Annotated in this window: 96 protein-coding genes, 5 tRNA genes and 3 pseudogenes (2 of these 104 running past the window's edge); 66 read left to right on the top strand and 38 right to left on the bottom strand. The window is 67.7% G+C overall.

The genetic code is table 11. From position 1 onward, the window contains the following. Nucleotides 1–2,677, top strand: the 3' portion of a protein-coding gene (locus AC5Y2S_RS13855; RefSeq protein ID WP_499956683.1) for an MMPL/RND family transporter. Its footprint begins 284 nt before the window's first position; the window shows 2,677 of its 2,961 coding nt (coding positions 285–2,961); the start codon falls outside the window, past its left edge; its stop codon occupies nt 2,675–2,677. A gap of 28 nt (nt 2,678–2,705) precedes the next feature. Here AC5Y2S_RS13855 and AC5Y2S_RS13850 read toward each other — a convergent pair. Both AC5Y2S_RS13850 and AC5Y2S_RS13845 read right to left on the bottom strand, forming a co-directional pair. After that, nucleotides 2,706–2,778: transfer RNA gene (locus tag AC5Y2S_RS13850), tRNA-Lys, on the bottom strand. 147 nt (nt 2,779–2,925) lie between these two features. Further along, nucleotides 2,926–4,173, bottom strand: a complete 1,248-nt coding sequence (locus tag AC5Y2S_RS13845; protein WP_499956682.1) for a GNAT family N-acetyltransferase — start codon at nt 4,171–4,173, stop codon at nt 2,926–2,928. Nucleotides 4,174–4,434: 261 nt separating this feature from the next. On the opposite strand from AC5Y2S_RS13845, the gene AC5Y2S_RS13840 reads away from it, so the two are divergent. From AC5Y2S_RS13840 to AC5Y2S_RS13830, 3 genes are all read left to right on the top strand, one after another. Next, nucleotides 4,435–5,328, top strand: coding sequence for a DMT family transporter (locus tag AC5Y2S_RS13840; protein ID WP_499956681.1), 894 nt, complete (start codon nt 4,435–4,437; stop codon nt 5,326–5,328). Between the two features lie 88 nt (nt 5,329–5,416). Continuing rightward, nucleotides 5,417–6,640 (top strand): L,D-transpeptidase, encoded by a 1,224-nt coding sequence (locus AC5Y2S_RS13835; protein WP_499956680.1) that lies wholly within the window; start codon nt 5,417–5,419, stop codon nt 6,638–6,640. 87 nt (nt 6,641–6,727) lie between these two features. Next, nucleotides 6,728–7,018, top strand: a complete 291-nt coding sequence (locus AC5Y2S_RS13830) for a hypothetical protein (protein ID WP_499956679.1) — start codon at nt 6,728–6,730, stop codon at nt 7,016–7,018. 161 nt (nt 7,019–7,179) lie between these two features. Here the strand turns inward: AC5Y2S_RS13830 and AC5Y2S_RS13825 are convergent, their stop codons facing one another. The 3 genes from AC5Y2S_RS13825 to orn form a co-directional block, all read right to left on the bottom strand. Further along, nucleotides 7,180–7,767 (bottom strand): hypothetical protein, encoded by a 588-nt coding sequence (locus AC5Y2S_RS13825; protein ID WP_499956678.1) that lies wholly within the window; start codon nt 7,765–7,767, stop codon nt 7,180–7,182. A gap of 262 nt (nt 7,768–8,029) precedes the next feature. Next, nucleotides 8,030–8,105: transfer RNA gene (locus AC5Y2S_RS13820), tRNA-His, on the bottom strand. Nucleotides 8,106–8,158: 53 nt separating this feature from the next. Then, nucleotides 8,159–8,806, bottom strand: a complete 648-nt coding sequence (gene orn / locus AC5Y2S_RS13815) for an oligoribonuclease (protein WP_499956677.1) — start codon at nt 8,804–8,806, stop codon at nt 8,159–8,161. Nucleotides 8,807–8,907: 101 nt separating this feature from the next. Here orn and AC5Y2S_RS13810 point away from each other — a divergent pair, with 101 nt between their 5' ends. After that, complete coding sequence (locus AC5Y2S_RS13810; protein WP_499956676.1) at nt 8,908–10,467, top strand: helicase HerA-like domain-containing protein; 1,560 nt, start codon at nt 8,908–8,910, stop codon at nt 10,465–10,467. Nucleotides 10,468–10,470: 3 nt separating this feature from the next. Here AC5Y2S_RS13810 and cmrA read toward each other — a convergent pair whose 3' ends face one another. After that, on the bottom strand, nt 10,471–11,277 hold the full coding sequence (gene cmrA / locus AC5Y2S_RS13805; protein WP_499956675.1) for a mycolate reductase: 807 nt from the start codon (nt 11,275–11,277) through the stop codon (nt 10,471–10,473). A gap of 43 nt (nt 11,278–11,320) precedes the next feature. Between cmrA and AC5Y2S_RS13800 the strand changes: the two genes are divergently transcribed. Then, nucleotides 11,321–12,637 carry an MFS transporter gene (locus tag AC5Y2S_RS13800; protein ID WP_499904306.1) on the top strand — a complete coding sequence of 439 codons (1,317 nt, stop codon included), beginning with the start codon at nt 11,321–11,323 and terminating at the stop codon, nt 12,635–12,637. Between the two features lie 150 nt (nt 12,638–12,787). On the opposite strand, the gene AC5Y2S_RS13795 is transcribed toward AC5Y2S_RS13800, so the two are convergent. Further along, a complete protein-coding gene (locus AC5Y2S_RS13795) occupies nt 12,788–13,573 on the bottom strand; it encodes an MmpS family transport accessory protein (RefSeq protein ID WP_499956674.1) in 786 nt (261 codons plus the stop codon). Between the two features lie 67 nt (nt 13,574–13,640). Continuing rightward, nucleotides 13,641–14,297: an SACE_7040 family transcriptional regulator gene (locus tag AC5Y2S_RS13790; protein WP_499956673.1), complete on the bottom strand. Its 657-nt coding sequence runs from the start codon at nt 14,295–14,297 to the stop codon at nt 13,641–13,643. Between the two features lie 62 nt (nt 14,298–14,359). On the opposite strand from AC5Y2S_RS13790, the gene AC5Y2S_RS13785 reads away from it, so the two are divergent. The 8 genes from AC5Y2S_RS13785 (at nt 14,360) to AC5Y2S_RS13750 (ending at nt 23,552) form a co-directional block, all read left to right on the top strand. After that, complete coding sequence (locus AC5Y2S_RS13785; protein ID WP_499957045.1) at nt 14,360–16,027, top strand: AMP-binding protein; 1,668 nt, start codon at nt 14,360–14,362, stop codon at nt 16,025–16,027. 91 nt (nt 16,028–16,118) lie between these two features. Then, a complete protein-coding gene (locus tag AC5Y2S_RS13780; protein ID WP_499956672.1) occupies nt 16,119–16,874 on the top strand; it encodes a CoA transferase subunit A in 756 nt (251 codons plus the stop codon). Further along, nucleotides 16,871–17,521 (top strand): 3-oxoacid CoA-transferase subunit B, encoded by a 651-nt coding sequence (locus AC5Y2S_RS13775; RefSeq protein ID WP_499956671.1) that lies wholly within the window; start codon nt 16,871–16,873, stop codon nt 17,519–17,521. Before AC5Y2S_RS13780 ends, AC5Y2S_RS13775 begins: the two co-directional genes overlap by 4 nt. Further along, nucleotides 17,518–19,104, top strand: coding sequence for a carboxyl transferase domain-containing protein (locus tag AC5Y2S_RS13770; RefSeq protein ID WP_499956670.1), 1,587 nt, complete (start codon nt 17,518–17,520; stop codon nt 19,102–19,104). The genes AC5Y2S_RS13775 and AC5Y2S_RS13770 overlap by 4 nt, the downstream gene beginning before the upstream one ends. Before the next feature lie 2 nt (nt 19,105–19,106). Next, on the top strand, nt 19,107–21,077 hold the full coding sequence (locus tag AC5Y2S_RS13765; protein WP_499956669.1) for an acetyl/propionyl/methylcrotonyl-CoA carboxylase subunit alpha: 1,971 nt from the start codon (nt 19,107–19,109) through the stop codon (nt 21,075–21,077). Continuing rightward, on the top strand, nt 21,074–22,240 hold the full coding sequence (locus AC5Y2S_RS13760; RefSeq protein WP_499956668.1) for an acyl-CoA dehydrogenase family protein: 1,167 nt from the start codon (nt 21,074–21,076) through the stop codon (nt 22,238–22,240). Before AC5Y2S_RS13765 ends, AC5Y2S_RS13760 begins: the two co-directional genes overlap by 4 nt. Then, nucleotides 22,222–22,731 carry a MaoC family dehydratase gene (locus AC5Y2S_RS13755; RefSeq protein ID WP_499957044.1) on the top strand — a complete coding sequence of 170 codons (510 nt, stop codon included), beginning with the start codon at nt 22,222–22,224 and terminating at the stop codon, nt 22,729–22,731. The genes AC5Y2S_RS13760 and AC5Y2S_RS13755 overlap by 19 nt, the downstream gene beginning before the upstream one ends. Further along, a complete protein-coding gene (locus tag AC5Y2S_RS13750; RefSeq protein WP_499956667.1) occupies nt 22,731–23,552 on the top strand; it encodes an HpcH/HpaI aldolase/citrate lyase family protein in 822 nt (273 codons plus the stop codon). Before AC5Y2S_RS13755 ends, AC5Y2S_RS13750 begins: the two co-directional genes overlap by 1 nt. Nucleotides 23,553–23,675: 123 nt before the next feature. Here AC5Y2S_RS13750 and AC5Y2S_RS13745 read toward each other — a convergent pair whose 3' ends face one another. Next, on the bottom strand, nt 23,676–24,005 hold the full coding sequence (locus tag AC5Y2S_RS13745; protein WP_499956666.1) for a type II toxin-antitoxin system PemK/MazF family toxin: 330 nt from the start codon (nt 24,003–24,005) through the stop codon (nt 23,676–23,678). Next, nucleotides 24,002–24,259 (bottom strand): annotated as a pseudogene (locus AC5Y2S_RS13740) (type II toxin-antitoxin system antitoxin MazE5); the annotation flags it as partial. The gene AC5Y2S_RS13745 and the pseudogene AC5Y2S_RS13740, both read right to left, overlap by 4 nt. On the opposite strand from AC5Y2S_RS13740, the gene AC5Y2S_RS13735 reads away from it, so the two are divergent. Next, nucleotides 24,248–24,325: a DUF3693 domain-containing protein gene (locus AC5Y2S_RS13735; RefSeq protein ID WP_499957043.1), complete on the top strand. Its 78-nt coding sequence runs from the start codon at nt 24,248–24,250 to the stop codon at nt 24,323–24,325. The pseudogene AC5Y2S_RS13740 and the gene AC5Y2S_RS13735 overlap by 12 nt on opposite strands. 12 nt (nt 24,326–24,337) lie before the next feature. Here the strand turns inward: AC5Y2S_RS13735 and AC5Y2S_RS13730 are convergent, their stop codons facing one another. Then, on the bottom strand, nt 24,338–24,946 hold the full coding sequence (locus AC5Y2S_RS13730) for a DUF7711 family protein (RefSeq protein WP_499956665.1): 609 nt from the start codon (nt 24,944–24,946) through the stop codon (nt 24,338–24,340). Between the two features lie 349 nt (nt 24,947–25,295). Here AC5Y2S_RS13730 and pdhA point away from each other — a divergent pair, with 349 nt between their 5' ends. From pdhA to AC5Y2S_RS13710, 4 genes are all read left to right on the top strand, one after another. Further along, nucleotides 25,296–26,387, top strand: coding sequence for a pyruvate dehydrogenase (acetyl-transferring) E1 component subunit alpha (gene pdhA / locus AC5Y2S_RS13725; RefSeq protein ID WP_499956664.1), 1,092 nt, complete (start codon nt 25,296–25,298; stop codon nt 26,385–26,387). Continuing rightward, nucleotides 26,384–27,418 (top strand): 3-methyl-2-oxobutanoate dehydrogenase subunit beta, encoded by a 1,035-nt coding sequence (gene bkdB / locus AC5Y2S_RS13720; RefSeq protein WP_499956663.1) that lies wholly within the window; start codon nt 26,384–26,386, stop codon nt 27,416–27,418. Before pdhA ends, bkdB begins: the two co-directional genes overlap by 4 nt. Then, entirely contained in the window at nt 27,415–28,575 is a 1,161-nt protein-coding gene (locus AC5Y2S_RS13715) for a dihydrolipoamide acetyltransferase family protein (protein ID WP_499956662.1), read from the top strand. The genes bkdB and AC5Y2S_RS13715 overlap by 4 nt, the downstream gene beginning before the upstream one ends. 177 nt (nt 28,576–28,752) lie before the next feature. Then, complete coding sequence (locus tag AC5Y2S_RS13710; protein WP_499904287.1) at nt 28,753–29,130, top strand: DUF4189 domain-containing protein; 378 nt, start codon at nt 28,753–28,755, stop codon at nt 29,128–29,130. A gap of 81 nt (nt 29,131–29,211) precedes the next feature. Here AC5Y2S_RS13710 and AC5Y2S_RS13705 read toward each other — a convergent pair whose 3' ends face one another. Continuing rightward, complete coding sequence (locus tag AC5Y2S_RS13705) at nt 29,212–29,982, bottom strand: enoyl-CoA hydratase (protein WP_499904286.1); 771 nt, start codon at nt 29,980–29,982, stop codon at nt 29,212–29,214. A 127-nt stretch (nt 29,983–30,109) separates the two neighbouring features. On the opposite strand from AC5Y2S_RS13705, the gene AC5Y2S_RS13700 reads away from it, so the two are divergent. Next, a complete protein-coding gene (locus tag AC5Y2S_RS13700; protein WP_499904285.1) occupies nt 30,110–30,361 on the top strand; it encodes a hypothetical protein in 252 nt (83 codons plus the stop codon). Here the strand turns inward: AC5Y2S_RS13700 and AC5Y2S_RS13695 are convergent, their stop codons facing one another. Then, nucleotides 30,362–30,790 carry a nitroreductase/quinone reductase family protein gene (locus AC5Y2S_RS13695; RefSeq protein WP_499956661.1) on the bottom strand — a complete coding sequence of 143 codons (429 nt, stop codon included), beginning with the start codon at nt 30,788–30,790 and terminating at the stop codon, nt 30,362–30,364. Nucleotides 30,791–30,852: 62 nt separating this feature from the next. Between AC5Y2S_RS13695 and AC5Y2S_RS13690 the strand changes: the two genes are divergently transcribed. From AC5Y2S_RS13690 to AC5Y2S_RS13675, 4 genes are all read left to right on the top strand, one after another. After that, nucleotides 30,853–31,413, top strand: a complete 561-nt coding sequence (locus AC5Y2S_RS13690) for a TetR/AcrR family transcriptional regulator (protein WP_499956660.1) — start codon at nt 30,853–30,855, stop codon at nt 31,411–31,413. A 107-nt stretch (nt 31,414–31,520) separates the two neighbouring features. Then, nucleotides 31,521–41,141 (top strand): fatty-acid--AMP ligase, encoded by a 9,621-nt coding sequence (locus tag AC5Y2S_RS13685; protein WP_499956659.1) that lies wholly within the window; start codon nt 31,521–31,523, stop codon nt 41,139–41,141. Between the two features lie 270 nt (nt 41,142–41,411). Continuing rightward, on the top strand, nt 41,412–42,173 hold the full coding sequence (locus tag AC5Y2S_RS13680) for a DUF732 domain-containing protein (protein ID WP_499956658.1): 762 nt from the start codon (nt 41,412–41,414) through the stop codon (nt 42,171–42,173). Between the two features lie 273 nt (nt 42,174–42,446). Further along, a complete protein-coding gene (locus AC5Y2S_RS13675) occupies nt 42,447–43,040 on the top strand; it encodes a hypothetical protein (RefSeq protein WP_499956657.1) in 594 nt (197 codons plus the stop codon). 22 nt (nt 43,041–43,062) lie between these two features. Here AC5Y2S_RS13675 and AC5Y2S_RS13670 read toward each other — a convergent pair whose 3' ends face one another. From AC5Y2S_RS13670 to AC5Y2S_RS13655, 4 genes are all read right to left on the bottom strand, one after another. Beyond that, complete coding sequence (locus AC5Y2S_RS13670) at nt 43,063–43,752, bottom strand: cutinase family protein (protein ID WP_499956656.1); 690 nt, start codon at nt 43,750–43,752, stop codon at nt 43,063–43,065. A 96-nt stretch (nt 43,753–43,848) separates the two neighbouring features. After that, a complete protein-coding gene (locus tag AC5Y2S_RS13665) occupies nt 43,849–44,280 on the bottom strand; it encodes an Hsp20/alpha crystallin family protein (protein ID WP_499956655.1) in 432 nt (143 codons plus the stop codon). A gap of 131 nt (nt 44,281–44,411) precedes the next feature. Further along, nucleotides 44,412–44,699, bottom strand: coding sequence for a hypothetical protein (locus AC5Y2S_RS13660; protein ID WP_499956654.1), 288 nt, complete (start codon nt 44,697–44,699; stop codon nt 44,412–44,414). Nucleotides 44,700–44,880: 181 nt separating this feature from the next. Continuing rightward, complete coding sequence (locus AC5Y2S_RS13655) at nt 44,881–45,084, bottom strand: hypothetical protein (protein WP_499957075.1); 204 nt, start codon at nt 45,082–45,084, stop codon at nt 44,881–44,883. Between AC5Y2S_RS13655 and AC5Y2S_RS13650 the strand changes: the two are divergent. Both AC5Y2S_RS13650 and AC5Y2S_RS13645 read left to right on the top strand, forming a co-directional pair. Then, a pseudogene (locus AC5Y2S_RS13650) lies at nt 44,987–46,858 on the top strand (PE domain-containing protein); the annotation flags it as partial. The gene AC5Y2S_RS13655 and the pseudogene AC5Y2S_RS13650 sit on opposite strands and share 98 nt — an antisense overlap. 307 nt (nt 46,859–47,165) lie before the next feature. Further along, nucleotides 47,166–47,504, top strand: a complete 339-nt coding sequence (locus tag AC5Y2S_RS13645; protein WP_499956653.1) for a hypothetical protein — start codon at nt 47,166–47,168, stop codon at nt 47,502–47,504. A gap of 150 nt (nt 47,505–47,654) precedes the next feature. Here AC5Y2S_RS13645 and AC5Y2S_RS13640 read toward each other — a convergent pair whose 3' ends face one another. Next, nucleotides 47,655–48,542 carry a universal stress protein gene (locus tag AC5Y2S_RS13640; protein WP_499956652.1) on the bottom strand — a complete coding sequence of 296 codons (888 nt, stop codon included), beginning with the start codon at nt 48,540–48,542 and terminating at the stop codon, nt 47,655–47,657. Nucleotides 48,543–49,218: 676 nt separating this feature from the next. Continuing rightward, nucleotides 49,219–49,292: transfer RNA gene (locus AC5Y2S_RS13635), tRNA-Arg, on the bottom strand. A gap of 185 nt (nt 49,293–49,477) precedes the next feature. On the opposite strand from AC5Y2S_RS13635, the gene lipQ reads away from it, so the two are divergent. The 5 genes from lipQ (at nt 49,478) to AC5Y2S_RS13610 (ending at nt 58,526) form a co-directional block, all read left to right on the top strand. After that, complete coding sequence (gene lipQ / locus AC5Y2S_RS13630) at nt 49,478–50,725, top strand: esterase LipQ (RefSeq protein WP_499956651.1); 1,248 nt, start codon at nt 49,478–49,480, stop codon at nt 50,723–50,725. A 141-nt stretch (nt 50,726–50,866) separates the two neighbouring features. Beyond that, complete coding sequence (locus AC5Y2S_RS13625; RefSeq protein ID WP_499956650.1) at nt 50,867–52,336, top strand: WS/DGAT/MGAT family O-acyltransferase; 1,470 nt, start codon at nt 50,867–50,869, stop codon at nt 52,334–52,336. After that, nucleotides 52,333–54,102, top strand: coding sequence for an HAD-IB family hydrolase (locus AC5Y2S_RS13620; protein ID WP_499956649.1), 1,770 nt, complete (start codon nt 52,333–52,335; stop codon nt 54,100–54,102). Before AC5Y2S_RS13625 ends, AC5Y2S_RS13620 begins: the two co-directional genes overlap by 4 nt. Continuing rightward, nucleotides 54,099–56,468, top strand: a complete 2,370-nt coding sequence (locus tag AC5Y2S_RS13615; protein WP_499956648.1) for a glycerol-3-phosphate 1-O-acyltransferase — start codon at nt 54,099–54,101, stop codon at nt 56,466–56,468. Before AC5Y2S_RS13620 ends, AC5Y2S_RS13615 begins: the two co-directional genes overlap by 4 nt. A 27-nt stretch (nt 56,469–56,495) precedes the next feature. After that, nucleotides 56,496–58,526, top strand: a complete 2,031-nt coding sequence (locus tag AC5Y2S_RS13610) for a bifunctional copper resistance protein CopD/cytochrome c oxidase assembly protein (RefSeq protein WP_499956647.1) — start codon at nt 56,496–56,498, stop codon at nt 58,524–58,526. 54 nt (nt 58,527–58,580) lie between these two features. On the opposite strand, the gene AC5Y2S_RS13605 is transcribed toward AC5Y2S_RS13610, so the two are convergent. Continuing rightward, a complete protein-coding gene (locus AC5Y2S_RS13605) occupies nt 58,581–58,838 on the bottom strand; it encodes a Txe/YoeB family addiction module toxin (protein WP_499956646.1) in 258 nt (85 codons plus the stop codon). Continuing rightward, a complete protein-coding gene (locus AC5Y2S_RS13600; RefSeq protein ID WP_499956645.1) occupies nt 58,835–59,080 on the bottom strand; it encodes a type II toxin-antitoxin system Phd/YefM family antitoxin in 246 nt (81 codons plus the stop codon). Before AC5Y2S_RS13600 ends, AC5Y2S_RS13605 begins: the two co-directional genes overlap by 4 nt. Nucleotides 59,081–59,278: 198 nt before the next feature. Between AC5Y2S_RS13600 and AC5Y2S_RS13595 the strand changes: the two genes are divergently transcribed. The 5 genes from AC5Y2S_RS13595 to AC5Y2S_RS13575 all read left to right on the top strand — a co-directional run bounded on the left by AC5Y2S_RS13595 (nt 59,279) and on the right by AC5Y2S_RS13575 (nt 67,503). Next, complete coding sequence (locus AC5Y2S_RS13595; protein ID WP_499907490.1) at nt 59,279–59,758, top strand: single-stranded DNA-binding protein; 480 nt, start codon at nt 59,279–59,281, stop codon at nt 59,756–59,758. 79 nt (nt 59,759–59,837) lie between these two features. Then, entirely contained in the window at nt 59,838–61,514 is a 1,677-nt protein-coding gene (gene ettA / locus AC5Y2S_RS13590; protein ID WP_499956644.1) for an energy-dependent translational throttle protein EttA, read from the top strand. Between the two features lie 75 nt (nt 61,515–61,589). Continuing rightward, complete coding sequence (locus tag AC5Y2S_RS13585) at nt 61,590–66,440, top strand: NAD-glutamate dehydrogenase (RefSeq protein WP_499956643.1); 4,851 nt, start codon at nt 61,590–61,592, stop codon at nt 66,438–66,440. Continuing rightward, nucleotides 66,437–66,853 carry an acyl-CoA thioesterase gene (locus AC5Y2S_RS13580; RefSeq protein WP_499907484.1) on the top strand — a complete coding sequence of 139 codons (417 nt, stop codon included), beginning with the start codon at nt 66,437–66,439 and terminating at the stop codon, nt 66,851–66,853. The genes AC5Y2S_RS13585 and AC5Y2S_RS13580 overlap by 4 nt, the downstream gene beginning before the upstream one ends. Next, on the top strand, nt 66,850–67,503 hold the full coding sequence (locus tag AC5Y2S_RS13575) for a DUF8010 domain-containing protein (protein WP_499957042.1): 654 nt from the start codon (nt 66,850–66,852) through the stop codon (nt 67,501–67,503). The genes AC5Y2S_RS13580 and AC5Y2S_RS13575 overlap by 4 nt, the downstream gene beginning before the upstream one ends. A gap of 14 nt (nt 67,504–67,517) precedes the next feature. On the opposite strand, the gene AC5Y2S_RS13570 is transcribed toward AC5Y2S_RS13575, so the two are convergent. Continuing rightward, nucleotides 67,518–69,086 carry a glycoside hydrolase family 13 protein gene (locus AC5Y2S_RS13570; protein WP_499956642.1) on the bottom strand — a complete coding sequence of 523 codons (1,569 nt, stop codon included), beginning with the start codon at nt 69,084–69,086 and terminating at the stop codon, nt 67,518–67,520. Between the two features lie 24 nt (nt 69,087–69,110). Further along, the gene (locus AC5Y2S_RS13565; protein ID WP_499956641.1) at nt 69,111–69,500 is read right to left on the bottom strand and encodes a globin; all 390 of its coding nucleotides are present in this window, start codon (nt 69,498–69,500) and stop codon (nt 69,111–69,113) included. 142 nt (nt 69,501–69,642) lie between these two features. Between AC5Y2S_RS13565 and AC5Y2S_RS13560 the strand changes: the two genes are divergently transcribed. Genes AC5Y2S_RS13560 through AC5Y2S_RS13550 form a run of 3 tightly spaced genes read left to right on the top strand, consistent with a single transcriptional unit; the run spans nt 69,643 to nt 71,054 of the window. Further along, nucleotides 69,643–70,308, top strand: coding sequence for an HNH endonuclease (locus AC5Y2S_RS13560; RefSeq protein WP_499907478.1), 666 nt, complete (start codon nt 69,643–69,645; stop codon nt 70,306–70,308). 55 nt (nt 70,309–70,363) lie between these two features. Then, nucleotides 70,364–70,600, top strand: coding sequence for an aa3-type cytochrome oxidase subunit CtaJ (gene ctaJ, locus AC5Y2S_RS13555; protein ID WP_499907476.1), 237 nt, complete (start codon nt 70,364–70,366; stop codon nt 70,598–70,600). Further along, entirely contained in the window at nt 70,587–71,054 is a 468-nt protein-coding gene (locus tag AC5Y2S_RS13550; RefSeq protein ID WP_499956640.1) for a DUF5130 domain-containing protein, read from the top strand. Before ctaJ ends, AC5Y2S_RS13550 begins: the two co-directional genes overlap by 14 nt. A gap of 69 nt (nt 71,055–71,123) precedes the next feature. On the opposite strand, the gene pepN is transcribed toward AC5Y2S_RS13550, so the two are convergent. Next, complete coding sequence (gene pepN, locus AC5Y2S_RS13545) at nt 71,124–73,697, bottom strand: aminopeptidase N (RefSeq protein ID WP_499956639.1); 2,574 nt, start codon at nt 73,695–73,697, stop codon at nt 71,124–71,126. Between the two features lie 128 nt (nt 73,698–73,825). On the opposite strand from pepN, the gene AC5Y2S_RS13540 reads away from it, so the two are divergent. From AC5Y2S_RS13540 to AC5Y2S_RS13525, 4 genes are read left to right on the top strand one after another with little or no spacing between them, the layout of a single operon-like run. Beyond that, a complete protein-coding gene (locus AC5Y2S_RS13540; RefSeq protein ID WP_499956638.1) occupies nt 73,826–74,449 on the top strand; it encodes an Rv2466c family mycothiol-dependent reductase in 624 nt (207 codons plus the stop codon). Between the two features lie 27 nt (nt 74,450–74,476). Next, nucleotides 74,477–74,956, top strand: coding sequence for a ribose-5-phosphate isomerase (locus AC5Y2S_RS13535; protein ID WP_499956637.1), 480 nt, complete (start codon nt 74,477–74,479; stop codon nt 74,954–74,956). Nucleotides 74,957–74,967: 11 nt separating this feature from the next. Next, nucleotides 74,968–75,768, top strand: a complete 801-nt coding sequence (locus AC5Y2S_RS13530; protein WP_499956636.1) for an Fpg/Nei family DNA glycosylase — start codon at nt 74,968–74,970, stop codon at nt 75,766–75,768. After that, entirely contained in the window at nt 75,701–76,192 is a 492-nt protein-coding gene (locus AC5Y2S_RS13525; protein WP_499956635.1) for an Mtp family mycobacterial-type pilin, read from the top strand. The genes AC5Y2S_RS13530 and AC5Y2S_RS13525 overlap by 68 nt, the downstream gene beginning before the upstream one ends. A 51-nt stretch (nt 76,193–76,243) precedes the next feature. On the opposite strand, the gene AC5Y2S_RS13520 is transcribed toward AC5Y2S_RS13525, so the two are convergent. Continuing rightward, nucleotides 76,244–77,437 (bottom strand): serine hydrolase domain-containing protein, encoded by a 1,194-nt coding sequence (locus AC5Y2S_RS13520; protein ID WP_499956634.1) that lies wholly within the window; start codon nt 77,435–77,437, stop codon nt 76,244–76,246. Between the two features lie 31 nt (nt 77,438–77,468). After that, nucleotides 77,469–77,539, bottom strand: a tRNA-Gly gene (locus AC5Y2S_RS13515). Nucleotides 77,540–77,684: 145 nt separating this feature from the next. Here AC5Y2S_RS13515 and AC5Y2S_RS13510 point away from each other — a divergent pair. The 4 genes and pseudogenes from AC5Y2S_RS13510 (at nt 77,685) to clpP2 (ending at nt 80,565) form a co-directional block, all read left to right on the top strand. Beyond that, nucleotides 77,685–77,761: transfer RNA gene (locus tag AC5Y2S_RS13510), tRNA-Pro, on the top strand. Nucleotides 77,762–77,799: 38 nt separating this feature from the next. Then, nucleotides 77,800–79,215 carry a trigger factor gene (gene tig, locus AC5Y2S_RS13505; protein WP_499956633.1) on the top strand — a complete coding sequence of 472 codons (1,416 nt, stop codon included), beginning with the start codon at nt 77,800–77,802 and terminating at the stop codon, nt 79,213–79,215. Between the two features lie 112 nt (nt 79,216–79,327). After that, nucleotides 79,328–79,933, top strand: a pseudogene (locus tag AC5Y2S_RS13500) (ATP-dependent Clp protease proteolytic subunit); the annotation flags it as partial. Then, nucleotides 79,930–80,565 carry an ATP-dependent CLP protease proteolytic subunit ClpP2 gene (gene clpP2 / locus AC5Y2S_RS13495; protein WP_067007947.1) on the top strand — a complete coding sequence of 212 codons (636 nt, stop codon included), beginning with the start codon at nt 79,930–79,932 and terminating at the stop codon, nt 80,563–80,565. The pseudogene AC5Y2S_RS13500 and the gene clpP2, both read left to right, overlap by 4 nt. Before the next feature lie 19 nt (nt 80,566–80,584). Here clpP2 and mmuM read toward each other — a convergent pair whose 3' ends face one another. Next, nucleotides 80,585–81,505: a homocysteine S-methyltransferase gene (gene mmuM / locus AC5Y2S_RS13490; protein WP_499956632.1), complete on the bottom strand. Its 921-nt coding sequence runs from the start codon at nt 81,503–81,505 to the stop codon at nt 80,585–80,587. Nucleotides 81,506–81,757: 252 nt separating this feature from the next. Between mmuM and clpX the strand changes: the two genes are divergently transcribed. From clpX to proB, 15 genes are all read left to right on the top strand, one after another. Then, the gene (gene clpX, locus AC5Y2S_RS13485; protein WP_499907457.1) at nt 81,758–83,038 is read left to right on the top strand and encodes an ATP-dependent Clp protease ATP-binding subunit ClpX; all 1,281 of its coding nucleotides are present in this window, start codon (nt 81,758–81,760) and stop codon (nt 83,036–83,038) included. A gap of 258 nt (nt 83,039–83,296) precedes the next feature. After that, complete coding sequence (locus tag AC5Y2S_RS13480; RefSeq protein WP_499957041.1) at nt 83,297–85,261, top strand: 2-oxoacid:acceptor oxidoreductase subunit alpha; 1,965 nt, start codon at nt 83,297–83,299, stop codon at nt 85,259–85,261. Continuing rightward, the gene (locus AC5Y2S_RS13475; protein ID WP_499956631.1) at nt 85,258–86,346 is read left to right on the top strand and encodes a 2-oxoacid:ferredoxin oxidoreductase subunit beta; all 1,089 of its coding nucleotides are present in this window, start codon (nt 85,258–85,260) and stop codon (nt 86,344–86,346) included. Before AC5Y2S_RS13480 ends, AC5Y2S_RS13475 begins: the two co-directional genes overlap by 4 nt. A 1-nt stretch (nt 86,347) precedes the next feature. Next, nucleotides 86,348–86,953: a molybdenum cofactor guanylyltransferase gene (mobA, locus tag AC5Y2S_RS13470; RefSeq protein WP_499956630.1), complete on the top strand. Its 606-nt coding sequence runs from the start codon at nt 86,348–86,350 to the stop codon at nt 86,951–86,953. Between the two features lie 930 nt (nt 86,954–87,883). Beyond that, nucleotides 87,884–88,498 (top strand): transglycosylase family protein, encoded by a 615-nt coding sequence (locus tag AC5Y2S_RS13465; RefSeq protein ID WP_499956629.1) that lies wholly within the window; start codon nt 87,884–87,886, stop codon nt 88,496–88,498. 88 nt (nt 88,499–88,586) lie between these two features. Continuing rightward, nucleotides 88,587–89,846, top strand: coding sequence for a saccharopine dehydrogenase family protein (locus tag AC5Y2S_RS13460; protein ID WP_499956628.1), 1,260 nt, complete (start codon nt 88,587–88,589; stop codon nt 89,844–89,846). Between the two features lie 138 nt (nt 89,847–89,984). Beyond that, nucleotides 89,985–92,621: a valine--tRNA ligase gene (locus tag AC5Y2S_RS13455; protein WP_499956627.1), complete on the top strand. Its 2,637-nt coding sequence runs from the start codon at nt 89,985–89,987 to the stop codon at nt 92,619–92,621. Continuing rightward, on the top strand, nt 92,618–94,051 hold the full coding sequence (folC, locus tag AC5Y2S_RS13450) for a bifunctional tetrahydrofolate synthase/dihydrofolate synthase (protein WP_499956626.1): 1,434 nt from the start codon (nt 92,618–92,620) through the stop codon (nt 94,049–94,051). The genes AC5Y2S_RS13455 and folC overlap by 4 nt, the downstream gene beginning before the upstream one ends. Next, nucleotides 94,048–94,404 carry a DUF4233 domain-containing protein gene (locus AC5Y2S_RS13445; protein WP_499956625.1) on the top strand — a complete coding sequence of 119 codons (357 nt, stop codon included), beginning with the start codon at nt 94,048–94,050 and terminating at the stop codon, nt 94,402–94,404. The genes folC and AC5Y2S_RS13445 overlap by 4 nt, the downstream gene beginning before the upstream one ends. A 29-nt stretch (nt 94,405–94,433) precedes the next feature. Continuing rightward, on the top strand, nt 94,434–94,844 hold the full coding sequence (gene ndk, locus AC5Y2S_RS13440) for a nucleoside-diphosphate kinase (protein WP_499956624.1): 411 nt from the start codon (nt 94,434–94,436) through the stop codon (nt 94,842–94,844). Nucleotides 94,845–95,184: 340 nt separating this feature from the next. Then, entirely contained in the window at nt 95,185–97,899 is a 2,715-nt protein-coding gene (rne, locus tag AC5Y2S_RS13435; RefSeq protein WP_499956623.1) for a ribonuclease E, read from the top strand. A 196-nt stretch (nt 97,900–98,095) separates the two neighbouring features. Further along, nucleotides 98,096–98,407 carry a 50S ribosomal protein L21 gene (rplU, locus tag AC5Y2S_RS13430; RefSeq protein ID WP_067007977.1) on the top strand — a complete coding sequence of 104 codons (312 nt, stop codon included), beginning with the start codon at nt 98,096–98,098 and terminating at the stop codon, nt 98,405–98,407. Between the two features lie 10 nt (nt 98,408–98,417). After that, nucleotides 98,418–98,684 (top strand): 50S ribosomal protein L27, encoded by a 267-nt coding sequence (gene rpmA / locus AC5Y2S_RS13425; protein WP_067007979.1) that lies wholly within the window; start codon nt 98,418–98,420, stop codon nt 98,682–98,684. Nucleotides 98,685–98,742: 58 nt separating this feature from the next. After that, nucleotides 98,743–100,185: a GTPase ObgE gene (gene obgE / locus AC5Y2S_RS13420; protein WP_499956622.1), complete on the top strand. Its 1,443-nt coding sequence runs from the start codon at nt 98,743–98,745 to the stop codon at nt 100,183–100,185. Beyond that, nucleotides 100,182–101,285, top strand: a complete 1,104-nt coding sequence (proB, locus tag AC5Y2S_RS13415; RefSeq protein ID WP_499956621.1) for a glutamate 5-kinase — start codon at nt 100,182–100,184, stop codon at nt 101,283–101,285. The genes obgE and proB overlap by 4 nt, the downstream gene beginning before the upstream one ends. A 4-nt stretch (nt 101,286–101,289) precedes the next feature. On the opposite strand, the gene AC5Y2S_RS13410 is transcribed toward proB, so the two are convergent. Both AC5Y2S_RS13410 and AC5Y2S_RS13405 read right to left on the bottom strand, forming a co-directional pair. Further along, on the bottom strand, nt 101,290–101,709 hold the full coding sequence (locus AC5Y2S_RS13410; RefSeq protein ID WP_499956620.1) for a DUF5313 domain-containing protein: 420 nt from the start codon (nt 101,707–101,709) through the stop codon (nt 101,290–101,292). Between the two features lie 23 nt (nt 101,710–101,732). Then, nucleotides 101,733–102,218 carry a MarR family winged helix-turn-helix transcriptional regulator gene (locus tag AC5Y2S_RS13405; protein WP_499907431.1) on the bottom strand — a complete coding sequence of 162 codons (486 nt, stop codon included), beginning with the start codon at nt 102,216–102,218 and terminating at the stop codon, nt 101,733–101,735. A 143-nt stretch (nt 102,219–102,361) separates the two neighbouring features. Between AC5Y2S_RS13405 and AC5Y2S_RS13400 the strand changes: the two genes are divergently transcribed. Next, the gene (locus tag AC5Y2S_RS13400; RefSeq protein WP_499956619.1) at nt 102,362–104,257 is read left to right on the top strand and encodes a propionyl-CoA synthetase; all 1,896 of its coding nucleotides are present in this window, start codon (nt 102,362–102,364) and stop codon (nt 104,255–104,257) included. A gap of 9 nt (nt 104,258–104,266) precedes the next feature. Here the strand turns inward: AC5Y2S_RS13400 and AC5Y2S_RS13395 are convergent, their stop codons facing one another. Then, nucleotides 104,267–104,917: a TetR/AcrR family transcriptional regulator gene (locus tag AC5Y2S_RS13395; protein ID WP_499956618.1), complete on the bottom strand. Its 651-nt coding sequence runs from the start codon at nt 104,915–104,917 to the stop codon at nt 104,267–104,269. 103 nt (nt 104,918–105,020) lie between these two features. Between AC5Y2S_RS13395 and AC5Y2S_RS13390 the strand changes: the two genes are divergently transcribed. Then, the gene (locus AC5Y2S_RS13390; protein ID WP_499956617.1) at nt 105,021–106,286 is read left to right on the top strand and encodes a cytochrome P450; all 1,266 of its coding nucleotides are present in this window, start codon (nt 105,021–105,023) and stop codon (nt 106,284–106,286) included. Here the strand turns inward: AC5Y2S_RS13390 and AC5Y2S_RS13385 are convergent. Continuing rightward, nucleotides 106,283–107,173 carry an SIR2 family NAD-dependent protein deacylase gene (locus AC5Y2S_RS13385; protein WP_499956616.1) on the bottom strand — a complete coding sequence of 297 codons (891 nt, stop codon included), beginning with the start codon at nt 107,171–107,173 and terminating at the stop codon, nt 106,283–106,285. The genes AC5Y2S_RS13390 and AC5Y2S_RS13385 overlap by 4 nt on opposite strands. 24 nt (nt 107,174–107,197) lie before the next feature. Next, entirely contained in the window at nt 107,198–107,737 is a 540-nt protein-coding gene (locus AC5Y2S_RS13380; protein ID WP_499956615.1) for a cysteine hydrolase family protein, read from the bottom strand. 59 nt (nt 107,738–107,796) lie between these two features. On the opposite strand from AC5Y2S_RS13380, the gene AC5Y2S_RS13375 reads away from it, so the two are divergent. Next, the gene (locus AC5Y2S_RS13375; RefSeq protein ID WP_499956614.1) at nt 107,797–109,839 is read left to right on the top strand and encodes an NAD(+) synthase; all 2,043 of its coding nucleotides are present in this window, start codon (nt 107,797–107,799) and stop codon (nt 109,837–109,839) included. Here the strand turns inward: AC5Y2S_RS13375 and AC5Y2S_RS13370 are convergent. The 6 genes from AC5Y2S_RS13370 to AC5Y2S_RS13345 form a co-directional block, all read right to left on the bottom strand. Continuing rightward, complete coding sequence (locus tag AC5Y2S_RS13370) at nt 109,836–110,126, bottom strand: hypothetical protein (protein WP_499956613.1); 291 nt, start codon at nt 110,124–110,126, stop codon at nt 109,836–109,838. The genes AC5Y2S_RS13375 and AC5Y2S_RS13370 overlap by 4 nt on opposite strands. A 161-nt stretch (nt 110,127–110,287) precedes the next feature. Further along, a complete protein-coding gene (locus tag AC5Y2S_RS13365) occupies nt 110,288–110,833 on the bottom strand; it encodes a YbhB/YbcL family Raf kinase inhibitor-like protein (protein ID WP_499956612.1) in 546 nt (181 codons plus the stop codon). After that, on the bottom strand, nt 110,833–111,393 hold the full coding sequence (locus tag AC5Y2S_RS13360; protein ID WP_499956611.1) for a LeuD/DmdB family oxidoreductase small subunit: 561 nt from the start codon (nt 111,391–111,393) through the stop codon (nt 110,833–110,835). The genes AC5Y2S_RS13365 and AC5Y2S_RS13360 overlap by 1 nt, the downstream gene beginning before the upstream one ends. Next, nucleotides 111,390–112,637, bottom strand: a complete 1,248-nt coding sequence (locus AC5Y2S_RS13355) for a 3-isopropylmalate dehydratase large subunit (RefSeq protein ID WP_499956610.1) — start codon at nt 112,635–112,637, stop codon at nt 111,390–111,392. Before AC5Y2S_RS13355 ends, AC5Y2S_RS13360 begins: the two co-directional genes overlap by 4 nt. Next, a complete protein-coding gene (locus AC5Y2S_RS13350; RefSeq protein WP_499956609.1) occupies nt 112,628–113,515 on the bottom strand; it encodes an isocitrate lyase/PEP mutase family protein in 888 nt (295 codons plus the stop codon). Before AC5Y2S_RS13350 ends, AC5Y2S_RS13355 begins: the two co-directional genes overlap by 10 nt. 10 nt (nt 113,516–113,525) lie before the next feature. Then, nucleotides 113,526–114,956, bottom strand: coding sequence for an MmgE/PrpD family protein (locus AC5Y2S_RS13345; RefSeq protein WP_499956608.1), 1,431 nt, complete (start codon nt 114,954–114,956; stop codon nt 113,526–113,528). A gap of 46 nt (nt 114,957–115,002) precedes the next feature. Here AC5Y2S_RS13345 and AC5Y2S_RS13340 point away from each other — a divergent pair, with 46 nt between their 5' ends. After that, a protein-coding gene (locus AC5Y2S_RS13340) for a GntR family transcriptional regulator (RefSeq protein WP_499956607.1) crosses the window boundary here: on the top strand, nt 115,003–115,343 show its beginning. 502 nt of this gene lie beyond the right edge of the window; the window shows 341 of its 843 coding nt (coding positions 1–341); the start codon lies at nt 115,003–115,005; its stop codon lies off the right edge, out of view.

Raw genomic sequence — 115,343 nt, 5'->3', positions numbered from 1 at the left:
GACCCTGGTCGGTGACAAGCCGCTCGGCGAGGACGCCCACCGGTATTACGACGATCTGGTCAAGAAGCTGCAGCAGGACACCCAGCACGTCGAGCACGCGCTGAATTTCTGGGGGCAGCGATTCACGGCCTCGGGTGTGGAGAGCTACGACCACAAGGCCGCCTACGTCCAGGTCAACCTGCGCGGTGACCAAGGCGGCGCCGTCGGCGACAAGTCGGTTGACTCGGTTCGCAAGATCGTCGAGGACTCGAAGCCGCCGGCGGGGGTGAAGGCCTACGTCGCGGGCCAGGGTGCCCTGACCGACGACACGATCGTCGTGGGCAACGCGAGCCTGTTCAAGATGACGATCATCACCGTCGTCATCATCGCGATCATGCTGGCGTTCGTCTATCGGTCCATCGGCACCGTGCTGCTGACGATGGTGATCCTGTTCGTCGGACTGGCCACCGGGCGCGGGGTGGTGGCACTGCTGGGCAACACCGGCATCATGGGGCTGTCGACCTTCGCCGTGAACCTGTTGACAGCGCTGGCCATCGCGGCCGGCACCGACTACGCGATATTCATGGTCGGCCGCTACCAAGAGGCCCGGGAACGGGGCCTGGACCGCGAAGCCGCCTACTACGACACCTTCGCCGGCGTCAGCAAGGTGGTGCTGGGCTCGGGTCTGACGATCGTCGGGGCGCTCGCCTGCCTGAAATTCACTCGGTTGCCGTACTTCAGCTCGTTGGCGTTCCCGTGCGCTCTCGGTCTGCTGGTGGTGGTAGCCGCGGGGGTGACCCTGACGCCGGCGCTGATCGTGGTCGCAAGCCGCTTCGGTCTTTTCGACCCGAAGCGAAAGTTCAACTACACCCGGTGGCGCCGTCTGGCGACGGCCATCGTGCGTTGGCCGGCGCCCATTCTGGCTACTTCGGTCATCCTGGCGATCGTCGGCGCCATCGGCTTGGCGGGCTTCAACCCCCGCTACAACGACCTGTACTACCTGCCACACAGCGCTTCCTCGATCCGCGCGTACGACGCGGCGGATCAGCACTTCACCCAGGCCCGGTTGAACCCGGACCTGCTCATGATCGAATCGGACCACGATCTGCGCAATCCGACCGACATGCTGGTGCTCGACAAGATCGCCGGAGCCATCTTTCATGTGCCAGGAATCGAACGGGTGCAGAGCATCACCAGGCCGCTGGGCCCGCCGATTCAAGACGGATCCGTCCCGTTCCAGCTCAGTGTGCAGAGCGCTCCGATCAGGGACAATCTGAGCTATCTGAAGGACCGGATCGCCGACATCAAAAAGATCACCGGTTTCCTCGACACTCAGATCGCCCTGTTGGAGCGCCAGTACGCGGTGACCCAGAAGCTCGCCAACGCCGCCGAGGACAGCTCGAAGACCACCGCGGAGACGGCGGCCATCACCGACGAAATCCGGGACCACATCGCGGATTTCGATGATTTCTGGCGACCGATTCGCAGTTACTTCTATTGGGAGAAGCACTGCTTCGACATCCCGATCTGCTGGTCGCTGCGAAGCCTATTCGACGCCCTGGACGGATTCGATCAGCTGGCCGAAAAGTTCCACGCCCTCACCGGCGATCTCACCAACACGGCCGCTGCCACGCGCGAATTGCTGGCGATCATTCCCGAGAACATCGCTGTGTCGAAGTCGATCCGGGATACGACGCTGACCATTTACAGCTCGTTCGACAGCCTGATCGATCAGTTCGACAAGCTGACCGACACGAGCGCCGTGATGGGCAAGTCCTTCAACAACTCTCAGGTGGAGAGCCTGTTCTACCTGCCACCCGAGATCTTCGACAACCCCGACTTCCAGTTGGGGTTGCGCTTGATGGTGTCGCCGGACGGCAAAGCCGCTCGTTTCATCATCACCCACTCCGTGGATCCGGCGACGACGGAAGGAATTTCGTCGGTCGACAAGGAGCGCCAAGCGGCCAAGGAGGCGATCAAACTCACCTCGTTGCAGAACGCCGACATCTACCTCGGCGGTACGGCCGCAACGTTTTACGACATCGCCAACGGCGCCAAATACGACCTGATGATCGCCGGGGTGGCCTCGATCGTTCTCATCTTCATCATCATGGTGATCGTCACCCGAGCCTTGGTCGCCGCGGGCGTGATCGTCGGCACGATCGTGATGTCGCTGGGAGCGGCCTTCGGGTTCTCTACACTGATCTGGCAGCACCTGCTCAACTTCCAGTTACACTGGGTCGCAACCGAATTCGCGTTGATCGTGCTCTTGGCGGTGGGGTCGGATTACAACCTGATGCTGGTGTCCCGAATCGAGGAGGAGATCGGGGCGGGCCTGAAAACGGGTCTCATCCGCGGCATGGGGCTCACCGGCCCGGTGGTGACGGCCGCCGGTCTCGTGTTCGCCGTCACCATGGCCACGATGATCACCAGTGATCTGCGGGCGATCGGCCAGTTCGGCACGACGATCGGGCTCGGCCTGATGTTCGACACCTTCGTCGTGCGATCGCTGATCACGCCGTCGATCATGACGGTGATGGGACGCTGGTTCTGGTGGCCGAAGCGGGTACGGGTTCGCCCGGCCAGCCAGATGCTTCGGTCCGTCGGGCCGCGCCCGCTGGTTCGTGCGCTGCTGTACCAGCCGCGGCATGCGGATGTGCAGAGTAGCGCCCGGGACAGCACGCCGGTTGCAGGTTGAGGCGTCGTTCAGACGCGTCCGGTCAAAGTGCGCCGTCAGGGTTTCGAACCCCGGACCCGCTGATTAAGAGTCAGCTGCTCTACCAACTGAGCTAACGGCGCCGTGTACGGCCGAGACCGCGTACGCGACAATAACAGGCGTCCTGCCGCGAAGCGAAATCCCGATGTCCGCCAGGATACCTGTCTCCGCGCCGGGCGGCCGTCCCCTTTCCCGGCTGGCACCGGAAAGGTCTTGTCGGGCAAGGGCCGTCAAAAAAGCGTTCCGCAATAGGGCGCCCGCTCGGTGTGAAAAGCGGCATCCAGTTCGCGGATGGCACCCGGACGCAGTTCGGTGACGCGGTCCGCTCGCACCAGTTCGGAGGCGCGATGCGCCCCCATGAAGATGGTCGACAATTCGGCCAGGCCGATCTCGACGTCCGCGGGCCCTTGATGAGGTGGGTGCGGCGTGCATTTGCCGGTTCCGTCGCGCGTCTGCAGCAGGAATCGTCCTCCGGCAAGGTTGAGCGGGTCTGTGACCTCCACCACCACGTCGGCGTCGGCGGAGTACACGCGGGCACCAAGCACCTCGGGCACGTCGTTGATGCGCACCCACAGGAAATCGCTCATCCCGGTGGTCTGCGCGGTGCGCTGGTCGCGCAGTTTCAGCCGGAGCGGATCGTCGACCGGCACGTCGATCTCGATGTTGTCGAACATCTCCAACACCAACAACGTCTGCAGCAGCTCGGTGTGGGCTTCGTCGGTGATGGGGCAGAAGTCCTCGACGAGCACGGAGCCGAACGGCGGCCGAAAGGCATGTTTCCCCGCACCGACGACGCGATACGCCAGAAAGCCGTCCGGATGGACTGTGTAGTTCAGCGCGGATCCGTTGCCCCGCTGGGTGGGCCGGTCCTCCAGGAAGTCGGCCCACCACGCGCTGTCGCGCTCCATCGCCCCATTCGTTGCGGCGCACCATCGTTCGTAGATTTCGGGCAGTAGGTCCTTGGCCTCGGCAGCATTGACCTCCCGTGCCCGGGTCCCGTCCGGCGCGTTGCGCAGCTTCGCGAAGCGGCGATCGATGGAGTAGGAGTGGCTGTAGCTCGCCACGCCGGCACCGAAACCGTCGTACATCGCGGTCTGGGTGGGAACGCCGCACACGATCGGGTAACCGCGCTCGAGAAGTTTTCCCAGCCCCTGCGCGCTGAGCCGCGCCCATATTCCGGTTCCCTGGTGCGTTGACGCGACCGCGATCATGGTCAGCCACGCGGCTCGTAGGCTGCCGCCACCGGGCACGGTGAGCCGGGCGCGATAGATGATCGACGTCCCTACCAGGGCCGGGTGCTGCGGATCGGAGACGTCCTCGGCCACCAGGATGTCCTCGAGTTCGACACGGCGTTTCCAGGCTTCCACGGCGCGCGGGTCCACCGGATCCCCGAAAGTGCGAGCCTGATTCTCATAGACGGCCTGCCAGTCATTTTCGGTCGGGTGCCTGATTGTGATGCCGTCGTCGATCGTATTCATCGTTCGTCCAATCCGCTTCTAGCCCAGCCTAATCGGCGCTCTGCACGCCGAATCCAGTACCGGGGGCCCGCTCTCGTCCGTTACCCGGGTGTCGGACCGTCAAACGTCAATTGACGCGAGCTCGACGCTGCAGGGGCGGGTCAGCAGGGGTCATATGGGTATAGCGATACCCAATGTTGCAAGAAATCACGCGGCTGGCCGTCGCCGCCCCGCGACGGCAGCGCCTGGTCAGGAGGTCGCCGACGGCGGCCGCGACTGGGCATGGTTAGCGCCGCCATCCTCGCACTGACCGCCGCGCTGTGCATCGCCGCCGGCGACGTTCTGCAGCAGCGAGCGGCGCACTGCATCGACGACCGGTCGATCGGGCATGTCGAACTGTTCGCCGCCCTGCTGCGCAACGGGCGGTGGTGGTTGGGTGCGCTGTTGCTTGTCGCGAGCATCGCGTTGCAGGCGGCCGCCCTGGGGAAGGGATCGGTGCTGCTGGTGCAAGCGCTGCTCATGCTCTCGCTGCTGTTCGCGCTGCCCATCAACGCCCGGTTGTGGCACCGCAGGGTGACCGGCCGCGAGTGGATCTGGGGTGGCTTGCTGACCGCCGCAGTGGTCGTGATCGTGGTCGTCGGCAATCCGCAGGCCGGTCGCTCCGGCGCCTCGCTGGGAATCTGGGCCGCTGTGGCCGCCGTGCTTGCGCCGCTGCTGGTGGCGTGTGTCGTGGCCGGCCGGATCCAGGGTGGTGCCCGGGCCGCCGCGCTGTTCGCCTTCGTGTCGGGGTCGTTGTGGGGCGTCTTTGGGGTGCTGACCAAGGAGGTCGTCGCTCGGCTCGGCGACGGCGGCTGGGCGGTGGTTCGAACCCCCGAGTTGTATGCGTGCGTCCTTGCCGCGACTGGCGGCCTGGTCTGGAGTCAGGCGGCGTTTCGGGCCGGGCCCTTGACCGCCTCGATGCCGACCCTGCAGATGTCGCAGCCGGTCGTGGCGGCGGTGCTGGGCGTCGTCGTTCTTGGCGAGACGCTGAACACCGGGCGCGCCGATTTGATGGCCCTGGCGACGGCCGGGCTGGCGGCGACGGTGGCGATCGTCAAACTCGCGCGCGTCGAGGCCGCCACCACCCGCGACGGGGTCGAGGCGCGGCACCGAGACCCGGTTGGCCAATCGGCGTAGATACCTGACGGCGAATCGTTCGGATGACGCATTGTGGGCGGCAAAAAACCCTTTACAATGCTTCCACTCTGGTCAGCGGTGACCGAATATGCCGATCGAATTGGAAGGTCGCTCGATGACGCCTTTGCGCAGACGTCGGTCGTGGCTGGCTGCCGCCATGACCGTGTTTGCTGTCGTCGCCGCTGCCTGCAGCAGCAGCCCCACCGCCGCGCCGGCGAAGGTCATCTTCGACAAGGGCACGCCGTTCGCCGACCTGCTGGTCCCCAAGCTCACCACCTCGGTGACCGACGGCGCCGTCGGGGTCACCGTGGACGCGCCGGTGACGGTCAGCGTTGCCGACGGTGTCATCGGGTCGGTCACGATGGTCAACGAGAACGGCAAGACGGTCAACGGTCAACTGAGCCCCGACGGGCTGCGCTGGTCGACTTCCGACCAGCTGGGCTACAACCGGCGCTACACGCTGAACGTGAAGGCGCTCGGACTCGGTGGGGCCGCGACCCGGCAGATGACCTTCCAGACGAGTTCACCGGCCCACCTGACGATGCCCTACGTGGCCCCCGGCGACGGCGAGGTGGTCGGCATCGGTGAGCCGGTGGCGATCCGATTCGACGAGAACATCGCGAACCGCGCCGCGGCGCAGAAGGCGATCGTCATCACCACCAACCCTCCCGTCGAGGGCGCGTTCTACTGGCTGAACAACCGCGAAGTCCGTTGGCGCCCAGAGCATTTCTGGAAGCCGGGCACGGCCGTGGACGTGGCGGTCAACACCTACGGAGCCGACCTGGGCGACGGGATGTTCGGCGAGGACAACGTCAAGACGCACTTCACCATCGGCGATGAGGTCATCTCGACGGCGGACGACAGCACCAAGATGGTGACCGTGCGCGTCAACGGCGAAGTCGTCAAAACGATGCCGACTTCGATGGGCAAGGACAGCACCCCCACGGCGAATGGCTTCTACATCGTCGGCGGCCGGTACAAGCACATCATCATGGACTCCTCGACCTACGGGGTGCCGGTCAACTCGCCCAACGGGTATCGCACTGATGTCGAGTGGGCCACGCAGATTTCGTACAGCGGCGTCTTCGTGCATTCCGCGCCGTGGTCGGTCGGCGCGCAGGGCCACTCGAACACCAGCCACGGGTGTCTGAACGTGAGCCCGAGCAACGCCGAGTGGTTCTACGACCACAGCAAGAGCGGCGACATCGTCGAGGTCGTCCACACCGTGGGGTCGACGCTGCCGGGCACCGAGGGACTGGGCGACTGGAACGTGCCCTGGCCGGTGTGGAAGGCCGGCAACGCCAACACCTAGCCGGGCGCCCGTTTCCGGCGGCTCGGCAATGCGTCTTTCACGTTTCATTCATTCGTCCGCGACCTGGACGTTGTAGGGTGCCGGGCCATGAGCACCCCTTCCCCCGGGCCCGGTTGGTGGCTGGCGTCGGACGGCAATTGGTACCCCCCGCGCTGGGAGACCACCTTCGTGCATTACACGAACGAGGCTCTGGACGCCGTGATCGAAGAGGCGGCCCGCCAGTCGAAGACGTACGGCGAACAGGGCTGGGAGATCGTGGGCTCCTCTGTGCAACGGGTCCAGGTCGCCCGCCACTTCAGCGACTACGACAAAGGCGGGGACCACTATTTCGAGTGGAGCATCGTCTGCACCCTGAAACGGCCGCTGGCGCCGGGATAACCGCGTATTCCTCGACACCAAAGGCCGGAGGACGAAAGCCCTCCGGCCTCCGCTGACCAGCACAACAGACGCAAATAGCGCGGCGTTCAGGCCCACCGGGGAAGCCCCGAACAGGCACGATCCTCCCCCTCGAACAAGCCCAGCGCAGGACGATTACTCACTCAGTAGCCACGGCCCAAGATGGCCTTGAGGACGTTTGGGCGGTCCAGCATTCGCAGTTGCTTGAGCATGCCGTCAACGACCTCGAAAGCCTTATCGCTGACGGCAACGAAGATTTCTTCCTCCTGCATGCGCATTCGAAAGTCATAATCGGATGGGCCGGGGCCGCGCTGCGGCTGTGCCCAGTTGTCGGCGTACTTCTGGTCAATAACTCGTTGCGTGTGACTTACTTTTTCCCAAGCTTGTGTCACGCGGAGTAGCTCTATCTGCACTTCTTTGATTTGGTCCGGATTCGGTGAATCAAGTTGATCACGGAATTTTGTCAGGTCATCGCCCGACACGACCTCGGGGCAGTCTTGCGGCCAATCGTACTTTCCCCCGTACCTTTGACCCACTGACATTGTTCTACGTGCCTTCAAAATCTCGAGTTTAGCATCTAACAGCTGGTTACGAAGATTTTCCCGCAACTTGCGTTGATCCGACCATTGCTTCTCGCGGATTCCTTGAACAAACTTCACCGCTCCAATAGCGGAATTGAGAACACCAAGACCAAATCCCGCCACCGCTGCGAACGCGAGGAAACCTGACATGTTAGGAGTTTATCGTGCGTGCTGGCCTTAAAAGGGCCGTTGATGACAGTGGGTTGCCGTTTCGGCCACGGAAAATTTCGATGGCGCCGAGTGTGTTTCTTTTCTGCTCTTCAGTCCAAGTGGTCATACGCCTACGGTGGCACAGCCCACCGACACCCCGGTGGTCAATCGCGCCAAGTGTTGACGGCAGTAGGGGTGCGCTAAGGGTGCGGGCCGTTCAAAAAGAAAGAAGTCGGAGGGGCTAACTACCCCCTCTGACCTGTGGGGTGGCTGACGGGACTCGAACCCGCGACATCCAGGATCACAACCTGGTGCTCTACCAACTGAACTACAGCCACCATGGCCGCGAGCCGGCGTCCATACCTGGGCCAACGAGCGGCGACCACCGATACTAGCCGTTGGGTGCCTCGGTGTCCGAATCGATTGTTCGAGTGGCGTTCTCTGCGCCGTCAAGATCGGCTACGACGGTCTCGATTTCGCTGGTGGACGGGCCGGGCGGGGGCACGAACGCGGTCCGCCGGTAGTACCGCAGCTCGCGGATGGATTCGTGAATGTCGGCCAGCGCCCGGTGCGCGAGCCCCTTGGCGGGCTGACCGTAGTAGATGCGCGGATACCAGCGCCGGCAGAGTTCCTTGATGGAGCTGACGTCGATCATCCGATAGTGCAGGTAAGAGTCCAGCTTTGGCATGTCGCGGGCGATGAACGAGCGGTCCGTCGCGATCGAGTTGCCCGCCAGCGGCGCCGTCTTGGGTTGCTTGACGTGCGTGGTGATGTAGTCCAGCACCATCGCCTCGGCGGTCGCCAGGTCGACGGTGGACGCCTTGACCTCGTCGATCAGCCCCGAGCGCGAATGCATTTCGGTGACCACCTCGATCATCGACGACAGCGCGGCGTCGTCGGCGTGGATCACCACGTCGACGCCGTCGCCCAGGACGTTCAGCTCGGCGTCGGTGACCAGCGCCGCGATCTCGATCAACTTGTCCGAGCCCAGCTCGAGCCCGGTCATCTCGCAGTCGATCCATACCAATTCGTCGCGCACAGCGCTCAGCGTATGCGTGTGTCGGCCCTGCGCGAGCCCTGCCCCCACCAGGCCTGGAGAAGTAGGGTGAGCGGTGCGACTGGGGAAGAGGGGCGAGCACGATGACCACCGAATCAGCGGCGACACCCGCGCAGCGAATCGCGAACGGCTACGCCGTCGAAGGCCAGGCGCTGGAATTGGGCACGGTCGTCGTCGACGGCGTGGCGGACCCGACCGCACAAATCCGCATCCCGCTGGCGACCATCAACCGGCACGGCTTGGTGGCCGGCGCCACGGGAACCGGCAAAACCAAGACGCTGCAACTGATCGCCGAACAGCTCAGCGCCGCGGGCGTGGCGGTGCTGATGGCCGACGTGAAGGGCGACCTGTCCGGCCTGGCGCGGCCCGGGGAGGCCAACGACAAGACCGCCGCGCGGGCGAAAGACACGGGCGACAACTGGCAGCCGACGGGGTTCCCGGTGGAGTTCTTCTCGCTGGGTACCGGGGGAGTGGGCGTGCCGGTGCGCGCGACCGTGGCCAGCTTCGGCCCGGTTCTGCTGTCGAAAGTGTTGGGGCTCAACGCCACTCAGGAATCGACACTGGGGCTGATCTTCCACTGGGCTCAGCAGGCCGGGCGCCCGCTGACCACCCTGGCCGACTTGCGCGGCGTGATCAGCCATTTGGCGAGCGACGAGGGCAAGGCCGATCTGAAAGACCTGGGCGGAGTTTCGTCGACGACGGCGGGAGTCATCCTGCGGGCGCTGGTGAACCTCGCGGGCGAGGGCGGGGACACGTTCTTCGGCGAGCCGAAGCTCGACCCCCAGGATCTCTTGCGAGTGGAGGACGGGCACGGCATCATCTCGCTGCTCGAGTTCAGCGGTCAGTCGGTGCGTCCCGTCATCTTCTCCACCTTCCTGATGTGGCTGCTCGCCGACCTGTACGCCAAACTGCCCGAGGTCGGTGACGTCGACAGGCCCAAGCTGGTGTTCTTTTTCGACGAGGCGCACCTGTTGTTCGCCGACGCGTCCAAGGCCTTCCTCGAACAGGTCGAACAAACCGTCAAGCTGATCCGCTCCAAGGGCGTCGGGGTCTTCTTCTGCACCCAGCTGCCCACGGACATACCGAACGACGTGCTGTCCCAATTGGGGGCGCGGGTCCAGCACGCGCTGCGGGCGTTCACCCCCGACGACCAGGCGGCGCTGTCCAAGACCGTGCGCACCTACCCGAAAACCGATGTGTACGACCTGGAGTCGGCGCTGACCTCACTCGGGATCGGCGAGGCCGTCGTCACCGTCCTGTCCGAGAAGGGGGCACCGACACCCGTCGCGTGGACCCGGATGCGGGTGCCCCGCTCGCTGATGGCGTCGATCGGGACCGACGCGATCTCTGCCGCGGCGAAAGCCAGTCCGCTGCAGGCGAAGTACGGGCGAACGGTCGAACAACCGGCGCCGGAACCACCGCCGGCCCCTTCGGCGCCGCCCGCGGGGAGACCCGCCGAGCCCGGCTATCCGCCGGTGCCAACGGATTCCGGGATCCCGCCGATGCCGGCGCCCTTCGAACCGAAGGGCCCGGCTATGTGGGAGGAAGTGCTTGAGAATCCGACGGTGAAAAGCGGCATCAACACGGCCATTCGCGAAGCGGTGAAAGCGATTTTCGGCACCGGCCGGGGCCGCCGGAAGTAACGCCTACCCGCCGCCAAGCTTCTTGTAGAAACTGCCCACGATCGGTGCCACGATCGCGCGTGGGGCGTAGCCGCTGGCCACCGACATGGCCTTCGACGTCAACCCCGGGACGACGCGCATCTTGTTGCGCTCCAACGCATCCAGTGAGATCTGGGCGGTGTGCTCCGTCGAGATCCACAGGAAATCGGGCACCAGCTTTTCGACCAGTGACCTTTCGGCCTCGTCGGGCAGGTCGGTGCGCACCGGCCCCGGCGCCAGCAGCGTGACGTGCACACCCGAGCCGCGCAGTTCGCCGCGCAACGATTCGCTGAACGTGTTGGCGAACGCCTTGGTGGCCGCATAGGTGGCGTTGTAGGGAATCGGCGAATTGCCCGCCGCCGAACCGGAAATCAGGATGCCGCCGGCCTTGCGCTCGACCATGCCCGGCAGCACCGCCAACGTAAGGTCATGCACGGCAATGGCATTCAGCTGCACCTGGGCCTTTTCGCCCGCCGGGTCGAGGCCCGCGACCGGACCGAACGTCGCCGTTCCCGCGTTGGCGCACAGGATCGAGATGGGCCGGGCGGCGAGTTCGTCGCACAGTTTCGCCCGTTCCGTCGGGTCGGCCAGGTCGGCGGGGCGCACTTCGACGACGACGCCGTACTTCTCGGTCAGCCGCGCGGCCAGGTCGTTGAGCAGGTCCTCGCGGCGCGCGGTGACGATCAGGCTGTGCCCGCGGGCGGCGAGTTCGGTGGCCAGCGCCGCGCCGATGTTTTGCGAAGCTCCGGTGACAACGGCGCGCGCGTCGGGACTGGGAGCTGGGACCGGCATGCGGCCAATGGTAGACAGCCTCGAACCCAATAGAGTGCCGGGCATGAGTCAGCGTCCGGCCACACCGGTGCCATCGCAGGTGGTGGCGTGGGCGCTGTGGGACTGCGGCTCCCTCGGCATGAACGCGATCGTGGCGACCTTCGTCTTCTCGGTCTACCTGACCGGCAGCGTGGGGGCGGGAATGTCCGGCGGCACGTCCCCCGCGAGTTGGCTCGGTCGCTCGCTTGCGGTCGCGGGGTTGACCATCGCGGTGTTGGCACCGGTCGTGGGGGTGTGGGTGGAAGCCCCGCACCGTCGGCGGGTGGTGTTGACGGTCTTGAGCGGTCTCGCCGTCGCATCGACCAGCGCGATGTTCCTGATCCGCGACGATCCCAGCTATCTGTGGGCGGGCCTGGTTCTGTTGTCGGCCACGGCCGCGTGCGGTGATCTCGCCGGCGTCCCCTACAACGCGATGCTGCGTCAGGTCTCGACGCCGCAGACGGCCGGACGCATCTCGGGCCTCGGCGCGGCCTCCGGGTTCACCGGCAGTGTTGTCCTGCTGTTGCTGGTCTATTTCGGTTTCATCGCCGGAACCGGCCCGGTGCGCGGGCTGCTGCACGTGCCCGTCCATGACGGGCTCTACGTCCGGGCGGCGATGCTGCTGACGGCGGCGTGGTTCGCGGTGCTGGCGCTGCCGCTGCTGTTCGTCGCGCACCGGCTGCCGGACTCCGGCGAAGCGTCGCAACCGACCAGCATGCTGGGCGGCTATCGCAAGCTGTGGGCAGAGGTGCGCAAGGAATGGCGCCGCAACCGCAACCTGGTCTATTTCCTGGGGGCCAGCGCGCTGTTCCGGGACGGGCTGGCGGCCATTTTCGGCTTCGGCGCGGTGCTCGGCGTCAGCGTGTACGGCCTGTCCCAGGCCGATGTGCTGGTGTTCGGCGTGGCCGCCAGCGTCGTGGCCGCGATCGGCGCGATGACCGGGGGGTTTGTCGACCACCGGATCGGATCCAAACCGGTCATCGTCGGGTCGCTGGTCGCACTCATCGCCGTGTCGGCCACCATGATGGCGGTGTCGGGTCCGCACGCGTTCTGGGCGTGCGGACTGTTGTTGGCCATGTTCGTCGGTCCCTCCCTGGCGTCGTCGCGCGCGCTGCTGCTGCAGCTGGCGAAGGACGGCGGGGAAGGTGTCGCGTTCGGCCTCTACACGATGACGGGACGGGCCGTCGCGTTCGTGGCGCCGTGGCTGTTCTCGGTCTTCGTCGACGTCTTCGGTGCCGTGCGTGCCGGCATCGCCGGGATCTGCCTTGTGCTGGGCGCCGGACTGCTGGCGATGCTGGTGGTTCGGGTTCCTGCGCGCGCCGAACAGCCCGCGCAGGCCTAGCTGTTCTAGTCACGCGAGTCGTTATCGAGATCGACGTTGGCGCGAAGAAATGCGAGTGAACTGCACGCTAGCGTCGATCTCGGTGTCCAGGAAGCCCGATTTGCCGGTGGGGAAGGTCGCCGAAAGACTGGCTCGCGACGCCTAGCTGTTCTAGCCTCGCGCGTCGCAGACCGTCAGGCCCGCCCCTTCGCGCTGGCTCACCTGAACCCCGCCGATGGTCAGCGAGCAGGTGACGTTGTGCCCGAAGTTGACGACCGTGACGTTCGGCGGGTGGACGGCCGACTTGGACAGGCTGACCTCTTTGCTCCACGGCAGCGCGACGTTGAACTCGGTCTGCAGCATGTCGCCGGTGCCGATGTAGACGATGCTGAGTGCGCGGCCCTCGCCGGTGACGTTATAGACGACGTCTTGCATCTCGACCGGGCCGGTCGTCTGGGGCGGCGTGCCCGACGCCGTCGGCGGCGGCAGGGGCCGGAAGGTGCGCGACGGCGGGGTCGTCCGCGTCGAGGGGGTCGGCGTCGGCGTTTCCTCGGTTGATCCGGGCATGGCCGGCAGCGGTGGGACCACGGTCTGGTTCTTGATCGCGTCGTTGACCAGCACCAGCGCTATCACCAGCGCGACCGCCAGCAGCACGGCCACACCGGCGCCGAGCCACAGCCATCGCGGCGGCTTCCGGCGTCCCGGCGGCCGGGGCGGCGCTCCCTCCGGCAGCGCTTCACCCGACGGCGGCAGCTCCTGCTGCCAGTAGGCGGGCAACTGTTTGGTGTCATTCAGGCTGGCGGCCCATTGCGGGCCATATCCGCCGTAGGTGGGCGCGTAGGGCCCCGCCTGGTCGGCGTAGGCGGGATCGGCGGGCGGATACGGGTACCCCTGACGCCCGGTCGGTGACCCCGGTAGAGGGGGACTAAACCGCTCGGGTCGACGTGGATCGTTCATGTCCACCTCATGGCTTGCAGGGTACCTGTGCCGGGCGGTTCGGCGGTGCGTCTCCTGAGTACGCGACTCAGGGGCAGGAATTGCCGGCGCTCAGCGCGGCGACCGTCATCGCCCGCATCACCGCGCGTGACCGTGTCGCGCGAGCGGGTCGCGACCGCGTATCGTCCGTCGACTTCATGCTGTGCGGTGTCGAGTTCAGCAGGCCGAACACGGCATGGGCGGTCAGCCGGGCGTCGGCCTCGGCCAGCTTGGGATCGACCTCGCGCAGCACACCCACCCAGACCTCGACGTATTGGCGCTGCGCCTTACGGACCTGCTTTTCGGCGGCCTCGGGCAGGTGCGCCAGGTCGCGGTCCTGGATCCGAATCAGGTCGGGTTCGCCCAGGGCGAAGTCGAGGTGGAAGTCGATGAGCTCGTCCAACGCGGCCGTCGCGTCGGCGTTGCGGGCTCGCGCGCTGCGGGCGCCGGCAAGCAGCCGTGTGCTGATCCCCACGAGCAACTCGACCAGCATCGACTCCTTGTTGGGGAAGTGGCGATAGATCGCCGGACCGCTGACGCCCGCGGCGGCGCCGATGTCTTCCAGCCGGACCGCGAGGAAACCGCGCTCGGCGAACAGCCGTTCGGCGGCCGACAGCAGTTGCAGACGCCGGTCGGATTTCAACTGGCTCCGCCGATTTGGGGCGTCGGCCTGGCCGGGCCGGCCCTCGGCCGCGGATGCAGTCACGACTAGCCTCCGTCCGGTCGGTTAATCGTCACTAACTTAGCACGAGCGTGACCCGGTTACAGATGTCCGAGAAGGGCTTATCTTTGATAGCCGGACCAGCCGGAGGAGCCGTGGCAAACCTTTCGTACGACCGGGGGCCGAGCGATCCGCCGTTGCTTGAAACGACGATCGGGGCCAACTTCGCCGCCACCGCCGCCAAGTATGCGCAACGCGGCGCGCTGGTCGACGTGGCCGCGGGACGACGCTGGAGCTACGCCGAATTGCTGGCCTCCGTGCGGGGATTGGCCTCCGGATTGCTGCGGGCCGGAATCCGCCCTGGAGATCGCGTCGGGATCTGGGCGCCCAACCGGTGGGAGTGGGTGCTCGTCCAGTACGCAACCGCGGAGATCGGCGCGATCCTCGTCACCATCAACCCTGCCTACCGAGAACGCGAATTGGACTATGCGCTAAGGCAATCCGGGGTCGCGATGGTGATCGCCGCCCGGGACTTCAAGACCACGGACTACGCGGCCATGCTGCACGACGTGGCGCCGCGCTGCCCGGAGCTGGCCGAGGTCGTGCTCCTGGACAGCGAGCGGTGGGACGAGCTGGCGGCCACCGACATCGACCCGACCGGGCTGGCCCGGATCGCGGAAGCCCTGGATTGCCGCGACCCGATCAACATCCAATACACCTCCGGCACAACGGGATCCCCGAAGGCGGCGACGCTGAGCCACCGTAACATCCTGAACAACGGCTACCTGGTGGGCGAGCTACTCGAGTACACCGCGGAAGATCGGATCTGCATCCCGGTGCCCTTCTATCACTGCTTCGGCATGGTGATGGGCAACCTGGCCGCCACCAGTCACGGCGCGTGCATGGTGATTCCGTCGCCGGGGTTCGACCCTGCCGCCACCCTGCGCGCGGTGCAGGCCGAAAACTGCACCAGCCTCTACGGCGTCCCCACGATGTTCATCGCCGAGCTCGGCCTGCCGGATTTCGACGACTACGAACTGGGCAGCCTGCGCACCGGGATCATGGCCGGCTCGCCGTGCCCGGTCGAGGTGATGCGCAAGGTGATCGCGCGCATGCACATGCCGGGCGTCTCCATCTGCTACGGCATGACCGAAACATCGCCGGTATCAACGCAGACGCGCACCGACGATCCGCTGGAACGGCGCGTCGGCACGGTCGGCCAGGTGGGCCCGCACCTGGAGGTCAAGGTGGTGGACCCGGCCGGCGGCGCGACCGTGCCGCGCGGGGTGGCAGGTGAATTCTGCACGCGCGGCTATTCGGTGATGGCCGGGTACTGGAACGAACCGGAGCGGACCGCCGAGGTCATCGACGCGGACGGCTGGATGCACACCGGGGACCTGGCCGTCATGGACGACTGCGGCTATGTCCAGATCACCGGCCGCATCAAGGACCTCATCGTCCGCGGCGGCGAGAACATCTCACCGCGCGAGATCGAGGAGTTCCTCCACACCCACCCCGACGTCGTCGACGCCCAGGTCATCGGGGTGCCCGACGAGCGGTACGGCGAGGAGGTGATGGCGGTCGTCATGCTGCGCGCCGGCGCGCCGGCCCTGACCATCGAGGGCCTGCGCGAGTTCTGCGCAGGGCGCATCGCGAGATTCAAGGTCCCGCGCTACCTCCGGATCGTCGACGAGTTCCCGATGACCGTCACCGGCAAGGTGCGCAAAACCGAGATGCGCGAGCAGGCGATCGAGTACCTGCGTGACCAGGGCTGAGCGCTCGCTGCCTCCCTGGACGCGGCGTGCGGGCGATGGTATTCTCACGCCAGTTAATGAAGATTAACTGAAATCGGAGGCTGCTGCGGCGATGGACAAGGTGGTCACCTCACCTACGGCGGCTGCCGACGCCGTGGCCGACATAACCGACGGCTCGTCTTTGGCGGTCGGGGGATTCGGGTTCTGCGGCATCCCGGAGGTGTTGATCGCGGCGCTGGTCGACAGCGGTGTCCGCGAGCTGGAGACCGTGTCGAACAACTGCGGCGGCTACGGCGTCGGGCTGGAAGCGCTGTTGCACCACAAGCGGATTCGCCGCGCCGTCGCCTCCTATGTCGGCGACAACAAGGAATTCGCCCGCCAGTTCCTCGCCGGTGAGCTCGAGGTGGAGCTCATCCCGCAGGGCACCTTGGCCGAGCGGCTTCGCGCCGGCGGCATGGGAATCCCGGCCTTCTACACGCCGGCGGGGGTGGGCACCCCGGTCGCCGACGGCGGGTTGCCGTGGCGCTACGACGCGTCCGGTGCGGTGGCGGTGATGTCGGAGCCCAAGGAGACCCGCGAGTTCGACGGCGTCACCTACGTTCTCGAGCGCGCTATCCGCACCGACTTCGCGCTGGTGCACGCCTGGAAGGGCGACCGGCACGGCAACCTCGTCTACCGGGCGTCCGCCGCCAACTTCAATCCCGACTGCGCGACGGCCGGCAGGATCACCATCGCCGAGGTCGAGCATCTCGTCGAACCCGGCGAGATCGACCCGGCCACGGTGCACACCCCGGGCGTCTTCGTGCAGCGGGTCGTGCACGTACCCGATCCCGCCAAGCCGATCGAGAAGGTGACGGTGCGCTCGTGAGCTGGACGAGGGAGGGATTGGCCGCGCGGGTGGCCGCCGAATTCGAGGACGGCCAATACGTCAACCTCGGCATCGGCATGCCCACGCTGATCCCGAACCACATCCCCGACGGGGTCAACGTCGTCATCCACTCGGAGAACGGGATACTCGGTGTCGGGCCGTATCCGCGACCCGAGGACGTCGACGCCGATCTGATCAACGCGGGCAAGGAAACCGTCACCACGATGCCGGGCGCGGCGTTCTTCGGCTCCTCGACCTCGTTCGGGGTCATCCGCGGCGGGCACCTCGACGTCGCGGTGCTGGGCGCCATGCAGGTCTCGGCGACCGGCGACCTGGCCAACTGGATGATCCCGGGGAAGATGGTGAAGGGCATGGGCGGCGCGATGGACCTGGTGCACGGCGCCCGCAAGGTGATCGTGATGATGGAACACACCGCCACGGACGGCAGCCCGAAAGTCGTTGAGCGGTGCACCCTTCCGCTGACGGGCGTGGGCTGCGTCGACCGCATCATCACCGACCTCGCCGTCATCGACGTGTGCGGCGACGGCCTGCACCTCCTAGAGACCGCCCCCGAGGTCTCGGTCGACGAGGTGATCGCCAAAACCGAACCGCCCCTTATGCTGGCGACCACCGGGAGGCATACATGAGCACCGCCGTCACGAGCGCGCCGTCCTTCGCCGACGAGCACCGGCGGCTGGTCACCGAATTGAACGCCAAGCTGGCGGCCGCGGCGCTGGGCGGCAACGAACGCGCGCGCGAACGCCACGTCAGCCGCGGCAAGCTGCTGCCCCGCGAGCGGGTGGATCGCCTGCTCGACCCGGGCAGCCCGTTCTTGGAGCTGGCCCCGCTGGCGGCGGGCGGCATGTATGACGACGAGTCCCCGGGAGCCGGGATCATCACCGGGATCGGCCGGGTATCGGAGCGCGAGTGCGTGATCGTCGCCAACGACGCGACCGTCAAGGGCGGCACCTACTACCCGATGACGGTCAAGAAGCACCTGCGCGCACAGGAAGTCGCGCTGCAGAATCGGCTGCCGTGCATCTATCTGGTGGACTCCGGGGGCGCGTTCCTGCCGCGCCAGGACGAGGTCTTTCCCGACCGCGAGCATTTCGGCCGGATCTTCTACAACCAGGCGACCATGAGCGCCAAGGGGATTCCGCAGGTGGCCGCCGTGTTGGGGTCGTGCACGGCCGGCGGCGCCTACGTCCCCGCGATGAGCGACGAGGCCGTCATCGTCCGCGAGCAGGGCACCATCTTTCTCGGCGGTCCGCCGTTGGTGAAAGCCGCCACCGGCGAGATCGTCTCGGCCGAGGAACTCGGCGGCGGCGACCTGCACTCGCGGGTCTCCGGCGTCACCGACCACCTCGCCGACGACGACGAGCACGCGCTGCGGATCGTGCGCGCCATCGCGGCCACGTTCGGTCCGCGCGAGCCCGTGCAGTGGGAGATGCAGCCCTCCGTCGAGCCCAAGCACCCCCAGGCGGAGCTCTACGACGTCGTGCCACCGGATCCCCGCGTGCCCTATGACGTGCACGAGGTCATCGTGCGGCTGGTCGACGACAGCGAATTCAGTGAATTCAAGGCCAATTACGGCAAGACGCTGGTGACCGCGTTCGCGCGCATCCACGGCCACCCCGTCGGGATCGTCGCCAACAACGGTGTGCTGTTCAGCGAATCGGCGTTGAAGGGCGCGCATTTCATCGAGCTGTGTGACAAGCGCAGGATTCCGCTGCTGTTTTTGCAGAACATCGCCGGGTTCATGGTCGGGCGTGACTACGAGGCCGGCGGCATCGCCAAGCACGGCGCGAAGATGGTCACCGCCGTGGCCTGCGCCCGGGTGCCCAAGCTCACCGTCGTCATCGGCGGCTCCTACGGGGCGGGCAACTACTCGATGTGCGGGCGCGCGTATTCGCCCCGCTTCCTGTGGATGTGGCCCAACGCCCGCATCTCGGTGATGGGCGGCGAGCAGGCCGCATCGGTGCTCGCGACCGTGCGCGGCGAGCAGCTCAGCGCGGCGGGCAAGCCGTGGTCGGCCGACGAGGAGGAGGCGTTCAAGGCGCCCATCCGGGCGCAGTACGAGGACCAGGGCAACCCGTACTACTCGACGGCGCGGTTGTGGGACGACGGCATCATCGACCCGGCCGACACCAGAACGGTTCTCGGGCTGGCCCTTTCGGCGTGTGCCCACGCGCCGCTGGAACCGGTCTCCTACGGCGTCTTCCGGATGTGAAGATGTTCGACACCGTATTAGTGGCCAACCGCGGCGAGATCGCGGTCCGCGTAATCCGCACCTTGCGCCGGCTTGGCATCCGGTCGGTCGCCGTCTACAGCGACCCCGACGCCACCGCGCGGCACGTGCTCGAGGCCGACACGGCCGTGCGCCTGGGCCCCGCCGCCGCGCGCGAAAGCTACCTCGACATCGAGAAGGTCGTCGACGCCGCGGTGCGCACCGGGTCCCAGGCGATCCACCCGGGCTACGGGTTCCTCTCGGAGAACGCGCATTTCGCCGCGGCGTGCGAACGCGCCGGCGTGGTGTTCCTGGGCCCGCCGCCACGCGCAATCGAGGTGATGGGCGACAAGATCACCGCGAAGAACGCCGTGGCCGCGTTCGACGTCCCGGTGGTGCCCGGGGTGGCCAAGCCGGGCCTGACCGACGACGAGCTCGCCGCCGCCGCCGACGAGATCGGCTATCCGGTGTTGATCAAGCCGTCGGCCGGCGGCGGTGGCAAGGGCATGCGGCTCGTGGAGGACGCCGCGCGGCTGCGCGAGGCGCTCGTCGGTGCTCGACGGGAGGCCGCGTCCTCGTTCGGCGACGACACGCTGTTCCTGGAGCGGTTTGTGTTGCGGCCCAGGCATATCGAGGTGCAGGTGCTGGCCGACACGCACGGCAACGTGGTCCATCTGGGCGAGCGCGAGTGCAGCCTGCAGCGGCGCCACCAGAAGGTCATCGAGGAGGCGCCCTCGCCGCTGCTCGATCCCGGGACACGCGCCCGGATCGGTGCCGCGGCCTGCAACACCGCCCGCAGCGTGGATTACGTCGGCGCCGGGACGGTGGAGTTCATCGTCTCCGCGGACCGTCCCGACGAGTTTTTCTTCATGGAGATGAACACCCGCCTGCAGGTGGAGCATCCGGTCACCGAGGCGGTCACCGGCCTCGACCTCGTGGAGTGGCAACTACGGGTGGCCGCCGGCGAGAAGCTGGGATTCGCCCAGGACGACATCGAATTGCGCGGGCACGCGATCGAGGCCCGGGTGTACGCGGAGGATCCCGCGCGCGGGTTCCTGCCCACGGGCGGCGAGGTGCTGGCGGTGTCCGAACCGTCGGGTGCCGGCGTGCGGGTGGACTCGTCGCTGCTGACCGGGACGGTGGTTGGCAGCGACTACGACCCGATGCTGAGCAAGGTGATCGCCCACGGCGACGACCGCGGGGAGGCGCTCGCGAAACTCGATCGCGCACTGGGGCAGACCGTGATCCTCGGCGTGCAGACCAACGTCGAATTCCTGCGCTTCCTGCTCGCCGACGACCGGGTCCGTGCCGGTGATCTGGACACCGCGCTGCTCGACGAGCGGCTGGCGGACTTCGCGCCGGCCCCGGCGCCCGACGACGTGCTCGCCGCGGCCGGCCTCTTCCGCCAGTGGGCCCTGGCGCGACAGGCCCGGGGCAACCCGTGGGCGGTACCGACGGGGTGGCGGGTCGGTGGCGGCGCCGCGCCGGTGCGCACCGACATGCGGACGCCGCTGCGCAGCGAGACGGTATCAGTGTGGGGAACACCGCAGGCCGCCCGGGTGCAGGTCGGCGACGGTGAGATCCTTTCCACCAGTGTGCAAGTCGACGGCGCGCGGATGAGCGCGACGCTGGGTGGGCGGCGCCGCGAATACTGGTGGGCCGAGGCCGACCGGCACCTCTGGATCGCCGACGAGCGCGGGACGTGGCACGTGCGCGAGGCCGAGGAGCACAAGATTCACCGCGCCGCGGGCGAGCGGCCGGCCGAGGTCGTCAGCCCCATGCCCGGGAACGTGATCGCCGTGCAGGTCAGCTCCGGCGATGAGGTCTCCGAGGGCGACGTGATAGTCGTCGTCGAGGCGATGAAGATGGAACATTCTCTGCCCGCACCGGTTTCGGGTCGGGCGGAGCTGCTGGTGTCGGTCGGCGATCAGGTGAAGGTCGATCAGGTTTTAGCGCGGATTAAGGATGGATCATGACGACAGCGATTACCGCGGGCACGTTGCCCAAGGAATACGAGGACCTTCGTGACACGGTGGCCGACTTCGCGCGCACCGTCGTCGCGCCGGTGTCGGCCAAACACGACGAGGAGCACAGCTTCCCGTACGAGGTCGTCGCCAAGATGGCCGAGATGGGCCTGTTCGGGCTGCCGTTCCCGGAGGAGTACGGCGGCATGGGCGGCGACTACTTCGCGCTGGCCTTGGCCCTCGAGGAACTCGGCAAGGTCGACCAGTCGGTGGCCATCACGCTGGAGGCCGGCGTCGGGCTGGGCGCGATGCCGATCTACCGCTTCGGTACCGAGGAGCAGAAGCAGAAATGGCTGCCGGACCTGACGGCCGGCCGGGCGCTGGCCGGTTTCGGGCTCACCGAGCCCGGTGCCGGCTCCGACGCGGGCGCCACCCGCACCACGGCCCGGCTCGACGACGGCGAGTGGGTGATCAACGGCACCAAGCAATTCATCACCAACTCCGGCACCGACATCACCTCGCTGGTCACCGTCACGGCGGTCACCGGAACCCTCGCGGGTGACAAGAAGGAGATCTCGACGATCATCGTGCCCAGCGGCACACCGGGTTTCACCGTCGAACCGGTCTACAACAAGGTCGGCTGGAATGCATCGGACACCCACCCGCTGACCTTCGCCGACGCCCGCGTCCCGGAGGAAAACCTGTTAGGCGCCCGCGGCACCGGCTACGCGAACTTTCTGTCCATCCTGGACGAGGGCCGCATCGCGATCGCCGCGCTGGCGACCGGCGTTGCGCAGGGCTGCGTCGACGAAAGCGTCAAGTACGCCAAGGAACGCCAGTCGTTCGGCCAGCCGATCGGCTCGTATCAGGCGATCAGCTTCAAGATCGCCCGGATGGAGGCCCGCGCTCACGTCGCGCGCACCGCATACTACGAGGCTGCCGCGAAGATGTTGGCGGGCAAGCCCTTCAAGAAGGAGGCGGCGATCGCGAAGATGGTTTCCTCCGAGGCCGCGATGGACAACGCCCGCGACGCCACCCAGATCCACGGCGGCTACGGCTTCATGAACGAATATCCGGTGGCGCGCCACTACCGCGACAGCAAGATCCTCGAGATCGGCGAAGGGACCACGGAGGTGCAGTTGATGCTCATCGCGCGATCGCTGGGGCTGTCGTGACGGACGGCAAGTCGATTATCCAGCGGGGCTTGTGGTTTGAGGAGTTCGAGGTCGGCACGACCTACCTGCACCGGCCCGGCCGCACCGTCACCGAGGCCGACAACGTGCTGTTCACCACGCTGACCATGAACACCCAGTCGCTGCACCTCGACGCGGCGTGGGCCGCCGAGCAGCCCGGCTTTCGGGGCGAGCGGCTGGTCAACTCCATGTTCACCCTCTCCACGCTGGTCGGGCTGTCGGTTGCGCAGCTGACGCTCGGCACCATCGTCGCCAACCTCGGCTTCTCCGAGGTGTCGTTTCCCAAGCCCGTCTTTCACGGCGACACCCTGTACGCCGAGACCGTGTGCACCGGCAAGCGCGAGTCGAAGAGCCGCCCGGGCGAGGGCATCGTCACCCTCGAGCACACCGGCCGCAACCAGCACGGCGACGTCGTGGCGCGGGCGGTGCGGACCACTCTGGTACAAAAGCGGCCAGAAACAGAGGAGGTGTGATGGACCTGCGCGCCGCCGGCCCGGCCTGGTTGTTCTGTCCGGCCGACCGTCCCGAGCGTTTCGCCAAGGCCGCCGCCGCGGCCGACGTGGTGATCCTCGACCTCGAGGACGGGGTGGCCGAAGCCGACAAGCCCGCCGCCCGCAAAGCGCTGCGCGAGACCCCGCTGGACCCCGAGCGCACCGTGGTGCGCATCAACGCCGCCGGCACCGACGAGTACGCCCGCGACCTCGAGGCCCTGGCCGATACCGCCTACACGACGGTGATGCTTTCCAAGACCGAATCGGCCGCGCAGGTGACCGCGCTGGCGCCCCGCGACGTGGTCGCGCTGATCGAGACGCCGCGCGGCGCGGTGTTCGTCGCCGAAATCGCCGCGGCCCAGGGCACCGTCGCCGTCATGTGGGGTGCCGAGGACCTGGTCGCCAGCCTGGGTGGCAGCTCTAACCGGCTGGCCGACGGCACCTACCGCGACGTCGCGCGGCACGTCCGGTCGGCGACCCTGCTCGCGGCGTCCGCGTTCGGCCGGATCGCGCTCGACGCCGTCTATGTGAACATCCGTGACCTCGAGGGCTTGCGCGCCGAGGCCGACGACGCCGTCGCCGTGGGTTTCGACGCGACCGTCTGCATCCACCCCAGCCAGGTCGCGGTCGTGCGGGAGGCCTATCGCCCCAGCGAGGAGAGGCTGGACTGGGCGCGGCGGGTGACGGCAGCGGCGCGCTCCGAGCGCGGGGTGTTCGCCTTCGAGGGAAAGATGGTCGACTCGCCGGTGCTCAAGCACGCGGAGATGTTGCTGCGGCGGGCGGGGGAGTCCGCGTCGGGCTAACGGATCGACCTAACCCGCCCCACCGACTTCTATGGCCGCGACTGTTCCGTATTCGATTTCGTCGTACTCGTACGCTGCAGGGCTTAGGAATTCGGTCACCGAACCTGCCGGCTTGTTATGGCGTCAGCCGGAGCAGTCGACTGCGACCTCAAGCGCAGTGCAGATCGCGCGCATCCGGGTATCGGCAAGCCGGCCAAGCCGACTGACCAATACTGCGATCGAGACACTTTCGACCGAGTCCAGGTTCACCGCCGAACGCCGGGGGATCGGATCGACGCCGGGTTCAAGGATGACTTCGCTTGCCAGCCCTCGGACGGTCGTGGTGCAGGGAGCGACGAGTGTGCGTCGAAGCCGGGGGATCGCCGCGTCACGCGACAGCACCACAACCGGGCGCCGCCCGATCTCGGGCATTTCGCACCACCACACCTCTCCGCGTGCCGGCAGTTCACTCACGAAGCCCCCGCCGCTCGCCGCCAGGACGCCAGGTCACCCCACTCGTCAGGCTCATCGGCCGGGTGCTCGTCGTAGGCGGCATAGCTCGCATTCACCTCAGCCGATCGATGACGAGCGAGTAAGGCACCGAGAGCCTCATCGATGAGGGCGGCGTCAGTGATGCCCGCCCGCACGTCGCGTGCACTGCTCAGTAGCTCGGCGTCCACCGTGGTGCTTAATCGTACGCGATTCATGCCACAACTATGCCACATTCCTGCCACGCCGACCGGTCCGGATCGCCGAGGCGGCGCCAATGTTGGAAAACCATTTGGGCCGCTTGAAGCGCGCACCGGTCACTGATTCAGAGTGCAAACTGCGTCCAGCATTTCCGCTACAGCGGTAGCCGCACGCCACAGGTGATCCTCGGGCGATTCGTCATAGCCCTTGTGGCGTCGGCGCCAGTCGCGGTCCCAGTAGCCCTCGAGGACAGACTGCAGGTGCTCACGCGACACAGCCAGCTCGGCCCGCAACTGTGTCGTCAGCTCGTCGTCGGACGGCCCGACGATCGCCAGGCGTTCAAACCGCCGCGACCGGAGGGCATCGATCGCGGACGAGTCAAGGCCGCTGTCAACGGCCCAGATCTTCACTACCCGCCGATGCTGATGATTCCATGCCGGCCATGCTCGCGGTCGGTAGCACCAGAGAAACGGCCGCTTACCGAGACCCAGTTGATGGCCGATCGCTTCTCCGGCGGGGTGCTTGCGTAGCCAGGGGAGCTCCTCGGCGGGAAGTTCGAGAACGAGCACGACCGCTCCTGCGTCCAGGGTCTCCGCGAAGGACAGCAGCGCCCCGGTCACCCATATTTCCCTCAGGGGCCACCGATGTCGGTCGCCGAGTTCCAGCCGCTCCGCCGCGACCGTCGCCATCTCGACGAGATGCCCGATGGCCGTCGAACGCTTCATGGCGCTAGCGTAGTCAAGTTGGCCGAGTGTCACGGCATCCATCGTGGGGGCGCATCTCGATTCGGGTGCCGATTGATCGAAAATCGCACCGCGACAGGCCTTCCGGGCCGAACATGCCCACGGTCCGGAGTGGGCAGACGCCGTCCGCTCCAGGTTTAGTTGACATCCGCGCACCCCTGGGTCGTCTCCGTCGACCCCCGACAACGTGTTAGCGGCTGGCTTATGCGACACGTTTTCGCTTCGGCCGTGATCAACGCGGCGTCTTCGTATTTGGGCGCATAATGGGGGATACGCCAGTCTCGCGGCGAGTGGTGACTTTCGGGTAGCTGGCGATCGCCAAGGAGGCGGTATGGCGGATAAGTCTCAGGCGCCGATGACCGTCGACCTCGAGCCGGTGCAACTCATTGCCGCGGACGGCACGCCGACGGCCGAACGGCGTTACGACAGAGAGCTTCCGCCCGAGACGTTGTGCTGGCTCTACGAGATGATGGTCGTCACTCGCGAGCTGGACACCGAGTTCGTCAACCTGAAGCGCCAAGGGCAACTGGCGCTGTTCGCGTCCTGCCGGGGCCAGGAAGCCGCCCAGGTGGGCGCCGCGGCCTGCCTGCGCAAGACCGACTGGCTGTTTCCGCAATACCGTGAGCTCGGCGTCTATCTGGTGCGCGGCATCCCGCCCGGGCACGTCGGGGCGGCGTGGCGGGGAACGTGGCACGGCGGCCTCGACTTCACCAAGAAATGCTGCGCCCCAATGTCGATCGCGATCGGCACCCAGACCCTGCACGCCGTCGGCGCGGCGATGGCCGCGCAACGCCTCGGGGAGGACTCGGTCACGGTGGCGTTCCTCGGCGACGGCGCCACCAGCGAGGGGGACGCGCACGAGGCGTTGAACTTCGCGGCCGTCTTCGATACGCCGTGCGTGTTCTACGTGCAGAACAACCAGTGGGCGATCTCGGTGCCGGTATCCAAACAGACGGCCGCAGCGTCCATCGCGCACAAGGCAATTGGTTACGGAATGCCCGGGATCCGGGTGGACGGCAACGACGTCCTGGCGTGCTATGCGGTGATGGCCGAGGCCGCCGCCCGGGCCCGAGCCGGCGGCGGACCGACGTTGATCGAGGCGGTCACCTACCGGCTCGGCCCGCACACCACCTCGGACGATCCAAGCCGATACCGCACCCAGGACGAGGTCGACCGCTGGGCGGCGCTGGACCCGATCCCGCGCTACCGCATCTATTTGCAGGGCCGGGGCCTGTGGTCGCAACGGCTGGAGGATCGGGTTGCGGCGCGGGCGAAGCGAATGCGCTCCGAACTGCGCGACGCGGTGTTCGACGCGCCCGACTTCGACGTCGACGACGTGTTCACCACGGTGTACGCCGAGATCACACCCGGGCTGGAGACGCAGCGCCAACAGCTGCGGGCCGAACTGGGGAGGCTCGAATGACCCAGCTCGCCGAACCCCCGGGCCTGCCCGCTGTTGATGCGGCAATCGGGGCGCAACAGCTGACCATGGTGCAGGCGCTCAACCGCGCGCTGCGTGATGCGATGGACGCCGACGATCGCGTCCTGGTGTTTGGCGAGGACGTCTCCGTCGAGGGCGGGGTGTTTCGGGTGACCGAGGGTTTAGCCGAAACGTTCGGCGAGGGAAGGTGTTTCGACACACCGCTGGCGGAGTCGGCCATTATCGGCATCGCGGTCGGGCTGGCGCTGCGTGGCTTTGTCCCGGTGCCGGAGATCCAGTTCGACGGGTTCTCCTACCCGGCCTTCGATCAGGTGGTCAGCCACCTGGCCAAGTACCGCACGCGCACCCGCGGCGAGATCGACATGCCGGTCACCGTCCGGATCCCGTCGTTCGGCGGAATCGGTGCGGCCGAGCATCATTCGGACTCCACCGAGTCCTACTGGGCGCACACCGCCGGCCTGAAGGTGGTGGTGCCGTCCAGCCCGGCCGACGCCTACTGGCTGCTTCGCCACGCGATCACCTGCCCCGACCCGGTGATGTACCTGGAGCCGAAGCGGCGCTATCAAGGCCGCGGCCTGGTCGACGTGAGCCGACCGGAGCCTCCCATCGGACAGGCCATGGTGCGCAGGCCGGGCAGGGACGTGACCGTCGTAACCTACGGCAGCCTGGTCAGTACGGCCGTGGCCACCGCGGAAGACGCTCAGCGCCAACGCGGGTGGAGCCTGGAAGTCATCGATCTGCGGTCGCTGGTCCCGTTGGATTTCGACACCATCGCCGCGTCGATCCATCGGACGGGGCGCTGCGTCGTTTTGCATGAAGGGCCGCGCAGCCTCGGCTACGGGGCAGGCCTGGCCGCCCGCATCCAGGAAGAGATGTTCTACGAGCTGGAGGCGCCGGTGCTGCGCGCCTGCGGTTTCGACACGCCCTATCCGCCGGCACGGTTGGAAAGGCTGTGGCTGCCCGGCCCGGACCGCCTGCTCGACTGTGTCGAACGCGCGCTGGAGATGCCGTGAGCACCGACGAGCGCGTCAAGCCGTTCCGGGTTCCCGACCTCGGCGAGGGGCTGGAAGAAGTGACGGTGTCGTGCTGGTACGTCGCGGCCGGCGACGAGGTCGAGCTCAACCAGGTCCTGTGTTCTGTGGAGACCGCCAAGGCCGAGGTGGAAATCCCGAGCCCGTACGCCGGGCGAATCGTCGAAACCAATGGTGCCGAAGGCGACGTGCTCAACGTCGGCGCGGTGCTGGTCCGCATCGACACCGCGTCGGCCGCCGCCACCAACGGCGGCCCGGTGGTGCCCACCTTGGTCGGCTACGGCGCCGACGCGGGCATCGACGCCAGCCGGCGGACCGCCCGGCCGCTCGCCGCCCCACCCGTGCGCAAGCTGGCCAAGGAACTCGCGGTCGACCTCGCCTCGGTGCGGCGCGATGCGGATGAGATCATCACCCGCGCGGACGTGCTGGCGGCCGCCCGCGGCACCGGGCGAGACATTCGGCCGGTCCGCGGCGTGCAGGCCCGGATGGCGGAGAAGATGGCGTTGTCCCACAAGGAAATCCCAGCCGCCAAGGTCAGTGTCGACGTCGATTGCAGCGCGCTGCTGCGGCTGCGCGACCACTGCCGTCCGGCGCACCAGGAGATCACGCCGTTCGTGCTGACGCTGCGGCTGCTCGTTATCGCCTTGGGTCACAACATGATTCTCAACTCGACCTGGGTCGACGCGCCCGAAGGGCCCCAGGTGCAGGTCCATCGTGGCGTGCATCTGGGGTTCGGCGTGGCCACCGAGCGCGGGCTGCTGGTCCCGGTCATCGCCGATGCGCAGAACAAGACGACCCGCGAATTGGCCGGCCGGACGGCAGAATTGATCGCCGGCGCGCGCGAGGGCACCCTGATGCCCGCGGAATTGCTGGGCTCGACGTTCACCGTGTCGAACTTCGGGGCGCTGGGTGTGGACGACGGGGTGCCGGTGATCAACCATCCGGAGGCGGCGATCCTGGGCATGGGAGCGATCCGGCCACGCCCGGTGGTCGTCGGCGACGGGGTCGTTGTCCGGTCGACGATGGGCCTGACGTGCGTGTTCGATCACCGTGTGGCGGACGGTGCCCAGGTGGCGCAGTTCGTCTGCGAGCTGAGGGATCTGATGGAGTCGCCCGAGACCGCCCTGCTGGACCTATAGGCGTCAGTAGGGCCCTCGCCACGTGATTCGAAACCCGGCTGCTCGTGACAAATGCACAGGTCAGCGGGGCGGCTGCCGCGCTGCTCTCGCGCCGGACGCCGCGACGGGGGAGAATCGTCTCCTCGCGTTTACCTGCGCCACTGCGGCGCAGCGCAACGGAAAAGGGCGGGGAGCGCCATGAAGACACCAGCAGCGGCGGCGATCGCGATCGGCATGGCATTCGCAGCAACGCCGCTCGCGCATGCCGACGACCCGTGGATCGCCATGGCGATCTCGGACTCCACGGGGAAGATCAATTTCAGCGTCGGAGGAAAAAGCCAATCCGATATAGAGAAGACGGTGATGTCGGCCTGTCGCAATACGATTAGCGACTGTCGTCTTTTGGCCAGCGGGCAGGGCGGGTGCGTGGCGATTGCCATGCCTCCGGCGCACACCAGATACTTCGGCGGCTGGGGTCCCACACGTGCTGACGCGGAGACGGCCGCCGTGGCAAACTCCGGCGGCGGAACGGTTCTGCCAGACCACACCCATTGCGCTGGAGATCCCGGGAGCTAACGGCTCACCCAGACTTAAGTGATGGCGACGCGCGTCGGCGTGTCGTGTACGGGATTAAGGTGTCGCGCGTAAAGCGCTAGGTTAGCGCTGCCGCGCCGCCGCCAATCTGCTTGCAAATTCCGGCGATTGGATGGAAGACGCCTGCGGCCCGAGCTCCGTGCGCATGGCAAGGTCGTGCGCTTCGGTGTCCACCGATCCCGGGTTGATCGTGGCGCGCATCGTCGCCTTGGTCGCCAGCACCACCTCGCGCGGTGCCGCCGCGGGACCGGCGGCCAGCTCCAGCGCCGCGGCGACCGGGTCGTCGGCAACGCTGAGGGCCAACCCGTGCCGCACGGCGGCTTCGGCGTCGAAGCGCATCCCGAACAACAGGGCCGCGCGCGCGACCTGGGGACCCACCGCACGTTGCAGCATCCAGGTCGCACCGCCGCCGGGATGGAGGCCGAGCTTTTGGAAACGGGCGTCGAACAACGCGCCGGGCCCCGCGATGCGCACGTCCGCCGCCAGCGCCAGGTTGAGGCCCGCGCCGACGGCCGCCCCGTTGACCGCGGCGATCGTGGGCAACCGGCAATTGCCGACGGCCATGAACCCGTCGTAGATGCGCCGCAGCCCCGTCTCCGCCGCTCCGGCACCGGCGGCGCCGAGAGCGCTCAGGTCGGCGCCGGCACAAAACGCCTTGCCCGCGCCGGTGACCACGACGGCGTGCACGTCGGGATCTGCTTCCGCCCGCTCCACGGCCTCCCGCAGCCGCGCCGACATCTCGTCGGTGAAGGCATTGCGCCGATCGGGGTCGTTGACGGTGATAAGCGCGACGCGCGCGTCGACGCTGTACAGGACGGGGTCGGGCTGGCTCACCCGCCTAACGGTACTTGCCGCGCCTACCGGCCCAAACGCCCGCCAAGAATCCATCAAGAATCCCCCAAGCCCTCGCGCCGATGCTCAGTTCACGAGCAGGACCGATCCATTTGACGGGAGGAGCCCCATGCGCACCACGGCGGAGAAGAAGGCGAACAGGAAACTCGGATTCCTCCGGTTGGCGATGGTCTCGTCCGCCACCGCGATCATCATCGCGATCGGCATGGCAGTCGCGTACTTCAACCTCCCGGCCGCAGGCCACCCATGCTCGGTGCGGAACGCCACCGCCCGGGACGCCGCCGGGCGCACGATGTGGTGCAACCCGACGGCGGAGGCGAACCACGACGTGGTCTGGCAGTACGCGCCCGCCGCGTCGTGACTAGTCGGCGAAGTCGATCCGTACCGACACCGGCGTCGTTTCCAGCGCCTTGACCATCCTGGCCCCCAGTCGTCCGAACTTGCGGGCGCGCGCGACGACGTCGTCGTCCGGCCTGAACGTCGCGACCCCGGCGCGCCACCGATTGCCCTGTCGCATAAGGACATTCGGGTTGTCGGTGATGTTTCTGCCCCAGCCGGAGCGGGTGCCGTGCTGGCAGATCACCCACGCGCCGGCGTCATCGAATTGGGCCGACACGGGAACTCGGCGAGCCTGGCCGGTCTTGCGGCCGATGGTCTCCAGGTCGGTGGCCATGGTGGTGCGCACCCCGAGCGCGTTCAGCCCCTTCACCGCCGGATTGAGCAGATAGCGTCCGATCGCACGTTCCCTGCGGAACTTTCGCAGCGTCTTTTGCTCGTTGGTGCTCGTCATGGCCTCAGGCTAGTAGACCGATTGGTATAGTTCAACCCCAAGCTGCAACGGAAGGCGAAAATATGTCGGCGCGGGATGCTCTCATCGCCAGTGTCACGGGGCTGGTGCGACGGCGGGGCGTCGCCGGAACCGGCCTCAACGCGCTGCTGGAGGACAGCGGAGTGGCCCGCAGGACCGTTTACCTGAACTTTCCCGGTGGCAAGGCCGAGCTCGTCGCCGAAGCCACCCGCCTCGCGGGGGAGGCGTTGACCGCGGTGATCCGGTCGGGTGACGACAGCGATCCCGCCCAGGCGGTCCAGACCTTCATCGACGAATGGAAGGCGCAGCTGAGCGCGACGCAGATTGAAGCGGGCTGTCCGATCGTGGCGGCGGTCCTCGGCCGCTCCGAAGCGCCGGCGGCCGCGCAGGCGGCCTCCGAGGCCTTTGGTGACTGGCAGACGATCCTCGCCGACCGGCTGGTCCGGGCCGGCACGGATCGTGACAACGCACGCTCGCTGGCGACCTTGACCGTCGCCGCCATCGAAGGCGCCGTAATCCTCGCGATCGCGACGCGGTCGACGGTTCCGCTCGACGATGTCGGGCGTCACCTGGTCGAGGCCATCAAGCTGCACGTGCCCGCCTAGCGGCGGCGTCCCCAGCGAAAACGCGAGTGCTCAACCGCACGCTGGCGGCTTGCCCTGGGCTGGGCGGTTTCGCCGACGCCCCGTGTGTTCATCGGTATCGTCAAGCTGTGCTTGAGCATTCCATTCCCGAGGTCCTGCGGGAGCGTGCCAGTTCGCGGCCCGACGACCTGGCGTTCACGTATCTCGATTACGAGAACGACTGGGAGGGCGTCGCCGAAAGCCTGACGTGGTCGCAGCTGTATCGGCGCACGCTGAACCTGGCGCGGGAACTCAAAGCCTGCGGGTCGACCGGGGACCGCGCCGTGATCCTGGCGCCGCAGGGGCTCGACTACGTCGTCGGGTTTCTTGGCGCGCTGCAGGCCGGTCAGATCGCGGTTCCGCTGTCGATGCCGGTGGGTGGCGCCAGCGACGAGCGTGTCAGCGCCGTCCTGCATGACGCGTCGCCTTCGACGATTCTGACCACATCCGCTGCCGTGGACATCATCGCCGAGTACGCGAAGTCGGAGCCCGGCGCGCCATCGGTCGTCGAGGTCGATCGGCTGAATCTTGACTCTCGGCTTGCCGCCGCCGCGGACACCGACGGCGAGACGAGCATCGCGCACCTGCAATACACCTCCGGGTCGACCCGCACCCCCGCGGGAGTGGTGGTCTCGCACAAGAACATTCAGGTCAACTGCGAACAGATCATGGCCATGTACTACGAGGCAGACGGGGGGGTGGCCCCACCGGACACCACCGTGGTGTCGTGGCTGCCGTTGTTCCACGACATGGGCTTGATCCTGGGCATCGCCTTCCCGGTCCTGTGGGGATTCCCCACGGTGCTCACGAGCCCGCCGTCCTTCCTGCAGCGCCCGGCGCGGTGGATGCAAATGCTGGCCGGCAACCCGCACGCCTTCTCGGCGGCACCCAACATCGCGTTCGAATTGGCGACGCGAAAGACGTCGGACGACGACCTGGCCGGGCTGGACCTCGGGGGCGTGCGCACGATCCTGAATGGCGCCGAACGCGTGAACCCCCCGACGCTGTGGCGCTTCGCGGACCGGTTTGCCCGCTTCAACTTCCGCCCCGAGGCGTTGCGCCCCTCCTACGGACTCGCGGAAGCCACGCTCGTGGTGGCGACGCGCGAAGCGGGCCACCCGCCAGTGACCGTGTCTTTCGATTCGGAGCAGATGACCGCCGGCCGTGGCGAGCGGTGCGCGGACGGTGCCGGTATCCCGCTGGTCAGTTACGGCATGCCCAAGTGGCCGATCGTGCGGATCGTCGACCCCGAGACGAGCATGGAGTGCCCGGAGGGAACGGTCGGCGAGATCTGGACGATCGGTGACAACGTCTGCTCGGGCTATTGGCAGAAACCCGAAGAGACAGAACGTGTCTTCGGCAGAACGATCGTCGGCGCGACGGACGGCACACCGGAAGGGCCCTGGCTGCGGACGGGGGACCTGGGCTTCTACTCCGAAGGCGAGATGTTCATCGTCGGCCGGATCAAGGATCTCTTGATCGTCTACGGGCGCAACCATTCTCCCGACGATATTGAGGCGACGATCCAGGAGATCACCCGCGGCCGCTGCGTGGCGATCGCGGTTTCGGACGATGACGGTCCCGAGAAACTCGTCACAATCGTCGAACTCAAGCCCGGTGGCGATTCCGACGAAGACGCGCAACGGTTGATCGCCACCCGGCGTGAAATCATCGCAGCGATATCGAGGACGCACGAACTGAGCGTCGCGGATCTCGTTCTGGTGCCCCCACATTCGATTCCCCTCACCACAAGCGGCAAGGTGAGGCGACGGGATTGCTCGAAGCTCTATCAGCAGGGCGCCTTCACCCGTTTGGACGCGCACATCGGCCCGTCAAAGCCGCGCGCGGTCGAGGACACCGCCGCGGACGCCGGGGCCGACTCGGGATTGGCCCAACGTGTTCGCACGCTAAGCCAGCAGCAACATGACCTGCTGGTGGGGATGGTGTGCGCGCAGGCGGCGGCGGTGTTGGGGCGGCCCAGCCCGGACGACATCGACCCCGGGTCGGCGTTTCGGGACCTGGGTTTCGATTCGGTGAAGGCCACGGAGTTGCTGGATCGGCTCAGGACCGAAACCGAGTTGCCGTTGCCGGCGACGCTGGCGTTCGACTATCCGACGCCCGACGAGTTGGCCGCCCGCCTGGCCCAGCTGCTGATCGGGCCGGTCGCGGCGGCCTCGCCGGTGGAATCGCAGGTCGCGGTGGACGAGCCGATTGCGGTGGTGGGCATGGCATGTCGGTTCCCGGGTGGGGTGGATTCGCCGGCGGCATTGTGGGATTTGGTGGCCACCGGCACCGATGCGGTGGGGGGTTTTCCGGGCGACCGGGGCTGGAATTTGGGGGAGTTGTTCGATCCCGATCCGGATGCGGTGGGCAAGACGTATGCCCGCGCCGGGGGGTTCCTGGTGGACGCGGCCGGGTTCGACGCGGAGTTCTTCGGGATTTCGGGGCGCGAGGCCCAAACCATGGATCCTCAGCAGCGGTTGCTGCTGGAGGTGTGTTGGGAAGCGTTGGAGACGGCCCGGATTGATCCGGCCGGGTTGGTGCGTACCGAGACCGGGGTGTTCGTCGGGGCGTGGTCACAGTCCTACGGCGGGGGCGGCTCGGAGGGCGTGGAGGGCTATGCGCTGACGGGTCTGTCCCCCAGCGTGGCCTCGGGGCGGGTGGCGTATGCGTTGGGGTTGCAGGGCCCGGCGATCACCGTGGATACCGCCTGTTCGTCGTCGTTGGTGGCCACGCATTTGGCGTGTCAGTCGCTGCGCAATGGGGAGTCGTCTCTTGCTCTGGCCGGGGGTGTCACAGTCATGACGACCCCGTCGGTGTTCACCGAGTTCGCCCGCCAGCGCGGGTTGGCCGCTGATGGGCGCTGTAAGGCGTTTGCGGCCAATGCCGATGGCACTGGGTGGGGTGAGGGTGCGGCGGTGGTGGTGTTGGAGCGGCTCAGTGATGCCCGGCGCCACGGCCATCCGGTGGTGGCGGTGATCGCGGGGTCGGCGATCAACCAGGACGGTGCGTCGAACGGGTTGACGGCGCCGAATGGTCCGGCGCAGCAACGGGTGATCGCTCAGGCGGCGGCTAATGCGGGTGTCGGGCTGGGTCAGGTCGATGTGGTCGAGGCGCATGGCACCGGCACGACGTTGGGGGATCCGATCGAGGCGGGTGCCCTGATCGCCACTTACGGCGCGGCGCGGGGACCAGAGCATCCGTTGTGGTTGGGGTCGATCAAGTCGAACATCGGTCACACCCAGGCCGCGGCCGGGGTGGCGGGGTTGATCAAGATGATCGAGGCGCTCAATCACGACAGTTTGCCGCCGACGTTGAACGTGGATCGGCCCAGCCCGCATGTGGATTGGTCGGCGGGCACGGTACGCCTGCTCACCGAGCCGGTGGCTTGGCCGGACACCGATCATCCCCGTACGGCGGCGGTGTCCTCGTTCGGGATCAGCGGCACCAACGCCCACGTGATCCTGCAACAAGCACCCGAAGCACCCGTCGAGCCCGAGCCCGAGCCCAGTGAGGGTGTGGAGTTCGGGCTTCGGGTGTGGCCGGTGTCGGCGCGCACGCCGGCGGCGGTGCGCGCCCAGGCCGACCGGCTGCACCACCACCTGCTCGCTCACCCGGAGCTGGATCTGACCGATGTGGCCTACAGCCTGGCCACCACCCGTGCCCATCACCCGTACCGGGCGGTGATCACCGCAGCGGGCGACAGCGCCGATCCCCGCGAAGCTCTGCTGGGCGCGTTAGACGCGTTGCGTGACGGCCAAACCCACCCGCAGCTCACCCAGCACCACTGCCTGGCCCAGGTTCGCGGCAAGACGGTGTTCGTGTTGCCGGGCCAGGGTGGCCAATACCCGGGGATGGGCCGCGAACTCTACGCACGCCACCGCGTCTTTGCCGACATGGTCGACGACTGCGATGAGGCGTTGCGCCCGTTCACCGGCTGGTCGGTGCGTGAGGTGTTGTTGCAGGAGTCGGGGGCGCCGGCGCTGGATCGTGTGGATGTGGTTCAGCCGGTGCTGTTCACCATGATGGTGTCGTTGGCCGAGGTGTTGGGTTCGTACGGCATCTTCCCGGATGCGGTGATCGGGCACTCGCAGGGTGAGATCGCCGCGGCGTATCTGGCCGGGGTGTTCTCGCTGCCCGAGGCGGCCCAGATCGTGGCGCGGCGCAGCCAAGCCCTGGGCGAACTGTGTGGGGCCGGCGCGATGGCCTCGGTGTTGTTGGGCGCCGAGGCACTCGAACCGCTGCTGGGACCGTGGAACGGGGCGTTGAGCATCTCGGCGATCAACGGCCCGTCGCACACCATCATCAGCGGCGACCCGGCCGCGCTACAGGAATTCACCACGGCGGCTGAGCGTGACGGCATCCAGATCCGTCAGATCGCGGTGGATTACGCCTCGCACTGCGCCCAAGTCGAGGCGGTACGCGAGCGCCTCCTGTCCGAGCTCGGCGAGCTCAGCCCGGCCCTGTCGCGCGTCCCGCTGTATTCCACCGTGGGACAAGCCGTTTCGGGTGATCCGTTGGACACCACGACGATGGACGCCGACTACTGGTATCGGAACCTGCGCGAGCCCGTCCGCTTTCATGACCGGGTGGCCGAGCGGCTGGGCGCGGGGGAATGCAGCTTCGTGGAACTGTCCCCGCATCCGGTGTTGGCCCCGGCCCTGACCGACACGCTGGCCCAGACCCCGGGGCGGGCCCAGTCGGCGGTCGTCATCACGCTGCACCGGGAACGTCCGGACCACGACAGCCTGGCAATGGCGTTGGCGCAGTTGCACACTCACGGCCACAGCCCCTCCTGGCCAGCGCTCTACCCCCGCGCGCACACCGTCGCACTGCCGACCTACCCCTTCGACCACCGCCGCTACTGGCTCGCCCCCACGCCCACCGACGACGCGGCCGCGCTCGGCCTGGACCGCGCGGACCACCCCTTGCTGGGCGCGGTCGCCGAATTGGCCGACGAAGACCAGATCATGGTCAGCGGGCGGCTCTCGCCCAGCACCCAGGAGTGGCTGGGCGGCCACCGGGTGAACGGCACCATCTTGTTCCCGGCGACGGGGTTCATCGAGGTGATCCTGCGGGCCGGTGAGTTGGCCGGCTCCCCGGTGATCGATGAGCTGATCTTGCACACCGCCCTGACCCTGTCGGAGCAGGCGCCGACCGATCTGCAGGTCCTGGTTCACCCGCTCGACGAGCTGGGCCGGCGTCCGTTCAGCGTGCACTCGCGCCCCGGCGGGGAGCATCCGGCCGCGTGGACGCTGCACGCGAGCGGCGCGCTCAGCGCCCGTCAGCCGGCCGCCGGCTCCCCGCCGCCCGCGGTGGGTGTGGAAGCGATCGATCAGGACGACTTCTACGACCGGCTGGCCCTGCAGGGCTACAACTACGGCGGTCCGTTCCGGTCGGTCCGGGGCATCGGCACCGACCCGGCCCGGCCCGACGTCGTTTATGCCGAGGTGGCGCTGCCCGCCGGCACCGATGTCACCGGCTACGGCATCCACCCCGCCCTCCTCGACGCGGCCCTACACCCGTTGGCTTCCGTGTCCGACTCGGCCGACCCTGGCTCGCCGCGGATCCCGTACGCGCTCAACGGAATCAGCTTGTACGCCACCGCGGCTACCCAGCTGCACGTACACCTCACCCGCACCGGCGAGGATACGTTCGCGCTGCACGCCACCGACCTCACCGGCGCGCCGGTGATCACCATCGGCGCGTTGACGTTGCGCGCCGTCTCTGACCAGATCGGCCGGCCCGCTTCGATCGCCGGGCTCGCCGACAGCATGTTCGAGCTGACCTGGCCGGCGGCGCCCGATCTGGCCGCGCCGTCGGGCGCCCAACCACCGGCGGTGTGCACCGTCAACGACCTCGCCTCGGTGACCGCGCCCCCGGAGTTGGTGATCTGGCCGCTGCCACACGCCGACGACGCCGACCCGCTGCGGCGAGTGCACGCCCTGACCCGCGATGTCTTGGCCCAGCTCCAGGGCTGGCTGGCCCGGCCCGACAACGCCCACACCCACCTGGTGATCGTCACCCGTCGCGCGGTGAGCGTCGGCGCGTATGACGGTGTCCCGGATTTGGCGCACGCCGCGGTCTGGGCGCTGATCCACACCGCGCAGAACGAGCACCCCGACCGCATCACCCTGATCGACACCGACGGCACCTCCCTCGACCGCCTGCTCGCCGTCGCTGCGGCGCGGCCGTCGGGCGAGCCGGAGCTGGCCGTGCGCCACGGCGTTGCCCACATCCCGCGTCTGGCCCGCATCGCGACCCTGACCCCGCCGGACGCGCCCGACTGGAAGTTGGGCATTACCCGCAAGGGTGATCTGAGCAACCTGGCCCTGCTCCCCACCGACCGGCCAAACACCCTGGCGCCCGGAGAGATTCGCGTTCAGGTGCGGGCCGCCGGGCTGAACTTCCGTGACGTGGTCGTCGCGTTGGGCGCCATCGCCGATGACGGGATGGGTAGCGAGGGCGCCGGGGTCGTCCTCGACGCCGGCGCGGGCGCATCGCTGCGTCCCGGGGACGCGGTGATGGGCCTGTTCCCGCACAACGCGTTCGCGCCCAGCGCGATCGCCGACGAGCGCATGCTGGTGCCGATCCCGTCCGGATGGTCGTTCACCCAGGCCGCATCCGCGCCGATCGTGTTCCTCACCGCCTACGCCGCTTTGGTCGAGATCGCCGGGCTGTCGGCCGGCCAACGAGTGCTCATCCACGCGGGCGCCGGCGGCGTCGGTCAGGCCGCCATCCAGATCGCACGCCACCTCGGTGCGGAGGTTTTCGCCACCGCGCACCCGAACAAACACCACGTGCTCATTGGGCTGGGGCTCGATCCCGCGCATGTCGCCTCGTCACGCACCCTGGAATTCGTCGACACCTTCAAGGCCGCCACCGATGGGCAGGGCATGGATGTCGTGCTCAACAGCCTGGCCGGGGAGTTCGTCGGCGCCTCACTGCAATTGCTGCCCCGCGGAGGCAGTTTCGTCGAAATCGGCAAGACCGATATACGCCGGGCCGACGACATCGCCGCATCCCATCGGGGAGTCGACTATCGGGTCTACGACCTGTCCAGCGCACCGGCGGACGACTTGCAGCCCGCCTGGGCGGCCCTGACCGAGATGTTCGCCGCCGGTGTCCTCAAGCCGCTGCCCACCACCAGCTACGGCCTGCTGAACGCCCCGCATGCCTTCCGCGACATGAGCCAAGCCCGCCACACCGGAAAGATCGTGCTGATCCCGCCGGCGGTATTGGATCCCCAAGGCACGGTGCTGATCACCGGTGGCACCGGGATGCTGGGCGCGCTGTTCGCCGAACATCTGATCACCCGCCATGGCGTCGGGCACCTATTGCTGTTGTCCCGCAGCGGAAGCGACGCGCCCGGCGCGGGCGAACTGCAACAGCGGCTGGCCGGGTTGGGCGCCCAAGTCACGATCGCCGCCTGCGACACCAGCGACCCTGCCGAGGTGGCCGCGGCACTCGACGCGATGCCCGCCGACCACCCGTTGACCGCGGTGATCCACGCCGCCGGCGTCCTCGACGACGCCCTGGTGACCGACCTGAGCCCCGAACAACTCGATGCGGTCTTGGCCGCCAAGGCCGACGCGGCGTGGCACCTGCATCACCTCACCGCCGACCGCGACCTGGCCGCGTTCGTGCTATTTTCCTCCGCCGCGGGCACATTGGGCAGCGCCGGGCAGGCCAACTACGCCGCCGCCAACGCGTTCCTGGACGCGCTGGCGCACCACCGCCACCACACCCAACGGCAGGCCACCAGCGTGGCGTGGGGCTACTGGCAGACCCCGTCGGGCATGACCGCCCACCTCAGCACGAGCGACCTGACCCGCCTTAGCAGCACCGGGCTCACCCCCATCACCAACGAGCGCGGCCTGGCGCTGTTCGACGCCGCGCTCGCCAGTCAGCCGACCAACGTGCTGGCCAGCCCGTTCAACACCGGCGCGCTGGCCCGTCAGGCACGCAACGGCACGCTGGATCCGATCCTGTCCGCCCTGACCACCAGCCGCCCGCAGGCCGCCACCGCCAGCCCGAAAACGCTTGCCGCCACGTTGGCCAGCCAAACGCCGCGGCAGCGGCTGGACACCCTGACCGCGATGGTCACCGCCACCACCGCCGCCGTGTTGGCCCACCCCGACCCGGCCGCACTCGATCCCGACAGCCCCTTCAAGGAGCTCGGCATCGACTCGCTGACGGCCCTGGAACTGCGCAACACGGTCAACCAACGCACCGGCCTGGCCCTGCCGGCGACGCTGGCGTTCGACCATCCCACCCCGGCGAAGCTGGCCGGCCACCTCGCGGAGCTGCTCACCGACACCGCCGCCACCGCCGCCCCGCTGGCCCGGGTCAGCACGAATGGTGTTGAGCCGGTGGACGATCGGCTCGCGTATCTGGACCAGGCGGCGTTCCTCGCGCTGCGGGCGGTGCACGGCGCGCTGATTCAGGCCACATGGATATACGACCGCGCCGTCGATGTCGAGGGGTTGAAGCGTTTTCACCGCAATCTCGGCCGCGGGTTGTTGGGACGCCGGATCGAACGGGCCGCGTTGCCGTTCGCGCGTGATCGCTGGGTGTTGGCTCCGGAGCCGGAGGAGATCGACTTCGCGGCGAAGCCGCGGCCCCGTTCCGCGGTGAACGCGTGGGCCGACGAGCGGGCGCGCCTCCCCATCGATCCGGAGTGGGGGCCGGCCTGGCATCTCGGGGTGCTTCCGCTCGAGGACGGCGGGACCGCGGTGAGTCTGGTGGCTTCGCACACGATCGTCGACGCCATCGCGTTCGGCCAGGCGATAGAAGACGCCGCCGAGGGCAGGACGCGCGAATTCGGTTATCCGCCTGCGGGATCGCGCACGCTGCGGCAGGCGGTGCGTGAGGATCTCCGGCAGACCGTCAAGGACCTGCCCGAGATAGGGCACGCGTTGGGCGCCGTGGCTCGACGGGCGCGGCGCGACCGCCAAGAGCTCAGATCGTCGGTGAAGGCGGCGCCGCCATCCCCGAGGTCGGCTGGCGACGACCAGCCCGTAGAGGTGCCCGCCCTGATCGCGTACATCGATTTGACGGAATGGGATTCCCGCGCGAAAAGCCTTGGCGTGAGCAGTAACTCGCTGGTCGCGGGAATCGCGTGCAGGCTCGCGGTGCGGGTCGGGCGCGTCCAGGAAGACGGAACGGTCACCCTGCGATTCCTGGTATCGCTGCGGACCGACGGCGATACCCGGGGCAACGCGCTCACAAGTGTTGACGTTACGGTCGATCCCACGCGCGCGGCGACCGACCTCGCTGACATGCAGGCCAAGATCACGCAGACAATCCTCGCGGCGATGGAGGACCCCGACAACGAGTGGCTGGCGCCGCTGCCGCTGGCGGCGCTGACGCCCGTGTGGGCCGCCAGGAAGGTAGCGGGCATGGCGGTCGGCGGTTCCACCCTTCCCGTGACTTGCTCCAATGTCGGTGATCTGTCCCCGGCGGCGAACCGGCCCGACGGCACCGATGCCGACTATGCGTATCTGAGAAACCTCGAGCCCGATATGAAGAAGAGCACGCTCGATGCCATGGGCGGACAACTCTTCCTCGGTTCGGGCCGGGGTCGCGGCAAGATGTTCATCAGAATCTCCGCGTATCTGCTCGGGCGGTCGAATACCAAGGATGAGCTGCGGGAAAGCGTGTCGCGCACCTTCGCCGAATTCGACCTGAATGCGGAGATCGACTGCTAATCACGGCGGTTGGGCCGCCGCAACGGTTTTGGCTTGCAACGCAACGTTTTTGAGCTGAACCGTAAGGGTAGGGAAAATCGGGTGTTTACCGCGGAATCGCGGTGATTTATTATGAACACAATGGTTAACAAATGATGAACAAATGGTGAACGGATTCTAGGTTAGCAACGTTTGGCACGTGCGCCGTGGACCGGAGGGGGGCGCACGTACGTGGTGTAGATGGCAATTCGCCCGTCGCGTGACGGCCCGATCAGAACGGAAAACCCTCTTATGTTCACCGGCACCATCAGCCATTCCGGTGCCCTGGTTACCGCCGTTGTGGTGCTAACTGGAGCTGCAATTCTGCGCGGCAGTGCGGCGGTGGCCGACTCGAACCAGGACGATCAGTTCCTGGCGCTGCTCGATCAAGAAGGCATCCCTGCGCTGCGCGGCGTGCCCAGCCTCATCGAAACCGCGCATGACGTTTGTCGCACCCTCGATGCCGGCATGTCGGCGGCCGGTTTGGTGGACGCGATGGTCAATAACGCGGTTGGCATCGATCCGGGCGAGCGCGATTACACCCCCGGCCGCCTCGCGCGCACCGAGGCCCGCTTCATCACCGCGGCGGTGGGGGCTTACTGCCCCTACGATCGCGGCAAGATCGCCTCGATCCGGACCAATCCCACCGGATGGAAAGATCCGGGGCGCAGGATCACTGGGTATATCCGACCGGCCGGCGAGATTGATGATCCGAACCCGCCGCAGGTTCCGGCACCGCCTCCGCAGGCGGTGCAGATCCAGACGCCGCGGTTGCCGATCGCGGCGCCGTCCGCGCCTAAACGGCCGCCGCCTCCACCGCAACAGGTGAAGCCCCCACCGCAACAGCCGCCGCCTCCGCAGGCGCCTCCCGCCGCGGGTCCCCAACCGGGCGGCGCCGCGGGCAGTGGCGGCGGTGGTAATACCGGCGGTGGCAACGGCGGTGGTAGCCCCGGGGGCAACGGCGGTGGGATCCCGGCGGATCCGTCGCCGGGCTTTGTCCGGCTCGCTCCCTGACCTTCGCGCCGAGACCCTTGGCAGCCGACGGAACGCCGGGCGATGCCAACGGAAATGGAGTAGCGAACTACTCGTGGCCCTCCGCTGATACTGCGTGACAATTCAGAGACCAAAATTTAACGGCGCTGAGAGCGGAAGCATCATGTGCACGTGAGGTCGGACCGCAGCGTCCCGACGTCGATGTGCGCGTGACACCTCGGCGATCAGTGCGATGGAAAATGCCATCCGGCAACACAATTACTAACTACAAGTTCTGCGTATTGGGGTAGAACCATGGCATCGCATGCACAGGAACCCGGCAACCCGATGTCGGTGGCCAAGATAACAGGGCTCTTCGCGGTCGGCGCGGCGATTATCGGTGCGATCCCTGCCTCCATCGGTTTGCTCAGCCACGAGACTGCACACTCTCAGTCAACGCTAGCGACTACCGCCCAATCAGCGACTACCACCATTTCGGCAACCGGGTCGCCCGATAGCGGGCTCAGGGTCGGTCCGCTGGTCAACGGCAAACTCACGGTGTCCGGCTCCGCCCAAGCGAGCGTAAGCGGCATGTATGTGTTGATTGGCCCCAAGCCGTCGGGTGGGTATGACACCGGTTGCGGGAACGTCGTGGACCAGCAGTGGCAAGTAGAGGTAGCCACCGACCCGTCGTGGCAGAAATACGGGCTGCAGACCTTCCCCGCCTACCGTGCCTGCGATCGCGGCACACGCGCGATCGCCCAGAAATTCACCTTCCAGCGGACCGAGCCGACGACGACGCCGGCACCCGTCCCGGCGGACGTCCTGAAGTGCGCGGCGCAATTCGGGCCGAGCTGCTTCGACGGCCCGTATTTCGGACCGCCGACGGTATACCAACCGAATCAATGAATTGGTGGGGCTGACAAGCAGCTCAGAGGTGGCTCGCCACGAAAGACGCGGCCTGACTGGGCATCCCGGAGTGCTGATACGACAGGTGCGCCGGCGAGAACATGTCGTCATGCGTGGGCAGTGACAGGCCCCCGCCCGGTGAGCAAACCGGATCGCCGGGCGCGCACAAGTCGATGGCCTTGGCCCCGTACCACGGGCTGGCCTCGTTCATCGGCCCGACTACCCGGTCCGCCATATTCCCGAAGACCGCCACGGCGGCAACGTGATCCGCCTCGTCCGCCGACAGCGTGTCGGCGTTGAAGCCCGCAATCGACGCCCGGGCGATGGTGATCAGGTCGATCACCATCGCGCCTTGCGAGTATCCGCCGAGCACCAGCTTGGTGTTGGGACAGCTCGCCACCATGGATTGGACGTGAGCTTTCGCGTCGCCGGCGCCGGCGGACGCCGACGGCGGCCAATCCTCGGTCGCGGGGTAGTTGACGGCGTACACCCCAAGGGTCCGACCCCCAACCTGCGAGCGCAACGAATCGACAAACGCCTGCCCGACGCCACCAACGCCAGGTGGTTCGGCCGTGCCGCGGGCGAACGTCACCTCGACGTCGGGGCAGGCAGCGGCTGGGGCGGAGGGGGCGAGGATCGGCGCGCTCAGCAGCGCCGCCCCGGTTGTCACCACCGCGGAACCGAGAAAACGAGCCAATGGGCGCGCGTTCACGGTTCCCATGCTGACATATCGGGATCGAAACGTTCCGCCCGCATCGCATTACCGGACGCGGGCGGCGGGTGCGTTAGTAGCCGGCCGGCCGCGGAGTCACTCGCGGGTTTGGACCTCGATGCGCTTCGCCGCCGGCGCACCATTGGGCACCGGCACCGAGATGGCAAGAATGCCCTTTTCGTAGGTGGCGTGGACGTCGTCGACGTCGGCTCCGGCGGGCAGCGGGACGGAGCGCGCGAAGGCTCCATAGCTGAATTCGGAGCGGCCGTGGGATTCGACCGCCTGGCTGCGTACGGCCTTGATGGTGAGCATCCCGTCGTGCACGGTGATGTCGATGTCCTTCGCGGGGTCGACCCCGGGAATCTCGGCGCGCACCTCGTAGCGGCCGTCGTCCATCCCGTCCTCGACGCGCAGCAGGTTGCGGTCGAAGAGGGGACGTAGGCCGGCCAACAGGGGAGCGCCACCGAAGAGCTCGGTGAGGTCGGGCATTAGATTTCTGGGCTGACGCTGGACTGGCAGAGTTGCCATGAATTCTCCTGAAATCGTTGCATCTCTTTCGATTTCGATCGAACCACTGCGCGGCCGCCGGTGCTAGACCGCGCCCGCCGATGTTGCCGAGACATTCATGGCGCGTTCAACCCGTCGGCCGGCACCGGGTCCTAGCCCACCTGCTTCAGCGTGTAATGCGCGATCGTCCGTCGGGGGTCTTCGGCGAGCCGCTTCACCTCTTGGCGGATCGGATCCACGGCACCGCCAAACACGCCGGGGCAGCCATCGGGGCACCGGACTTCCCACCAGGAGTCCGTCTGGTACGGCGGCCAGGCCGCCAGCTGTCCGCCTCTGGGCTCAAAGCCGATCTGGGATCCAAACTTTCTGAGGTTGCCGACGTGGTGGTGTGCCGGGCAGAAGAGCGATACGTCGATACCCAGGTTCTCTGTCTCGTCCATGGCCGCCATTCTCGCTTGTCCTGCGAGCCAGTTCTGCCCTTTGCGTCCCATGCCCGAAGATTCGGTCGCGTCACGGGCAACGTGGCCCGGTTGTCGTATTGATTAGGATAGGCTATCCTTCGGCCTGCCACTGCGGGAGCCGATTCGCTTCGACTCTTTATACCTCCCAACGATGGCGAGTTCATCGCGGACTTGTTACGAGATCTTGGGAGGCGGCAATGCCATTTGTGAGCGCGGCGCCGGACGTAATAGCGGCGGCGGCAACAGATTTGGTGAGCATCAGGTCGAGCATCATCTCGGCAATGTCGTCGGCGGCGACGTCGAGCACGGGGGTAATTGCACCGGCCGCCGATGAGGTATCGGCGGCCATCACGGCGCTGTTCAACGCACATGGCCTCTCGTATCAGGCACTCGGCGCCCGGGCGTCTGAGTTTCACGCAAAGTTTGTCCAGAACTTGGTCGCGGGCGCGGCCTCATATGCGGATAACGAGGCCGCCAACGTCCTGCTGAACCTGCCGAGCCTGGGCATCGGCAACATTGGTAGCGGCAACGTGGGCAGCGGCAATTACGGCAGCTTCAACTTCGGCGGCGGCAACAGCGGTCCCGCCGGCGGCAACCTCAACTTCGGCTTCGGCAACTGGGGTTCCTACAACATCGGAGCGGGCAACGGAAACGCCTACGCGGGCTCACCGGGCGCGTCTTTCTTCAACCTTGGCAACGGCAACATCGGGGAATTCAACGTCGGTTTCGGAAACGTCGGTGGCGGCAACATCGGCATCGGCAACGGAGAAACGATCGCAGCTGCGCGCGGCAACCTGTCCATTCTGAACGTGGGCGTGGGCAACTCCGGGAGCTACAACATGGGCCTTGGGAACCTCGGCAACTTCGACTTCGGCATTGGCAACAAGGGCAATGGTGATATCGGCATCGGCCTGACCGGTGACCACCAGATTGGCTTTGGCGGGATGAACGCGAACGGTGTTGGCTTCAACCTGGGCTTCGGCAACAACGGCAGCTTCAATGTGGGCCTCGGCAATACGGGCAATGGCAATTTCGGCTTGGCGAACACCGGCAACCATGACATTGGCATCGGACTGACCGGCGACAACCAGATCGGCTTCGGTGGGTGGAACTCGGGGAGCGGGAACTCCGGTTTGTTCAACTCGGGCGCGGGCAACAGCGGAATGTTCAACTCCGGCAACGGCAACACCGGCTTGTTCAATACGGGCGACCACAACTGGGGCATTGCGAACTCGGGCACGACCGACACCGGCATCGGCAACACCGGCCTTTTCGATACCGGCTTGTTCAACGCCGGCGACTACGCCACCGGCGGCTTCAACCCGGGTGGCGGCGGCGTATTCGAAGGGTCGACCCTGTCCGGCAACACGGGCTTCTTCAACACGGGCGACGAAAACACGGGTCTGTTCAACGCGGGTACCGACAACGTCGGCCTCTTCAACTCGGGCACGTTGAACATGGGCTGGGCCAACGCGGGCACCGACAACCTGGGCTTCGACAATGCGGGCGTGGGGAACACCGGCGGCTTCAACAGCGGGGGTGCCACCACGGCGTCGATGCTGGCCGGAAACACCGGGTTCTTCAACTCGGGTTCGGCGAACACGGGGTTGTTCAACTCGGGCAACACCAACACCGGTTTGTGGAACTCGGGCAACGTCAACACCGGCTTCGGCGGCACAGGCAACTACACCGGCAACTCGGGCTTCGGGAACACCGGCACGGGCAACTCCGGGTTTTATAACTCGAGCGACGGCAACTCGGGCTTCTTCAATTCGGGCAGCGGGGGCTTCAACTCGGGTTACAGGAACTTCGGCGACGTCGGGTACAACGAGGGCTTCTTCAACTCGGGCAGCGGCACCTTCAACACGGGCTTCTTCAACTCGGGTAGCGGCAGCGGCGACGTGGGCTACGGGAACTACGGCAGTGGCGGCAGCAACGTCGGCTTCTTCAACGGTGGCGACGGCGGCACCGACATCGGCTTCTTCAACTCGGGTGTCGGCGGCTTCAACACCGGTTTCGATAACTCCGGCGATGGCTTCAACTCGGGCTTCGGAAACAACAACACCTCGGGCACCAGCATCGGCAACTCGGGTGGCTTCAACACGGGAACCGGGCTGGCGGGTTTCCTGCGCTGGTGAGGTGCTTGGGTCAACCGGGCTGACATGCGGGCCGTCGAGGATCAACCGAAACCGCCCTCACGCACCAGCCAAGTCATGCGGCTGACCAGCGCCCCCGACGTCAGGGCTAGGCCGGTTGTATGCCCGCGGGAAGCTGCCGTCGTCGGCAGGTCTTGTCCTGCTCGAATCTTGTGCCGACGGGCGTGACCACAATCACGCGCGCCGGAAAAGGTCATGAGAGTTAGTCAGTTGACTACAGTCATGCTTTGTGATGTAGTCAAGTGACTAACCCGGGCCCGTTCGCCCATAAGTGCAAGGAGAACCAACCATGACCACAGCCCACGCGCGCGGTCGAGGAAACGAACTGGCGATGGATCTCGACCTTGCAGCACCCAGCGGGGCGACCTGCGTCGACGAGTGGGGGAACTTCGCGGCGGCCTTCCGGGTGTTCGACGGCCCGGAGTGGCGGATCAAGCGCGTTGCCGACCGCGGGCGAGGCGCCCACAGCGGCGACATCGTGGTGTCGGTCATCGGCCGGCAGTACGTGGATGGACACGCTGAGCGCGAGATCATCATTGACGGCCCGCACAGCCCGGTCGTCACCGCGACCGAAGCGCGGACGCTGGGCAGCGCGTTGATCGCCGCCGCAGACGCCGCCGACGGGTGATTGGAGGGCCGAATCCGAGCCGCCCAGCGTCGCCACCGGCTCGCAAAAAATTGGGCACGACTCGAACGTGCGATCTAGGGATTAGGGGGCCGTCTGAAGGGGGCCACCCGTCGCCTTTGGCCTTTCGATACCTGCCCCGAGGCGCTCAGGCTAGCGGCTGCGGGCGACGATCACCGGGGTGTGGGCCGCTTGCGCCACCTTGGCGCTGACTGATCCAAGCAGCATTCCGGCAAACCCGCCACGGCCATGACTGCCGACGACAACAAGCTGTGCGAACTTGGCGTGCTCGAGAAGATGAGTGGCTGGCCGGTCGTATTCCACGACCCGGGTTACCCCGACATCGGGGTAACGTTCCCGCCAACCGGCCAATCGCTCGGCCAGGGTTTCCTCAGCCGCCGAGCGCTGGGCCGACTCTTCCAGGCTCGCGACATGTGTCATGTCGGCGTCGAGCCAGGCGTGCAGAGCAACTAATCTTGCGCCCCTCAGCGAGGCTTCTTCGAATGCAATCGCGGTGGCTAGCTCGGAGACTGGTGATCCATCGTTTCCCAGGAGCACTGAGTCGTGAGAGGCTGCTGACTGCGGGGAAGCCCCATCGTGGATAACGGCAACGGGGCAGCAGGCATGATGGATCAGTCCAGTGCTGACCGATCCCAGCAACACGCTTCGTATCGCACCCAGTCCGCGAGCGCCGACGACCACCATGTCGGCGTCTTTGGACATATTTAGCAAAGTGGGCACCGCCGCGGAGTGGAGAAATTGGCTCTCGATTTCAGCCCGCACACCGTTCTCGGTGGTGTCTTCGGCGATCCGGAGCGCGTCATCGAGGATCGTCTGGGAAGCGAGTTCCTCGCGTTGGCGCCACTCTGCGGGCATGGGCGCAGCTGGCCACGGCAGCGCCGATGTGCCGATCGCGTTCACGAGGGTGAGCCGACGTTTGCGTAGTAACGCCTCACGGGCAGCCCACCGTACCGCCGCGTTGGACGGAGTTGACCCGTCGACACCGACCACGACACCGAGATGTTCGTCTGCACCGGGCATGTTGGCTGTCCTCTTTCAGATCACGCATGCAGGGCCCGATGACGCAGCAGCGCAGCATCTGGCCTTGCGTGCCCCGTATATCGCCGGGGAAGTTGAACTACAGCCGTGGACCACTACCAATCGGGTGCGGTCAGGGGTGTGGTTTGGACGGCTTAGACGGGGTAGGGCCGCAGTTCAAGCCGGCAACGCATCCATTCGGTGCGTCACCTTGAGGTGGGGTCGCGCTCTTTGGCGCCACGACGGACGACGGGCCCGGTTCCGGCGTCGTCGATGGAGTCGCGATGCTTACCGACTGACCGCCGCCAAGGCCGAATCCGGCTGCAGCGAGCATGGCCGCACCGACAAGCAGGGCGGCTGATTTCCGCATTTCGGGTTTCATTGGACTCCTTCTTTCTATGGTGGTGTCCACTGAAATCCCAGCATCCCGTCCCGATACCCCCAGGGGGTAGGGACTTTAGTCCTCCGTTTTGCCCATACCGGGCGGGGATAGCGACCAAATAGCCGCGCCGATCAACCGTCGACACGGCCTGATACCGCTGCTCAGCCACGCTCAACTCCCTCATCTAGGGAGTGTCAAGGATCAACCGAAGTAACTGTCAAGCATCAGCCGAAACACTGTCAGGCATCACCCGAAGGCAAAATGTCAAGCATCAGCCGAGGTCATACACAAAACCGGTGCCCCCGGCACGACTCGAACGTGCGACCTAGGGATTAGAAGGCCCTTGCTCTATCCACCTGAGCTACGGAGGCAATGTGCAGGTCAGTCTATCGAACGCGACACGCCGAAAGACTCGCGGAACGCGACGCGCCCGAAAAGTCTTCCGCCACGGCACTTATCGGTTATGGTGTGAGGCCTCGACACACGTACAACACCGGCTGATCATCAGCCGTTAACCGCAACGAGGCGTGTGCCTAACGTCGAGGGGTGCGTTGTTATGAGCGTGGCCTTGAACTTGACTTCGCGGTGCTCGCAGGCCGGTGCGCAGGCATTGCGACTGGCGGCCGACGCCAGGGACACGTATCGCGCCGGCGCGCTGTTGCTGCGCGGCTCGCCGTTCGCGGTCGGTTGGGTTGCCGGCTGGCTCTCCACCGAATTTCCCCCACACGTGGTGACGGGGCACGCGCTGTCCCGGGTCTCGCGACCCGCCATCGGCCGCGTCGGTACCACGTGGGCCGCGCAAAAAGCCGACGAAGCCCTTACCGCCGCGCTCGTCGAGTGCTTCGGGCCGGACTTCCGTGACCTGGTGAGCCACCCGGCCTACGTCCAGTCCGAGGCCCCCTCGCGGGGCGGGCTGTTGCGCAGGCCCGGGCCGCACCGGCGGTACGCGGCGGAAACGTCCGACATCTCCTACGGCCCCGGCGGCAGTGAACACTTGCTGGACATCTGGCGGCGCCATGACTTGGCGCCTGGCCGGCGCGCGCCGGTGCTCATCCAGGTACCCGGCGGGGCGTGGGCGGTCAACGGCAAGCGCCATCAGGCCTACACGCTGATGAGCCACATGGCGGAGCTCGGCTGGATCTGCGTCTCGATCAACTACAGCAAGAGTCCCCGCTGCACGTTCCCCACACACCTCATCGACGTGAAGAGGGCGATCGCGTGGGTGCGCGAGAACATCGCCGACTACGGCGGCGACCCCGACTTCCTCGCGATCACCGGCGGGTCGGCGGGCGGTCACCTGGCCTCACTGGCCGCGCTCACCCCGAACGACCCGGCGTTCCAGCCCGGATTCGAGGACGCGGACACCACCGTCCAGGCCGTCGCGCCGTACTACGGCGTCTACGATTTCACCGACTTCGAGAACATGCACGAGATGATGCTGCCGTTCCTCGAGCACTTCGTTCTCAAGTCCCGCTACAGCGAGAACCCCGACAGGTTCCGGGCGGCGTCGCCGATCACGTACGCCCACGGCGAGGCCCCACCGTTCTTCGTGCTGCACGGCGAGAAAGACGAACTGGTTCCCAGCGGCCAGGCGCGCGTCTTCTGCGCAGCCCTCCGGGACGCCGGGGCCGCCACGGTGGGCTACGCCGAACTCGCCAACGCGCACCACGCGTTCGACATCACCCCGACGGTGCGGTCGCGGTTGGCCGCCGGGGCCGTCGCGGACTTCCTCGGCGTCGTCTACGGCCGCCGCGTCGGCTCGCTGGCGCATTCGTTGCCGCTGTCCGCGACGACGGCTAGCTGAGCCGGGCGCCGCTTCGCCGACGGGATCGCGCCTTTCACCAGCGCGGCCAGCCGACTAGCGTTGGGTGAGCAATCCGGTTTGCGGGTCCCAGGCAGGAGGCTTGGTCAGCGGTGACAACGTTGGCGCGTCGAGTTCACGATCATGGCTGAGGCGGTCGAGGCCGTTCAATTGTCCGACGAGCTCGGACCGGTCGACTATCTGATGCATCGGGGTGAGGCCAACCCTCGGACTCGGTCCGGAATCATGGCGCTCGAACTCCTCGACACCACACCGGACTGGGATCGGTTCCGAAGCCGCTTCGAAAACGCCTCCCGACGGGTGCGGCGGCTGCGGCAGAAGGTCGTCGTACCGACGTTGCCGACGGCGTCACCGCGCTGGGTGGTCGATCCCGACTTCAACCTCGACTTCCACGTGCGGCGGGTGCGGGTCTCGGGGTCCGGCACGCTGCGCGAGGTGTTCGACCTGGCCGAGGTGATCCTGCAGTCGCCGATGGACATCTCGCGGCCGCTGTGGACCGCCACTCTGGTGGAGGGGCTGGCCGACGGCAGGGCCGCGACGCTGCTGCATGTCAGCCACGCGGTCACCGACGGTGTCGGCGGTGTCGAGATGTTCGCCGAGATCTATGACCTCGAGCGCGAGCCGCCGCCCAGGCCGACGCCGCCGCAACCCGTCCCACAGGACCTGACGCCCAACGACCTGATGCGCCAAGGCATCAACCGCCTGCCCATCGCGATCGTCAACGGCGTGGTGGGCGCCGTGGCCGGGGCGGTGTCGGCGGCCGGCAAGGCGGTGCTCGACCCCGTGTCCACGGTCGGCGGAGTGGTCGAATACGCCGTGTCGGGCATGCGGGTGATGAACCGCGCCGCCGAGCCGTCGCCGCTGCTGCGCAGGCGCAGCCTTGCCACGCGCACCGAAGCGATCGACATTCCGCTTTCCGACCTGCACAGGGCCGCGAAAGCCGGTGGGGGATCGATCAACGACGCCTACCTGGCCGGCCTGTCGGGCGCGCTGCGGCGCTACCACGTGGCCCTCGGCGTGCCCATCAGCACGCTGCCGATGGCGGTGCCGGTGAGCCTGCGCGCCGACGCGGACACGGCCGGCGGCAACCGCTTCACCGGCGTCAACCTGGCGGCGCCGCTGGGCACCGCCGATCCGGTCGCCCGGATGAAGAAGATCCGCGCGCAGATGACGCAGCGCCGCGACGAGCCCGCGATGAACATCATCGGTTCCATCGCCCCGGTGCTGAGCGTGTTGCCCACGCCGGTCCTGGAGGGGATAACCGGCTCGGTGATCGGCTCCGACGTGCAGGCCAGCAACGTCCCGGTGTATCCCGGCGACACGTACATCGCCGGCGCAAAGGTCTTGCGGCAGTATGGCATCGGCCCGCTGCCCGGCGTGGCGATGATGGTGGTGCTGATCTCCCGGGGAGGCTGGTGCACGATCACCGTCCGCTACGACCGGGCCTCGGTGCGAAACGAGCCGCTGTTCGCCCAGTGCCTGCTGGAGGGCTTCGACGAGATCCTGGCGCTGGCCGGTGACCCGGCACCGCGCGCGGTGCCCGCCTCCTTCGCCGAACCGGCAGCCTCCGCGCGATCGGCGGCGAGCTCATGAGCCCCGCCCGGGAGCAGGCCGAAAACCCTGGCGCACAACAGAAGCCGTCGGGCGACATGCGGCTGCCCGGGTCGGTCGCCGAGATCATGGCCAGTCCCGCCGGGCCGAAGATCGGCGCGTTTTTCGACCTGGACGGGACGCTGGTCGCGGGGTTCACCGCCGTCATCCTGACCCAGGAGCGGCTGCTGCGCCGCGACATGGGTGTGGGCGAGCTACTCAGCATGGTTCAGGCCGGCCTGAGCCACACCCTGGGACGCATCGAGTTCGAAGACCTTATCGGCAAGGCCGCCGCGGCGCTGGCCGGGCGACTGCTCGACGACCTGGAGGAGATCGGCGAGCGGCTCTTCGTGCAACGGATCGAGTCGCGGATCTACCCCGAGATGCGCGAGCTGGTGCGGGCACACGTCGCCCGCGGGCACACCGTGGTGCTGAGCTCGTCGGCGCTGACCATTCAGGTCAACCCGGTGGCGCGCTTCCTCGGGATCTCCAACATGCTCACCAACAAGTTCGAGACCAACGAGGACGGGATACTCACCGGCGGTGTGCAGAAGCCGATCTTGTGGGGACCGGGCAAAGCCGCTGCCGTGCAACGGTTTGCCGCCGAGAACGGCATCGACCTCAAGGACAGCTACTTCTACGCCGACGGTGACGAGGACGTCGCCCTGATGTACCTGGTCGGCAATCCACGGCCGACCAACCCCGAGGGGAAGATGGCCGCGGTGGCCAAGCGCCGCGGCTGGCCGATCCTGAAATTCGACAGCCGGGGCCGACTGGGCCTGCGGCGCCAGATACGGACGCTCGCCGGCTTCGGTTCGATGTTCCCGGTCGCCGCCGGCGCGGTGGGCATCGGCGTGCTGACCCGCAGCCGGCGCCGCGGGGTGAACTTCTTCACCTCCACCTTCTCCCAGTTGTCGCTGGCGATCGCTGGGGTGCAGCTCAACGTCATTGGCGAGGAGAACCTCACCGCGCAGCGGCCGGCGGTGTTCATCTTCAACCACCGCAACCAGGTTGACCCGGTGATCGCGGGCGCGCTGGTGCGCGACAACTGGGTCGGCGTCGGCAAAAAGGAGCTACAAAAAGACCCCATCATGGGCACGCTCGGCAAGTTGGTGGACACCGTGTTCATCGACCGGGACGATCCGGTCGCGGCGGTCGAGACGATGCACACGGTCGAAGACCGGGCCCGCAACGGGCTTTCGATCGTGATCGCGCCGGAGGGCACCCGGGTGGACACCACCGAAGTGGGGCCGTTCAAGAAGGGCCCCTTCCGCATCGCGATGGCGGTGGGAATCCCGATCGTCCCGATCGTCATCCGCAACGCCGAGATCGTCGCCGCCCGAAACTCGACCGTCATCAACCCCGGCACGGTCGACGTCGCGGTGTTCCCGCCGATCCCCGTGGACGACTGGACCGTTGATACGCTGCCCGAGCGCATCGCCGAGGTACGTCAGCTCTATCTGGACACGCTGGCCAATTGGCCCGTCGACGAACTGCCGCAGGTCGGTCCGTACGCCGTGAGGAAAGCGGCGAAAAAGGCTAAGGCGGCCGCCAAGACGACGACCAAGAAGGCGGCCCCCAAGAAGGGGGCAGCCAAGGCGCCGACGAAGAAGGCCGCCGCGAAGAAGGCCGCGCCCAAGGCAAAGCCGCCGAAGGCGAACCCGAACGAGTCCGAGGTTGCCCTCAAAGACGGTGAGGCGCAACGGCCCAGCGGGCAGGGAACCGTCAGTGGGGAGTCGCCCGGTGCGGCGCCGAGAGGGCGCCAGTGACCAAGCCGGCCGCGGATATCAGCGCAGTCCTCGCCGCACAAGACTCGCTGATATTGGCGTCCATGGTCTCCCCGGTCGAGCGGGAACTGGTCATGGCGTGGGTCGGTCAGCAGCGCGCGTCCAACCCCGACGCGACGTTCGAGGTGTTGGCGCTGCCCGAAGACAATGCGCCGCCCACGGCGCTACCCGAGCTGGTTAAGCGTCTCGAGTCCGAATCCAACGACGACCGCTCGGTCGTGCCCGTGCGGGTGTTCTGGCTGCCGCCCGCCAATCGCGGCCGGATCGCCAAGCTCGCCGGGCTCCTTCCCGGTCAGGATCCCTACCACCCCAACCCACGTCAGCAACGGCAAATCATCCGCGCCGACCCGCACCGCGCACGGGTGGTGGCCGGCGAGCCGGCCAAGGTCTCCGAATTGCGCCAGCAGTGGCGCGACACCACCGTCGGCGACCACGGACACGACTTCGCGCACTTCGTCACCCGTCGCGCCATCTTGGCGTTGGAGCGCGCCGAATACCGGATTCTCGGGCCGCAATACAAGTCCCCACGGCTGGTCAAGCCAGAGATATTGGCGTCCACGCGGTTTCGCGCCGGCCTGAAAAGGATCCCCGGCGCCACCGTCGAGGAAGCCGGCAAGATGCTCGACGAACTGTCCACCGGGTGGAGCCGGGTGTCCGTCGACCTGGTCGGGGTCCTGGGCAGGGCGCTCAGCCGCGGATTCGACCCGGAGATCGATTACGACGAGTACCAGGTGGCCGCCATGCGCGCCGCGCTGGAAACCCATCCGGCGGTGCTGCTGTTTTCGCACCGCTCCTACATCGACGGCGCGGTGGTGCCGGTGGCCATGCAGGAGAACCGGCTGCCTCCGGTGCACGTGTTCGCCGGCATCAACCTGTCTTTCGGGGTGATGGGTCCGCTGCTGCGCCGCGCGGGCACCATCTTCATCCGCCGCAACATCGGCGACGACCCGCTTTACAAGTACGTCCTGCGCGAGTACGTCGGCTACATCGTCGAGAAGCGGTTCAACCTGAGCTGGTCTATCGAAGGCACCCGCTCGCGCACCGGAAAGATGTTGCCGCCCAAGCTGGGTCTGCTCTCGTACGTGGCCGACGCGTACCTGGACGCCCGCAGCGAAGACATCTTGTTGCAGCCGGTGTCGATCGGCTTCGACCAGCTGCACGAAACCGCGGAGTACGCCGCCTACGCCCGGGGCGGCGAGAAGACACCGGAGGGCGTCGTCTGGCTCTACAACTTCATCAAGGCGCAGGGCGAACGCAACTACGGCAAGATCTACGTGCGCTTCCCCGAAGCGGTCTCGATGCGGCAGTACCTCGGCGCGCCGCACGGGGCGCGCGCGCTGGATGAGGACGCCAAACGGCTTGCGCTGCAGAAGATGTCGTTTGAGGTCGCGTGGCGGATCCTGCAGGCGACGCCGGTGACGGCGACGGGTTTGGTGTGCGCGTTGCTGCTGACCACCCGGGGCGCCGCGTTGACGCTCGGCCAGCTGCACCACACCCTGCAGGACTCGCTGGATTACTTGGAGCGCAGGCAAATCCCGATGTCGACGAGCGCCTTGCGGCTGCGCCGGCGCGACGGGGTGCTCGCCGCGGTCGACACGTTGTCCAGTGGGCATCCGATCACCCGCATCGACGGTGGCCGGGAGCCGGTGTGGCGCATCGCGCCCGACCAGCAACACGCCGCGGCGTTCTATCGAAACTCGTTGATACACGCCTTTTTGGAGACCTCGATCGTCGAGCTCGCGCTGGCGCACGCCAGGCGCGTCACCGATCCGCAAGGCGACCGCGTCGGGGCGTTCTGGGCGCAGGCCATGAGGTTGCGGGATCTGCTGAAGTTCGATTTCTATTTCGCCGACTCGGCGGCGTTCCGCGACCACATCGCCGAGGAGATGGCGTGGAACGACGACTGGGAAGCGCACGTCAGGGCCGGCGGCGACGAGATCCACGCGATGCTGTTCGCCAAGCGTCCGTTGATGGCCGACGCCATGTTGCGGGTGTTCTTCGAGGCCTACGAGATCGTCGCCGACGTGTTGCGCGACGCGCCGGCCGACGTCGGGCCCAAGGAGCTGACCGAGTCCGCACTCGGGGTGGGCCGGCAATACGTCGCGCAGACCAGGGTCCGCAGCAGCGAATCGGTGTCGACGCTGCTGTTCGCCACCGCGTACCAGGTCGTCGTCGACCAGGATCTGATCGCGCCCGCCGCCGACCTCGCCGAACGGCGGACAGCTTTCCGGCAGGAGCTGCGCGACATCCTCGAGGATTCCGACTACGTCGGCCGGATCGCGCGCGAGCAGTTCGTCGCCCGCGAAGTCAAGGCGCGACGGGAGCGGCGGGAGAGCCAAGCTCAGTAGCCGGCAAGCGCCCAATACCCTGGTTACATGACCGTTGACCGGCCGGTGGCCACCCGTGGGGCGCGGGTGTGGCCGCCGCTGATCGGCGTCGCACTACTTGCGGGCTGCACGGCCGCGGGGATCGGGGCGCTCTCGTCGGCGGGCGCCCTGACCGCGACCGGATTGCCCGATCCGGGCCCGGCCACCACGCTGGGGCTGCCGTTCGTCCGCGCGGTGGGGGAGATCGCCGCGGTGCTGGCCGTCGGGTCCTTCCTGTTCGCGGCGTTCCTGGTGCCACCGCAAAAGAGCGGCGTGCTCGACGCCGGCGGATACCGCGCGCTTCGCCTCGGGACGGTCGCGTCGGGGGTTTGGGCGGTGTGCGCGGCCCTGCTTGTCCCGCTGACCATCTCGGATGTGTCCGGTCACCGCGTGGCCGACCTCGACCCGGGCACGATCTGGTCGTTGGCCGGGTTGATCAACACGGCATCGGCCTGGCGCTGGACCGCGATCCTGGCCGCGGTGATCACGCTGGCGAGCCTGTCGGTGCTGCGCTGGTCGTGGACGCCGCTGCTACTGGCCGGATCTTTGGTGACGCTGATTCCGCTCGGGCTGACCGGTCATTCGTCGGCCGGCGGTTCGCACGACCTGGCCACCAACAGCCTGCTGATCCACCTCGTCGCCGCCAGCGTGTGGGCCGGTGGCCTGCTCGCCCTGCTCGCCCATGGGCTGCGCGACGGTGACCACATCGGCCTGGCGGCGCGGCGGTTCTCGACGATCGCGCTGTGGTGCTGGGTGGCGATGGCGCTCAGTGGATTGGTCAACGCCCTGGTGCGGGTGCTGCCGTCCGACCTGTTGACCACCGGGTACGGCCGGCTGATCGTCGCCAAGTTCGTCGCGCTGTGCGTCCTGGGCGTCCTCGGCTGGCGCCAGCGGCGCTCGGGAGTGGCTGCGCTGCAAGGCGATCCGGGCGTGCCGCGGGCGCGCAGACTGCTGATCAGGCTCGCGCTGATCGAGGCCGCGGTGTTCGGCCTGACCTTCGGCATCGCTGTCGGGTTGGGCCGCACCGCGCCGCCACCGCCCCCGGCCCGGCTGCCCACCATCCCCGAAGCCGAGATCGGCTACGACTTCGACGGCCCGCCCACCGCGGTGCGCATCCTGTTCGACTGGCGCTTCGATCTCATCTTCGGCACCGCCGCGATCGTCTTCGCCGCGGTATATGTGGCGGCGGTGGTGCGGCTGCGCCGCCGCGGCGATCACTGGCCGCCGGGGCGGACCGTGTCCTGGCTGCTGGGCTGCCTCACCTTGCTGTTCGTGACCTCGTCGGGCGTCGGCCGCTACATGCCGGCGATGTTCAGCATGCACATGGTCGCGCACATGGGCCTGTCGATGCTGGTGCCGATCCTGCTGGTGCTCGGCGCCCCGGTCGGCCTGGCGCTGCGGGCACTGCCCGCCGCTGGCCGCGACGATCCGCCCGGGATGCGGGAATGGCTGCTGGTGGCGCTGCACAGCCGCTATTCACGGTTCGCCACCAACCCGATCGTCGCCACCGTGCTCTTCGTGGCCGGCTTCTACGGGCTGTATCTCTCGAACCTTTTCGACACCGCGGTCAGCAGTCATGCCGGGCACCTGGCGATGAACGTGCACTTTCTGGTCAGCGGGTACGTGTTCTATTGGATCGTTATCGGCGTCGACCCCACTCCGCGGCCGATCCCGCCGCTGGCCAAGGTCGGCGTCGTGTTCGCGTCCCTGCCGCTGCACGCGTTCTTCGGGGTGGTGCTGATGGGCACCCGCAAGGTGCTCGGCGCCGACTACTACCGCTCGCTCGGGCTGAGCTGGCACACCGACCTCATGGGTGATCAGCGGCTGGGCGGTGGAATCGCCTGGGCGGCGGGCGAAGTGCCGCTGGTGATCGTGATGATCGCGCTGCTCGTGCAGTGGGCGCGCACCGACAAGCGCACCGCCCGTCGCCTGGACCGCGCGGCCGATCTGGACGACGACGCCGAGCTGGCCGCCTACAACGCGATGCTGGCCGAACTGGCGAGGCGCGAAAAACCCGGTAGCCCGAGTCCGCGAGCGTAACGCCACGGCGATATTTGCGGCGAAATTTCGCCATGAGGTTACGGCCGCAACCGACTAGCTGTAGTGATACCGGGCCTGGAGGATTTGAAGGTCATCGCCGACGACGCGATAGACGAGTCGGTGCTGCAAGGTAATCCGCCGAGACCAAGCGCCAACGAGCCCGTATTTCAACGGCTCCGGCTTGCCGATGCCTTCTTGCGGCGACCGGCGCGCGTCCGCGATGAGCTTGTTGATCCGCTTGAGCACCGCACGGTCGGCGGTCTGCCAATGCTGGTAGTCCTCCCACGCCTGAGGCGAGAAGACGATGTTCACTCGGCGAGGTCAGCCCGGATCCCGCGGCCCCGGTCCAGAGCGTCAGCGGCGTCGAGAAGCCGGCGGGCATTCGCCGGGGACTGAAACAGGTACGCCGTTTCCTGCCATGCCTCCCAGTCCTCGGCGGACATCAGCACCGCGCGACCAGCCTTAGACGTGATCTCAACCGGCATCCGGTCGACGTTCACCTTTTCAATCAAACGAAACAGGTTCTTGCGCGCCTCGCTCGCCGTGATAGCCACGCGGGCCTCCTTGCTAGTGGTACAAGATATGGTACCAGTCAACTTGGCTGGCGCGCCCCAGCACCGCCTGAAGCACTGATCCACAGCCACGGGTTCTTCCACAGGCGCCGCGTGCGAAGCCCGTATTGCCCTGGGCCCGTCGGTAGTGGCGGGGTCAATGGCCACCACAGAGAAATGCAACCGAGAAGGGATCAGCCCATGTTCGAAACACCGCTTACCGTGGTCGGCCACATCGTCAACAACCCCGAGCGGCGCCAGGTCGGCACCCAGGAGGTCATTAAGTTCCGCGTCGCCAGCAACTCCCGGCGGCGCACGGCCGATGGCGGCTGGGAGCCGGGCAACTCGCTGTTCATCAACGTCAATTGCTGGGGCAAGCTGGTCACCGGCGTGGGCGCCGCGCTGGGCAAGGGCGCGCCGGTCATCGTGGTGGGCCACGTGTACACCAGCGAGTACGAGGACCGCGACGGCAACCGCCGCTCATCTCTCGAGATGCGCGCGACGTCGGTCGGGCCGGACGTGTCCCGCGCGATCGTGCGCATCGAGAAGCCGGGCTACACCGGTCCGACTACCGAGGCCGCCGCGCCCGCGACGGACGCGGCCGACGCCGCTGGTGAGGACGCCGACGCCGGCGACAGCGTCGAGTCCGCCGAAACGGGGCCGCTGCCGCTATCGGCTTAGCTGCGGGATCGGCGCCGCCGCGCGGTGCCTAGGATGGTCGCGAGATCTCTCTCAAAGACCAGAAAGGCAAAACCGCGGCATGGCTGAGTTCATCTACACGATGAAGAAGGTCCGCAAGGCGCACGGCGACAAGGTGATCCTGGACGACGTCACGTTGAGCTTCTTCCCGGGCGCCAAGATCGGTGTCGTCGGCCCCAACGGCGCCGGTAAGTCGAGCGTCTTGCGGATCATGGCCGGCCTGGACAAGCCGAACAACGGCGACGCCTTCCTGGCCCCCGGCGCCAGCGTCGGCATCCTGCAGCAGGAGCCGCCGCTGAACGAGGAGAAGACGGTCCGCGGCAACGTGGAAGAGGGCCTCGGTGAGATCAAGGTCAAGCTCGACCGCTTCAACGAGGTGGCCGAGCTGATGGCCACCGACTACTCCGACGAACTGATGGAGGAGATGGGTCGCCTCCAGGAGGAGCTGGACCACGCCGACGCTTGGGACCTCGACTCCCAGCTGGAGCAGGCGATGGACGCGCTGCGCTGCCCGCCGCCCGACGAGCCGGTCACCAACCTGTCCGGCGGTGAGCGGCGCCGGGTCGCGCTGTGCAAGCTGCTGCTGTCCAAACCGGACCTGCTGCTGCTCGACGAGCCGACCAACCACCTGGACGCCGAGAGCGTGCAGTGGCTCGAACAGCACCTGGCCGCCTACCCGGGGGCGATCCTGGCGGTGACCCACGACCGGTACTTCCTGGACAACGTCGCCGAGTGGATCCTCGAGCTCGACCGTGGCCGCGCCTACCCCTACGAGGGCAACTACTCGACCTACCTGGAGAAGAAGGCCGAGCGGATCGCGGTGCAGGGCCGCAAGGACGCCAAGCTGCAGAAGCGGCTGACCGAGGAGCTGGCCTGGGTCCGGTCCGGCGCCAAGGCGCGGCAGGCCAAGAGCAAGGCGCGCCTGCAGCGCTACGAAGAGATGGCCGCCGAGGCGGAGAAGACGCGCAAGCTCGACTTCGAGGAGATCCAGATCCCGGTGGGGCCGCGGCTGGGCAATGTCGTGGTCGAGGTCGACCACCTCGACAAGGGCTACGACGGGCGCACCCTCATCAAGGACCTGTCGTTCACGCTGCCGCGCAACGGCATCGTCGGGGTCATCGGCCCCAACGGGGTCGGCAAGACCACGCTGTTCAAGACCATCGTCGGCCTCGAGCAGCCGGACAGCGGCACCGTCAAGGTGGGCGAGACCGTCAAGCTCAGCTACGTGGACCAGACCCGCGCCGGCATCGACCCCAAGAAGACGGTGTGGGAAGTGGTCTCGGACGGGCTGGATTACATCGAGGTCGGGCAGAACGAGATCCCGTCGCGGGCCTACGTGTCGGCGTTCGGTTTCAAGGGGCCGGACCAGCAGAAGCCGGCCGGCGTGCTGTCCGGCGGTGAGCGCAACCGGCTGAACCTGGCGCTCACGTTGAAGGAGGGCGGCAACCTCATCCTGCTGGACGAGCCGACCAACGACCTCGACGTCGAGACCCTGAGCTCGCTGGAGAACGCGCTGGAGAAATTCCCCGGCTGCGCCGTGGTGATCAGCCACGACCGCTGGTTCCTCGACCGCACGTGCACGCACATCCTCGCGTGGGAGGGCGACGAGGACAACGAGGCCAAGTGGTTCTGGTTCGAGGGCAACTTCGGCGCATACGAGGAAAACAAGGTGGAACGCCTCGGCGCGGAAGCCGCCAGGCCGCACAGAGTGACCCACCGCAAGCTCACGCGCGACTAATGTCGGGACTGCCCCGCTGAGACGCGGGGCGATCGGGCGCAGAGTGGCATCCGTCGCGAGTTGGGAGCAATCGGCATGACGATCGATCCCGGTGCTAGGCAGGATCTCAAGCCGTGGACCACGTTCTCCACGAGTGACGACATTCCCGACTGGATCGCCAACGCCTACATCGAGAGCTATCGAGGCCCCCGCGGTGACGAACCGGGAGCGGCGGAGCCCGGTCCCGTCGACCCCGCGGCCTTGGTGACCCCCGCGATGCTGCGCGCCCACTATCGGCTCGCGGAGTGCCGCGCCGAACGCGGGAGCTGCGTCTGTGTCCACGGGGCGGACGACCCCGAGGGATTCGGGCCCGCCCTTCAGGTCGTCACCGATCACGGCAGCATGCTGCTGGACTCGGTGACCGTGCTGCTGCACCGGCTCGGCGTCGCCTACGCCGGCATCATGACCCCGGTCTTCGACGTGCACCGCAGCGCGACGGGCGACCTCATCAGCGTCGAACCCAAAGCCCCCGGCGCGTCGCAATACGACGGCGAGGCGTGGATCTATGTCCCACTGTCGCCGTCCGTCGACAGCAAGGTTCTCGCTGAGGTCGACCGCCTGCTGCCCAAGGTGCTGAGCGACGTCGAGCAGGTCGCGACGGACGCGTCGACCATGATCGCCACCCTGAGCGATCTGGCCGAGGCCGTCCAAACCAACTCTCCCGACCAATATTCGGCGCCGGACCGCGAGGACGTTGCCCAGCTGCTGCGCTGGCTGGGCAACGGAAACTTCCTGCTGCTCGGCTATCAGCGTGCCCGCGTGCACGAAAACGTCGTTTCCGGTGACGGCGCCACCGGCCTCGGGGTGCTGCGCACGCGCACCGGTTCGCGCCCCCGATTGACGGACGACGACCACCTACTGGTGCTCGCCCAATCCGTGGTGGGCAGCTACCTGCGCTACGGCGCGTATCCGTACGCGATCGCGGTTCGCGAATACGGCGCCGGCGGCGAAGTCTTCGAGCACCGCTTCGTCGGACTCTTCACGGTCGCCGCGATGAACGCGGACGTCCTGGACATCCCGACGGTCTCGAGCCGGGTCCGCGAGGCGCTCGCGATGGCCGACGGCGACCCGATTCACCCAGGGCAGCTGCTGCTGGACGTCATCCAGACCGTCCCGCGCTCGGAGTTGTTCACGCTGAGCGCCGAACGGCTCCTGACGATGGCCAAAGCGGTGGTGGACCTGGGATCGCAGCGGCGAGCGTTGTTGTTCCTGCGGGCCGACCGCCTGCAGTACTTCGTCTCGTGCCTGGTTTATGTGCCGCGCGACCGCTACACCACCCCGGTTCGGCTGCAGATCGAGGACATCCTGGTCCGCGAATTCGGCGGTACACGACTGGAATTCACCGCGCGGGTCAGCGAATCGCCCTGGGCGCTAATGCATTTCATGGTCCGGCTGCCCGAAAATGCGGCCGCCGTCGACGTCTCGGAAGACAACCGCATCCGGATCCAGGGGATGCTCAGCGAAGCCGCCCGCACCTGGGGGGACCGCCTGATCGCCGCCGCGGCCGATCTCTCCGACGGGCCCGTCTCGCACGCCGACGCCGAGCATTACGCCGCCGCCTTCTCCGAGGTCTACAAGCAGGCGGTCACGCCCGACGATGCCATCGAGCACATCGCGATCATCAAAGAGCTGTCCGATGATTCGGTCAAGCTGGTGTTCTCCGAGCGCGGCGAGGACGCGGCCGCCCAGCTGACCTGGTTCGTGGGCGGTCACACCGCCTCGTTGAGCCAGCTGCTGCCGATGCTGCAGAGCATGGGCGTCGTGGTGCTCGAGGAGCGACCGTTCACCGTCGCCCGGCAGGACGGCCTGGACGTATGGATCTACCAGTTCAAGATCCAGCCGCACCCGACGATCCCGCTGGCCAGGACGGCGGCCGAACGGGACGCCACCGCAGAGCGATTCGCCGACGCGGTCACCGCCATCTGGCAGGGCCGCGTCGAGATCGACCGGTTCAACGAACTGGTGATGCGCGCGCGGTTGACCTGGCAGCAGGTCGTGCTGCTGCGCGCCTACGCGAAATACCTGCGGCAGGCCGGCTTTCCGTACAGCCAGTCCCACATCGAATCGGTGCTGAGCGAGCATCCCTCCACCGTGCGGTCGCTGGTCACCCTGTTCGAGGCGCTCTTCGACCCGAGGGCTTCGGGGTCGCCGACGAGTCGCGACGCGCAAGCCGCCGCCGCCGCGGTCGCCGCGGACATCGACGCGGTGGTCGGCCTGGACACCGACCGCATCCTGCGCGCGTTCGCGTCGCTGGTGCAGGCCACCCTGCGGACCAACTACTTCGTGACCCGCGAGGGATCCGCCCGCGCCCGTAACGTGTTGGCGCTCAAGCTCGATGCCCAACTGATCGACGAACTTCCACTGCCGCGTCCCAAATACGAGATCTTCGTGTACTCGCCGCGGGTGGAGGGCGTGCACCTGAGGTTCGGCCCGGTGGCCCGCGGGGGACTGCGCTGGTCCGACCGCCGCGACGACTTCCGCACCGAGATCTTGGGTTTGGTCAAGGCGCAGGCGGTGAAGAACGCCGTCATCGTGCCGGTCGGGGCCAAGGGCGGGTTCGTCGTCAAGCGGCCGCCCCTGCCGACCGGTGAGGCCGCCGTCGACCGCGACGCCAGCCGCGCCGAGGGCGTCGCCTGCTATCAGCTGTTCATCTCGGGGCTGCTCGACGTCACCGACAACGTCGACCACGCGACGAAAAAGGTCAGCCCGCCACCCGAGGTGATCCGGCGCGACGGCGACGACGCGTACCTGGTGGTGGCCGCGGACAAGGGCACCGCCACGTTCTCCGACATCGCCAACGACGTCGCCAAGTCCTACGGGTTCTGGCTGGGGGACGCGTTCGCGTCCGGCGGCTCGGTGGGCTACGACCACAAGGCGATGGGCATCACCGCCAGGGGCGCGTGGGAGGCGGTCAAACGCCATTTCCGGGAGATGGGGGTCGACACCCAAACCGAGGACTTCACCGTCGTCGGCGTCGGCGACATGAGCGGCGACGTGTTCGGCAACGGCATGCTGCTGAGCAAGCACATCAGGCTGCTCGCCGCCTTCGACCACCGGCACATCTTCTTAGACCCCGACCCCGACCCGGCGGTGTCGTGGCGGGAACGGCAACGGATGTTCAACCTGCCGCGGTCCAGCTGGGACGACTACGACAAGTCGTTGATCAGCGAGGGTGGCGGGGTGTACAACCGCGACCAGAAGGCCATCCCGATCAGCCCGCAGGTCCGCGACGCGCTGGGCATCGACGACCCGGGCGACGCCGACATCACCGAGATGTCCCCGCCCAACCTGATGAAGGCGATCCTGCAGGCGCCCGTCGACCTGTTGTTCAACGGCGGCATCGGCACCTACATCAAGGCCGAATCCGAGTCCGACGCCGACGTCGGCGACCGCGCCAACGACCCGGTGCGGGTGAACGCAAATCAGGTGCGCGCCAAGGTCATTGGTGAGGGCGGCAACCTGGGGGTGACGGCGCGGGGCCGCGTCGAGTTCGATCTGTCGGGCGGGCGGATCAATACCGACGCGATGGACAACTCCGCGGGCGTGGACTGTTCCGACCACGAGGTCAACATCAAGATCCTGATCGACTCGCTGGTCACCGCCGGCAAGGTCAAGGCCGAGGAGCGCAAGGAGCTGTTGGAGTCGATGACCGACGAGGTCGCGCGGCTGGTGCTGCTCGACAACGAGGACCAGAACGACCTGATCGGCACCAGCCGCGCCAACGCGGCCAGCCTGCTGCCGGTGCACGCGATGCAAATCAAGTACCTCGAAGAACACGGCATCAACCGGGAGCTGGAGGCGCTGCCGTCGGAGAAGGAAATCCACCGGCGCATCGACGTCGGCATCGGGCTCACCTCTCCCGAGCTGTGCACCTTGATGGCCCACGTCAAGCTGGCGCTCAAGGAGGAGATGCTGACCACCGAACTGCCCGAGCAGGACGTCTTCGCCTCCCGGCTGCCGCAGTACTTCCCGACGCAGCTGCGCGAGCGGTTCACCCCGGAGATCCGCGGCCACCAGCTGCGCCGGGAGATCGTCACCACCATGCTGATCAACGACCTGGTGGACGCCGCGGGCATCAGCTACGCCTTCCGCATCACCGAGGACGTCGGCGTGGGCCCGATCGACGCGGTGCGCACCTACGTCGCCACCGATGCCATCTTCGGGGTGAGCGAGATCTGGCGGCAGATCCGCGCGGCGAGCGTTCCCGTCGCGCTGTCGGACCGGCTGACGTTGGACACCCGGCGGCTGATCGACCGCGCCGGGCGCTGGCTGCTCAACTACCGGCCGCAGCCGCTGGCCGTCGGCGCCGAGATCAACCGGTTCGCCGCCAAGGTCAGGGAGCTGACGCCCAGGATGTCGGAGTGGCTGCGCGGCGACGACAAGGCGATCGTGGAAAAGGAAGCCGCGGAATTCGCCTCGCAGGGCGCCCCGAAGGAGCTGGCCTACATGGTGGCCGCCGGCCTGTACCGCTACAGCCTGCTCGACATCATCGACGTCGCGGACATCACCGAAATGGACACCGCGGAAGTCGCCGACACCTATTTCGCCCTGATGGACCGGCTGCGCACCGACAGCCTGCTGACGGCCGTCTCGGAGTTGCCCCGCCACGATCGCTGGCAGTCGTTGGCGCGCTTGGCGATTCGTGACGACATCTACGCGTCGCTGCGATCGCTGTGCTTCGATGTGCTGGCCGTCGGCGAGCCCGACGAAAGCGGCGAAGAGAAGATCGGCGAGTGGGAACACATCAGCGCGTCACGGGTGGAGCGGGCGCGTCGCACGCTAAACGAGATCCAGGAAAGCGGGGCAAAGGATCTCGCGACGCTGTCGGTCGCCGCGCGGCAGATCCGCCGGATGACGCGCACCAGCGGCAGGGGATCCTCGAGTTGAGCGTTGGCTTCGTCGCGCCGGTGCCCGTGCGCTGGTCGGACATCGACATGTATCAGCACGTCAATCACGCCACCATGGTCACGATCCTCGAAGAGGCGCGGGTGCAGTTCCTCAAGGAGCCGTTCGCCGCCGACGTCACGACCATCGGGTTGCTGATCGCCGACGTGCGGGTCACCTACAAGAGTCAGCTGCGCCTGGCGGATTCGCCTCTGCAGGTGACGATTTGGACCAAACAGCACCGGACGGTCGACTTCACGCTCGGCTACGAGGTGCGCCCGGTCAACGCCGATCCCGCGTCGAAGCCCGCGGTCATCGCCGAGACACAGCTGGCCGCCGTGCACATCGAGGAGCAGCGGCTGTTCAGGCTTTCACCTCAGCATCGGGAGTATCTGCAACGGTGGCTCAGGGAATAAGCGAACGCGGGCTCTGGCTCAGTGACGCCGCCCACCGCGGGGACCTCGCCACGTTCGTCGATCACGCGATGCGCCTGGACGACGCCGCGGTCATCCGGCTGCGGACCCGATCCGCCGGACTGCTGACCGCTTGGGTGGCAACAGGTTTCGACGTGCTGGCCAGCCGGGTGGTGGTCGGCCGGGTGCGGCCCGACGATCTGTCGGTCGGGGCGGACGGGCTGGCGAGCGGCCTGGCGGCGATGGACGCGGAGGGCTACGTCGATCCCGGCTTCGCGATGGACTCCGCGTGGCGGGGGGCGCTGCCCCCCGAATCCGGCTTCACCCACCTCGACGACGTGCCCGCCCGGGTGATGCTGGACCTGGCGCAGCGCGGCGCGCAGCTCGCCAAGGAGCACGGCAGCTCTCACGGTCCGCCGGTGTCGCTGCTCGACCAGGAGGTCATCCGGGTCAGCTCGGCCGATGCCAGCGTGGGGCTGCCGATGCGCTGCGTGTTCGCCTTGACCGCAATGGGTTTCCTGCCCCAGTCGCCGGATGCCATCGGCGCCGACGAGATGGTCCGGGTCCGCATCCTGCCCACCTGGCTGCGAGTCGATGCGAAGTTCGGCTCGGTGTACCGGCGCCGCGCACACGCGGCGCTGGTTCTGCACTGACGGGCTCGGGGTGCTCAGACCAGCCAGGCGGCCGCGTCCGGCGGCAACTTGCCGTCGACCAACGGCGCGCTGGCCAGGATCACTTCTCCGGGCGGCAGGGCCATCGGCAGAGTGCCCGCATTCAGCGCACACACCAGGGCTCCGCCGTGGCGCTTGAAGATCAGCAAGTCGTCCTCGGCGGCCAGCCATTCGAGCTCGCCGCCCTCGAATTCGGTTCGCTCCCTGCGTAATTTGAGGGCCCGCCGGTAGAAGGACAGCGTCGAGTCGGGATCGCCGAGCTGCTTTTCGACCGTCAGGCCCGCCCAGTCCGCGGGCATCGGCAACCAGGTGTCGGCGGATGTGGAGAAGCCGAACGGGGGAGCGTCGCCCGACCACGGAATCGGGACCCGGCACTTGTCGCGGCCGCGTTCGGTATGCCCGGAGCGTTCCCACGTCGGGTCCTGGAGCACCTCCTCGGGCAGGTCCACGACGTCGGGCAGGCCCAGTTCCTCACCGTTGTAGATGAATACCGCGCCCGGCAGGGCCAGCATCACCATCGCCATCGCCCGCGCGCGGCGCAGCCCGATCTGGCCACCGCCGTAACGGGTGACCTCCCGGCCCACGTCGTGGTTGGACAGCGTCCAGGTCGGGGTGGCGTTCTCAAGTGCGGTGGCGTCCAGCGAGTTCTGGATCGCGTCGTGGATTTCGCGCGCATCGAAGTCGATCTTGGTGAGCCGGAAATTGAAGCCCAGATGCAGTTCGTCCGGGCGCAGATACTCGGCCCACAGCAGGTTGTCCATCACCCAGACCTCGCCAATGGTCACCGCCGGGGAATAGTCGTCGACGATCGTGCGGATTCCGCGGTGAATCTCGTGCACGCTCGGGTGGTTGAAGCGCGGGTCGTCATCGCTGTGGCTCAACACCTTGACGTCGTCCTTCGCGTCGGGCAGGTCGGGCGGCTTGGCCATCCCGTGCGCCACGTCGATGCGGAAGCCGTCCACGCCGCGTTCCAGCCAGAAGCGCAGCGTCTTCTCGAAGTCGTCGAAGACGTCCGGGTGGTCCCAGTTCAGATCGGGCTGCTCGACGTCGAACAGGTGCAGGTACCACTGGCCGGGATTTCCGTCCGGTTCGACGACGCGGGTCCAGGCCGACCCGCCGAACACCGACGTCCAGTTGTTGGGTGGCAGCTCCCCGTCGGGACCGCGCCCGTCGCGAAAGAAGTAGCGCTCGCGCGCGTCGGTGCCCGGGCCGGCGGCCAGTGCCGCCTGAAACCACGGGTGCGCCGAGCTGGTGTGGTTGGGCACCACGTCCATGGTGATCTTGATGCCCCGCTCGTGGGCCTCCGCGATCAGCCGCTCGATCGCGGCCATCCCGCCGAACAGCGGGTCGATGTCGCGCGGGTCGGCGACGTCATAGCCATGGTCGGCCATCGGGGAAACCGTGACCGGGTTGAGCCAGATCGCGTCGATACCCAGCTGCTTCAGGTAATCCAGGCGGGCGGTCACCCCGTCCAGATCGCCGACGCCGTCGCCGTCGCTGTCGGCGAACGACCGCGGATACACCTGGTAGAAGACCGCGCTCAACCACCACGGCTCGGGGCTCATGCTGCTCCGTTCGGTTACTGGGGATCAGAACGATGAATTGACCAGGGAGTGCGCGGCCATGTCCAGGTATTCAAGCAACTCCCGGCGGTGCGCGTCGTCGAGAGTCTGCGAGTCGATGGAGGCGACGGCGGTGTGCATGCACCGCAGCCAGGCATCGCGCTCGATGGGGGTGATCCGGAACGGGGCGTGCCGCATCCGCAGCCGCGGATGCCCGCGCCGGTCGGAGTAGGTGCGCGGGCCGCCCCAGTATTGCTCGAGGAACATCCGCAGCCGCTCCTCGGCGCCGGCCAGGTCGTCCGCGGGATACAGCTGAGAAAGAATCTCGTCCTCCGGGACCTGCGCGTAAAACCGCGACACGATCGCATTGAAGGTTTCGGCACCGCCGACGGCGTCGTAAAAGCTCTCCTGATCCATCCCCTCCATTGTGGTGCATCAGCGCGATGGCAAGGGCGAACGGGCCCGGGTCGCGACTTCTGTTCACCGGTTCGTCACGGCGCGCACCAGCAATAAGGGTGCGTTTGGCGGCGAATCATGGTGGACTATCCGCGGAGGATCTATGGCGCATGGCAAGAGACGCCGCAGCCACCGCAGTTCCGGTGCCGCGGCAGGGTTAACCGGGCCCCCAACCGCGTCATCCCTCCATAGCGCGTCACCCCTGCACAGCGTCGATACGCACCCGCCCACCCGGCACGAAACCGCGTCGATCTGGAGCCGGCGGCGCGTGCTCCTGCTGAATTCCACCTACGAGCCGCTGACCGCGCTGCCGATGCGGCGGGCCATCGTCATGGTGATCTGCGGCAAGGCCGACGTGGTGCACGACGACCCGGCCGGGCCGGTCATCCACTCGGCGACCAGGTCGATCGTGGTGCCCTCGGTGATCCAGCTGCGCTCCTACGTGCGGGTTCCGTATCGGGCGCGCGTGCCGATGACCCGCGCCGCCCTGATGCACCGCGACCGTTTCTGCTGCGCCTACTGCGGGGCCAAGGCCGACACCGTCGACCACGTGGTGCCGCGCAGCCGCGGCGGCGACCACTCCTGGGAGAACTGCGTGGCGTGCTGCTCGACCTGCAACCACCGCAAGGGCGACAAGCTGCTCACCGAGCTGGGCTGGGCGCTGCGCCGGGCGCCGCTGCCGCCGACGGGCCAGCACTGGCGGTTGCTGTCGACGGTCAAGGAACTGGACCCGTCCTGGGCCCGGTACCTCGGCGAGGGCGCGGCCTGACCAATCCCGTGTCCAAGTGTGCGGGTGGATCACCCGGTGGGATACGGTTTGCGTCGTGAGCCCTGCAGAGATTCACCTGTACTTCATCGGAATCCCGCTGGCGCTGGTCGTGGTGCTGTCCCTGCTGATCTTCCGGCACAAGGGACCCCACCCGGCGACCTACCAGATGTCGGAGAAGTGGACGCACCCGCCGATCCTGTGGGCGGCCACCGACGAGGACGTCGGCGGCGCACACGGCGGACACGGCACGTCGGAGTTCTCAGTGGGAGGTGGCGCAAGTGGCACATGGTGAGGTTGCGACGATCGCGCCCAGCGAGCTGCCCTACGGTTCGGCGATTACCACCAGCGGGCGGATCTCGGCCGTCACCGAGCCGGGCGAGCTGTCGGTGGACTACCCGTTCCCGATCAGCGACCTGGTCGCCATCGACGACGCGCTGAAGTACGGCTCGCGGGCGTCTCGGGCACGGTTCGCCATTTACCTCGGGGACCTGGGCAGCGACACCGCCGCGCGGGCCCGCGAGATCTTGGCCAAGGTGCCGACGCCCGACAACGCGGTGCTGCTCGCGGTGTCGCTCGACCAGTGCGCCATCGAGGTGGTCTACGGCTCGGCGGTTCGCGGCCGCGGCGCCGAGTCGGCCGCGCCGCTCGGGGTGGCGGCGGCCTCGTCGGCGTTCGAGCAGGGCCACTTGGTGGACGGGTTGGTCAGCGCGATCCGCGTGCTCAGCGCCGGCATTTCGCCGGCCTAGTTTTTTGGCGCCGAGACTGCGCTCAGAGCGAGGTTTCGCGCCGTTTCGACGCGCTGAGCGCAGTCTTGGTCAGGACGCGTCGAACTTGCGGGCGCGCAGCGACCGCTTGACCCCGGCCTGACCCTCCAGCACCAGGCGCCGCAGGGCCGGCGGAATCTGCGGGTCGCTCAGGAACTCGTCGGCGGCCGCGACGCCGGCCTCGCTGATGTCCCAGTGCGGGTAGAGGCCGATCACCACGGTCTGGGCGACCTCACTGGATCGCCGTTCCCAGACCCCGGCGATCGCCCCGAAGTAGCGCGCGGTGAACGGCTTGAGCAGCTCGTGCTGTCCCGGCGGCGCGATGCCCGCGATCATCGAGCGGGCCGTGATGTTGGCCAGGGTGTCGTCCTCGACCACCGTCGTCCAGGCCTGCTCTTTGACCTCGAGCTGGGGCCGCGCCGCAGCGGCCTGGGCGCCGTGGCGCTTGCCGGCGGCGGTCGGGTCACGCTGCACCTCGGCGTCGATGAACGGGGTCGCGGGCCCGTCGGCGTCGATCTCGCCGGCGGCGGCCAGCGCGGTCACGATGCGCCACCGCAGGTCGGTGTCGATTTCCAGGCCGGCCAACCCGAGCTCGGCCGGGTCGTGGTCGAGCAGGTCCGCCAGCGTCACGACGTGTCGCGTGGACAGCACCGACGTGCACAGCGTGTTGACGAACGCGAGCTGGTGATCCGATCCGGGCGGCGCGGCGCGCGCCAACTCCACCAGCCGGTCGGCGAATTGCGGCCAGCCGTGCTCGCGCGCCCAGCCCGGCTCGGCGTAGGACGCCAGCGCGGTCTGGGCCTGCATCAGCAGGCGTTGCGCCACCCCGACCTCGGTTTCGGCCTGCACGCCGCCGGAGACCAGCGTCACGAAATCGCGGGCGCGCAGCTCGGCCTCGCGGGTCATCTCCCACGCGGCCGACCACACCAGCGAGCGCGGCAGCGGCTCGGCGATGTCGGCGATCCGCTCCAGCGCGGTCTGCAGCGACCGTTCGTCCAGGCGCAGCGAACAGTAGGTCAGGTCGTCGTCGTTGACCAGGATCAGCTTGCCCCGCGAAACCCCAACCAGCGCAGGGACTTCGGTATCCGGGCCCTCGACGTCGAGTTCCTCCCGACGGACCCGGACCAGCTTGCCCGAGCCATCGTCGTCGTAGATTCCGATCGCCAGCCGGTGCACCCGCGTCTCGCCCGCGCCGGGCGCGGCGCCGCTTTGCCGCACGACGAACCGGCTGAACGTGCCGTCGGCGTCGACGTCGAAGTCGGGCCGCAGCGTGTTCAGGCCGGTGGTTTTCAGCCACTGCTGACCCCAGTCGGACAGGTCGCGACCGGACGCCTTTTCCAGCGCGGCGATCAGGTCGCCGAATGTGGCGTTGCCGTAGGCGTGCGTGCGGAAGTAGTCGCGCAGCCCGGCCAGGAAGTGCTCCAGCCCGACGTACGCGACCAGCTGCTTGAGGACCGACGCGCCCTTGGCGTAGGTGATGCCGTCGAAGTTCACCTCGACGGCGGCCAGGTCGGGGATCTCCGCGGCGATCGGGTGCGTCGACGGAAGCTGGTCCTGGCGGTACGCCCATGATTTCTCGACGGTGGCGAACGTCGTCCACGCCTCGGTGAATTCGGTTGCCTCGCTTTGGCACAACACCGACGCGAAGGTCGCGAACGACTCGTTGAGCCACAGGTCGTCCCACCACGTCATCGTTACGAGGTCGCCGAACCACATGTGGGCCATCTCGTGCAGCACCGTCTCGGCGCGCCGCTCGTAGGAAGCCCGGGTGACCTTGCTGCGGAAGACGTAGTCTTCGAGGAAGGTCACCGCCCCCGCGTTTTCCATGGCGCCGGCGTTGAACTCGGGAACGAACAGCTGATCGTACTTGCCGAACGCGTAGGGCATGCCGAAGTTCTTGTGGTAGAAGCCGAATCCCTGCTTCGTCTGGGTGAACAGCCTCTCGGCGTCCATGTGTTCGGCCAGCGAGGCGCGGCAGTAGATGCCCAGCGGGATCTCGCCGTGTTCGTCGGTGTAGGCGTCCTTCCACTCGGCGTACGGGCCGGCGATCAGCGCAACCAGGTAGGTGCTCATCCGCGGGGTGGTGGCAAAGGTATGCACGCCGTCCTGCACCGAGACGGTGGCGCCGTTGGAGATCACCTTCCAGTGCTTTGGCGCGGCCACCCGCACGTCGAAAGTCGCCTTGAGGTCGGGTTGGTCGAAGCACGCGAACATGCGCTTGGCGTCGGCAGTCTCGAATTGCGAGTACAGATAGGTCTCGTCGTCCACCGGGTCGACGAAGCGATGCAACCCCTCGCCGGTGTTGGAGTAGCGGCAGTCGGCGTCGACGACGAGGACGTTGCGCTTCTCGAGCCCGCGCAGCGGGATGCCGCTCGATTCGTCGTATCCGGACACGTCGAGCTCGCGGCCGTTGAGGGTGGCGCTGCGGATGGCGTCGGCGGCGATGTCGATGACGGTGTCGGCGCCGGCCAGCGCCTCGAACGCAACGGTGGTGGTGGACCGGAACGTCCGATCGCCGGGCCCCCCCGAGCCGTCGGTGACGTCCAGGTCGATCCGGTAGCTGTCCACGGTGATCAGGGCGGCGCGTTCGACAGCCTGGTCACGGGTGAGGTTAGGAAGGGCCACGTGTCCAACTTAAACGTGTTGGTGAACGCCTGGTAACCGGAGCGTGGGAGCGGGAACACGCGCCGCGCGACTACGGTTGTGCACAACGGTGTTCTGACCGTATCTGCTCCCCAGGAGAGGACCGCGCTATGTCCGAGAAGGCCAAGGAGAAAAACCGAGCCGATTTCTGGTTCGATCCGCTGTGTCCGTGGTGCTGGATCACGTCGCGCTGGATCCTCGAGGTCGAGAAGGTCCGCGACATCGAGGTGCACTTCCACGTCATGAGCCTGGCGATCCTCAACGAAAACCGCGAAGGCCTGCCCGACAAGTACCGCGAGATGATGAAGCACGCGTGGGGCCCGGTGCGGGTGGCGATCGCCGCCGAGCAGGCCCACGGCGCCAAAGTGCTGGACCCGCTGTACACCGCGATGGGCACCCGGATCCACAACGAGGACAACAAGAACCTCGAGGAGGTCATCAAGCTGTCCCTGGCCGACGCCGGCCTGCCGGCGGAACTCGCCGAGGCCGCGCAGAGCGAGGCCTACGACGAGGCGCTGCGCAAGAGCCACCACGCGGGGATGGACGCGGTCGGCGACGACGTCGGCACGCCGACCATCCACGTCAACGGGGTGGCGTTCTTCGGGCCGGTGCTGTCGAAGATCCCGCGCGGCGAGGAAGCCGGCAAGCTCTGGGACGCCTCGGTGACCTTCGCGTCCTACCCGCACTTCTTCGAACTCAAGCGGACCCGCACGGAGAAGCCCGAATTCGACTGACGAGCATCCCGTGTAAGGATTGCGGGCATGCGCGTCTACCTCGGTTCTGACCACGCCGGATTCGAGCTCAAGCAGCACATCATCGCCCACCTCAAGCAGGGCGGGCACGAGCCGATCGACTGCGGCGCGTTCAGCTACGACGCCGAGGACGACTACCCGGCGTTTTGTATCGCGGCCGCGACGCGCACCGTGGCCGACCCGGAGAGCCTGGGCATCGTGCTCGGCGGGTCGGGCAACGGCGAACAGATCGCCGCGAACAAGGTGCCGGGAGCGCGCTGCGCGCTGGCGTGGAGTGTCGAGACCGCGACCCTGGCCCGCGAACACAACAACGCGCAGTTGATCGGCATCGGCGGCCGCATGCACACCGTCGAGGAGGCGCTGGACATCGTCGACGCCTTCCTGAGCGCGCAGTGGTCGAAAGCCGAACGCCACCAACGGCGTATCGACATCCTCGCCGAGTACGAGCGCACCCACCAGGCGCCGCCGGTGCCCGGCGGCCCGAACTAGGAGGGTCCGAGGTGCCCGAAGGGCACACCCTGCACCGGCTGGCCCGGCTGCATCAGCGCCGATACGGCGGCGCGCCGGTCGCGGTGTCCAGCCCGCAAGGCCGGTTCGAGGCGGCCGTCGTGGACGGGAGGGTGCTGCGGCGGACCAGCGCGTGGGGTAAGCACCTGTTTCACCACTACGAGGGCGGCCCGATCGTGCACGTGCACCTCGGGCTCTACGGCGCCTTCACCGAGTGGGAGCGGCCCGAGGGTGCGCCCCTCCCGGAACCGGTCGGGCAGGTGCGGATGCGGATCGTCGGCGCCGGCTACGGCACCGACCTGCGCGGCCCGACGGTGTGCGAAGTCATCGACGAAGCTCAGGTCAGCGACGTGGTGGCCAAGCTCGGCCCCGACCCGCTGCGCAGCGACGCCGACCCGTCGTGGCCGTGGGCTCGAATCAGCAAGTCGCGCAGGCCCATTGGGGCCCTGCTGATGGACCAGACCGTGATCGCCGGAGTGGGCAACGTCTATCGCAACGAGTTGCTGTTCCGTCACCGCATCGATCCGTTCCGGCCCGGCCGCGGGATCGGCCAGGCGGAGTTCGACGCGGCGTGGACCGACCTGGTGGCGCTGATGAAAGTCGGTTTGCGCCGCGGGCAGATCGTCGTGGTGCTGCCCGAACACGACCACGGGCCGCCGTCGTACCGCCCCGGGCGGCCGCGTACCTACGTGTACCGGCGCGCGGGGGAGGCGTGCCGGGTGTGCGGTGGGCCGATCCGCACGCAAGTGCTGGAGGGCCGAAACGTGTTCTGGTGCCCGAGTTGTCAGAAGTGACAGAGCTCACGGCGGCGCCGGGCCGGAAATCCGCAGGTGCGCCGGTTCGCAGGAAACTCTAAGCAAGAAACGCTGGCGTCTACTGTTTGGGCGCGGCCGCGGTCGGGTATTGGTGGGGACCGTGAAAATCCTTTTACGTTTAGTTGCAACCGTTTTCGCGATAATCGTCGGTCTGGGCCTGGCTGGGCTGGGCGTCGCAACCGAGGCGCAGGCGCAGCCGGGGCCGTTCCCGCAGTGGTGCCCCGGGGACTTCTGGGACCCGGGCTGGGGCGATAACTGGGACCGTGGGCATTGCCACGACAATTGGCGCGGACAAGGCCCCAACCCGCACCCCGAGCCCTTCCGTGGACCTGGCGGACCAGGTGGACCTGGCGGACCGGGTGGCCCCGGCGGACCGGGTGGCCCCGGCTGGGACCATCGCTGACCCCTTGACCGACGACCGCGCCCTGCCGACGAGCGTTCGGCGGGGCGCGGTTTACGTCTGGGCGCGCTCGATGACGCCCAGCGCGGCATAGACCTCGTCGCTGAGCGCGACGCTCCGCGGGTCGGCGTTGGCCTTGGTGGCGTCGAAGCGATTCATCACGTATGCGTAGCCGATTCGGTGCTCCAGGTCGACAAATCCGAACGAGCCACCCAGGCCGCCGTGCCCGAAGATCCGCGGATTGGGTCCGTTGACGCACCGCTGGTTGAGCATGTAGCCCAGGCCCCATCCGTGGTCGGCGACGCGCGGGCCCAGCACCAGGTCGGTCTCGAAGCCGCCCTGCGCCACCCGGACCCGTTCCATGTGCTCGCGGGTCAGCAGCCGCTCCTGGGCGAGCGCGTTATAGAACGTCGCCAGCCCCAGCGCCGACACCTGTCCGTTGGTGCCAGGAAATTCGAGTTGGCGCCACAGCTCCAGGTCGTGCGAGCCGAGTTCGTCGTCGGGGGCGAAGCCCATCGAAATCGACAGCGCCGCCTTGGGGTGTTCGGTCAGGCTGGTCGGGTAGCCGGGGGCCTGCGCCTCGGCCAGCAGGTCACGGGCGTGCGGTTTGTTGACGCGCTCGGCGCAGCGCCGTTGTTCGGCCGGCGACAGCCCGATGTGGACGTCGGCCCCGAACGGTTCGGCGATCTCGGTGCGCAGGTACTCACCGACGGTGCGGCCCGTGACCCGGCGGAACACCTCGCCGAGGATGAAGCCGAAGGTGGTCATGTGGTAGCCCTGCGCGGTGCCGGGTTCCCACCACGGTTCCGCGGCGGCGAGTTGCTCGCAGACGAAGTCCCAGTCGGCGACTTGCTCCCAGCCCATTCGGGTGCGCGGGCCGATGACTCCGGACCGGTGGCTCATCACCATGGCCAGCGTGATGCCGTCCTTGCCGGCCTGCCCGAACTCCGGCCAGTACCGGGCCACCGGCGCGTGCAGGTCCAGCTCGCCGCGATCGGCCAACTGGTGGATGCAGGTGGCCGTCAGCCCCTTGGTGCCCGACAGGACCGTCGTCAGGGTGTTCTGTTCCCAGGACCGGGTGCGGGCGGCGTCGGCCCAGCCGCCCCAGAGGTTGACGACGAGCTGCCCGTCGACCCACACCGCGACGGCCGCCCCGACCTCCGCGTGCAGCACGAAGTTGCGCTCGAATGCGTCGCGCACCCCGACGAAGTCGGCCGCGCATGTGCCCTTCAGTTCGACGTCGCTCATGGCGCCTTTCTGTCGAGCAAGCATCTGCCCGAGCGGGCGACGGGAATCGAACCCGCGTAGCTAGTTTGGAAGACTAGGGCTCTACCATTGAGCTACGCCCGCAAGTTTTAGTCGAGCGAGACTGTATCTGGCGGCGAACATCAAATCTAATCGAAGCGGTTCTGTGATCGTCCCGTGAGGTCCCGAGGTCCCTGCGAAGCCGATGGCCCGCCTGGCGTCGAGGGGCCGTAGGATCGCGAGGTCAGCGCGGGGTGTAGCGCAGCTTGGTAGCGCATCCGCTTTGGGAGCGGAAGGCCGCAGGTTCAAATCCTGTCACCCCGACCAACACTGCGCCGATCCACCGAATACCGAGGAGCAAACCCGTGAAGAGCAGCGTCGAACAGTTGAGCCCCACCCGGGTGCGCATCAACGTTGAGGTGCCGTTCACCGAACTCGAGCCCGACTTCCAGCGCGCCTACAAGGAGCTGGCCAAGCAGGTCCGGCTGCCCGGCTTCCGGCCCGGCAAGGCGCCGGCCAAGCTGCTCGAGGCCCGTTTCGGCCGCGAGGCGATGCTCGACCAGGTCGTCAACGACGCGCTGCCCGCCCGGTACGGACAGGCCGTCGCCGAGGCGGAGGTCGACCCGATCGGCCAGCCCGACATCGAGGTCACCAAGAAGGAGTATGGCGAGGAGTTGGCGTTCACCGCCGAGGTGGATGTGCGTCCCAAGATCGCCCTGCCCGACCTCGGGTCGCTGAAGGTGTCGGTCGACCCGATCGAGGTCAGCGACGACGACGTCGACGCCGAGCTGGAGTCGTTGCGCGCCCGGTTCGGCACCCTGCAGGGAGTCGAGCGCCCGGTGGCCCTCGGCGACTTCGTCTCGATCGACCTGTCGGCGACCGTCGACGGCGAGGAGGTGCCCAACGCGGCCGCGGAGGGCCTGTCGCACGAGGTGGGCTCCGGCCGGCTCATCGTCGGCCTGGACGACGCGCTGGTGGGTCTGTCCGTCGACGAGTCCAAGGAGTTCACCGCGCAGTTGGCGACCGGGGAGCACGCCGGCAAGGACGCGCAGGTCACCGTCACCGTCAGGTCGATCAAGGAACGCGAACTGCCCGAGCCCGACGACGAGTTCGCCCAATTGGCCAGCGAGTTCGACACGATCGACGAGCTGCGCTCGAACCTCCGCGACCAGGTGGCCCGCGTCAAGCGCGCACAGCAGGCGGAGCAGATCCGCGACGCCACGATCGACGCGATTCTCGAGCAGGTCGAGGTGCCGCTGCCCGAGGCGATCGTGCGGGCCCAGGTCGAAAGCGCCGTGCACAACGCGCTGCACAGCTTCGAGCACGATGAGGCCAAGTTCGCGGAGGCGCTGCGCGAGCAGGGCAAGTCGCGTCAGCAGTTCGAGGTCGACGCGCAGAACGCCGCCGAGTCGGACCTCAAGAAGCAGCTGTTGTTGGACTCGCTGGCCGACGAACTGGAAATCCAGGTCGGCCAGGAGGACCTGACCGAGCGGCTGGTGATGACGTCCCGCCAATACGGCATCGAGCCGCAGCAACTGTTCGCCTATCTGCAGGAGAACAACCAGCTTCCGGCCATGTTCGCCGACGTGCGCCGCGGGCTGGCCGTCGCGGCGGCGGTGGAGGCGGCGACGGTCACCGACACCGAAGGCAACCCGATCGACACGAGCGAGTTCTTCGGCAAGCGCGGCCAAGCCGACGAGGCCGACGAGGCTGTCGAGGCTGAGGAGGCCGACGCGGCTGAGGACGACGCGACCGATGAATCCGACGACGACGCCAAGTGACCGGCGATGACGCTGTGAGCGAACGCGCCCATTTCACGGGGTACGGGACCGGCGCGCGGCGGGCTTGGTTGGTTAGGGTCGGAACAGAGAAGAACTCGAGAAAGCAGGTAACTCAGTCGTGACTGACATGCGTTCGAACTCGCAGGGTCTCAACCTCACGGACTCGGTCTATGAGCGCTTGCTCTCCGAGCGCATCATCTTCCTGGGTTCAGAGGTGAGCGACGAAATCGCCAATCGGCTGTGCGCACAGATCCTGTTGCTCGCCGCCGAGGACGCCACCAAGGACATCTCCCTCTACATCAACTCGCCGGGTGGATCGATCAGCGCCGGCATGGCGATCTACGACACCATGGTCCTCGCGCCGTGCGACATCGCCACGTACGCGATGGGCATGGCCGCATCGATGGGCGAGTTTCTGTTGGCGGCGGGCACCAAGGGCAAGCGCTACGCGCTGCCGCACGCACGCATCCTGATGCACCAGCCGCTCGGCGGGGTCACCGGCAGCGCGGCCGACATCGCCATCCAGGCCGAGCAGTTCGCCGTCATCAAAAAGGAGATGTTCCGGCTCAACGCCGAGTTCACCGGCCAGCCGATCGAGCGCATCGAGGCCGACTCCGACCGCGACCGCTGGTTCACCGCCCCGGAAGCCCTCGAATACGGCTTCGTCGACCACATCATCACCCGCGCCGCCCACATCACCAACGGAGAAGCCCAGTGAATCCTGAAACCCAACCCCAGGCGCGGTACATCCTGCCGTCGTTCATCGAGCACTCCAGCTTCGGCGTCAAGGAGTCGAACCCGTACAACAAGCTGTTCGAGGAGCGCATCATCTTCCTCGGCGTGCAGGTCGACGACGCGTCGGCGAACGACATCATGGCGCAGCTGCTGGTGCTCGAGTCGCTGGACCCCGACCGCGACATCACCATGTACATCAACTCGCCCGGCGGCGGGTTCACCTCGCTGATGGCGATTTACGACACCATGCAGTACGTGCGCGCCGACATCCAGACCGTGTGCCTGGGCCAGGCCGCGTCGGCGGCAGCGGTGCTGCTGGCCGCCGGGACGCCGGGCAAGCGGATGGCGCTGCCCAACGCCCGCGTGCTGATCCACCAGCCGTCGCTGTCCGGCGTGATCCAGGGCCAGTTCTCCGATCTGGAGATTCAGGCCGCCGAGATCGAGCGGATGCGCACGCTGATGGAGACCACGCTGGCCCGCCACACCGGCAAGGACGCGTCGGTGATCCGCAAAGACACCGACCGGGACAAGATCCTGACCGCCGAAGAGGCCAAGGACTACGGGATCATCGACACCGTCCTGGAGTATCGGAAGCTCTCCGCGCAGACGGCCTGACGTTTCGCCGAGCGTGCTCTCAGGGCGAGTGTTCGGCAGATTTTCCGCCCTGACGACACGCTCGGCGAACCTCGGCGATCTCCGACGGCCCCACCCGGCAGCAGCCGCCGATGATGCGTGCGCCGGCAGCGACCCACTGCGCGGCGAGTTGCGCGGAAAATGTGCGCCGCCCCGTCCAGGCGCGTCCATCCCAGCACTCGCCGCTGTTCGGGTAGACGACCACCGGCTTCGAGGCGGCGCGAGCCAGCCGGATCGCGGGGAGCACGTCGTCGGGCGCGCAGCAGTTGACGCCGACCGCGACGATCTCCGGGACCCCGGCGGCTACCGCGAACGCTTCCGCCAGCGGTTGCCCGGCGCGGGTCGTCGTCCCGTCGATCGTGTAGCTGAGCCACGCCGGCACACCGGCCGAGCGGATCAGATCGACCAGCGCCTCGGCCTCGTCGACATCGGGCACGGTCTCGCACGCCAGCACGTCGGCTCCCGCGGCGGCCAAGACCTCCAGGCGGGGCCGGTGCCACCGCCTCAGGGCGGCGACGGACAGGCCATAGCGTCCGCGATATTCGGAGCCGTCGGCCAGCGCCGCGCCGTACGGCCCGACCGAGGCGGCGACCATCAGCCCCTCCGCGCCGGCTTCGTCGCGCGCGGCCTTCGCCAGCTCGACGCTGCGGCGCAGCAGGACGGCGGCTTCCTTCGGGTCGATTCCGCGGGCCGCGAAACCCTCGAACGACGCCTGGTAGCTGGCCGTCGTCGCGATCGCGGCGCCGGCGCGAAAGAACGCGGCGTGCACGGCGGTGATCTCCTGCGGTGCGTCTGCCAGCAACTTGGCCGACCACAGCCGATCCGAAAGGTCGTGCCCGCGCGTTTCCAGCTCGGTGGCCAGCCCGCCGTCGCTGATCAGTACGGAGTCGTTTGGCCCGCCAAAACCGAAAGCCAATCCCACTCGGCAACTGTAGGGTTGTGGCAGCCCCGGACTCGATCGGGTAACGAGCGCGACACGCCAAAACACGGATTGCGCGTCTCGGCGAGTGGGGGGCGCCGTCTGCCTATATGTTTCATGCAGACAACGGACACGAATACCAACGACGCGATTCGGCGGTAATGGTCGCGGGGGGCCCAAGCAAGCGGGTAGCGTCGGGGAATACATGCGGCATAGCACGACGAACGGCGAACAGGAAGTAGGCACTGACGCACCATGGCGCGCATCGGAGACGGCGGTGACCTGCTTAAGTGCTCGTTCTGCGGGAAGAGCCAAAAGCAAGTCAAGAAACTCATTGCTGGCCCTGGTGTGTACATCTGCGATGAGTGCATAGACCTCTGCAACGAGATCATCGAAGAGGAACTCGCCGACGCCGACGACGTCAAGCTCGACGAACTGCCCAAGCCCGCCGAGATCCGGGAATTCCTGGAGGGATACGTCATCGGGCAGGACACCGCCAAGCGCACCCTGGCCGTCGCCGTCTACAACCACTACAAGCGGATTCAGGCCGGGGAGAAGGGCCGTGACTCGCGCTCGGAGCCCGTGGAGCTGACCAAGTCCAACATCTTGATGCTCGGCCCCACCGGCTGCGGCAAGACCTACCTGGCCCAGACGCTGGCCAAGATGCTCAACGTGCCGTTCGCCATCGCCGACGCCACCGCGCTCACCGAGGCCGGCTACGTCGGCGAGGACGTCGAGAACATCTTGCTCAAGCTCATCCAGGCCGCCGACTACGACGTCAAGCGCGCCGAGACCGGCATCATCTACATCGACGAGGTCGACAAGATCGCCCGCAAGAGCGAGAACCCGTCGATCACCCGCGACGTGTCGGGCGAGGGTGTGCAGCAGGCGCTGTTGAAGATCCTGGAGGGCACCCAGGCGTCGGTCCCGCCGCAGGGCGGCCGCAAGCACCCGCACCAGGAGTTCATCCAGATCGACACCACCAACGTGCTGTTCATCGTCGCGGGTGCATTCGCCGGGCTGGAGAAGATCATCTACGAGCGGGTCGGCAAGCGCGGCTTGGGCTTCGGCGCCGAGGTGCGCTCCAAGGCCGAGATCGACACCACCGATCACTTCGCCGACGTCATGCCCGAGGACCTGATCAAGTTCGGCCTGATCCCCGAGTTCATCGGCCGGCTCCCGGTGGTCGCCTCGGTCACCAACCTGGACATGGAGTCGTTGGTCAAGATCCTGTCCGAGCCGAAGAACGCGTTGGTCAAGCAGTACACGCGGCTGTTCGAAATGGACGGCGTCGAGCTCGAGTTCACCGACGACGCGCTGGAGGCGATCGCCGACCAGGCGATCCACCGCGGCACCGGCGCCCGTGGCCTGCGGGCGATCATGGAAGAGGTCCTGCTGCCGGTGATGTACGACATCCCGAGCCGCGACGACGTCGCCAAGGTCGTGGTGACCAAGGAGACGGTGCAGGACAACGTGCTGCCGACGATCGTGCCGCGCAAGCCGTCGCGCGGCGAGCGCCGCGACAAGAGCGCCTAACCCCACCGCGCGTCCGTGCGGTGGACGTGACCAATACCACAGTTTTGATAGCTACGCACCAGTAGCCCACACTGACTTCGGTATTAGCGTAAATCCGCTGCATGCAATGCTTTCGAGACGCTCATACACCCCTTAGAGAAGTGCCATAATCGGTACTACCAGTGACACACAAGCTCGAGGGCCAAGGAGCGCCCAAATGGCGCGTACCCTGAAGCTCCGGCGCAGTGCCTATCCGGATAACGAATGGAAGGCGGATACGTGGATCCGAACGGCAGCGGAGCCGCGTCTGATTCTCACAGTGGCTCCTCTGGGAATGGGTCGTCGGGTCGCACGCGCATAGAACAGGTTGTCATTCGATTCGCCGGGGACTCCGGCGACGGCATGCAGCTGACCGGCGACCGGTTCACATCCGAGGCAGCCCTTTTCGGAAACGACCTGGCGACCCAGCCGAACTATCCCGCCGAGATCCGCGCCCCCGCAGGCACATTGCCCGGGGTTTCGTCATTCCAGATTCAGATCGCCGACTACGACATCTTGACCGCGGGCGACCGCCCCGACGTCCTCGTCGCGATGAACCCGGCGGCACTCAAGGCCAACATCGGCGACCTGCCGCGCGGCGGCATGGTCATCGCGAATTCCGACGAGTTCACCAAGCGCAACCTGACCAAAGTCGGCTACGTGACGAACCCGCTGGAGACCGACGAGCTCGAGGAGTACGTCGTTCATTCCGTCGCGATGACGACGCTGACGCTCGGGGCCGTCGAGTCCATCGGCGCGTCGAAGAAGGACGGCCAGCGCGCCAAAAACATGTTCGCGCTTGGCCTGTTGTCGTGGATGTACGGGCGGCCGATCGAAGCCAGCGAGAAATTCATCCGCGAGAAGTTCGCCCGCAAGCCCGACATCGCCGAGGCCAACGTGCTCGCCCTCAAGGCGGGCTGGAACTACGGCGAGACGACCGAGGCGTTCGGCACCACGTACGAGGTCTCCCGGGCGTCGCTGCCGGCGGGCGAATACCGCCAGATCTCGGGCAACACCGCGCTGGCCTACGGCATCGTGACCGCCGGCCAGCTGGCCGGCATCCAGGTCGTGCTCGGCAGCTACCCGATCACGCCGGCCTCGGACATCCTGCACGAGTTGTCCAAGCACAAGAACTTCGACGTGATCACCTTCCAGGCCGAGGACGAGATCGGCGGCATCTGCGCGGCGATCGGCGCCTCTTACGGCGGCGCCCTCGGCGTCACCAGCACGTCCGGCCCAGGCATTTCGCTGAAGTCCGAAGCGCTGGGCCTGGCCGTGATGACCGAGCTGCCGCTGCTGGTCATCGACGTCCAGCGGGGCGGCCCGTCGACCGGGCTGCCCACCAAGACCGAGCAGGCCGACCTGCTGCAGGCGCTGTACGGCCGCAACGGGGAGTCGCCGGTGGCGGTGGTGGCGCCGCGTTCGCCGTCCGACTGCTTCGAGACCGCCATCGAGGCGGTGCGCATCGCGGTGTCCTATCACACCCCGGTGATCGTGTTGTCCGACGGCGCCATCGCCAACGGCTCGGAGCCGTGGCGGATCCCCGACGTCGGCTCGCTGGAGCCGATCCAGCACACGTTCGCCAAGCCCGACGAGCCGTTCCAGCCGTACAACCGCGACCCCGAGACGCTCGCCCGGCAATTCGCCGTTCCGGGCACCCCCGGGCTCGAGCACCGCATCGGTGGACTGGAAGCGGCGAACGGCTCCGGCAACATCTCCTACGAGCCGGTCAACCACGACCTCATGGTCCGGATTCGGCAGGCCAAGATCGACGGCATCGCGGTGCCCGACCTGGAAGTCGACGATCCGACCGGCGACGCCGAGCTGCTGCTGATCGGCTGGGGCAGCTCCTACGGGCCGATCGGCGAGGCCTGCCGGCGCGCGCGGCGCAAGGGCATCAAGGTCGCGCATGCCCACCTGCGCAACCTCAGCCCCTTCCCGGCGAACCTTGGCGACGTGCTGCGGCGCTACCCGATGGTGGTGTGCCCGGAGATGAACCTGGGTCAGCTGGCGTTGATCCTGCGCGGCAAGTACCTGGTCGACGTGCAATCCGTCACCAAGGTCCAGGGTGTCGCCTTCCTCGCGGATGAGATCGGGCGTCTGATCCGCGCGGCGCTGGGCGGCACGCTGGCCGAAATCGAGCAAGACAAGAAGATGGTCGCCAGAATGGCGGCAGCAACGGTTGGAGCGGGAGCTAGCGAATGACCGACCTGATTGGCGCAGATCTCGGGGTCACCCCGAGACTGACCAAAAACGACGGGGTCCCCACGGTGTCCGCCGAGGACCAGCCGCAGAAGGCCAAGGACTTCACCAGCGACCAGGAGGTGCGCTGGTGCCCTGGTTGCGGTGACTACGTCATCCTCAACACGATCCGCAACTTCCTGCCCGACCTCGGTCTGCGCCGCGAGAACATCGTCTTCATCAGCGGCATCGGCTGCTCCAGCCGGTTCCCGTACTACCTCGAGACCTACGGGTTCCACTCGATCCACGGCCGCGCGCCGGCCATCGCGACCGGCCTGGCGCTGGCCCGCGAGGACCTCTCGGTGTGGGTGGTCACCGGCGACGGCGACGCGTTGTCGATCGGCGGCAACCATCTGATCCACGCGCTGCGCCGCAACGTCAACATCACCATCCTGCTGTTCAACAACCGGATCTACGGGCTGACCAAGGGCCAGTACTCGCCGACATCGGAGGTCGGCAAGGTCACGAAGTCGACGCCGATGGGCTCGCTCGACCAGCCGTTCAACCCGGTGTCGTTGGCGCTGGGCGCCGAGGCGACCTTCGTCGGCCGAGCGCTGGACTCCGACCGCGCCGGGCTGACCGACGTGCTGCGCGCCGCCGCCGAGCACCGGGGCGCCGCCGTCGTCGAAATCCTGCAGGACTGCCCGATTTTCAACGACGGCTCCTTCGACGCGCTGCGCAAGGAGGGCGCCGAGGAGCGGGTGATCAACGTGCGCCACGGCGAGCCGATCGTGTTCGGCGCCAACGGCGAATACTGCGTGGTGAAGTCGGGCTTCAGCCTGGAGGTGGCCAAGACCGCCGACGTGAGGACCGACGAGATCGTCGTGCACGACGCGCACGCCGACGACTCGGCCTACGCGTTTGCGTTGTCCCGGCTTTCGGACCAGAACCTCGACCACACCGTGCTCGGCATCTTCCGCAACATCAGCCGGCCCACCTACGACGACGCGGCGCGCTCTCAGGTCCAGGCGGCCCAGGCGTCGAAGCCGTTCGATTCCGCCGCGCTGCAGTCGCTGCTGCGCGGGCGTGACACCTGGACTGTCGACTGACGTGGCCGACCAGGTGCCCGACACAGTGTCACTGGCCGGGGTAATAGTCGCTGGAGGTGAGTCGCGGCGCATGGGCCGCGACAAGGCCACCCTGCCCGGGCCCGGCGGAACCGGCACGCTGGCCGAGTACGTCGTCGGCGTCGTGGCGCAACGCTGCGAGCCGGTCTTCGTGATGGCCGCCCCGGGGCAGCCGCTTCCGTCGTTGCAGGCCCGTGTGATTCGCGACGAGGTGCGGGGGCTGGGGCCGCTGCCGGCGACCGGGCGGGGACTGCGCGCGGCCGCGGAGGCCGGGGCCCGGCTCGCGTTCGTCTGCGCCGTCGACATGCCGCTGCTGAGCGCCGAACTCATCGACGACCTGGTCCACCTCGCCACCGAGACCAACGCCGAGGTGGTGTTGCCCTGGGACGGCCGCAGCCACTACCTGGCCGCGGTGTACCGCACCGATCTCGCGGACCGGATCGACGCGCTGGTCGCCGGCGGCGAGCGCCGAATGAGCGCCTTGATCGACGCCTCCGACGCGCAGCAGATCGTGCTGCCGGATTCGCGACCGCTGACGAACGTCAACACCGACGCCGAACTGCGCGCGGTGACGCAGGCGCGCGCCTGACGGCAAGTGGCATCGCCATTTAAATTGGCAACTGGCTATCTTCTTTAATTCTTTGCGCGATTTTGCATTGGTCAATTAAATGGGCCGAGATCCTTTTTCTGTTCTTTCATCGTTATCTGCTGAATGGCGTCCAGGCGCGGCGCGCGGGGGGCGTCGAATCGCCTTGGTGCAGAGCGGTTTTCGGGCGCCCGACGGATAAACCCTGCGCGCGGTCGCGTTGGAAATTCGTGGGCGGCCCGGCAAATTGCGGCACGCAACCCGCGGTAGGCCGGCCGAACGCGGTGCCGATCGAAAGAGATTGGAACGGTTGCGAATTGCGTCAAGATTGCGAAATCCGTTGTAGTACAGCTTGTTTCGTCAGATGACCACTCTGGTCGTCCGCTCGGCGTGTCGGAAGCAAACTCGCGTACCTTGTTGTATCCTGCGCCCGTTCGCTGCGGCAGGGTCCGGACCGGTGCGTCCTCCAACCGGCCCCGATGCGTCGGCAAACACGTGGGCCAGCTCACAAAAATGGCGTGATTCGGCTCACGATTCGATTGCGATTCCGACGGATGGGCACGGCGCCAAAACGCGCGACTGACCTGCAGAAATGATTCCGCGATCGCGGCGTGATCGACTCGTTACCCAACCGAGATATCCATTTTCCGAAGATGACGAATGCGCCCGGGTTTCGTACGGTCCCTGGTAGCCCGAAACGGGTTAACGAAAAACTAATCGAAAAATTGAATCCACGGACCCGCGTGCGAGCGGGGCTGCGGACGGCGTGGAAGTGCCGCAGCCCGGGGTAGTACCCCGCCGGGCATATCGAGAGCCCGCCGCTGTCGTGCCTGAACGAGACGGCACGTCCCAGAGCACCTTCGAGCAGCAATCAAGACCTTCGACCCACCCCGGTGGGTCTGCTTTGGCGCGCGCACCGCGAAAGGAAGAAATTTGAAGAACGTCCGCAAGACGCTCATCCTCGCCGCGATCACCGGCACTCTGGTGGCGGTACCCTCCGCCAACGCGGAACCGATGGGCTTTGACCCGAACGTTCCCCCCATGGGGGCCCCCGACGCACCGCCGCCGCCGGCTCCGGACGCCCCGGCGCCGGCACCGGCGGCCTTCGACCCCAACGTTCCGCCGCCGGCGGCGCTCCCGGACGCCCTGGCGCCTGTTGATGTGCCTCCCGCGCCGGCGCCGGCGGGCTTCGACCCGAACGTTCCGCCGCCGCCCCCGGCGCCGGACGCCCCGCCGCCTGCTCCCGTGGGCTTCGACCCGAACGTTCCGCCGCCGCCGGCGCCGGACGCCCCGCCCCCTCCGCCGGTGCACAAGGCGTACAGCGTGAACTGGGATGCCATCGCGCAGTGCGAGTCGGGTGGCAACTGGGGCATCAGCACCGGTAACGGCTTCTCCGGTGGTCTGCAGTTCACCTCGAGCACCTGGCACGCCAACGGTGGTTCGGGATCGCCGGCCAGCGCCAGCCGTGAGGAGCAGATCCGGGTGGCCGAGAACGTGCTGCACTCGCAGGGCATCGGCGCCTGGCCGGTCTGCGGTCGCCGCGGCTGACCTTCGCGTTAGTAGAGGTACAAGTGGTGCCGGGCCCTCGCGCCCGGCACCACTTGTTTAGGGGGACTGGTCGGGTAGCGTCGGGCCGGTGACCGCAACGCCGCGCGAATTCGACATCGTCGTGTACGGGGCGACCGGCTTCGTGGGGAAGCTCACGGCCGACTACCTGGCGCGCGCCGGAGCGGGCGCGCGGATCGCGCTGGCGGGCAGGTCGCCGGACCGGCTGCGCGCCGTGCGCGACACCCTGAACGAATCGGCACGGGACTGGCCGATCTTGACCGCCGATGCCGCGTCGCCGTCGACGCTGGACGAGATGGCCGCCCGCACCCGAGTCGTGGTCACGACGGTCGGCCCCTACACCCGCTACGGGCTGCCGCTGGTGGCCGCGTGCGCGGCCGCGGGCACCGATTACGCCGACCTGACCGGCGAGGCGACGTTCGTCCGCGAAAGTATCGACCTCCATCACAAGCAGGCCACCGACACCGGCGCCCGCATCGTGCACTCCTGCGGGTTCGATTCGGTCCCCTCGGATTTGAGCGTCTACGCGCTGTACCGGGCCGCGCAGCGGGACGGCGCCGGCGAGCTCGGGGACACGCACCTGGTGGTGCGCTCCATGTCCGGCGGGCTGTCCGGTGGCACGATCGCCTCCGGGGTGGAAATCATGGACATCGCTTCGCGCGACCCCGAGGCGCGCCGCCAGCTCCTCGACCCCTACACATTGAGCACCGACCGCGGCTCGGAACCCGAACTGGGCCGCCAGCCCGACCTGCCCTGGCGTCGTGGTCGCCAGATCGCGCCCGAACTGTCCGGGGTGTGGACCACCGGATTCCTGATGGCGCCCTATAACACCCGGATCGTGCGGCGCAGCAACGCGCTGCTGGACTGGGCGTACGGCCGGCAGTTCCGCTACGACGAGAACATGAGCGTCGGATCGTCGGCTCTCGCGCCGATGGCGTCGGCCCTCGTGAGCGGCGTCGGCAACGCGATGCTCGGGCTGGGCAGCCGCTACTTCCGCTTCCTGCCGCGCCGGCTGGTAGAGCGGGTTCTTCCCAAGCCGGGCACGGGTCCGAGCGAGGCGGCCCGCGAGCGCGGCTACTACCGCATCGAGACCTACACCACAACAAGCACCGGTGCCCGCTACGTGGCGCGGATGGAGCAGCAGGGTGACCCCGGTTACAAGGCGACCGCGGTGCTGCTGGGGGAGTGCGGCCTGGCCCTCGCGCTGGACCGGGACAAACTCGCCGACCTGCTCGGCGTGCTGACGCCCGCGGCCGCGATGGGCGACGCGCTGCTCGCCCGATTCCCGGCCGCCGGCGTGTCGCTGGGGGTCGACCGGCTGGCCGGGTGACATCGGCCACATCGGCTGGCGACATTGGAACCACGCACACGACACGCCGGCACCGGTGTGCGTAGCGGCAATCTCGGCGCCGCCAAGCCGGATTCGACCGCTTACTTGCGGGCCTGCGCCCATCCCTAGAATTGACCGGTGACCGCCACCCCCCACCCCGCCGCCGACCAGCTCCCCAAGTCGTGGGATCCGGCCGCGATGGAGGACGCGATCTACCAGACGTGGCTTGACGCGGGTTACTTCAAGGCCGACGCGAGCAGCTCCAAGCCCGCCTATTCGATCGTGCTGCCGCCGCCCAACGTGACCGGCAGCCTGCACATGGGCCACGCGCTCGAGCACACCATGATGGACGCCCTGACCCGCCGCAAGCGCATGCAGGGCTACGAGGTGCTCTGGCAGCCGGGCATGGACCACGCGGGCATCGCGACGCAGAGCGTGGTGGAAAAGCAGCTCGCGGTCGACGGCAAGACCAAGGAGGACTTCGGCCGGGAGCTGTTCGTCGACAAGGTGTGGGACTGGAAGCGGGAGTCCGGCGGCGCCATCGGCGGCCAGATGCGCCGGCTCGGCGACGGCGTGGACTGGAGCCGCGACCGCTTCACCATGGACGAGGGCCTGTCGCGGGCGGTGCGCACCATCTTCAAGCGGCTCTACGACGCGGGGCTGATCTATCGGGCCGAGCGGCTGGTGAACTGGTCGCCCGTGCTCGAGACGGCGATCTCGGACCTCGAGGTGAACTACCTCGACGTCGAGGGTGAGCTGGTGTCGTTCCGGTACGGTTCGCTCGACGACGCGGAACCCCACATCGTGGTCGCCACCACACGGGTGGAGACGATGCTGGGCGATACCGCCATCGCGGTCCATCCGGACGACGATCGCTACCGCCACCTGGTCGGCACCAGCCTGCCGCACCCCTTCGTGGACCGTCCGCTCCTCATCGTCGCCGACGAGCACGTCGACCCCGAATTCGGCACGGGCGCAGTCAAAGTCACGCCCGCGCACGATCCCAACGACTTCGAGATCGGGCTGCGGCACGAGCTGCCGATGATCTCAATCATGGACACCAAGGGCCGGATCGCCGACACCGGAACGCAATTCGACGGAATGGACCGCTTCGTGGCGCGGGTTGCCGTTCGGGAAGCACTGGCGGCGCAGGGCCGGATCGTCGAAGAGAAACGGCCCTACCTGCACAGCGTCGGGCATTCGGAGCGCAGCGGCGAGCCGATCGAGCCGCGGCTGTCGCTGCAGTGGTGGGTGCGGGTGGAATCGCTGGCCAAGGCCGCCGGCGACGCGGTTCGCAACGGGGACACCGTGATTCACCCGGCCAGCCTGGAGCCGCGCTGGTTCGCCTGGGTCGACGACATGCACGACTGGTGCATCTCGCGGCAGCTGTGGTGGGGTCACCGCATCCCGATCTGGTACGGGCCGGACGGCGAGCAGGTGTGCGTCGGTCCCGACGAGGCGCCGCCGCTTGGCTGGGAGCAGGACCCCGACGTGCTCGACACCTGGTTCTCGTCCGCGCTGTGGCCGTTCTCCACGCTGGGTTGGCCGGCGGAGACCCCGGAGCTGGAAAAGTTCTATCCCACCAGCGTTTTGGTCACCGGCTACGACATCCTGTTCTTCTGGGTCGCGCGGATGATGATGTTCGGCACGTTCGTCGGCGGCGACAACGCCATCACGCTCGGCGGCCGCCGCGGCCCGCAGGTGCCGTTCACCGACATCTTCCTGCACGGGCTGATCCGCGACGAGTTCGGCCGCAAGATGAGCAAGTCCAAGGGCAACGTCGTCGACCCGCTGGACTGGATGGACGAGTTCGGGGCCGATGCCCTGCGCTTCGCGCTGGCCCGCGGCGCCAGCCCCGGCGGCGACCTGTCCATCGGCGAGGATGCCGTCCGGGCCTCGCGCAGCTTCGTCACCAAGCTGTTCAATGCGACGCGGTTCGCATTGCTTAACGGTGCCAGTCCCGCGCCGCTGCCCGGAGTTGCCGACCTCACCGACGACGACCGCTGGATCCTCGGGCGACTGGAAGAGGTTCGCGCCGAAGTCGATTCGGCTTTCGACGGCTACGAATTCAGTCGCGCCTGCGAGGCGCTCTACCACTTCACGTGGGACGAATTCTGCGACTGGTACGTCGAATTGGCCAAGACCCAACTGAACGAGGGGATCGCCCACACCACCGCCGTGTTGGCCGCGGTACTCGACACGCTGCTGCGGTTGCTGCACCCGGTGATCCCATTTGTCACCGAGGCGCTGTGGCAAGCGCTGACCGGCGGGGAGTCGCTGGTGATCGCGGACTGGCCTAAGCCGTCGGGCATTGCGTTGGATCCCGTTGTGATGCAACGGATCAGCGAGAAGCAGAAGCTTGTCACAGAGCTTCGTCGGTTCCGCAGCGATCAGGGTCTGGCCGATCGGCAGAAGGTGCCGGCCCAGTTGACCGGTGGTGGCCAGTTGAGCGCACAGGTGATGGCCCTGACCTCGCTGACCGCGCCGGATCCGGGTTTTCGGCCGTCGGCGTCCGTGGAGGTGCGCCTGTCCGGTGGCACCGTCGTCGTCGAACTCGACACGTCGGGCACCATCGACGTCGCCGCCGAGCGCCGGCGCCTGGAAAAGGATCTGGCCGTGGCGCAAAAGGAGCTGGCGTCCACGGCCGCCAAACTGGGCAACGCGGACTTCCTGGCCAAAGCCCCCGAACAGGTCGTCGCCAAGATTCGCGACCGCCAGCGCGTCGCCCTGGAGGAAACCGACCGGATCAACGCGAGGCTGGCCGGGCTGCAATGAGTGAGCCGCCCGAACGGGGCATCAGCGCGGCTCCCACACCGGATGAGATCGCGTCGCTGCTGCAGGTCGAGCACCTGCTGGATCAACGCTGGCCGGAAACCAAGATCGAGCCGAGCCTGACCCGCATCAGCGCCCTGATGGACCTGTTGGGCTCGCCGCAGCTCGGCTATCCGTCGATCCACATCGCGGGCACCAACGGCAAGACCTCGGTGGCGCGGATGGTCGACGCGCTGGTGACCGCGCTGGGCCGGCGCACCGGGCGGACCACCAGCCCCCATCTGCAATCGGCGGTCGAGCGCATCGCCATCGACGGGCAACCGATCAGCCCTGCCCAATACGTGGCGACCTACCGCGAGATCGAGCCGTTCGTCCAGATGGTCGACGCGCAATCGCAGTCCGACGGCGGGCCGGCAATGAGCAAATTCGAGGTGCTCACCGGGATGGCGTTCGCCGCGTTCGCCGATGCGCCCGTCGACGTGGCGGTGGTCGAGGTGGGCATGGGCGGCCGTTGGGACGCGACCAACGTGATCAACGCGCCGGTCGCGGTGATCGCCCCCATCGGCATCGACCACGCGGAATACCTCGGCGGCGAGCTCGCCGGGATCGCCGGCGAGAAGGCCGGCATCATCCACCGGGCGCCGGAGGGCGCCCCGGACACCGTCGCCGTCATCGCCCGCCAGGCGCCGGAGGCCATGGAGGTGCTGCTGGCCCAATCCGTGCGCGCCGACGCCGCCGTCGCCCGCGAGGACTCGGAGTTCGCGGTGCTGGGCCGCCAGGTCGCGATCGGCGGGCAGGTGTTGGAGCTGCAGGGCCTCGGCGGGGTGTACTCGGACGTCTACCTGCCGCTGCACGGCGAACACCAGGCCCACAACGCGGTGCTGGCACTCGCGGCGGTCGAGGCCTTCTTCGGGGCGGGCGCGCAGCGACAGCTCGACGTCGAGGCGGTCCGGGCGGGTTTCGCCGCCGTCACCAGCCCGGGCCGGCTGGAACGCCTGCGCAGCGCGCCGACGGTGTTCATCGACGCCGCCCACAACCCGGCCGGGGCCACCGCGCTGGCGCAGACGCTGGCCGGCGAATTCGACTTCCGATTCCTGGTCGGGGTGCTCAGCATCATGGCCGACAAGGACGTGGACGGCATCCTCGCCGCGCTGGAGCCGGCGTTCGATGCGGTCGTCGTGACCCATAACGGCTCGCCGCGGGCGCTGGACGTCGAGTCGCTGGCGCTGGCCGCCCGTGAGCGGTTCGGGCCCGAGCGCGTGACGACCGCGGAAAACCTGCGCGACGCCGTCGACGTCGCGACCGCCCTGGTCGACGAGTCCGCGACGGAAAGCGGTGCGGCGGAATCGTTTTCGGGAACGGGGATCGTCGTCACCGGCTCCGTGGTCACCGCCGGCGCCGCGCGGACCCTGTTCGGGCGGGACCCCCAATGACCGAGCAGAGTCCCGACCCCTGGAAGAGCTTCGGTGGCGTGATGGCCGCGACACTGATCCTGGAGGCGATCGTGGTGCTCCTGGCGATCCCGGTGGTGGCCGCGGTCGGCGGCGGCCTGAACGCCGCGTCGCTGGCCTATCTGATCGGCCTGGCCGTGGTGCTGATCCTGCTGGCAGGGCTCCAGCGCAGGCCCTGGGCGATCTGGGTGAACCTGGGCGCGCAGGTGATTCTGCTCGCCGGTTTCGCGGTGTATCCGGGGGTGGGATTCATCGGCGTGCTGTTCACCGGGTTGTGGGCGTTGATCGCGTACTTCCGGGCCGAGGTGCGCCGCCGCCAGTCGCCGCCAAGCTAACCGGCAATCGGTTATGTACGCTGTGCGCCGTGACCGAACGGACGCTGGTACTGATCAAGCCCGACGCCGTCGAGCGGCATCTGATCGGCGAGATCATCGGCCGCATCGAGCGGAAAGGCCTCACCATCGCGGCGCTGCAGCTCAGGCACGTCAGCGAGGAGTTGGCCGGCCAGCACTACGCGGAGCACGAGGGCAAGCCCTTCTTCGGATCGTTGCTGGAGTTCATCACCTCGGGCCCGGTAGTCGCGGCGATAGTGGAGGGGCCGCGCGCGATCGCGGCGTTTCGGCAGGTCGCGGGTGGTACCGACCCGGTGGACAAGGCCACCCCCGGCACGATTCGGGGCGATTTCGGGCTGGAGACGCAGTTCAACCTGGTGCATGGGTCCGATTCGGCCGATTCCGCCAAGCGCGAGATCGCGCTCTGGTTTCCCGGAATTTAGCGCTGGGACGATAGGGCCGCACCAGGGGCCCCGTCGGCGTTTGCTGACGCGCGCGGATCGGGCGCGAGTGGGCACTGGAAGTGATGTGGGATACTGACAGCGGGTGAACGTCGCCGGACCGGCTTCGGACACCCGAATGAAGACTTCGACAAGCGCGACCATCGCGATCCCGCGATGTTGCGCCGCATGTCAGGCCTACATTCAGCACGGCGCCGAGTGAGTTCTTCCTGAGCCGCTCGGGGCAAGACCATCACAAGCCTGGGAGAAGTGACCCGGGCCTATAGCGAAGCCCTCGCGTGGCCGCGTCGAAAAGACGCGCCCGGGGGCTAAAGGAGAATACGTGGCAGACAGTGCACCACCCACAGACTCGTCGCGAGAGCCGGCCCGGAACGAGGACCTGCCGGACCGCCTGAGAGTCCACCAGCTGGCGCGGGCGCTGGGGAGCACCAACAAAGAGGTGCTGGCGGCGCTCAACGCCATTGACGGGCGGGACCGCAACGTGCACTCCGGCGTGGACCGCGAGGACGCCATCAAGGTGCGCGAATTGCTCTTCGCCCAACCCCTGCCGAACATCCCGGGCTTCAGCAGCGCGGCCGCCGCAGAACAACCGCTGCTGCTCGATGCCTCAAGCGCGGGAAGGGATTACATGCCGGTGTTCGTCGCGCCACAGCCGGTCGAGACCGGCGGCGACCGCGACACCGACCGGGACTATTCGGCCGCCGACTCCGACGATTCCGACGCCGACGACGACGAGCAGGCCGACCGGCCCGCCAACCGGCGGCGGCGTCGCGGCCGCCGTGGCCGTGGCCGCGGTCGTGGCGAACAGGGCGGACCCGACGGCCAGGACGCCGACGATGACGCCGACGAGGACGCCGACGAGGACGATGCCGACGGCGGCGACGACGAGAACGGGTCCTCGGAGGCCGCCAGCCGGCGCCGCCGCAGGCGGCGACGGCGCAAGTCGGGAGCCGATGACGACAACGACGAGGGTCCGTCGCCCGACGACCCGCCGAACACCGTGGTGCACGAGCGCCCGCCGCGCAGCGGCAAGAACGGCAGGGACGAGAACGGCAGCTCCACCGGCGAGATCAAGGGCATCGACGGCTCCACCCGGCTCGAGGCCAAGCGGCAACGCCGCCGCGACGGGCGCGACGCCGGGCGGCGCCGCCCGCCGGTGCTGACCGAGGCCGAGTTCCTGGCGCGCCGCGAGGCCGTCGAACGGATGATGGTCGTGCGCGACCGGGTCCGCACCGAGCCGCCGCACCCCGGCGCGCGCTATACCCAGATCGCGGTGCTGGAAGACGGCATCGTCGTCGAACACTTCGTGACCTCCGCCGCCTCCGCCTCGTTGGTGGGCAACATCTACCTCGGGATCGTGCAGAACGTGCTGCCCTCGATGGAGGCGGCCTTCGTCGACATCGGCCGCGGCCGCAACGGCGTCCTCTACGCCGGCGAGGTCAACTGGGAGGCCGCCGGGCTGGGCGGGTCGGACCGCAAGATCGAACAGGCCCTCAAACCCGGCGACTACGTCGTCGTGCAGGTCAGCAAGGACCCGGTCGGCCACAAGGGCGCCCGGTTGACCACACAGGTGTCACTGGCCGGCCGTTACCTGGTCTACGTGCCGGGCGCGTCGTCGACCGGGATCAGCCGCAAGCTGCCCGACACGGAACGCCAGCGGCTCAAGGAGATCCTGCGCGAGGTGGTGCCGTCCAACGCCGGGGTGATCATCCGCACCGCGTCCGAGGGGGTCAAAGAGGAGGACATCCGCAAGGACGTCACCCGCCTGCAGGAACGCTGGGAACAGATCGAGGCCAAGGCCGCCGAGACCAAGCAGAAGGCCGCGGGCGCCGCGGTGTCGCTCTACGAAGAGCCCGACGTGTTGGTCAAGGTCATCCGCGACCTGTTCAACGAGGACTTCGCCGGACTGATCGTCTCCGGCGACGAGGCCTGGAACACGATCAACGAGTACGTGAATTCCGTTGCACCAGAGCTGGTTTCGAAACTCACCAAGTACGAGCCCGCCGCCGGACCGGACGACGCGAGCGGACCGGATGTGTTCGCGGTGCACCGCATCGACGAACAGCTCGCCAAGGCGATGGACCGCAAGGTGTGGCTGCCGTCGGGCGGCACCCTGGTGATCGACCGGACCGAGGCGATGACGGTCGTCGACGTCAACACCGGCAAGTTCACCGGGTCCGGGGGAAACCTCGAGCAAACCGTCACCAAGAACAACCTCGAGGCGGCCGAGGAGATCGTGCGCCAGCTGCGGCTGCGCGACATCGGCGGCATCGTGGTCATCGACTTCATCGACATGGTGCTGGAGTCCAACCGGGACCTGGTGCTGCGCCGGCTGACCGAGTCGCTGGCCCGTGACCGCACCCGCCATCAGGTTTCCGAGGTGACGTCCCTGGGCCTGGTCCAACTGACCCGCAAGCGCCTGGGAACCGGTCTCCTCGAGGCCTTCTCGTCGTCGTGCCCGAACTGCGGCGGCCGCGGCCTGCTGCTGCACAGCGATCCCGTCGATTCGGCCCCGTCGAACGGGCGCAAGTCCGAATCCGGTGGCCGCCGGGGCAGGCGGTCGAAGAAGAAGGGGGCCGAGGAGCCCACCGTGGCCAAGGTGCTGCCGGCCCACGCCCCTGGTGAACACCCGATGTTCAAGGCGATGGCGGCGGGCGCCTCCGGGACGTCGGAAGCGGCCGGCGAGAGCGACGGGGAAGCCGAGGAGTCCGCCGAGGAAGTCACCGCCCAGGTCGACGGCGAAATCGAAGAGCCGGCTACCGCGGCCCTGGTCGACAACGAGCCGGAGGACTTCGAGGACAACGGAGACGACAGGGACGACGAGGACGAGGACGACCTCGACGACGATGACGACGACCTCGATGACGAGGACCTCGACCTGGACGACGATGACGATGAGGACGACGAGGACGACGACGACCTGGACGACGACGATTCCGAGGACCGCGGGGCCGGTGACGCCGGACCGGCTTTCGGCCGTCCGCGCCGTCGCCGCGCGGCAGGCAGGCCGGCCGGCCCGCCGATCCATGTGGACTGACCTGCGCCGCCCCGAGCGGTTACGCGAGCCGGTTTGACCCTGTAGCCGCTGGTCACGTACCCTTAGACAGTTGTCGTCAGGCCGAGCGACGAGGGTTCGGCCGGCGAGCGGGACACATGGGCCCGCGCCAAGCACCCACCACGCGCACACCGGCAGGTGGCTACGCGCGCGAAGCGAGAAAGAGGCAGGAGCAACGATGGCGACGTACGCAATCGTCAAGACCGGCGGCAAGCAGTACAAAGTCGCCGTCGGAGACGTCGTCAAGGTCGAGAAGCTCGACTCCGAGCCGGGTTCGAACGTCACGCTGCCGGTCGCCCTGGTGGTCGACGGCGCCAAGGTCACCAGCGACGCCGCCGCGCTGGCCAAGGTCGCGGTGACCGGCGAGGTGCTCGAGCACACCAAGGGGCCCAAGATCCGCATCCACAAGTTCAAGAACAAGACCGGCTACCACAAGCGTCAGGGCCACCGTCAGCAGCTGACGGTCCTGAAGGTCACCGGGATCAAGTAGCGAGGACCACATGGCACACAAAAAGGGCGCTTCCAGCTCGCGCAACGGCCGCGACTCCGCCGCGCAGCGGCTGGGCGTGAAGCGGTTCGGCGGCCAGGTCGTCAAGGCCGGCGAGATCATCGTCCGCCAGCGCGGCACCAAATTTCATCCCGGCGTCAACGTCGGGCGCGGCGGCGACGACACGTTGTTCGCCAAGGAATCCGGGGCCGTCGAGTTCGGGACCAAGCGCGGGCGCAAGACCGTCAGCATCGTCGCGGCCGGGCAGACCGCCGACTAGGCGTCTGTGCGCGGGCTCCGGCCCGCATCGGCGCCCGCGGTAGTTGAGAGGACCCTCGATGCCCCGGTTTGTCGATCGCGTCGTCATCCACGCGCGCGCGGGTTCGGGCGGTAACGGCTGCGCGTCGGTCCACCGCGAGAAGTTCAAGCCGCTCGGCGGGCCCGACGGCGGCAACGGGGGCCGCGGCGGCAGCATCGTGTTGGTCGTCGACCCGCAGGTGCACACCCTGCTGGACTTCCACTTTCATCCGCACGTCACCGCGCCCTCGGGCAAGCAGGGGATGGGCAACAACCGCGACGGCGCCGCCGGCGCGGACCTGGAGGTCAAAGTCCCCGACGGCACAGTCGTGCTAGACGAGCGCGGCCGCCTGCTCGCCGACCTGGTGGGCTCCGGCACCCGCTTCGAGGCGGCCGCCGGTGGCCGCGGCGGCCTCGGCAACGCCGCGCTGGCATCGCGCGCCCGCAAGGCGCCCGGCTTTGCCCTGCTCGGCGAGCCGGGCCAGGCCCGCGATTTGACGCTGGAGCTCAAGACCGTCGCCGACGTTGGCCTGATCGGGTTTCCCTCGGCCGGGAAATCCTCGCTGGTGTCCGCGATTTCGGCGGCCAAACCGAAGATCGCCGACTACCCGTTCACCACGCTGGTGCCCAACCTCGGTGTCGTCTCGGCGGGCGAGCACACCTTCACCGTCGCCGACGTGCCCGGGCTGATCCCGGGGGCGTCCGAGGGGCGCGGCCTGGGCTTGGAATTCCTCCGCCACATCGAGCGGTGCGCGGTGCTGGTACACGTGGTGGATTGCGCCACCGCCGAACCGGGCCGCGACCCGATCTCGGACATCGACGCGCTGGAAGCCGAACTCGCCGCGTACACGCCGACGCTGCAGGGGGACGCGGTGCTGGGTGATCTGGCCGAGCGGCCGCGGGCGGTGGTGCTCAACAAGATTGACGTGCCCGAGGCGCGCGAGCTCGCCGAATTCGTCCGCGACGAGATCGCCGAGCGTGGCTGGCCGGTGTTCCTGGTGTCGACCATCGCGCGGGAGGGCTTGCAGCCCTTGGTCTTTGGGCTCTGGCGGATGATCTCGGAGTACAACACGACGCGGCCCCAGATCGTGCCGCGCCGCCCGGTGATCCGTCCGCTGCCCGTCGACGACAGTGGCTTCACCGTCGAGCCCGACGGGCAGGGCGGGTTCGTCGTCACCGGGGCACGGCCCGAGCGGTGGGTCGGCCAGACCAATTTCGACAACGACGAGGCGGTGGGTTATCTCGCCGACCGCCTCGCGCGCCTCGGTGTCGAGGACGAACTGCTGAAGCTCGGCGCGAAACCGGGCTGCGCCGTGACCATCGGGGAGATGACGTTCGACTGGGAGCCGCAAACGCCGGCGGGAGAACATGTTGCGCTGTCCGGCCGCGGCACCGACGCGCGGCTGGAACGCACCGAACGAATCGGGGCCGCCGAGCGCAAGGCCGCCCGGCGCCAGCGTCGCCAACACGGTGACGAACAATGAGCGCCCACCGCGAAACCATCCGAACCGCGCGCAGCCTCGTGGTCAAGGTCGGGACCAACGCGCTGACCACGCCGTCCGGGGTGTTCGACGCCGGTCGGCTGGCCGGGCTGGCCGACGCCATCGAGACGCGAATGAAGGCCGGTACCGACGTCGTCATCGTGTCGTCGGGCGCCATCGCGGCGGGCATCGAGCCGCTCGGATTATCGCGTCGCCCAAAGGATTTGGCAACCAAGCAAGCCGCGGCCAGCGTCGGCCAGGTCGCGCTGGTCAACTCGTGGAGCGCGGCGTTCGCCCGCTACGGCCGCACGGTCGGGCAGGTGCTGCTAACGGCGCACGACATTTCGGTGCGGGCCTCGCACACCAACGCCCAGCGGACCCTGGATCGGCTGCGCGCGCTGCATGCGGTGGCGATCGTCAACGAAAACGACACGGTGGCAACCAACGAGATCCGGTTCGGCGACAACGACCGGCTCTCGGCGCTGGTGGCCCACCTGGTGGGCGCCGAGGCGCTGGTGCTGCTCTCCGACATCGACGGACTCTACGACTCCGATCCGCGGAAAACCAAGGGCGCCAGGTTCATCCCCGAGGTGTCCGGCGCGTCCGACCTGGACGGCGTCGTCGCCGGGCCGGGCAGTGACCTGGGCACCGGCGGGATGGCGTCGAAGATGTCGTCGGCCCTGCTGGCCGCCGACGCCGGCGTCCCGGTGCTGCTGGCCGCGGCGGCCGACGCCGCCACCGCGCTCAGCGACGCCTCGAGCGGAACGGTGTTCGCGCCTCGGCCGGTTCGGATGTCGGCCCGCCGGTTCTGGGTACGCTACGCCGCCGAGGCGGCCGGGTCGCTGACGCTGGACGAGGGCGCGGTGCGCGCGGTGGTGGCCCAACGCCGCTCGCTGCTGGCCGCCGGCATCACCACCGTCGCGGGCCGGTTCTACGCCGGGGACGTCGTCGAACTGCGCGGACCGGACGCGGCCATGGTGGCTCGGGGCGTGGTCGCTTACGACGCGACCGAACTGGCCACCATGATGGGCCGGTCGACCTCCGACCTGCCCGGTGAGCTGCGCCGGCCGGCGGTGCACGCCGACGACCTGGTCGCGGTGTAGGCGGCTAAGTAAACGGGTTGCTGTTGTCCTGCCACGCGGCCGATTCGGGACGCGGCCCGTAGCGGCGTGCGTAGTCCTCGTGCATCTTCGATTCTTTCTCGCGTTTGATCACGTCGACCAGGTTCGGGTCGAGGCCATGCTGCGCCAGCCGGTGCCGGCGCCAGACCTTGTTCAGCGCAAGCGAGATGAGTAGCGCCCAGACATAGAGCGGCACCGTCATCTCCGTGTGGACGTACAGTGACGCGGGCAGCAGCCAGAACGGCGCGAGCACGAACAGCGGCGGTATTGCCCACCGAACCATGTGCCGGCGCACGGCTCCCGGGCCCGCCAGATCGTTCGCGACCCAGCTGCGCATGGAATCCGGTAGGCACCGGCCGTACGAATAGCCGATGTATTGCCAAAGGTTGGGCTTGGTGGTGCTCATGCTCGCTCCCGTTGGTGGGTTTATCAGGACTGTAGTGTCCCGGCCGCCACGGCGGCCGAGTTGATGCGGGTCAGCACCTGATGCAGGTGCCGAAGTTCGTCCATGTCGACGCCGAGGCGGGCGACAACGGCGGGCGGAATCTTCAGCGCGCGCCGCCGCAAGGCGGTGCCGCTGTCGGTCAGTTCGACGTCGGTGGAGCGCTCGTCGACGGCGCTTCGGGTACGGGTGACCAGGCCCAGCGCCTCCAAGCGCTTGAGCATCGGCGACAACGTCGCGGAATCCATCTGCAGCGTGGAGGCAATGTCCTTGACCGACAGCGGTTTCCGCGGACCGGCCTTCTGGTGATCCCAGAGCGTCAGCATGACCAGATACTGCGGATGCGTCAGCCCCAACGGCTCCAGCAGCGGACGGTAGACCGCCAACACGGCGCGGTTGGTGATGCTCAGCGCGAAACAGACCTGCTGCTCGAGGGCGAGTGGGTCGATTTCGGGTGCGGTCGGCGCGGCCATGCTCGCATCGTACCCTAATAGTTAGCGTCCTAACTATGTTGTCGTGGTCACAGGCGGCGCTCAAGCACCCAATGGCCCTATCGTCCCGCGGGATCCGGTCATATCATCTGGCATCGGTCACCTTCGTCCGGCAGAGGAATTAAATGAACGGTTATCGCGAGCTCTACCAGTCCAGCCTCGATGATCCGACGGCATTCTGGGCCGGGGCCGCGTCGGCCGTGACATGGATCCGGTCGCCACAACGGATCCTCGACGACAGTCACCCGCCGTTCTACCGCTGGTTTCCCAACGCGGAACTGAACACGTGCGCCAACGCGCTCGACCGGCACGTCGATGCCGGCCGCGGCAGCGCGCCGGCGCTGATCTACGACTCACCCGTCACGGCCACCAAGCGCACCTTCTCGTATTCCGAATTGTTGGACCTCACATCGCGTTTCGCCGGGGTCCTGCGTGACCTGGGAGTGGGCAAAGGCGACCGCGTGGTCATCTACATGCCGATGATTCCCGAAGCCGTGATCGCCATGCTGGCGTGCGCCCGGATCGGCGCCGTGCATTCCGTCGTCTTCGGGGGATTTTCCGCGCACGAACTCGCCGCCCGGATCGACAACGCCCGTCCCACGGTGATCGTTTCGGCGTCGTGCGGCATCGAGCCGACCCGGTTGGTCGAGTACAAACCGATGCTCGACGCGGCGATCGACGCCAGTGCGCATCCGCCGCGGCACTGCGTCATCGTCCAACGAGAGCAGCTGCGCTGCGTCATGGTCGAAGGGCGCGACCACGACTGGGAGACGCTGATCGGCCGGGCCGAACCGGCGCCGGCCGTCGCTGTCGCCGCGACGGACCCGCTGTACATCCTCCACACCTCGGGCACGACGGGACGGCCCAAGGGCGTGATGCGAGACAACGGGGGCCACGCGGTCGCGCTGCTGTGGAGCATGCGCCACATCTACGACATCGGCCCCGGCGACGTCTTCTGGGCGGCCTCAGACATCGGCTGGGTCGTCGGCCACTCCTACATCGTCTACGGCCCCCTGCTCGCGGGCGCCACCACCGTGCTCTACGAGGGCAAGCCGGTGGGAACCCCCGACCCCGGCGCCTTCTGGCGCGTGATCACCGAGCACGGCGTCAAGGCGCTCTTCACCGCGCCGACCGCCATTCGCGCGATCCGCAGGGACGACCCCGACGGCGCCTGGCTTCAGCAATACGACCGCGCCGGCCTGCAGTCGCTGTTCCTGGCCGGCGAGCGCCTCGACCCCGACACGTACCTCTGGGCGTCGGAGAAACTCGGCGTTCGCGTCATCGACCACTGGTGGCAGACCGAGACGGGTTGGGCCATCGCGGCCAATCCGATTGGTGCGGAGGAGCTTCCGGTCAAGCCCGGTTCGCCGGGCGTGCCCATGCCGGGCTACCAGGTGGCGATTCTTCAGCCCGACGGCACCGGCTGCTCACCCGCTGAGGAGGGTGCGATCTGCCTGAGTCTGCCGCTCCCGCCCGGGACCTTCCCGACGCTCTGGCAGGACGACGCACGGTACGAATCGTCATACCTGTGTGAGCATCCCGGCTACTACCTGACCGGCGACGGCGGATATGTCGACGAGGACGGCTACCTGTTCGTCATGGGCCGGATTGACGACGTGATCAACGTGGCCGGCCACCGGCTGTCCACCGGCGCATTGGAAGCGGTGCTGGCGTCCCATCCCGCCGTGGCCGAAGCCGCTGTCATCGGCGTCGCCGACGACATCAAGGGCCAGATCCCGCGCGGATTCGTCGTCCTGCAGGCCGGGTCGGCGCGGGACGGGCTGGAAGACGAGTTGGTCGCGTTGGTCCGTGACGAGATCGGCGCGGTCGCGTGCCTGAAGCGGGTCGACATCGTCTCGGCGTTGCCGAAGACGCGCTCCGGCAAGATCCTCCGTAAGGCGATGCACCGGATTGCGCACGGTCACGACGACGAGATGCCCGCCACCATCGAGGATCCCAACGTGCTGCATGCCCTGCGCCCGGTTCTGGCGCCGGTGGCCGAGGCGGGGAGCCGCGGGTAGCGGCCGAATTCAGCCCGGCGTTATCGGCTTGAGATACAGTGCGCCCCAAATGATTTGCGCCAGGGACTCGGCCAGTTCGGCGTCGTAGGTGTCCGGAGCTGTCGGAAGATTTTGCTGGCAGGCCCGCTCGACCATCCAGGTCAGCGCGCTGGCCGTGGTGGTCGGGGGCAGGTCGGGGCGGATGGATCCGTCGGCCTGGCCGTCCTCGATGACACGGGTCACCCGGCCGGTGATGGCGGTCAGCAGATTTCGGTAGGTCGCCCCCACCACGGGGTCGTAACCCGCCATTTCGTTCAGTGCGACGAGCACCGGTTGGTGGCGCCGGTAGTTTCCGATGATTCCGGCCATGGCCGCGCGGACGTCGTCGGGATCGTGTCGCCACGCCATGCTCCACCACCGGTCCGCGCTGGAGGCGAGGTCGGCGAACACCTGGCCGGCCAGCCGGCGCAGTAGGTGGCCCTTGTCCTCGAAGTAGATGTAGAAGCTGGCGCGCGAGATGCCGGCCTCGCTCGATAGCCGGTCCACGCTGAGCTCGGTGAAACTGGCGCCGTCGCGCATCAGCCGCTCGGTGGCGTCCAGCAACCGGCGTTCGTGCTGTTCTCGCCGCTGCTGGCGCCCTTGTTCGCGATTGGCCTGCGGCTTCCGGGTGACCGACGCCATTTGCTCAGCTTAGCGGCTAGTTCGACATCTTGACTAGACACTACGTCTAAGCATACTGTCGATCGCAGTATGTGACTGGGGTCATAACCAGGGAGGAGCGACGATGACCGTGGCGACCGGGGTGTCCAGCAGCCGTGCCTACGACGCGATCGATCTGTCGTCGCGCGCCTTCTGGTCCACGACCGCCGCGGACCGGGAGCGCTCGTTCGCGGTGCTGCGGGCCGAGCGCCCGGTCAGCTGGCACCGTCCGGTCGAGGCTTCCCTGATGCCCGACCCCGACGACCCCGGCTACTGGGCCGTCACCCGGCGCGCGGACATCGTCGCGGTCAGCCGCAACAACGAGGTCTTCCTGTCCGGCAGGGGGGTGATCTTCGAGAACGTCCCCGTGGAGCTGCTCGAAGCCTCGCAGTCCTTCCTCGCGATGGACCCGCCGCGACACACCAAGCTGCGCAAGCTGGTCAGCGCCGCCTTCACCCCGAGGCAGGTCCGCCGTATCGAGGACTCGATCAAGTCGAACGCCAAGACCATCGTCGAAGAGCTGCGCGCCGCCGGCAGCGGCGCCGATTTCGTGGACCACTGCGCCAAGCAACTGCCCATCCGCACGCTGTCGGACATGGTGGGGATTCCGGAGTCCGAGCGCGAGCGCGTCGCGCATGCCGCCGACGCTCTGGTGTCGTGGGCCGACCCCGTCTACCTCGACGGCCGCAACCCGCTGGAGGTGTTGGTCGAGAACCAGATGTACCTCCACCAGGTCGCCGGCACCCTGGCCGCCGACCGGCGCGAGCGGCCCGGCGAGGACCTGTTCAGCGGCCTGGTGAACGCCGAGGTGGACGGCGACCGGCTATCGGATGCCGACGTTTCCGCGTTCTTCGTGTTGCTTGCCGTGGCCGGCAACGACACCACCCGGCAGACCACCAGCCACGCGATGAAGGCGCTCACCGACTTTCCCGAGCAGCGGGCCTGGCTGCGCGAGGACTTCGCCAACCGGATCGGCACGGCGGTCGAGGAGTTCATCCGCTGGGCGACGCCGGTTATGACCTTTCGCCGCACGGCGGCCACGGATGTGGAGCTGGGCGGTGAGAGCATCCGGGCGGGCGAGAAGGTGGTGATGTTCTATCCGTCGGGGAACTGGGACACCGAGGTGTTCGATCACCCCGACCGGCTGGATCTGAGCCGGGATCCCAACCCCCACATCGGATTCGGCGGCGGCGGTGTGCACTTCTGCCTCGGCGCCCATGTGGCCCGGGCGCAGCTGCGCGCCATCTTCGGCGAATTGCTGGCTCAGCTGCCCGAACTTCAGGCGGGCGAACCGGCATACGTGCCGGGCAATTTCATCCACGCCATCCGCAGCATGCCGTGCACGTTCTAACGCGCCGCCGCCGGCGATAACTCGTCAACCAACAACGTCAGCAGCTCGGAGCAGCCGCCGTCGACCTTCACGGTGGCCAGGTCGTCCCCGCGGGTGGGGCCGCGGTTGACGATGGCGATTGGGAGGCCCAGCGCGGCGGCGTGCCGCACGAACCGGTAGCCGGAGAACACCGTCAGCGACGATCCGGCGACCAGCAGCGCGTCCGCCTCGTTGACCAACGAATATGCTTCCGCCACAATATCTTTGGGTACGCTCTCGCCGAAGTAGACGATGTCGGGCTTGAGCATGCCGCCGCAGCGCGGGCAGTCGAGGTAGCGGAACGACGCGGTGTCGGCGATGACGGCGTCGGCGTCGGGAGCCACCGCCAACCCGCCCACGGCCTCCGCGCGCTCGATGAACCCCGGGTTGAGCGCCTCGAGTTGTTCGGCGAGCGCGGCCCGGCTCATCCCGTACCGGCAGCCCAGGCAGACCACCCGCGCGTAGGTGCCGTGCAGGTTGACGACGTTTCGGCTGCCGGCCTTGGTGTGCAGCAGGTCGACGTTCTGGGTGATCACCCCGGTCACCACCGAGGCGCGCTCGAGCGCGGCCAGCGCTCGGTGCCCCGCGTTGGGCGCGGTGTGGTCCATGTGCCGCCACCCGACGTGGTTGCGCGCCCAGTACCGCTGCCGGAACAGCGGATCCGAGGTGAACTGGCCGATGGTCATGGGGTTGCTCGGCGGCGAATCGGGGCCGCGGTAGTCGGGGATGCCCGAGTCGGTGGACATCCCGGCACCGGTCAGCACCGCGACCCGGCGGCCGGCGAGCAGCGCCACGAGTTCCGGCGATTCCACGAGTCCAGGGTAGCGAGCGTGCGTGTTTGTCCGCCCACACGCCGAAAAGGCCGGCATTCTGGGCACGCTCGCGCCAGAGCGTCAACCGAGGCAGTCGGCTGCCGTGGTGAGCTCGGCGGACATGTTCTGCTGCATCATCTGCAGCGCCGCTTTGCCCAGATCGGCGTCGATGTGGGCGATCGCGTCGGTCGGGATCACGACGGGGAAGTGGCGCACGTAGGCGTCGAGCGCGGTGTAGAGGATGCACTGCTCGGTGACCTGGCCGGTGAGGATCAACCGCTTGGTCTCCAGCCGACCGAGCAGATAGGCCAGCGCCGTCGCGTAGAACGCGCTGTGCCGGACCTTCGTCATCACCCGGCAGTCCTCGCTCGGCACGATCGGCTTGATCAGGTCGGGCCGCGCCCCATCCAGCGCGGATCCGACGATGTCGGAGAACTGGGCGGTGAAATCGCCGTAGTTGTCGTTGACGTAGACCACGTCGACGCCGTCGGCGTCCCGCGCCCGGCGGATCAGGTCGGCGAGCGGGTCCATGATTTTCTCGACATTGGGTATCAGATCCTCAGCGTCGGGATGCTGGTACGTGTTCATCATGTCGACCACGACGACGGCGGTATCGCTCATGCCGTTGGGGATACCCGGCGGCGACGAGTTGACAACCGTCGGGCGACAATGGGAGGGTCATGGACTTTTACAACGCCTACCAGCAGGGTTTTGTCCGCGTCGCCGCCTGCACGCACCACACCGCGATCGGCGACCCGGCGGCCAACGCAGAGTCGGTGCTGCGGTTGGCAAGCCAATGCCACGACGACGGCGTCGCGGTGGCCGTCTTCCCGGAGCTGACGCTGTCCGGGTACTCCATCGAGGACATCGTCCTGCAAGACCTCCTGCTCGACGACGTCGAAGCCGCCGTCGCCGACGTAGTGGCGGCGTCGGCCGACCTGCTGCCTGTGCTGGTCGTCGGCGCCCCGCTGCGTTACCGGCATCGCGTCTACAACACCGCGGTGGTCATCCACCGCGGCGAGGTGCTCGGCGTCGCGCCCAAGTCCTACCTGCCCACCTACCGCGAGTTCTACGAGCGCCGCCAGCTCGCGCCCGGCAACGACGAGCGCGGCATCATCCGCATCGGCGAGCTCGAGGCCCCGTTCGGTCCCGATCTGCTGTTCGCCGCGTCCGACCTGCCGGGCTTCGTGTTGCACGTCGAAATCTGCGAGGACATGTTCGTGCCGATCCCGCCCAGCGCGGAGGCGGCGCTGGCGGGGGCGACGGTGCTGGCCAACCTGTCCGGCAGCCCGATCACGATCGGGCGCGCCGAGGACCGTTGCCTGCTGGCGCGCTCGGCGTCGTCGCGGTGCCTGGCCGCCTACCTGTACGCCGCCGCGGGGGAGGGCGAATCGACCACCGACCTGGCCTGGGACGGCCAGACCATGGTCTGGGAGAACGGCGTGCTGCTCGCCACGTCCGAACGTTTCCCGAAAGGGGAGCGGCGCAGCGTCGCCGACGTCGACCTCGAGCTGCTTCGCTCCGAACGGCTGCGGATGGGCACCTTCGACGACAACCGGCGCCACCACCGGACGGCGGCGGAGTCGTTCCGGCGCATCGAGTTCCGGCTCGACCCTCCCGCCGGCGACATCGGACTGCGCCGCGAGATCGAGCGCTTCCCGTTCGTGCCGGCCGATCCGCAACGGCTGGAACAGGATTGCTACGAGGCCTACAACATTCAGGTCTCGGGGCTCGAGCAGCGGCTGCGCGCGCTGAACTACCCCAAGGTGGTCATCGGGATTTCCGGCGGACTGGATTCGACACACGCGCTGATCGTCGCCGCCCGCGCGATGGACCGCGAGGAACGGCCGCGCAGCGACATTCTGGCGTTCACGCTGCCGGGCTTCGCGACGGGAGATCGCACCAAGCGCAATGCGATCGAGCTGTGCCGCGCGCTGGGCGTCACCTTCGCCGAGATCGACATCACCGAGACCGCGCAGCTCATGCTCAAGGAGATCGACCACCCGTTCTCGCGCGGCGAGAAGGTCTACGACGTCACCTTCGAAAACGTCCAGGCCGGCCTGCGCACCGATTACCTGTTCCGGCTGGCCAACCAGCGCGGCGGGATCGTGCTGGGCACCGGTGACCTCTCGGAGCTGGGGCTGGGCTGGTCGACGTACGGCGTCGGCGACCAGATGTCGCACTACAACGTCAACGGCGGCGTGCCCAAGACGCTGATCCAGCACCTGATCCGCTGGGTCATTTCGTCGGGCCAGTTCGAATCGGACGTGTGCGAGGTGCTGCAGTCGGTGCTGGACACCGAGATCACGCCGGAACTCGTCCCGAGCGGCGAGGAGGAAGAGCTGCAGAGCAGCGAGGCCAAGGTCGGACCGTTTGCCCTGCAGGACTTTTCGCTCTTCCATGTGCTGCGCTTCGGGTTCCGGCCGTCGAAGATCGCCTTCCTGGCGTGGCACGCCTGGAGCGACCCCGAGCAGGGCAACTGGCCACCGGGTTTCCCCGAGGACAAGCGACCGTCCTACTCGCTCAAGGAGATCCGGCACTGGCTGGGCGTGTTCGTGCAACGGTTCTACTCGTTCAGCCAGTTCAAGCGCTCAGCCCTGCCTAACGGCCCCAAGGTGTCGCACGGCGGCGCGCTGTCGCCGCGCGGCGATTGGCGTGCCCCCTCCGACATGTCGGCGCGCATCTGGCTCGACGAGATCGAGCGCGAAATCCCCGATGACTAGTTCTTCTCGCCGTCAGCCTTGCTCAGTGCCCGGTCTGCAGTCGCGACCAAGTTACGGTTGAACTGGTATTGGGCGGCAACGAGCCGGTCCGCGAGTTCGATTGCGGCGTCGACGATCTTGGTGCGTAGCGGTTGGACCGCCTGCGGGATTGCCTCATCGAGGGTTTTGTGGAATGCCCGGAGTGCGTCGGCGGCAGCGTTTTGTCCTGCCTTCGCCGATTCACGTACCTCATCGAGCAGGTCGGTCGAACGCGATGCTACGGTCTTCGCTTCGGTCGTCTGCGCCATGCTAATTCCTTTCCTGGTGGGTTTCGATCTGTCGTCGACGCTATTCGGCGCGGCAGCCAGGCAATACTGACGAAGGTCCCATCGGGGCTGCCGTTGGTCTTCAATGTTGGCCGGGACACCTGCGTGGCGAGTTTGCGTTTCTGATCTGTCCCCGGAGCTTGTTAGCGTTCGTAGGTGCCGATTAACGTGCCGCGGGCCAGTACATGCCCGGCCATCGCGGCCAGCAGGGCCTTGGCCGTGGTGACAGTGCCGGGAATGGGCTCGTCGATCGCGAACACTTGAAACCGGTAACGGTGCGGCCCGTGGCCGGGAATCGGGCGCGGGCCGGCGTAACCGCGGTGCCCTAGATCGGCTCGGACGAAACGTATTCCGTTGGTCCCCGACCGCAAAGCACCGGCGACGACGCTTTCCAGCGTGGGCTCGAGCACCGCCACGGTGTGCAGCAGCGGCCGGGGCAGCGGAACGTCGACGTCGTCCATCACGAGCACCAGCTGCCGCGCCCCCGCCGGCACCCCGTCCCAACTCAGCGGCGGCGAGGCGTTCTCGCCGACGCCCTTGCCCGCGCTGGACGGCGGCATCGGGCCGCCGTCGTCGAACGCCGGGCTGGTTACCGTGATGGACTGGGGCGCGTCAAAAGCTTCGCCGGCCAACGGGCTTCGGTGCGCTCCCGCGCGGACGCCGCGGAACAGCCGTCCCAGCGGAGCCATCACGCGCCGCTTCCGGCGCCGCGCATGGCAACCGCGCTCGACCGCAGGACGTCGCCGAGCTCGGCCGGCAGGTAGCCGCGTTCCGCCAGCCGCGGCAGCACGCCGCCGCTTTCGATGATCTCGAGGATCAAATCGGGCAGCTTGGGGACGCTGCCCGAGTCCCCCGTGGTGTCGTTTCGCCAGGTGCCCGCGGTCAGGTCGAAGGTCGCGGTGTCGCCCTCGCGGAACACCTCGGTGGCGTTGGGCACGGTCATCGCCGGCAGGCCGGCGTTGACGGCGTTGCGAAAGAACAACGAATTGAATTCCTCGGCGACGAGGCCGGCGACGCCGAGCTCGGCGAACAGGGCCGCGACCGGACGCGACGATCCGAGCCCGAAGTTCTTGCCCGCCACCACGATGTCGCCCGGTGAGACCTCGTCGGTCCACCCCGGGCGCACCTCGTAGAAGATGTGCTTGGCCGCCTCGGGCGGGTCCATCTTCATGGCGAACGCCGGATACATGGCGTCGGTGTTGAGGTTGTCGCCGAACACCCACAGCTTCCCGCTGAACGAGATCGTCATGCCGTCACGCTCCTTGGGTCCGTGATGTAGCCGGTGATCGCGGACGCGGCGACGGTCGCCGGTGAGGCCATGAAGATTTCCGCTTCGGTGCTGCCCATGCGTCCGGTGAAATTGCGGGTGCTCGACGTGATGCACACCTCGCCGGGGCCCACCACGCCCATGTGGTAGCCGAAACACGCGCCGCACGTCGAGTTGGTGATCACTGCGCCGGCGTCCGCGAGGTTCTGCAAGTACCCCAACCGCATGGCCTCCCGGTACACCGCCTGCGAGGCGGGAGTGACCAGCAGCCGCACCCCGGGTGCGACGGTCCTGCCGCGCAACACTTCCGCGGCGATCTCGAGATCCTCGAGTTGGCCGTTCGCGCACGACCCGATGAACGCCTGGTCCACCTTCTGCCGATCCAGCCGCGACACGGGCACCCCGTTGCGGCTCACGGTGCCCGGCCGCGCGACATAGGGTTCCAACGTCGACAGGTCGATGCGCCGGACCTCGCGGTAGTTGGCATCGGGATCCGGTGCGGCAGCGTCATATCCGGTGACGCCGGCATGCTCGAGGTAGCGCGCGAGCACCGCGTCCGGTTCGAACGTGCTGAAATCGGCCGACACCTCGGCGCCCTGGGTGGCGATGGTGCGCCGATCGTGCATCGGGATGCCGGCCAGGCCCGGGCCGCCGAATTCCAGGTTCAGGTTGGGCGCGTCGCCGTATTCGTTGGCGATGTGCAGGAAGACGTCCTTGCCGCTCACCGCGTTCGGTTTGACTCCGCCGAGTTCGTAGCGGATGGTCGGCGCGACCTGGAACCACGTCGTGCCGGTGCACATGATCGAGTACACCTCCGCCGGGCCCAGGCCGCGGGCGGCGGTGTTGTAGGCGCCGGCGGCGCACGTGTGAGAGTCGGTGCAGGCCAGGATCTCTCCCGGGCGCGCCAGCCCGTTCTCGGCGATGACCTGGTGGCAGATGCCGTGCCGGCCCACGTCGTAGAAGCGCTCGATGCCGAAGTCGGCGACGAACTTTCGGGCATGCCCGCCACCGGCGGCGTCCTTGATCGTCGGGGCGGGCACGGCGTGGTCCATGACGACCGCCAGCTTGTCGGGGTCGTGAATCCGGTTGGGTGGTATCCACATGGTGGCGAACTGCAGGTCGATGAGGACGGTCATGTCGACGTCGACCACCACGGTGTCGCCCGGCGACACGGAGTCGAGGCCGGCCTTGCGGGCGAAGATCTTTTCGACGACGGTCATGCCCATGAGCGGTCCTCGGTGTGTGCGTACTTGTCGTCGAGGGCGAGCCACTCCGCCATGCCGACCAGATTGAAGAAGTCTCCGGGACTGTTGGGCAGATGGGCGGCGGCGTCCGTGCCGTTGAGTTCGCAAAGGCCTTGCAGCATGCCCCATGTCGCCTGAATCAGCAGGTTGCTGGGATGGATCGCGATCGCGTAACCCAACTCCTGCAGCCGCGACGCGGACTGCAGCGGCGTCATGCCGCCGAGCACCAGATTGATCAGCAGCGGAGCATCGACTTCGCGAGCGATGCGCTCGATTTCGCCGGCGTCCTGGGGAGCCTCGACAAAGATGATGTCGGCGCCCGCTTGCGCGTAACGGTTGGCGCGCTCGATCGCGGCGTCCAGGCCGAGCGGGGCGCGGGCATCGGTGCGGGCCACCACCAGCAGGGCGTCGTCGGACCGGGCGTCCAGCGCCGCGGCGAGCGTCTGTTCGAATGCCGCGGCGTCGACGACCTGCTTGTCCGGCAGGTGACCGCACCGCTTGGGAAACACCTGGTCTTCCAACTGGATAGCCGCGACGCCGGCCGCGTCGTAGGACCGGACCGTGCGTACCACGTTCATGGGCGCGCCATAGCCGGTGTCGGCGTCCGCGATCAGCGGAATGTCGCCCAGCGCGTCGGCGATCATCCGGACCCGGTCGGCCATTTCGGTCGCGGTGACCAGCCCGATGTCGGGCAGACCGAAACCCGACGCCGCGACGCCGGCGCCGGTCATGTACGCCGCGACGTGGCCCGTCCGTTTGGTCAGCTGCGCGGAGATCCCGTCGAAAATGCCTGGCGCGACGATGAGTTCACGCTTCGCAAGCAGATCTTTCAGCCGTCGGCGGGCCGATGTCGTGGCCATCTCCGTCCTTTCAGTCCAATGCCCCCGCGACGGGGGCGGCGAGAAGGTCGACCAGCAGGCCGATGTTGTCGAGGTTGTCCAGCCCGATCACCGCGCGCTCGATCGCGTCGGCGCGCCCGCGGCTGGTGACCCGGCCGGTGAGCGCGTGGAACTTCGCCACCAGCTCACCGTTGGTGACGGGGTCGTTGGGCGCGCCATGCGGCAGGTCCACACGGGCGTGATGCACGGCGCCATCGCGAGTGGTCACCACGACCTCGGTGCGGAACTTCTCGGTGATATCGGCGTGGGCCAAGGACTCGTCGAGGTGCACGGTCGTCGCGGCGATCAGCGACCAGATGTCATCGGAATCGAGGCGGTCGGGCGTGAATTGCTCGGGCAGTACGTTGCCGTCGAGCAGCGCCGCCGCGATCGCGTATCCGATGTTCATCTGAGCGCCGATCGGGGTGAGCGGCCGCTCGGGCCGCCACCACCCGTGGTTGTAGACGGTCTCGCCGACGGTGACATCGATCGCTGAGATATCTTCCGGTGCAACCGAAATGCGCAACTGTCTGGCGGCGTCGATCGCGCCGTGCAGGCCGCCCATCGCGGCGTAGGACTTGACCATGATGATTGCGGTTTCCCAGCGCTGGCCGAGCTGCCCGGTGAGCAGCGCGGCGTCGGGATCGTGGCCCTCGCCGAAAACGCTGAGAAACCCGCCGTATTCGCGCTCGAACACCCGCTTGATGCCGGTGTAGCCGGCCGCCGCAAGGCCGGCGGCGTAGAAGCCGTTGCGTGCCGCCAGGCCGTGATGCATGCGCTTGCTCATGGCCTCGTACTGCGCGGCCATCAGCCCCGCGGACTGGGTGCCGGCCAGGCCGAGGGCGTCCTCCAGTTGCGCCGGCGACAGGCCGCGCAGCTTGCCTGACGCCATGGCCGCCGAGTGGGTGCCGAAGACCGAGCCGGAATGCCAGCCGCGGTCGAGCATCTGGGTGCCGTGCAGCGTGTAGCCGACGCGGGGGCCGACCTCGAACCCGACGATCGCCGCCAGCAGCATGTCGGCGCCGGTCGTGGCCACCGGCCGCGTCGACGCCGTCGACAGCAGCGCCGGGATGAGCAGGGAGCAGCCGTGCAGCGGGGCCAGGGGATGGAAGTCGTCGAGCTCGAATCCCTGGATGAAGGTGCCGTTGAGGACCGCGGCCGCGGGCGCGCCGGCCGTGCGCCCGGTGCCGAGCACCGGGGTGTCGCCGGGGCCCTCCATGGCGAACACCGCGTCGGTGGCGACGCGAGACCAGGGCAATTGAGCCCCGACCAGTGCGCAACCCAGGCCGTCCAACAGCAGGTGTTTGGCCCGCTCCACCACGGTCGGCGGGACGTCGTCGAGCGCGAGATCGGCGACCCAGGTGGCCAGCCGGCCGGTCGGCCCCGCCGGATCGGTGGCGGGTTGCTGTTGCACCGCGGTCATCGTGTCTTCCCCGAAATCATCAGTTGTTATATACATATAACAACTGATGGGCAGGCGCAAGCGAGGTGCTGTGGAAACATTGACGACCGTGCGGCAGAGCGGGGACAGGCTGGGACCGGTGTCCACCGCCGCGGGGGTGCCATTGCATCGGCAGCTGTTCCTCGTGCTGCACGACGAGATCGACCGCGGCGCCGTCGCCCCGGGCGAGGCGTTGCCCACCGAGCAGACGCTGTGCGATCAGTTCGGGGTTTCCCGCATCACGGTCCGCCGGGCGCTGTCGGACCTGGCCGCGCAGGGATACATCGAACGCAGGCACGGCGTCGGATCGTTTGTCCGCGAACACAGGCCAGCGGAATTGCCGACGGGCGGCTCGTACATGGAAGGGCT

This window comes from Mycobacterium sp. NGS69 (genome assembly GCF_059812165.1).
The sequence above is the reverse complement of the archived record's forward strand: the minus strand, read 5'-3'. Positions and strand labels throughout refer to the sequence as shown.

Coding starts and splice junctions, on each gene's coding strand:
- AC5Y2S_RS13660 (WP_499956654.1), bottom strand. CDS start 44,699: ATGGACGAGACAGAGAACCTGGGTATCGACGTATCGCTCTTCTGCCCG.
- AC5Y2S_RS13700 (WP_499904285.1), top strand. CDS start 30,110: ATGCGCACCACGGCGGAGAAGAAGGCGAACAGGAAACTCGGATTCCTC.
- AC5Y2S_RS13840 (WP_499956681.1), top strand. CDS start 4,435: ATGGTTAGCGCCGCCATCCTCGCACTGACCGCCGCGCTGTGCATCGCC.
- AC5Y2S_RS13765 (WP_499956669.1), top strand. CDS start 19,107: ATGTTCGACACCGTATTAGTGGCCAACCGCGGCGAGATCGCGGTCCGC.
- AC5Y2S_RS13540 (WP_499956638.1), top strand. CDS start 73,826: ATGTCCGAGAAGGCCAAGGAGAAAAACCGAGCCGATTTCTGGTTCGAT.
- AC5Y2S_RS13825 (WP_499956678.1), bottom strand. CDS start 7,767: ATGTCAGGTTTCCTCGCGTTCGCAGCGGTGGCGGGATTTGGTCTTGGT.
- AC5Y2S_RS13370 (WP_499956613.1), bottom strand. CDS start 110,126: ATGGCGCAGACGACCGAAGCGAAGACCGTAGCATCGCGTTCGACCGAC.
- AC5Y2S_RS13810 (WP_499956676.1), top strand. CDS start 8,908: ATGACCACCGAATCAGCGGCGACACCCGCGCAGCGAATCGCGAACGGC.
- AC5Y2S_RS13560 (WP_499907478.1), top strand. CDS start 69,643: ATGGCGCATGGCAAGAGACGCCGCAGCCACCGCAGTTCCGGTGCCGCG.
- AC5Y2S_RS13730 (WP_499956665.1), bottom strand. CDS start 24,946: ATGAAGCGTTCGACGGCCATCGGGCATCTCGTCGAGATGGCGACGGTC.
- AC5Y2S_RS13520 (WP_499956634.1), bottom strand. CDS start 77,437: ATGAGCGACGTCGAACTGAAGGGCACATGCGCGGCCGACTTCGTCGGG.
- proB (WP_499956621.1), top strand. CDS start 100,182: ATGAGCGCCCACCGCGAAACCATCCGAACCGCGCGCAGCCTCGTGGTC.
- AC5Y2S_RS13710 (WP_499904287.1), top strand. CDS start 28,753: ATGAAGACACCAGCAGCGGCGGCGATCGCGATCGGCATGGCATTCGCA.
- AC5Y2S_RS13405 (WP_499907431.1), bottom strand. CDS start 102,218: ATGGCCGCGCCGACCGCACCCGAAATCGACCCACTCGCCCTCGAGCAG.
- AC5Y2S_RS13760 (WP_499956668.1), top strand. CDS start 21,074: ATGACGACAGCGATTACCGCGGGCACGTTGCCCAAGGAATACGAGGAC.
- AC5Y2S_RS13400 (WP_499956619.1), top strand. CDS start 102,362: ATGAACGGTTATCGCGAGCTCTACCAGTCCAGCCTCGATGATCCGACG.
- AC5Y2S_RS13625 (WP_499956650.1), top strand. CDS start 50,867: ATGGCTGAGGCGGTCGAGGCCGTTCAATTGTCCGACGAGCTCGGACCG.
- AC5Y2S_RS13695 (WP_499956661.1), bottom strand. CDS start 30,790: ATGACGAGCACCAACGAGCAAAAGACGCTGCGAAAGTTCCGCAGGGAA.
- AC5Y2S_RS13675 (WP_499956657.1), top strand. CDS start 42,447: ATGGCATCGCATGCACAGGAACCCGGCAACCCGATGTCGGTGGCCAAG.
- AC5Y2S_RS13535 (WP_499956637.1), top strand. CDS start 74,477: ATGCGCGTCTACCTCGGTTCTGACCACGCCGGATTCGAGCTCAAGCAG.
- lipQ (WP_499956651.1), top strand. CDS start 49,478: ATGAGCGTGGCCTTGAACTTGACTTCGCGGTGCTCGCAGGCCGGTGCG.
- AC5Y2S_RS13570 (WP_499956642.1), bottom strand. CDS start 69,086: ATGAGCCCCGAGCCGTGGTGGTTGAGCGCGGTCTTCTACCAGGTGTAT.
- AC5Y2S_RS13690 (WP_499956660.1), top strand. CDS start 30,853: ATGTCGGCGCGGGATGCTCTCATCGCCAGTGTCACGGGGCTGGTGCGA.
- bkdB (WP_499956663.1), top strand. CDS start 26,384: ATGACCCAGCTCGCCGAACCCCCGGGCCTGCCCGCTGTTGATGCGGCA.
- AC5Y2S_RS13830 (WP_499956679.1), top strand. CDS start 6,728: ATGAGCACCCCTTCCCCCGGGCCCGGTTGGTGGCTGGCGTCGGACGGC.
- AC5Y2S_RS13800 (WP_499904306.1), top strand. CDS start 11,321: ATGAGTCAGCGTCCGGCCACACCGGTGCCATCGCAGGTGGTGGCGTGG.
- AC5Y2S_RS13410 (WP_499956620.1), bottom strand. CDS start 101,709: ATGAGCACCACCAAGCCCAACCTTTGGCAATACATCGGCTATTCGTAC.
- rplU (WP_067007977.1), top strand. CDS start 98,096: ATGGCGACGTACGCAATCGTCAAGACCGGCGGCAAGCAGTACAAAGTC.
- AC5Y2S_RS13350 (WP_499956609.1), bottom strand. CDS start 113,515: ATGGCCACGACATCGGCCCGCCGACGGCTGAAAGATCTGCTTGCGAAG.
- AC5Y2S_RS13845 (WP_499956682.1), bottom strand. CDS start 4,173: ATGAATACGATCGACGACGGCATCACAATCAGGCACCCGACCGAAAAT.
- AC5Y2S_RS13380 (WP_499956615.1), bottom strand. CDS start 107,737: ATGAGCGATACCGCCGTCGTCGTGGTCGACATGATGAACACGTACCAG.
- pdhA (WP_499956664.1), top strand. CDS start 25,296: ATGGCGGATAAGTCTCAGGCGCCGATGACCGTCGACCTCGAGCCGGTG.
- folC (WP_499956626.1), top strand. CDS start 92,618: ATGAGTGAGCCGCCCGAACGGGGCATCAGCGCGGCTCCCACACCGGAT.
- AC5Y2S_RS13785 (WP_499957045.1), top strand. CDS start 14,360: ATGTCCGAGAAGGGCTTATCTTTGATAGCCGGACCAGCCGGAGGAGCC.
- cmrA (WP_499956675.1), bottom strand. CDS start 11,277: ATGCCGGTCCCAGCTCCCAGTCCCGACGCGCGCGCCGTTGTCACCGGA.
- AC5Y2S_RS13345 (WP_499956608.1), bottom strand. CDS start 114,956: ATGACCGCGGTGCAACAGCAACCCGCCACCGATCCGGCGGGGCCGACC.
- AC5Y2S_RS13365 (WP_499956612.1), bottom strand. CDS start 110,833: ATGGCTCCGCTGGGACGGCTGTTCCGCGGCGTCCGCGCGGGAGCGCAC.
- AC5Y2S_RS13640 (WP_499956652.1), bottom strand. CDS start 48,542: ATGCCCGGTGCAGACGAACATCTCGGTGTCGTGGTCGGTGTCGACGGG.
- ettA (WP_499956644.1), top strand. CDS start 59,838: ATGGCTGAGTTCATCTACACGATGAAGAAGGTCCGCAAGGCGCACGGC.
- AC5Y2S_RS13645 (WP_499956653.1), top strand. CDS start 47,166: ATGACCACAGCCCACGCGCGCGGTCGAGGAAACGAACTGGCGATGGAT.
- AC5Y2S_RS13595 (WP_499907490.1), top strand. CDS start 59,279: ATGTTCGAAACACCGCTTACCGTGGTCGGCCACATCGTCAACAACCCC.
- AC5Y2S_RS13610 (WP_499956647.1), top strand. CDS start 56,496: ATGACCGTTGACCGGCCGGTGGCCACCCGTGGGGCGCGGGTGTGGCCG.
- obgE (WP_499956622.1), top strand. CDS start 98,743: ATGCCCCGGTTTGTCGATCGCGTCGTCATCCACGCGCGCGCGGGTTCG.
- AC5Y2S_RS13795 (WP_499956674.1), bottom strand. CDS start 13,573: ATGAACGATCCACGTCGACCCGAGCGGTTTAGTCCCCCTCTACCGGGG.
- AC5Y2S_RS13360 (WP_499956611.1), bottom strand. CDS start 111,393: ATGACGATCTCGTTCAGCGGGAAGCTGTGGGTGTTCGGCGACAACCTC.
- AC5Y2S_RS13565 (WP_499956641.1), bottom strand. CDS start 69,500: ATGGATCAGGAGAGCTTTTACGACGCCGTCGGCGGTGCCGAAACCTTC.
- AC5Y2S_RS13390 (WP_499956617.1), top strand. CDS start 105,021: ATGACCGTGGCGACCGGGGTGTCCAGCAGCCGTGCCTACGACGCGATC.
- AC5Y2S_RS13475 (WP_499956631.1), top strand. CDS start 85,258: ATGACCGACCTGATTGGCGCAGATCTCGGGGTCACCCCGAGACTGACC.
- AC5Y2S_RS13620 (WP_499956649.1), top strand. CDS start 52,333: ATGAGCCCCGCCCGGGAGCAGGCCGAAAACCCTGGCGCACAACAGAAG.
- AC5Y2S_RS13585 (WP_499956643.1), top strand. CDS start 61,590: ATGACGATCGATCCCGGTGCTAGGCAGGATCTCAAGCCGTGGACCACG.
- AC5Y2S_RS13355 (WP_499956610.1), bottom strand. CDS start 112,637: ATGGGCATGACCGTCGTCGAAAAGATCTTCGCCCGCAAGGCCGGCCTC.
- AC5Y2S_RS13375 (WP_499956614.1), top strand. CDS start 107,797: ATGGACTTTTACAACGCCTACCAGCAGGGTTTTGTCCGCGTCGCCGCC.
- AC5Y2S_RS13680 (WP_499956658.1), top strand. CDS start 41,412: ATGTTCACCGGCACCATCAGCCATTCCGGTGCCCTGGTTACCGCCGTT.
- clpX (WP_499907457.1), top strand. CDS start 81,758: ATGGCGCGCATCGGAGACGGCGGTGACCTGCTTAAGTGCTCGTTCTGC.
- AC5Y2S_RS13780 (WP_499956672.1), top strand. CDS start 16,119: ATGGACAAGGTGGTCACCTCACCTACGGCGGCTGCCGACGCCGTGGCC.
- AC5Y2S_RS13735 (WP_499957043.1), top strand. CDS start 24,248: ATGCCACATTCCTGCCACGCCGACCGGTCCGGATCGCCGAGGCGGCGC.
- AC5Y2S_RS13770 (WP_499956670.1), top strand. CDS start 17,518: ATGAGCACCGCCGTCACGAGCGCGCCGTCCTTCGCCGACGAGCACCGG.
- AC5Y2S_RS13445 (WP_499956625.1), top strand. CDS start 94,048: ATGACCGAGCAGAGTCCCGACCCCTGGAAGAGCTTCGGTGGCGTGATG.
- AC5Y2S_RS13835 (WP_499956680.1), top strand. CDS start 5,417: ATGCCGATCGAATTGGAAGGTCGCTCGATGACGCCTTTGCGCAGACGT.
- AC5Y2S_RS13385 (WP_499956616.1), bottom strand. CDS start 107,173: ATGCCGGCCTTTTCGGCGTGTGGGCGGACAAACACGCACGCTCGCTAC.
- AC5Y2S_RS13750 (WP_499956667.1), top strand. CDS start 22,731: ATGGACCTGCGCGCCGCCGGCCCGGCCTGGTTGTTCTGTCCGGCCGAC.
- rpmA (WP_067007979.1), top strand. CDS start 98,418: ATGGCACACAAAAAGGGCGCTTCCAGCTCGCGCAACGGCCGCGACTCC.
- AC5Y2S_RS13395 (WP_499956618.1), bottom strand. CDS start 104,917: ATGGCGTCGGTCACCCGGAAGCCGCAGGCCAATCGCGAACAAGGGCGC.
- AC5Y2S_RS13665 (WP_499956655.1), bottom strand. CDS start 44,280: ATGGCAACTCTGCCAGTCCAGCGTCAGCCCAGAAATCTAATGCCCGAC.